Source organism: Burkholderia sp. JP2-270, from assembly GCF_003233675.1.
Taxonomy (GTDB): domain Bacteria; phylum Pseudomonadota; class Gammaproteobacteria; order Burkholderiales; family Burkholderiaceae; genus Burkholderia; species Burkholderia pyrrocinia_C.
Map to the genome: position 1 here is coordinate 403,700 of NZ_CP029826.1, position 114,397 is coordinate 518,096.

The 114,397-nt window shown below is 65.5% G+C and carries 107 protein-coding genes and 4 pseudogenes (2 of these 111 cut by a window edge); 43 read left to right on the forward strand and 68 right to left on the reverse strand.

The window, feature by feature from the left end:
* Positions 1–1,004 carry the 3' portion of an efflux transporter outer membrane subunit gene (locus DM992_RS34455; RefSeq protein ID WP_111020751.1) on the forward strand. It extends 526 nt beyond the left edge of the window, so only the last 1,004 of its 1,530 coding nucleotides appear in the window; its start codon lies off the left edge, out of view; its stop codon occupies positions 1,002–1,004.
* On the opposite strand, the gene DM992_RS34460 is transcribed toward DM992_RS34455, so the two are convergent.
* Together DM992_RS34460 and DM992_RS34465 are read right to left on the reverse strand one after the other, a co-directional pair.
* Positions 985–2,466: a heavy metal sensor histidine kinase gene (locus DM992_RS34460; RefSeq protein WP_111020752.1), complete on the reverse strand. Its 1,482-nt coding sequence runs from the start codon at positions 2,464–2,466 to the stop codon at positions 985–987. The genes DM992_RS34455 and DM992_RS34460 overlap by 20 nt on opposite strands.
* Positions 2,463–3,140, reverse strand: a complete 678-nt coding sequence (locus DM992_RS34465; protein ID WP_111021596.1) for a heavy metal response regulator transcription factor — start codon at positions 3,138–3,140, stop codon at positions 2,463–2,465. The genes DM992_RS34460 and DM992_RS34465 overlap by 4 nt, the downstream gene beginning before the upstream one ends.
* A gap of 200 nt (positions 3,141–3,340) precedes the next feature.
* Here DM992_RS34465 and DM992_RS34470 point away from each other — a divergent pair, with 200 nt between their 5' ends.
* Positions 3,341–3,598, forward strand: coding sequence for a DUF4148 domain-containing protein (locus DM992_RS34470; RefSeq protein WP_111020753.1), 258 nt, complete (start codon positions 3,341–3,343; stop codon positions 3,596–3,598).
* A 236-nt stretch (positions 3,599–3,834) separates the two neighbouring features.
* Positions 3,835–4,110 (forward strand): annotated as a pseudogene (locus tag DM992_RS34475) (MFS transporter); the annotation flags it as partial.
* Positions 4,111–4,173: 63 nt separating this feature from the next.
* Here the strand turns inward: DM992_RS34475 and DM992_RS34480 are convergent.
* Complete coding sequence (locus tag DM992_RS34480; protein WP_111020754.1) at positions 4,174–4,998, reverse strand: alpha/beta fold hydrolase; 825 nt, start codon at positions 4,996–4,998, stop codon at positions 4,174–4,176.
* 70 nt (positions 4,999–5,068) lie between these two features.
* Here DM992_RS34480 and DM992_RS34485 point away from each other — a divergent pair.
* Positions 5,069–5,254, forward strand: a pseudogene (locus DM992_RS34485) (citrate/2-methylcitrate synthase); the annotation flags it as partial.
* Between the two features lie 44 nt (positions 5,255–5,298).
* Positions 5,299–5,949, forward strand: a complete 651-nt coding sequence (locus DM992_RS34490) for a permease (protein WP_239511521.1) — start codon at positions 5,299–5,301, stop codon at positions 5,947–5,949.
* Here the strand turns inward: DM992_RS34490 and DM992_RS34495 are convergent.
* The 5 genes from DM992_RS34495 to DM992_RS34515 all read right to left on the reverse strand — a co-directional run bounded on the left by DM992_RS34495 (position 5,844) and on the right by DM992_RS34515 (position 11,487).
* Positions 5,844–6,935 carry a beta-propeller fold lactonase family protein gene (locus tag DM992_RS34495; protein ID WP_111020755.1) on the reverse strand — a complete coding sequence of 364 codons (1,092 nt, stop codon included), beginning with the start codon at positions 6,933–6,935 and terminating at the stop codon, positions 5,844–5,846. The genes DM992_RS34490 and DM992_RS34495 overlap by 106 nt on opposite strands.
* A 91-nt stretch (positions 6,936–7,026) precedes the next feature.
* On the reverse strand, positions 7,027–8,379 hold the full coding sequence (locus DM992_RS34500; protein ID WP_111020756.1) for a TRAP transporter large permease: 1,353 nt from the start codon (positions 8,377–8,379) through the stop codon (positions 7,027–7,029).
* Between the two features lie 4 nt (positions 8,380–8,383).
* Positions 8,384–8,956 (reverse strand): TRAP transporter small permease, encoded by a 573-nt coding sequence (locus DM992_RS34505; protein ID WP_111020757.1) that lies wholly within the window; start codon positions 8,954–8,956, stop codon positions 8,384–8,386.
* On the reverse strand, positions 8,953–9,939 hold the full coding sequence (locus DM992_RS34510) for a TRAP transporter substrate-binding protein (protein ID WP_111020758.1): 987 nt from the start codon (positions 9,937–9,939) through the stop codon (positions 8,953–8,955). Before DM992_RS34510 ends, DM992_RS34505 begins: the two co-directional genes overlap by 4 nt.
* A gap of 456 nt (positions 9,940–10,395) precedes the next feature.
* A complete protein-coding gene (locus DM992_RS34515; protein WP_111020759.1) occupies positions 10,396–11,487 on the reverse strand; it encodes a helix-turn-helix transcriptional regulator in 1,092 nt (363 codons plus the stop codon).
* A gap of 486 nt (positions 11,488–11,973) precedes the next feature.
* Between DM992_RS34515 and DM992_RS34520 the strand changes: the two genes are divergently transcribed.
* A complete protein-coding gene (locus DM992_RS34520; protein WP_111020760.1) occupies positions 11,974–13,131 on the forward strand; it encodes a histidinol-phosphate transaminase in 1,158 nt (385 codons plus the stop codon).
* An 84-nt stretch (positions 13,132–13,215) separates the two neighbouring features.
* On the opposite strand, the gene DM992_RS34525 is transcribed toward DM992_RS34520, so the two are convergent.
* The 3 genes from DM992_RS34525 to DM992_RS34535 form a co-directional block, all read right to left on the reverse strand.
* Entirely contained in the window at positions 13,216–13,467 is a 252-nt protein-coding gene (locus DM992_RS34525; protein WP_111020761.1) for a hypothetical protein, read from the reverse strand.
* Between the two features lie 448 nt (positions 13,468–13,915).
* Positions 13,916–15,022, reverse strand: a complete 1,107-nt coding sequence (locus tag DM992_RS34530; RefSeq protein WP_239511522.1) for a LysR family transcriptional regulator — start codon at positions 15,020–15,022, stop codon at positions 13,916–13,918.
* 84 nt (positions 15,023–15,106) lie between these two features.
* Positions 15,107–15,850, reverse strand: a complete 744-nt coding sequence (locus tag DM992_RS34535) for an SDR family oxidoreductase (RefSeq protein ID WP_111020762.1) — start codon at positions 15,848–15,850, stop codon at positions 15,107–15,109.
* 197 nt (positions 15,851–16,047) lie between these two features.
* Here DM992_RS34535 and DM992_RS34540 point away from each other — a divergent pair, with 197 nt between their 5' ends.
* Positions 16,048–17,568, forward strand: a complete 1,521-nt coding sequence (locus tag DM992_RS34540) for a PLP-dependent aminotransferase family protein (RefSeq protein ID WP_111021597.1) — start codon at positions 16,048–16,050, stop codon at positions 17,566–17,568.
* Between the two features lie 396 nt (positions 17,569–17,964).
* Positions 17,965–18,465, forward strand: a complete 501-nt coding sequence (locus DM992_RS34545) for an Ohr family peroxiredoxin (protein ID WP_111020763.1) — start codon at positions 17,965–17,967, stop codon at positions 18,463–18,465.
* Between the two features lie 103 nt (positions 18,466–18,568).
* On the opposite strand, the gene DM992_RS34550 is transcribed toward DM992_RS34545, so the two are convergent.
* Positions 18,569–19,777 carry an FAD-dependent oxidoreductase gene (locus tag DM992_RS34550; RefSeq protein WP_111020764.1) on the reverse strand — a complete coding sequence of 403 codons (1,209 nt, stop codon included), beginning with the start codon at positions 19,775–19,777 and terminating at the stop codon, positions 18,569–18,571.
* 376 nt (positions 19,778–20,153) lie between these two features.
* On the opposite strand from DM992_RS34550, the gene DM992_RS34555 reads away from it, so the two are divergent.
* From DM992_RS34555 to DM992_RS42005, 6 genes are all read left to right on the forward strand, one after another.
* Positions 20,154–21,155 (forward strand): bestrophin family ion channel, encoded by a 1,002-nt coding sequence (locus DM992_RS34555; RefSeq protein ID WP_111020765.1) that lies wholly within the window; start codon positions 20,154–20,156, stop codon positions 21,153–21,155.
* Positions 21,156–21,473: 318 nt separating this feature from the next.
* Positions 21,474–22,253, forward strand: a complete 780-nt coding sequence (locus DM992_RS34560) for an acetoacetate decarboxylase (protein ID WP_111020766.1) — start codon at positions 21,474–21,476, stop codon at positions 22,251–22,253.
* Between the two features lie 15 nt (positions 22,254–22,268).
* Positions 22,269–23,051, forward strand: coding sequence for a 3-hydroxybutyrate dehydrogenase (locus tag DM992_RS34565; protein WP_111020767.1), 783 nt, complete (start codon positions 22,269–22,271; stop codon positions 23,049–23,051).
* Positions 23,052–23,061: 10 nt separating this feature from the next.
* Entirely contained in the window at positions 23,062–24,333 is a 1,272-nt protein-coding gene (locus DM992_RS34570; protein WP_111020768.1) for a patatin-like phospholipase family protein, read from the forward strand.
* Between the two features lie 278 nt (positions 24,334–24,611).
* Positions 24,612–25,616 (forward strand): DedA family protein/thiosulfate sulfurtransferase GlpE, encoded by a 1,005-nt coding sequence (locus DM992_RS34575; RefSeq protein WP_111020769.1) that lies wholly within the window; start codon positions 24,612–24,614, stop codon positions 25,614–25,616.
* Positions 25,617–25,727: 111 nt separating this feature from the next.
* Positions 25,728–26,192, forward strand: a complete 465-nt coding sequence (locus DM992_RS42005; RefSeq protein WP_162631803.1) for a hypothetical protein — start codon at positions 25,728–25,730, stop codon at positions 26,190–26,192.
* A 226-nt stretch (positions 26,193–26,418) separates the two neighbouring features.
* Here the strand turns inward: DM992_RS42005 and DM992_RS34580 are convergent, their stop codons facing one another.
* The 3 genes from DM992_RS34580 to DM992_RS34590 form a co-directional block, all read right to left on the reverse strand.
* On the reverse strand, positions 26,419–27,972 hold the full coding sequence (locus DM992_RS34580) for a DHA2 family efflux MFS transporter permease subunit (RefSeq protein ID WP_111020770.1): 1,554 nt from the start codon (positions 27,970–27,972) through the stop codon (positions 26,419–26,421).
* Between the two features lie 105 nt (positions 27,973–28,077).
* Complete coding sequence (locus DM992_RS34585) at positions 28,078–29,394, reverse strand: HlyD family efflux transporter periplasmic adaptor subunit (protein ID WP_111020771.1); 1,317 nt, start codon at positions 29,392–29,394, stop codon at positions 28,078–28,080.
* A gap of 34 nt (positions 29,395–29,428) precedes the next feature.
* On the reverse strand, positions 29,429–31,537 hold the full coding sequence (locus DM992_RS34590) for an efflux transporter outer membrane subunit (RefSeq protein WP_111020772.1): 2,109 nt from the start codon (positions 31,535–31,537) through the stop codon (positions 29,429–29,431).
* A 623-nt stretch (positions 31,538–32,160) separates the two neighbouring features.
* Between DM992_RS34590 and DM992_RS34595 the strand changes: the two genes are divergently transcribed.
* From DM992_RS34595 to DM992_RS34605, 3 genes are all read left to right on the forward strand, one after another.
* Positions 32,161–32,661 (forward strand): Ohr family peroxiredoxin, encoded by a 501-nt coding sequence (locus tag DM992_RS34595; RefSeq protein ID WP_111020773.1) that lies wholly within the window; start codon positions 32,161–32,163, stop codon positions 32,659–32,661.
* 192 nt (positions 32,662–32,853) lie between these two features.
* On the forward strand, positions 32,854–33,333 hold the full coding sequence (locus tag DM992_RS34600) for a carboxymuconolactone decarboxylase family protein (protein WP_111020774.1): 480 nt from the start codon (positions 32,854–32,856) through the stop codon (positions 33,331–33,333).
* Positions 33,334–33,337: 4 nt separating this feature from the next.
* A complete protein-coding gene (locus DM992_RS34605; protein WP_111020775.1) occupies positions 33,338–33,742 on the forward strand; it encodes a cupin domain-containing protein in 405 nt (134 codons plus the stop codon).
* Positions 33,743–33,786: 44 nt separating this feature from the next.
* On the opposite strand, the gene DM992_RS34610 is transcribed toward DM992_RS34605, so the two are convergent.
* Complete coding sequence (locus tag DM992_RS34610; RefSeq protein ID WP_111020776.1) at positions 33,787–34,275, reverse strand: RidA family protein; 489 nt, start codon at positions 34,273–34,275, stop codon at positions 33,787–33,789.
* A gap of 284 nt (positions 34,276–34,559) precedes the next feature.
* On the opposite strand from DM992_RS34610, the gene DM992_RS34615 reads away from it, so the two are divergent.
* Positions 34,560–34,859, forward strand: coding sequence for an H-NS histone family protein (locus DM992_RS34615; RefSeq protein WP_111020777.1), 300 nt, complete (start codon positions 34,560–34,562; stop codon positions 34,857–34,859).
* Positions 34,860–35,022: 163 nt separating this feature from the next.
* Here the strand turns inward: DM992_RS34615 and DM992_RS34620 are convergent, their stop codons facing one another.
* The 6 genes from DM992_RS34620 to DM992_RS34640 all read right to left on the reverse strand — a co-directional run bounded on the left by DM992_RS34620 (position 35,023) and on the right by DM992_RS34640 (position 40,116).
* Positions 35,023–35,355, reverse strand: a complete 333-nt coding sequence (locus DM992_RS34620) for a cupin domain-containing protein (RefSeq protein WP_111020778.1) — start codon at positions 35,353–35,355, stop codon at positions 35,023–35,025.
* Positions 35,356–35,441: 86 nt separating this feature from the next.
* Positions 35,442–35,786, reverse strand: a complete 345-nt coding sequence (locus tag DM992_RS42010; protein ID WP_162631804.1) for a hypothetical protein — start codon at positions 35,784–35,786, stop codon at positions 35,442–35,444.
* Between the two features lie 154 nt (positions 35,787–35,940).
* Positions 35,941–36,687, reverse strand: coding sequence for a MipA/OmpV family protein (locus DM992_RS34625; protein WP_111021598.1), 747 nt, complete (start codon positions 36,685–36,687; stop codon positions 35,941–35,943).
* A gap of 189 nt (positions 36,688–36,876) precedes the next feature.
* Positions 36,877–37,764 (reverse strand): alpha/beta fold hydrolase, encoded by an 888-nt coding sequence (locus DM992_RS34630; protein WP_111020779.1) that lies wholly within the window; start codon positions 37,762–37,764, stop codon positions 36,877–36,879.
* A 23-nt stretch (positions 37,765–37,787) separates the two neighbouring features.
* Entirely contained in the window at positions 37,788–38,810 is a 1,023-nt protein-coding gene (locus tag DM992_RS34635; RefSeq protein ID WP_111020780.1) for a MerR family transcriptional regulator, read from the reverse strand.
* Between the two features lie 382 nt (positions 38,811–39,192).
* The gene (locus DM992_RS34640; RefSeq protein WP_111020781.1) at positions 39,193–40,116 is read right to left on the reverse strand and encodes a LysR family transcriptional regulator; all 924 of its coding nucleotides are present in this window, start codon (positions 40,114–40,116) and stop codon (positions 39,193–39,195) included.
* A 67-nt stretch (positions 40,117–40,183) separates the two neighbouring features.
* Here DM992_RS34640 and DM992_RS34645 point away from each other — a divergent pair, with 67 nt between their 5' ends.
* Entirely contained in the window at positions 40,184–40,801 is a 618-nt protein-coding gene (locus DM992_RS34645; RefSeq protein ID WP_111020782.1) for a LysE family transporter, read from the forward strand.
* Positions 40,802–40,901: 100 nt separating this feature from the next.
* Here the strand turns inward: DM992_RS34645 and DM992_RS34650 are convergent, their stop codons facing one another.
* Positions 40,902–41,534 (reverse strand): NAD(P)H-dependent oxidoreductase, encoded by a 633-nt coding sequence (locus DM992_RS34650; RefSeq protein ID WP_111020783.1) that lies wholly within the window; start codon positions 41,532–41,534, stop codon positions 40,902–40,904.
* Positions 41,535–41,666: 132 nt separating this feature from the next.
* On the opposite strand from DM992_RS34650, the gene DM992_RS34655 reads away from it, so the two are divergent.
* The gene (locus DM992_RS34655; RefSeq protein WP_111020784.1) at positions 41,667–42,545 is read left to right on the forward strand and encodes a LysR substrate-binding domain-containing protein; all 879 of its coding nucleotides are present in this window, start codon (positions 41,667–41,669) and stop codon (positions 42,543–42,545) included.
* 252 nt (positions 42,546–42,797) lie between these two features.
* Here DM992_RS34655 and DM992_RS34660 read toward each other — a convergent pair whose 3' ends face one another.
* Positions 42,798–44,042: a saccharopine dehydrogenase NADP-binding domain-containing protein gene (locus DM992_RS34660; protein WP_111021599.1), complete on the reverse strand. Its 1,245-nt coding sequence runs from the start codon at positions 44,040–44,042 to the stop codon at positions 42,798–42,800.
* Positions 44,043–44,085: 43 nt separating this feature from the next.
* A pseudogene (locus DM992_RS43110) lies at positions 44,086–44,429 on the reverse strand (acetoacetate decarboxylase); the annotation flags it as partial.
* 128 nt (positions 44,430–44,557) lie between these two features.
* Here DM992_RS43110 and DM992_RS34670 point away from each other — a divergent pair.
* Positions 44,558–44,791: a hypothetical protein gene (locus DM992_RS34670; protein ID WP_111020786.1), complete on the forward strand. Its 234-nt coding sequence runs from the start codon at positions 44,558–44,560 to the stop codon at positions 44,789–44,791.
* Positions 44,792–44,881: 90 nt separating this feature from the next.
* Here the strand turns inward: DM992_RS34670 and DM992_RS34675 are convergent, their stop codons facing one another.
* Positions 44,882–45,526 (reverse strand): HD domain-containing protein, encoded by a 645-nt coding sequence (locus DM992_RS34675; RefSeq protein WP_111020787.1) that lies wholly within the window; start codon positions 45,524–45,526, stop codon positions 44,882–44,884.
* A gap of 156 nt (positions 45,527–45,682) precedes the next feature.
* Between DM992_RS34675 and DM992_RS34680 the strand changes: the two genes are divergently transcribed.
* On the forward strand, positions 45,683–46,090 hold the full coding sequence (locus DM992_RS34680; RefSeq protein WP_111020788.1) for a DUF3224 domain-containing protein: 408 nt from the start codon (positions 45,683–45,685) through the stop codon (positions 46,088–46,090).
* A 137-nt stretch (positions 46,091–46,227) separates the two neighbouring features.
* Here DM992_RS34680 and DM992_RS34685 read toward each other — a convergent pair whose 3' ends face one another.
* Both DM992_RS34685 and DM992_RS34690 read right to left on the reverse strand, forming a co-directional pair.
* Positions 46,228–47,793 carry a methyl-accepting chemotaxis protein gene (locus DM992_RS34685; protein WP_111020789.1) on the reverse strand — a complete coding sequence of 522 codons (1,566 nt, stop codon included), beginning with the start codon at positions 47,791–47,793 and terminating at the stop codon, positions 46,228–46,230.
* A gap of 306 nt (positions 47,794–48,099) precedes the next feature.
* On the reverse strand, positions 48,100–48,510 hold the full coding sequence (locus tag DM992_RS34690) for a VOC family protein (protein WP_111020790.1): 411 nt from the start codon (positions 48,508–48,510) through the stop codon (positions 48,100–48,102).
* 486 nt (positions 48,511–48,996) lie between these two features.
* Between DM992_RS34690 and DM992_RS34695 the strand changes: the two genes are divergently transcribed.
* The 3 genes from DM992_RS34695 to DM992_RS34705 all read left to right on the forward strand — a co-directional run bounded on the left by DM992_RS34695 (position 48,997) and on the right by DM992_RS34705 (position 51,717).
* Positions 48,997–50,442, forward strand: a complete 1,446-nt coding sequence (locus DM992_RS34695) for a DEAD/DEAH box helicase (protein ID WP_111020791.1) — start codon at positions 48,997–48,999, stop codon at positions 50,440–50,442.
* A gap of 568 nt (positions 50,443–51,010) precedes the next feature.
* On the forward strand, positions 51,011–51,214 hold the full coding sequence (locus DM992_RS34700) for a cold-shock protein (RefSeq protein WP_027780910.1): 204 nt from the start codon (positions 51,011–51,013) through the stop codon (positions 51,212–51,214).
* Positions 51,215–51,492: 278 nt separating this feature from the next.
* The gene (locus DM992_RS34705; protein WP_034182480.1) at positions 51,493–51,717 is read left to right on the forward strand and encodes a hypothetical protein; all 225 of its coding nucleotides are present in this window, start codon (positions 51,493–51,495) and stop codon (positions 51,715–51,717) included.
* 99 nt (positions 51,718–51,816) lie between these two features.
* Here DM992_RS34705 and DM992_RS34710 read toward each other — a convergent pair whose 3' ends face one another.
* From DM992_RS34710 to DM992_RS34720, 3 genes are all read right to left on the reverse strand, one after another.
* A complete protein-coding gene (locus DM992_RS34710) occupies positions 51,817–52,944 on the reverse strand; it encodes an aminotransferase class V-fold PLP-dependent enzyme (protein WP_111020792.1) in 1,128 nt (375 codons plus the stop codon).
* Positions 52,945–53,175: 231 nt separating this feature from the next.
* Positions 53,176–53,715 carry an ATP-binding protein gene (locus DM992_RS34715; protein WP_111020793.1) on the reverse strand — a complete coding sequence of 180 codons (540 nt, stop codon included), beginning with the start codon at positions 53,713–53,715 and terminating at the stop codon, positions 53,176–53,178.
* A gap of 234 nt (positions 53,716–53,949) precedes the next feature.
* Positions 53,950–54,654, reverse strand: a complete 705-nt coding sequence (locus DM992_RS34720; RefSeq protein ID WP_111020794.1) for a TetR/AcrR family transcriptional regulator — start codon at positions 54,652–54,654, stop codon at positions 53,950–53,952.
* Positions 54,655–54,707: 53 nt separating this feature from the next.
* Between DM992_RS34720 and shc the strand changes: the two genes are divergently transcribed.
* Positions 54,708–56,762 (forward strand): squalene--hopene cyclase, encoded by a 2,055-nt coding sequence (gene shc, locus DM992_RS34725; RefSeq protein WP_111020795.1) that lies wholly within the window; start codon positions 54,708–54,710, stop codon positions 56,760–56,762.
* A 54-nt stretch (positions 56,763–56,816) separates the two neighbouring features.
* On the forward strand, positions 56,817–57,188 hold the full coding sequence (locus DM992_RS34730; protein WP_239511523.1) for a cupin domain-containing protein: 372 nt from the start codon (positions 56,817–56,819) through the stop codon (positions 57,186–57,188).
* A 29-nt stretch (positions 57,189–57,217) separates the two neighbouring features.
* On the opposite strand, the pseudogene ampC reads toward DM992_RS34730, so the two are convergent.
* Positions 57,218–58,387 (reverse strand): annotated as a pseudogene (gene ampC / locus DM992_RS34735) (class C beta-lactamase).
* A gap of 593 nt (positions 58,388–58,980) precedes the next feature.
* On the opposite strand from ampC, the gene DM992_RS34740 reads away from it, so the two are divergent.
* The 3 genes from DM992_RS34740 to DM992_RS34750 are packed head-to-tail and all read left to right on the forward strand — an operon-like array spanning position 58,981 to position 63,037.
* Positions 58,981–60,258 (forward strand): hypothetical protein, encoded by a 1,278-nt coding sequence (locus DM992_RS34740; protein WP_111020797.1) that lies wholly within the window; start codon positions 58,981–58,983, stop codon positions 60,256–60,258.
* Positions 60,252–61,034 carry a DUF1266 domain-containing protein gene (locus DM992_RS34745; protein ID WP_111021600.1) on the forward strand — a complete coding sequence of 261 codons (783 nt, stop codon included), beginning with the start codon at positions 60,252–60,254 and terminating at the stop codon, positions 61,032–61,034. Before DM992_RS34740 ends, DM992_RS34745 begins: the two co-directional genes overlap by 7 nt.
* A 14-nt stretch (positions 61,035–61,048) precedes the next feature.
* On the forward strand, positions 61,049–63,037 hold the full coding sequence (locus tag DM992_RS34750; protein WP_239511524.1) for a DUF4034 domain-containing protein: 1,989 nt from the start codon (positions 61,049–61,051) through the stop codon (positions 63,035–63,037).
* A 55-nt stretch (positions 63,038–63,092) separates the two neighbouring features.
* Here the strand turns inward: DM992_RS34750 and DM992_RS34755 are convergent, their stop codons facing one another.
* Positions 63,093–63,905: an alpha/beta hydrolase gene (locus tag DM992_RS34755; RefSeq protein WP_111020799.1), complete on the reverse strand. Its 813-nt coding sequence runs from the start codon at positions 63,903–63,905 to the stop codon at positions 63,093–63,095.
* Positions 63,906–63,994: 89 nt separating this feature from the next.
* Positions 63,995–64,480: a hypothetical protein gene (locus tag DM992_RS34760; RefSeq protein ID WP_111020800.1), complete on the reverse strand. Its 486-nt coding sequence runs from the start codon at positions 64,478–64,480 to the stop codon at positions 63,995–63,997.
* A gap of 401 nt (positions 64,481–64,881) precedes the next feature.
* On the opposite strand from DM992_RS34760, the gene DM992_RS43445 reads away from it, so the two are divergent.
* A complete protein-coding gene (locus tag DM992_RS43445) occupies positions 64,882–65,016 on the forward strand; it encodes a hypothetical protein (protein ID WP_006405345.1) in 135 nt (44 codons plus the stop codon).
* A gap of 212 nt (positions 65,017–65,228) precedes the next feature.
* On the opposite strand, the gene DM992_RS34775 is transcribed toward DM992_RS43445, so the two are convergent.
* From DM992_RS34775 to DM992_RS34810, 8 genes are all read right to left on the reverse strand, one after another.
* Positions 65,229–66,416: a beta-propeller fold lactonase family protein gene (locus DM992_RS34775; RefSeq protein WP_111020801.1), complete on the reverse strand. Its 1,188-nt coding sequence runs from the start codon at positions 66,414–66,416 to the stop codon at positions 65,229–65,231.
* 122 nt (positions 66,417–66,538) lie between these two features.
* On the reverse strand, positions 66,539–68,047 hold the full coding sequence (locus tag DM992_RS34780) for a M81 family metallopeptidase (RefSeq protein WP_111020802.1): 1,509 nt from the start codon (positions 68,045–68,047) through the stop codon (positions 66,539–66,541).
* Positions 68,044–69,333, reverse strand: coding sequence for a Zn-dependent hydrolase (locus DM992_RS34785; protein WP_111020803.1), 1,290 nt, complete (start codon positions 69,331–69,333; stop codon positions 68,044–68,046). The genes DM992_RS34780 and DM992_RS34785 overlap by 4 nt, the downstream gene beginning before the upstream one ends.
* Before the next feature lie 34 nt (positions 69,334–69,367).
* Positions 69,368–70,069, reverse strand: coding sequence for an ABC transporter ATP-binding protein (locus DM992_RS34790; protein ID WP_111020804.1), 702 nt, complete (start codon positions 70,067–70,069; stop codon positions 69,368–69,370).
* The gene (locus DM992_RS34795) at positions 70,066–70,833 is read right to left on the reverse strand and encodes an ABC transporter ATP-binding protein (protein ID WP_072440446.1); all 768 of its coding nucleotides are present in this window, start codon (positions 70,831–70,833) and stop codon (positions 70,066–70,068) included. The genes DM992_RS34790 and DM992_RS34795 overlap by 4 nt, the downstream gene beginning before the upstream one ends.
* A complete protein-coding gene (locus DM992_RS34800; protein ID WP_111020805.1) occupies positions 70,830–71,873 on the reverse strand; it encodes a branched-chain amino acid ABC transporter permease in 1,044 nt (347 codons plus the stop codon). Before DM992_RS34800 ends, DM992_RS34795 begins: the two co-directional genes overlap by 4 nt.
* Positions 71,870–72,730 (reverse strand): branched-chain amino acid ABC transporter permease, encoded by an 861-nt coding sequence (locus DM992_RS34805; RefSeq protein ID WP_072440443.1) that lies wholly within the window; start codon positions 72,728–72,730, stop codon positions 71,870–71,872. Before DM992_RS34805 ends, DM992_RS34800 begins: the two co-directional genes overlap by 4 nt.
* Before the next feature lie 69 nt (positions 72,731–72,799).
* Positions 72,800–74,008: an ABC transporter substrate-binding protein gene (locus tag DM992_RS34810; protein WP_111020806.1), complete on the reverse strand. Its 1,209-nt coding sequence runs from the start codon at positions 74,006–74,008 to the stop codon at positions 72,800–72,802.
* 229 nt (positions 74,009–74,237) lie between these two features.
* Between DM992_RS34810 and DM992_RS34815 the strand changes: the two genes are divergently transcribed.
* Positions 74,238–75,092 (forward strand): FCD domain-containing protein, encoded by an 855-nt coding sequence (locus tag DM992_RS34815; protein ID WP_111020807.1) that lies wholly within the window; start codon positions 74,238–74,240, stop codon positions 75,090–75,092.
* A gap of 19 nt (positions 75,093–75,111) precedes the next feature.
* Here DM992_RS34815 and DM992_RS34820 read toward each other — a convergent pair whose 3' ends face one another.
* Genes DM992_RS34820 through DM992_RS34830 form a run of 3 tightly spaced genes read right to left on the reverse strand, consistent with a single transcriptional unit; the run spans position 75,112 to position 79,420 of the window.
* Complete coding sequence (locus DM992_RS34820) at positions 75,112–76,551, reverse strand: aldehyde dehydrogenase family protein (protein ID WP_111020808.1); 1,440 nt, start codon at positions 76,549–76,551, stop codon at positions 75,112–75,114.
* A 29-nt stretch (positions 76,552–76,580) separates the two neighbouring features.
* Positions 76,581–77,978 carry an aspartate aminotransferase family protein gene (locus DM992_RS34825; protein ID WP_111020809.1) on the reverse strand — a complete coding sequence of 466 codons (1,398 nt, stop codon included), beginning with the start codon at positions 77,976–77,978 and terminating at the stop codon, positions 76,581–76,583.
* A gap of 50 nt (positions 77,979–78,028) precedes the next feature.
* Positions 78,029–79,420, reverse strand: coding sequence for an APC family permease (locus tag DM992_RS34830; protein ID WP_111020810.1), 1,392 nt, complete (start codon positions 79,418–79,420; stop codon positions 78,029–78,031).
* Positions 79,421–79,672: 252 nt separating this feature from the next.
* Between DM992_RS34830 and DM992_RS34835 the strand changes: the two genes are divergently transcribed.
* A complete protein-coding gene (locus DM992_RS34835; RefSeq protein ID WP_111020811.1) occupies positions 79,673–80,767 on the forward strand; it encodes an AraC family transcriptional regulator in 1,095 nt (364 codons plus the stop codon).
* Between the two features lie 30 nt (positions 80,768–80,797).
* On the opposite strand, the gene DM992_RS34840 is transcribed toward DM992_RS34835, so the two are convergent.
* A complete protein-coding gene (locus DM992_RS34840) occupies positions 80,798–81,187 on the reverse strand; it encodes a surface-adhesin E family protein (RefSeq protein WP_162631807.1) in 390 nt (129 codons plus the stop codon).
* Positions 81,188–81,533: 346 nt separating this feature from the next.
* Between DM992_RS34840 and DM992_RS34845 the strand changes: the two genes are divergently transcribed.
* Together DM992_RS34845 and DM992_RS34850 are read left to right on the forward strand one after the other, a co-directional pair.
* Positions 81,534–83,969, forward strand: a complete 2,436-nt coding sequence (locus DM992_RS34845) for a PEP-utilizing enzyme (protein ID WP_162631808.1) — start codon at positions 81,534–81,536, stop codon at positions 83,967–83,969.
* Positions 83,970–83,976: 7 nt separating this feature from the next.
* The gene (locus DM992_RS34850; RefSeq protein ID WP_111020813.1) at positions 83,977–84,156 is read left to right on the forward strand and encodes a hypothetical protein; all 180 of its coding nucleotides are present in this window, start codon (positions 83,977–83,979) and stop codon (positions 84,154–84,156) included.
* An 18-nt stretch (positions 84,157–84,174) separates the two neighbouring features.
* Here DM992_RS34850 and DM992_RS34855 read toward each other — a convergent pair whose 3' ends face one another.
* Positions 84,175–84,549, reverse strand: coding sequence for a sugar ABC transporter ATPase (locus DM992_RS34855; protein ID WP_111020814.1), 375 nt, complete (start codon positions 84,547–84,549; stop codon positions 84,175–84,177).
* 333 nt (positions 84,550–84,882) lie between these two features.
* On the opposite strand from DM992_RS34855, the gene DM992_RS34860 reads away from it, so the two are divergent.
* Positions 84,883–85,863, forward strand: coding sequence for a helix-turn-helix domain-containing GNAT family N-acetyltransferase (locus DM992_RS34860; protein ID WP_111020815.1), 981 nt, complete (start codon positions 84,883–84,885; stop codon positions 85,861–85,863).
* Positions 85,864–86,056: 193 nt separating this feature from the next.
* Positions 86,057–86,764 (forward strand): pentapeptide repeat-containing protein, encoded by a 708-nt coding sequence (locus DM992_RS34870; protein WP_239511525.1) that lies wholly within the window; start codon positions 86,057–86,059, stop codon positions 86,762–86,764.
* A gap of 90 nt (positions 86,765–86,854) precedes the next feature.
* Here the strand turns inward: DM992_RS34870 and DM992_RS34875 are convergent, their stop codons facing one another.
* The 9 genes from DM992_RS34875 to rbsK all read right to left on the reverse strand — a co-directional run bounded on the left by DM992_RS34875 (position 86,855) and on the right by rbsK (position 97,355).
* Entirely contained in the window at positions 86,855–87,421 is a 567-nt protein-coding gene (locus DM992_RS34875; RefSeq protein ID WP_111020817.1) for a DNA-binding protein, read from the reverse strand.
* A gap of 78 nt (positions 87,422–87,499) precedes the next feature.
* On the reverse strand, positions 87,500–88,747 hold the full coding sequence (locus DM992_RS34880) for an MFS transporter (protein ID WP_111020818.1): 1,248 nt from the start codon (positions 88,745–88,747) through the stop codon (positions 87,500–87,502).
* Positions 88,748–89,082: 335 nt separating this feature from the next.
* Complete coding sequence (locus DM992_RS34885) at positions 89,083–89,412, reverse strand: H-NS histone family protein (RefSeq protein WP_034182616.1); 330 nt, start codon at positions 89,410–89,412, stop codon at positions 89,083–89,085.
* Positions 89,413–89,775: 363 nt separating this feature from the next.
* On the reverse strand, positions 89,776–91,125 hold the full coding sequence (locus DM992_RS34890) for a reverse transcriptase family protein (RefSeq protein ID WP_111020819.1): 1,350 nt from the start codon (positions 91,123–91,125) through the stop codon (positions 89,776–89,778).
* A gap of 400 nt (positions 91,126–91,525) precedes the next feature.
* Entirely contained in the window at positions 91,526–92,491 is a 966-nt protein-coding gene (locus DM992_RS34895; protein WP_111020820.1) for an SDR family oxidoreductase, read from the reverse strand.
* Between the two features lie 148 nt (positions 92,492–92,639).
* On the reverse strand, positions 92,640–93,053 hold the full coding sequence (locus tag DM992_RS34900; protein WP_111020821.1) for a DoxX family protein: 414 nt from the start codon (positions 93,051–93,053) through the stop codon (positions 92,640–92,642).
* A 1,016-nt stretch (positions 93,054–94,069) separates the two neighbouring features.
* Positions 94,070–95,017, reverse strand: coding sequence for a dihydrodipicolinate synthase family protein (locus DM992_RS34905; RefSeq protein ID WP_111020822.1), 948 nt, complete (start codon positions 95,015–95,017; stop codon positions 94,070–94,072).
* 31 nt (positions 95,018–95,048) lie between these two features.
* Positions 95,049–96,368 (reverse strand): MFS transporter, encoded by a 1,320-nt coding sequence (locus DM992_RS34910; RefSeq protein ID WP_111020823.1) that lies wholly within the window; start codon positions 96,366–96,368, stop codon positions 95,049–95,051.
* Positions 96,369–96,428: 60 nt separating this feature from the next.
* Positions 96,429–97,355, reverse strand: a complete 927-nt coding sequence (gene rbsK / locus DM992_RS34915) for a ribokinase (protein ID WP_111020824.1) — start codon at positions 97,353–97,355, stop codon at positions 96,429–96,431.
* A gap of 241 nt (positions 97,356–97,596) precedes the next feature.
* Here rbsK and DM992_RS34920 point away from each other — a divergent pair, with 241 nt between their 5' ends.
* Positions 97,597–98,685, forward strand: coding sequence for a LacI family DNA-binding transcriptional regulator (locus DM992_RS34920; RefSeq protein ID WP_111020825.1), 1,089 nt, complete (start codon positions 97,597–97,599; stop codon positions 98,683–98,685).
* Positions 98,686–98,719: 34 nt separating this feature from the next.
* Here DM992_RS34920 and DM992_RS34925 read toward each other — a convergent pair whose 3' ends face one another.
* Positions 98,720–99,790: a lysozyme inhibitor LprI family protein gene (locus DM992_RS34925; RefSeq protein WP_111020826.1), complete on the reverse strand. Its 1,071-nt coding sequence runs from the start codon at positions 99,788–99,790 to the stop codon at positions 98,720–98,722.
* 356 nt (positions 99,791–100,146) lie between these two features.
* Positions 100,147–101,064 carry a LysR family transcriptional regulator gene (locus DM992_RS34930; protein ID WP_111020827.1) on the reverse strand — a complete coding sequence of 306 codons (918 nt, stop codon included), beginning with the start codon at positions 101,062–101,064 and terminating at the stop codon, positions 100,147–100,149.
* Between the two features lie 128 nt (positions 101,065–101,192).
* Here DM992_RS34930 and DM992_RS34935 point away from each other — a divergent pair, with 128 nt between their 5' ends.
* Both DM992_RS34935 and wrbA read left to right on the forward strand, forming a co-directional pair.
* Entirely contained in the window at positions 101,193–101,918 is a 726-nt protein-coding gene (locus tag DM992_RS34935; RefSeq protein ID WP_111020828.1) for a pirin family protein, read from the forward strand.
* Positions 101,919–101,979: 61 nt separating this feature from the next.
* Positions 101,980–102,582, forward strand: a complete 603-nt coding sequence (gene wrbA, locus DM992_RS34940; protein WP_111020829.1) for an NAD(P)H:quinone oxidoreductase — start codon at positions 101,980–101,982, stop codon at positions 102,580–102,582.
* Positions 102,583–102,701: 119 nt separating this feature from the next.
* Here the strand turns inward: wrbA and DM992_RS34945 are convergent, their stop codons facing one another.
* The 6 genes from DM992_RS34945 to DM992_RS34970 all read right to left on the reverse strand — a co-directional run bounded on the left by DM992_RS34945 (position 102,702) and on the right by DM992_RS34970 (position 106,996).
* Positions 102,702–103,007 carry a hypothetical protein gene (locus DM992_RS34945; protein WP_072440397.1) on the reverse strand — a complete coding sequence of 102 codons (306 nt, stop codon included), beginning with the start codon at positions 103,005–103,007 and terminating at the stop codon, positions 102,702–102,704.
* A gap of 226 nt (positions 103,008–103,233) precedes the next feature.
* Positions 103,234–103,968 (reverse strand): LrgB family protein, encoded by a 735-nt coding sequence (locus DM992_RS34950; protein WP_111020830.1) that lies wholly within the window; start codon positions 103,966–103,968, stop codon positions 103,234–103,236.
* Positions 103,965–104,336: a CidA/LrgA family protein gene (locus DM992_RS34955; RefSeq protein WP_111020831.1), complete on the reverse strand. Its 372-nt coding sequence runs from the start codon at positions 104,334–104,336 to the stop codon at positions 103,965–103,967. The genes DM992_RS34950 and DM992_RS34955 overlap by 4 nt, the downstream gene beginning before the upstream one ends.
* 352 nt (positions 104,337–104,688) lie before the next feature.
* Complete coding sequence (locus DM992_RS34960; protein WP_111020832.1) at positions 104,689–105,723, reverse strand: alpha/beta hydrolase; 1,035 nt, start codon at positions 105,721–105,723, stop codon at positions 104,689–104,691.
* A 57-nt stretch (positions 105,724–105,780) separates the two neighbouring features.
* Positions 105,781–106,206, reverse strand: coding sequence for an organic hydroperoxide resistance protein (locus tag DM992_RS34965; RefSeq protein WP_034182523.1), 426 nt, complete (start codon positions 106,204–106,206; stop codon positions 105,781–105,783).
* A gap of 223 nt (positions 106,207–106,429) precedes the next feature.
* Entirely contained in the window at positions 106,430–106,996 is a 567-nt protein-coding gene (locus tag DM992_RS34970) for a TetR/AcrR family transcriptional regulator (protein WP_111020833.1), read from the reverse strand.
* 282 nt (positions 106,997–107,278) lie between these two features.
* Between DM992_RS34970 and DM992_RS34975 the strand changes: the two genes are divergently transcribed.
* Both DM992_RS34975 and DM992_RS34980 read left to right on the forward strand, forming a co-directional pair.
* Positions 107,279–109,135, forward strand: coding sequence for an ABC transporter ATP-binding protein (locus tag DM992_RS34975; protein WP_111020834.1), 1,857 nt, complete (start codon positions 107,279–107,281; stop codon positions 109,133–109,135).
* 239 nt (positions 109,136–109,374) lie between these two features.
* Positions 109,375–110,547: a porin gene (locus tag DM992_RS34980; RefSeq protein WP_111020835.1), complete on the forward strand. Its 1,173-nt coding sequence runs from the start codon at positions 109,375–109,377 to the stop codon at positions 110,545–110,547.
* A 147-nt stretch (positions 110,548–110,694) separates the two neighbouring features.
* On the opposite strand, the gene DM992_RS34985 is transcribed toward DM992_RS34980, so the two are convergent.
* From DM992_RS34985 to DM992_RS35000, 4 genes are all read right to left on the reverse strand, one after another.
* Positions 110,695–111,186 carry a hypothetical protein gene (locus DM992_RS34985; protein ID WP_111021603.1) on the reverse strand — a complete coding sequence of 164 codons (492 nt, stop codon included), beginning with the start codon at positions 111,184–111,186 and terminating at the stop codon, positions 110,695–110,697.
* Between the two features lie 218 nt (positions 111,187–111,404).
* Positions 111,405–111,872: a sodium:proline symporter gene (locus DM992_RS34990; protein ID WP_111020836.1), complete on the reverse strand. Its 468-nt coding sequence runs from the start codon at positions 111,870–111,872 to the stop codon at positions 111,405–111,407.
* Positions 111,873–111,984: 112 nt separating this feature from the next.
* A complete protein-coding gene (locus tag DM992_RS34995) occupies positions 111,985–112,647 on the reverse strand; it encodes a nitroreductase (RefSeq protein ID WP_111020837.1) in 663 nt (220 codons plus the stop codon).
* A gap of 169 nt (positions 112,648–112,816) precedes the next feature.
* Positions 112,817–113,803, reverse strand: coding sequence for a LysR substrate-binding domain-containing protein (locus DM992_RS35000; RefSeq protein WP_111020838.1), 987 nt, complete (start codon positions 113,801–113,803; stop codon positions 112,817–112,819).
* Positions 113,804–113,860: 57 nt separating this feature from the next.
* Between DM992_RS35000 and DM992_RS35005 the strand changes: the two genes are divergently transcribed.
* Positions 113,861–114,397, forward strand: the 5' portion of a protein-coding gene (locus tag DM992_RS35005) for a DMT family transporter (protein WP_111020839.1). The gene runs 363 nt beyond the window's last position; only the first 537 of its 900 coding nucleotides appear in the window; its start codon is at positions 113,861–113,863; its stop codon lies beyond the right edge, outside the window.

Genomic DNA, 114,397 nt, shown 5'->3' on the forward strand with positions numbered 1-114,397 from the left:
CGGGTGCGCAAGCGAACGCCGACGCGAGCGCGGCCGACCTGCAGGCCGTGAAGCTGTCGGTCACGGCCACGCTCGCGACCGACTATTTCGCGCTGCGCTCGCTCGATACGCAGAAGCAGCTGCTCGACGATACGGTGCGTGCGTATGCGGATGCACTGAAGCTCTTGAAACAGCAGCTCGCGGCCGGCGCGATCGACGCGTCGGCGGTCGCGCAGGCCGAGACGCAACTGGAAGCGGCGCGCACGCAGGACACCGACATCGATGCGTCGCGTGCGCAGCTCCAGCACGCGATCGCGACGCTCGTCGGCGAAAGCGCGTCGACATTCGCGCTGCCGCCGCGCGTGCAAGCGTTCGACGTGCCGGCAATCCCGGCCGGCGTGCCGTCGCAACTGCTCGAACGGCGGCCCGACATCGCGGCGGCCGAACGCCGCGTCGCGGCCGCGAACGCGCAGATCGGCGAGGCCCGCGCCGCGTTCTTTCCCGATCTCGTGCTGTCGGCGAGCGCCGGGCTCGAAAGCGGGTTCTTCGCGCCGTGGCTCACCGCGCCCAGCCTGTTCTGGTCGCTCGGCTCGCAGCTCGCCGGCACGCTGTTCGACGGCGGCCGCCGCAGCGCGTCGCTGCGCGGCGCGCATGCGCAATACGACAGTACGGTCGCCGATTACCGGCAAACCGTGCTGGTTGCGTTCCAGCAGGTCGAGGATCAGTTGTCCGCGCTCGATGCGCTCGCGTCGGAAGCCGGCAGCCAGCAGCGCGCGACCGATGCGGCCGACCTGTCGCTGCGGCTGACGACCAACCGCTTCAACGCGGGTGCCGTCAGCTACCTCGATGTCGTGACCGCGCAGACGATCGCACTGACGAACCGGCGCCTGGCCGACCAGATCGCCGCGCGCCGGATGGAGGCCGCGGTCGGCTTGCTGACCGCGCTGGGCGGCGGCTGGCATACGGGTGCGGGTGCGGACGCATCCGCCGCCGCGCACACGGCCGCTACGCCGTCGGCGTCTTGATGAACGTCAGGATGAACCGCGTGCCGCCCGCGTCGCTTTCGGCGCGTGCGGTGCCGCCGTGCAGTTCCATCACCGAACGCACGATTGCAAGGCCGAGCCCGGCCGTGCCGCCCGGCACGCCGCCGCTGCGCGCGGGGTCGCCGCGCACGAAGCGGTCGAAGATGCGCGGCAGCAGCGCGGGATCGATCGGTTCGCCCGGGTTCGACACGACCACGTACACCGCGTCCGCCGTTTCGTCGACGCGCAGCACGATCACGCCGCCCGCCGGCGTATAGCGCAGCGCGTTCGCGAGCAGGTTGCTGACCGCGCGGCGAAACAGTTCGAGATCGGCGGTCAGCCGGCCGTGGCCGTCGACGCGCAGCGTCGAACCGGCTTCGTCGGCGAGCCCTTCGAAATAGCCGGCGATGCGCTCCAGTTCGTCGTGCACGTCGAATGCGCGCTGCCGCGTGACGAAGCCGGGATGCTCGGCGCGCGCGAGAAACAGCACGTTCTCGATCATCCGTGCGAGACGGTCGTATTCCTCGAGATTCGATTCGAGCAGCGCCTGGTATTCGTCGACGGAACGCGGCCGCGCCAGCGCCACCTCGGTCGCGCCGCGCATGTTGTTCAGCGGCGTGCGCAGGTCGTGCGCGAGATCCGCGCTGAATTGCGACAGGTGCCCGAACGCCTGCTGCAGGCGGCCGAGCATCGCGTTCTGCGCGTCGACCAGCGCCGTCAGCTCGCGCGGCGCGCGCGATGCATCGAGCCGCGTATCGAGCTTGTCGACGGTGATCCGGCCCGTGTTCGTGACGATCTCGCGCAGCGGCGCGAGCGTCTTGCGGATCAGCCAGTAGCTGAGCAGCATCGCGAACAGCGCGCCCAGGCCGCCGGCGATCTTCAGCTTGTCGCGGTAGCCGTCGAGCAGTTCGGCGCGATCGCTCATGTTGCGCGCGATCGCGATCCGGATCTTCGTACGGTCGCGCAGCGCGGCCTCGGCGACGACGCCGCGCACGGGCGTGCCGCCGTCGGCGGTCCACGTCGCGATCCGGTCGGCGGTAATCCGTTCGTTCGCGGGCACGGGCGTCGCGTGTGGCGGAAACAGTTCGGCATCGGGCAATGCAGGCAGCGCGGGCGACGATGCACCGGCGGCCGTTCCGGGCGGATCCTCGAGTTCGGTCCGCTCGACGTTGTGGCGCGCGAGCACGTTGCCCTGACGGTCGACGACGGCCAGCGACAGCGCCTCGTTGCCGAGCACCTGGCTCGTCAGCCGGTCCGCATGCGCGCGCACCGCGTCGAGCGAATCGAGTTCGCCCGCCAGCCGGCGCGTATGCCGCGCGGCGAGCACGATGTCGAGGTCGTCCTGCGTGCTCACCTGCCGCTCGAGGCCGGTGTACACGTACGTGCCGACGAGCGTAAAGACGGCGAGCATGGTCGCGCCGAACGCGAGCGCGAGTGTCGCGCCGAGCGAGCGGCCGAGCGTCATGCGGCGCCCTTCGGTTCGAGCACGTAACCGACGCCGCGCACCGTATGGATCAGCTTGACCGCGAAATCGTCGTCGATCTTCGCGCGCAGCCGCCGGATCGCGACTTCGACGACATTGGTATCGCTGTCGAAATTCATGTCCCACACATACGACGCGATCTGCGTGCGGCTCAGCACTTCGCCCTGCCTGCGCGCGAGCAGCTGCAGCAGCGAGAATTCGCGCGGCGTCAGGTCGACCCGCACGGTGCCGCGCTTCACGCGGCGGCGCACGACGTCGATCTCCAGGTCGCCCACCGAAATGCGCTCCGTCTCGCGCGGCGGCCCGCGGCGCGCGAGCGTGCGGATGCGCGCGAGCAGCTCGACGAACGCGAACGGCTTCACGAGGTAGTCGTCGGCGCCGAGTTCGAGGCCGTGCACGCGGTCCTGCACATCGTCGCGCGCGGTCAGGAACAGCACGGGCGTCGCGTGCGTGTCGCGCAGCCGCTTCAGCACGCTCCAGCCGTCGAGCACGGGCAGCATCACGTCGAGCACGATCACGTCGTAGCTTTCTTCCTGCGCGAGTGTCAGGCCCTCGCCGCCGTCCTTCGCGAGATCGACGCTGAAGCCGGATTCCTCGAGCCCTTTCTTCAGGTACGCGCCGGTCTTCGGTTCGTCTTCGACTATCAGGATGCGCATGATCGGCTCCGTCGCATTCGGTGGTGACATGCGCCGATGTTACCGGGAAACGGCGCGGGCGAACCGCATCGTGCGGGCGCGCCACGGCCGGATTACGAAACTGTAATCGGCGGGTCAGGGTGGTGACGGCCGCGGCGACCAGAATTCGAAGCGTGGGCCCATCCCCACTCGCCCGTTCGTTCATCTGCCCAGGAGCCATCATGAAACTCGTCGCTGCTTTCGTCGTTGCCACGTTGAGCCTGCCGTTCGGCACGCAGGCCTTCGCCCAGTCCGCGCAGGCGCCGCTCACGCGCGCCGAAGTGCGCCAGCAACTGATCGATGCCGAAGCCGACGGCCTGCTGCCGTCGAACCGGAACGACTATCCGCCGTCGCACGCGGAGATCGCGCGAAATCGCCAGATTTACGCGACCCAGCATCACGACGCGACGCCGATCGCGACGGCTTCGGCCGACAATTGATCGCGGCACGTAACCGGCATCCGGCCGACGGCCGGATGTCGTGCCGGCCCCGGATGCGCGCGCGCCCGATGCCGAGGTCGGCGCACCGGCCGGTTTCTTCATCGCCAGGCTATCCAGGGCCGAGCGGCACGCGCCGGTCGAACGATCGCGCCTGGCACGCCGCGGGTTCGTTTACGGCCCGTTCGGCCCTTCGATATCGATGCACCAACCGCTGCGACGACGCGTTTGCGCACGCCGTGTCGGTATCGCTGTTCGGCGGCACGACGCCGCTCGTCACCGCGTGGCTGGTCGATCGCACCGGCGACCTGATGATGCCCGCTTACTACCTGATGGGCGCGTCGTTCATCGGCATCGTGTCGGTGCTCGCGCTGCGCGAGACCGCGCGCCAGCCGCTGCCCGGTTCCGGGCCGTGCGTGTCGAGCCGCGCGGAAGCGCTGAGTCTCGTTCGCGGCGGTGCCGAAGAAGCCCGGGTGCAAGGGAGGAAGTTCACGCCGGTCAGCGAGCGCGCGTGACGCGGTTCGGCGTGATGCGACGCCGCGCGGCAGGTGCCGCCTGCGTCGCCCGCGTGTGCTTCTTCAGTTCGACGACAACCGCTGCCCTTCGAACCAGTCGAGCAGCGCGCGCGTGACGAACGCGGGATTTTCCAGATTCGAGATGTGGCCGGCGTCCGGCACCAGCGCATGCGCGCAGCCGATCACGCTCGCCATCTTCACGGTTTCCGACGGCGGGCGCGCCATGTCGCCCGCGCCGCACATCAGCAGCGTGCGTTCGGCGTCCAGGCCGGCGAGCGCCGACAGCGTGTCGGGCCGGCCGAAGATCAACCGGCCGAGCGGGACGATCGATTGCCGCAGCCGGTCGGCGGGCAAGTTCGCCAACGCGTCGCGAAATGCGGTCGGCACCGGGTCCGCCGGATTAGCGTCCGGCCGGAAGAACAGCGGCACGATCGCATCGAGCAGCGGCGGCGCGATGCGGCCCGCGGCGGCGATCGCATCGAGCATCCCGAAGTAGCGCATGCGCGTCGCGTCGGGCTCGGCTTCCAGCGACGCATCCATCAGCACAAGCGAGCGCACGCGCTGCGGTTCGCGCAATGCAAGCCGCGCGCCCCACATGCCGCCAACGCTGAGCCCGACGACCGCGCATTGTTCGATTTCCAGCGCGTCGAGCAGCGCGCTCGCGTGCGCGGCGAGATCGTCGAGCGTCTGCGTGCCTTCCGGCACTGCGCCCGATGCGCCATGCCCCCACAGGTCCGGCACGATCACGCGATACTTGCGCGACAGCGCGTCGATCTGCGGCGCCCACATCGCCGCGTCCCACAGATAGCTGTGCCCGAGCAGCACCGGAAATCCGGTGCCGTGGTCCTGGTAATGCAGGGTACTGCCATGAATGGTGCGTGCGGGCATGTCGTCTCCGGGTATCGATACGATCGGCAGCGTTCTGCGACGAACGCGAAGCGGCGCATCATCGCACAGGTTGCGGCCGAACATCGATTCCCTGACGGCCGCGACGCTGCTCGAACTCGGCGTCGCCGCGCCGTCGTGGAGCGTCGGCGTCGGACTCGGCGCACGCATCGCGGCGATGGCCGCGCATGCGGTCGAACGCCGGCGCCGCCCCGCGTTCGGCGTCAACAGCGCAACCGCGCGACGGCTGCTGGCATGACGCATGACGCGTCGCCCGCTGTTTCGACGAAGGAGAAAACCCGGATGAAATCGACCAATCCCATAACCGACTACCTTTTGCACGCGAGCAATTTCCTGCCGGCGATCGTGTTCCTGTTCTACGGCCGGCTCGGGCCCGAACAGCCGGACCTGCGCTGGACGCACGCGTTCCTGATCGGCGGTGTGCTCGCGATCGTGCACGGCGCCTGGCTGATCCGCCGCGCGGACCGCAACAGCATCGCGATCGGCGTGGACCCGTTCCTCGTGATCGGCGCCGTGCTCGCGATCGTGTCGCCCGCGGGTAGCCGTCTATGGGGAGAGGAACTCGGTCCGGCCGCGATGCTCGTCTGCGTGCTGGTGGTCGGCATCGTGCATATCGCGTGGTCGGACGGCGGTTTCGTCGACGGCACGTTCGTCGATCACGCGCGGGCGCGTTCGCTGTCGCTCGTCCTGCTCGCCGTCGCGGCCGTCGCGCTCGCGGTGTCGATCGCGATGCGGCACAGCCCGCCGTGGGGCGGTGTGGTGCCGCTGATCGCGCTGGTCGTCGTGCGCGGCCGCCTGCGCAAGCAATGCCGCCCGCTCTTCGCCAGTCAGTTCGTCCCGTCGTACGTGACGATCTCCACCCAGTTCGCGCCCTTGCCGACCGGGTATTTGCCGATCTCGTCGAGGCGGCCCGTGCCGCGGTCGATCCGGTAGACGGCAAGCGCCGGCGACAACTGCCCGGCCGCGAGCAGATAGTTGCCCGACGGGTCGATGCCGAAGCCGCGCGGCTGCTTCTCGGTGGCGAACGTGCCGATCCGCGCGAGCTTGCCCGACGCGGCGTCGACGCGATACGCGGCGAGCGTGCTCGACGTGCGCTCCGACGCATACAGGAATCGCCCGTCCGGCGTCAGGTGCAGATCGGCGCCCCACGGCTTGTCGCCATGAAAATCCGGCGGCAGGATCGACATGGTCTGGATCGGCCGTACATCGGCGCCGCCGTGCGACAGCGCGAGCACGTGCAGCTTGCCGTCGAGTTCGTCGATCAGGTATGCAACGCGCCCGTTCGACGAAAACACGAAATGGCGCGGGCCGGATTTCTCCGGCAGCCGGTACGCCGGCGTCGCGACGTCGGTCAGCGTCCCCGTCGACGCATCGAACGGCAACCGCAGCCACGCATCGGCGCCGAGCACCGACGCGAACGCGTGGCGGCCGTCCGGGGATTGGCGGATTGCGTGCGCCATCGGGCCGGTCTTCACCGTCTGCTGCACGTCGCCCGCGACGCCGTTCTCGCCGATCCGGTTCACTGCGAGCAGGTTGCCGCCATACGACGCCGAAAACAGATAGCGGCCCGACGCATCCGTCGACACATAAGCCATGCTGTCCGCGAGCGGTGCGCGGCCGAGCTCGATCAGCCGTCCGTCGAGCGGGTTGATCGCGAAGCTGACGACGCGGTACGGCGTCGAGCGCAGCGCAGCATAGAGGCGATGATGATCGGGCGACAGCGTCATCGGCATCACGGTGCCGCCGACCGGCACGGTTTCGATCGCGGTCAGCGCGCCGTTCGACGTGTCGACGCCGAACACCGAGATGTCGCGGCTGTCGCCGTTCGATACGTACGCATACGTCGCCGCGTGCGCGAGCGACGCGACCATCCCGAATGCGGCCACCGCAACGACGCGCCGGAGCGTTTTCGTGTTCATGAGTCTTCAGGTGAAGGAAAGGGAACGACCCATGCGATTGCGGCGCCGGACAACCTCGGTCGTCCGGCGCCGCGACGGGCGAAGCGCGCGATCAGAACACCGCGTGCCCGCTGATGACGCTCGGCAGCCAGGTCGAGAAGAACGGCATGTACGTCACGATGTTGATCGCACTGAAGATCGCGAGGTAATACGGCCACGCCATCTTCGTGGTCTCGCCGATCGACACGTTGCCGATCGCGCAGCCGACGAACTGCACCGAGCCGATCGGCGGATGCACGAGGCCGAGCGAGCAGTTCAGCAGCAGCATGATCCCGAACTGCACCGGCCCGACGCCGCACGCCATCGCGATCGGCAGGAACAGCGGCGTCGTGATCAGGATGTGCGCGGCCATGTCGACGAACGTGCCGAGGAACACCTGGATGATGTTGATGTACAGCAGCATCAGCCAAGGCGCTGCGGTCGACTGCTTCAGCAGCCCTTCGATCGCATCCGGAATCTCCAGGTACGACATCTGGAAGCGCAGCATGTTGGACACCGCGATCAGCAGCAGCACGACGCCCGTCGTACGCGCCGCATGCGACAGCGCGCGGCGCAGCTTCTCGAGCGTCAGCGTGCGGTAGACGATCGCGGTCAGCACGAGCGAGTACACGACGGCGATCGCGGCCGCTTCGGTCGCAGTCGCAATCCCCTTCGCGACGCACACGAGGATGATCGCGATCACCATCAGCCCGGGCACCGCGCCGACGAAGCTGCGCAGCACCGCATACCAGCCGGGAAACGCGGGCAGCGCGGACGAGCCGTCCGCACGGCGCGGATAGCCGTGACGCACGGCCTGCCAGTACGCGGCCGCGAGCACGAAGCCCATCACCCACAGCACGGGCAGCAGCCCCGAGAACAGCAGGTCGCCGATCGACACGCCGCTCACCGGCTGGCCGTGCAGCATCCCCGTGATCCCCTGCGCGGCGAACGCATAGATGATCATGTTGGTCGACGTCGGCATCAGCGCGCCGGCAAGCGACGCATGCGTCGTCACGTTGACCGCGTACGCGGCGCTGTAGCCTTCGCGCTTCATCAGCGGGATCACCACGCCGCCCATCGCCGACGTATCGGCGGTCGGCGAGCACGACACGCCGCCGAACAGCGTGCACGCGACGACGTTCGCCATCCCGAGGCCGCCGCGGAAATGGCCGACGGTCGCCTGCGCGAAGCGCAGGATCCGGTCCGCGATGCCGCCGTGCAGCATCAGCTCGCCGGAGAAGATGAAGAACGGCACCGCGAGGAACGAGAATGCGTTCATCCCCGAGATCATCGCCTGCATCGCGGTCGCGATCGGCAAGCCTTCGACCATATAGGTCAGCACGCAGGCTATCCCGAGCGCGAACGACACGGGTACGCCGAGCACGAGGAAAATCAGAAAACTGACGGACAGGATCGCGAGTTCCATGGCGTTATTGTCCCGACGAAGAACGACGAAGCGCGAGCAGGTGCTCGAGCGAGAAGAGGATGATCGCGATCGCTGCGGGCATCGTGATCAGGTAGCGCACGCCTTCGGGCAGCCCGATGATCGGAATGCGGTCGCCCATCGTCTCGGCGGCCATGCTGCCGCAGCCGGCCATGATCGCGATCGCGAACGCGATCAGGCTCAGGTGCTGGATCGCGACGACCAAGGTGCGGGCGTTCGGCGGCAGCCGGCGCACGAGCGAATCGAGGCCGATATGGCCGCCGTCGCGCACCTTCATCGCCGCACCGAACATCGCGATCACGATCACGAGCAGCAGCGCGATCGGCTCGACGAAATCCGGCGCGTTCTCGAACACGTAGCGCATCACCACCGCATAGAACACCAGCACCGTGAGCACCGCGAGACAGGCCGACGCGATCACGGCCAGCACGCGGAACAGCCCGTCGTTCACGCAGCGCAGGAGCGGCGCGGCGTGCGGCCGCGCCGGCGCCGCGCCGTCCGGGGCGGCGGCCGACGAACCCGCGGCTGCCGCGCTGTTCAGGGAAGTGCGACGCGTCACTTGGTCGCCTCGATCTCGTCGACGATCTGCTTCATCTGCGGCGTCTTTTCATACTTCGTCCACAGCGGCTGCATCGCCTTCACGAACGCCGCGCGGTCGATCTGCGCGGCCGGCAGGATCTTCGCGCCGCCCTTCGTCACCGCCTGCTGCGCGGACGCCTCGCGCGCGGTCCACAGCTTCTGGTAGTACGGCACCGAATCGGCCGCCGCCTTCCTGATCGCCGCCTGCTCCTGCGGCGACAGCGTGTCCCAGATCTTCTTCGAGAACACCAGCACTTCCGGCGTCATCGCATGCTGCGTCTGCGAGTAATCGGGCGCCACTTCGTAGTGCTTGGTTTCCTCGTACGACGGCAGGTTGTTTTCCGCTGCGTCGACGAGGCCCGTCTTCAGGCCCGTGTACACCTCGGCGAACGGCATCGGCGTCGGCGTGCCGCCCATCGCCCTGATCTCGTCGACCATCAGGTCGGACGGTTGCACGCGCACCTTCAGCCCCTTCATGTCGGCCGGCGTGCGCACCGGGCGCTTCGCGTAGATCGAACGCGCGCCGCTCTCGTAGAACGTCAGCGCGATCATCCCCTTCGCCGTGAACGCATCGAGGATCTTCTGGCCGGCCGGGCCGTACATCGCCTTGCGGAAATGGTCGACGTCGCGGAACAGGAACGGGAACGACGGGATCAGCGATTCCGGCACGATCTCGTTGAACGACGCGCCGTTCACGCGCGCCATGTCGATCGCGCCGATCCGGACCTGGTCGACCGTGTCCTTTTCGGAGCCGAGCGCGCTGTTGCCGAACACCTTGATCGAATCCTTGCCGCCGGTCTGCTTCGACAGCTCGTCGCCCATGAACTTCACCGCCATGTTGGTCGGGAAGTTGTCGCCGTGCACGTCCGCCGAGCGGAACACGCGCGCCTGCGCGGACATCGCGAAGCCGGCCAGCAGCGCGACGGCCAGTGCGGTACGGGAACCGGTGAATCGGTGCTTCATGGTGAGTCTCCTTGATGGTCGTTCGTTGTTGTGCGGCGATCCGTCGGCATGCGCGCACGTCGGCGATGCGCTCCGCTGAACCGCAAAGTCATACGTCGTATGATGTGTTGACGCGAATGTACGTCGGTTAATCGTTTAACTCACTTGGTGCATACCCCTATAACCACTGCTGCCGTGGGTTTTCGGCAGAAATCGCGGAGTCGCGTTCTCTGTCCCGGCAATTTTCGACGAAACGTTTTCCGGAAATGGGTCCGCATTTGAATCGGGCGCCCACGTGGCTGTTTCCCGATGCCGGGAAGCAAACTTGCGCTTCACCTGTCGATGTCATAGGATGACTGACCACGATACAAACACACCTGCACACGGTCGAGAGCACGCGCCGGCACACGCATCGCGTGCGGCGGAACGACGAAGGTTCGGGAGAAATCCGTGCAAGCGCGGGCGCTCGCCGCGCCGTCACGTCTGCATGACCAGCGACGCCAGTTGTGCCGCGCGCGCCACATCCGTCTTCGCGTAGATCGATTTGATCTGCGCGCGCACCGTGCCGATCGACACGCCGCGCAGCGCAGCGCATTCCTGCGGCGACAGCCCATCGCAGCACAACAGCACGGCGAGATCGGCTTCGGCCGACGACAGCCCGTAGAACACGCGCAGCCGCTGCGCGCGGGCCGCCGGCGAACGCAGGTCGGCGGCTGTCATCAGCGCCGCGACGCCGGGCCGTTCACGCAGGAGGCGCGACTGCTCGGGAATCGGCATCAGCGCAAGCGACAACGGTTCGCCCGTTGCACGGCGCAGCAGCAACCCGCCGCGCGCGAACGCGTGCCGCCATTGCGCATCGTCGACGCAGCCTTCCGGCGCGAAGCGCCCGCTCACGATCCGCATTGCCGGTTCCGCCGCGATCAGTTGATCGGCCGCGCGATTCGTATAACGCAGTTCGCGATGTTCACCGAGCAGGAACACCGGCACCGGAATCGCATCGAGCGCCGATTCCGCGGCGGCCACGCGCGCCTCGAGTTCCCCGATGCGCGCCTGGATCCGCAGCGCGCGGCTGATATGCGTACCCATGATTTCGATCGTGCGGCGCTGATCGTCGGAAAGCCCTTGCGATTCGGGGCCGCTCTGTACGCTGAGGAATGCGCCGGCACCCTGTTCGCGATGGAGATACAGGCCCGAGATGCTGCCGAGCCCGTAAGGACGCAGGAATTCCTGATAGAACACGCCGTGTGTGCGCTGTCGCGGGGACAGGTGCTTGACGTCCTCGAACCAGCGGCCCGCCGGCCAGTTGCTGGCGACCGGCACGACCGGGTCGTAGCGGTAGAACTCGGTGTTGTAGGTGTGGTAACACGTGGCGACCCACGACGCGTCGTCGCCGGCCGCCTGCTCGATCGCCGGCACCCTCGCCGCGTCGTCGAACGACAGCAGCGTGGCCATGCGCACGCCGACCGTCGATCGCAGCCCGTCCAGCGCCGTTTCCCAGCGTTGATCGCCCAGCGCCGCAGCGTAGATGTCATCGATCCATGCCGATGGAATCAATCCGTTCCGTTGCATCTGGCTACCCCGCGCCGTGCGTTTTTGTCGAACGTCTTGCGCGAATCTTACTCAACCAGCGGCATTGTTCAAATTACCGATGTGCATTTGATTCGAAATACCACGTTCGCTACCGTTTATCGTCAGACGTAATGGCCATTTTCAACAAGCTTTCGGTTCCTTTTCGCACCAAGGATCCGGAACCTGGCACTCGACGACGCCGATCGGGATTGCAACGTACGTCCGCGGAATTCATCGCGACGCCGGCTATTCATCAGGATCGACGTATGTCATGATGCAGCGCATGAAGATCCGAAACGCGACGACCCACCTGCATCATCACCACGGACGCCCTCTGTTGCGCCGTGGTTCGTTTCGCATCTAGCACTTGCATCGGGAGCTTTCCCGATCAAGACGACAACCAAGGCGCCTCCGGCGCCTTTTTTGTTTTTTGTCGCCTGACAAACCTGCTGCGCCGATCAATCGATAACGTACGGAGTGTTTTCAATGCAACGACCGTGGAAGGAAGTGTCCTTGTCGGATTTGCCGCTCAGGGAGGATCTCAGGTTGCAGCACGCATACGGGGCACCGCAGCTCGACGTGCCGGTCTGCCTGAACGTCAACGAGAATCCGTATCCGCCGTCGGCATCGCTCGTCGAGCGCATCGCGACTGCCGTGGCCGACGCGGCGCGACAGGCGAACCGCTATCCCGACCGCGACTTTGGCGAGTTGCGAGCGCATCTGGCCGCCTATCTGACGCACGACACCGGCGTGACGGTCGACACGTCGAGCGTCTGGGCAGCCAACGGTTCGAATGAAGTGATCCAGCAGATTCTTCAAACGTTTGGCGGCCCGGGGCGATCGGCGCTGGCCTTCACGCCCGCGTATCCGATGTACGACGAATACTGCCGCACGACCTTCACGCGCCTGCATACGTTGCCGCGTACCGAGGATTTCGCGCTGGATCCGAATCAGGCGATCGACAGCATCCGCGAGCATCGGCCGAGCGTGATTCTGCTGACGTCGCCGAACAACCCGACCGGGACCGCGCTTCCCGTCGACGATATCCGCGCCATACTCGACATCGCGCCGGGCGTGGTGGTCGTCGACGAAGCGTATGCGGAGTTCCGGCGCCACGGCGTCCGCAGCGCGGTGACGCTGCTGCCCGACCATCCGCGGCTCGTCGTTACCCGCACGCTAAGCAAGGCGTTCAAGTTCGCGGGCGGCCGCGTCGGGTATTGCGCATGCGCGCCTGCGATCGTCGAAGCGCTGAAGCTGGTTCGGCTGCCCTATCACCTGTCCGCCTTTACGCAGGCGGCCGCCTGCGCGGCGCTGGTCGCGCGTGACGAGATGCTGTCGCAGGTCGATGCGATCAAGGCCGAGCGCGACGCAATCGTTCGCTGGCTGCGCAGCCAGGGTTTCACCGTGGCCGATTCGGACGCCAACTTCGTGATGTTCGGCAAGTTTGCCGATCGCCACCGGATCTGGAGCGGACTCCTGCGCCACGGCGTCCTGATTCGCGAGTCCGGCCCGCCGGAATACCTGCGCGTGTCCATCGGCACCGCGGCGGAAATGGCCGCGTTTCGCGCTGCGTTGCTTGCGGTGATGGCGAACGAACGGGCAACGGGCCATGCGGTCGATGGCGCAATGGAGGGCGACGTTTGATGTCACGCCCGTTCGGGTGCGCCGTGCCGGCCACGTCGCCCATCGCGGCGGCCAGTGCATGCAGCGCAATGCCCAACGATGCACTTACTTCACCGCCACGTATCGCGATTCCATCTCGTCGATCTTCGCGAGCACCGTTTCGCTGAGCTTTTTGAGGTGACGCGGCACATCGGGCGTCGACAGCAGTTCCTCGATCCGCCCTCGCCAGTAACTCGGGTGCCTCACGCGTGCGGCACCCGACATCGATACGTCGTCAGCGATCGTCTCGCTGTCCAGGAGAGCCACCATTCTCTGGATGTGAGAAAGCTCTCGTTCTACATAGTCTCGTGCCAGCATATTGATTGAAATTCCCCGAAATGCGACATCAGACCTTCCGTCATCAACGCGCCATCGTGCGGCGATGCAGTGAGGCATTGATGCCCCGCACACATGCCCGTCAGCGTACGCCCAGCCTGTGTCAGTCAACTGCGTAGGCATTCCCGGCGTTCGACACGGAATGGCAACCCTGTCCGTGCGTTCCGGTTACATCCATCCCCGATGTGCTGCTGCCAATCGTAGGCGGACTGTCCGGCGCCGGCATCCCCAAAAGTGGGGATGCCGGCCGAAATCGGGGAAATGCGGTTTCAGGAAATGACGGGAAGCGGAATGGCCGGCGAGCACGTGGCTGCCCGCCGGCGCTGCGGCGCGATAGCGCCCGACTCGAACGGCCTGCCGCCGGTGCGCTGCTGCCGGGAGAGTCGGAAACGGGGATTTTCAGCGTGCGCGAGCGGATCTCGGTGCGGGATCAACGGCGGAGCGCAATCGGATGCGGCGCCGCGTGCACGGGCCCGGACGGCCCTCTTTCACCGCTTCGTCGCGCTGCCAGTTCGGCTGACGAAGCATCGGGGCTGTCCGCGTTGAACTGCGTCATGCAGTTCAGGTCGAGTGCACGTATCTGCTCGGTCATGAAGTCGACGAAAATTCGAATGCGCGTCGGAAGATGTTGCCGGCTGAGATAGCAGATGTAGTGCCCGCGATCGTCCGGCACATGCTTCGCCAGCGCGACGACGAGCTCGTTCGATGCGATATGGTCGCGGATCTGATAACCCGCCATCTGCGCAATGCCCGATCCGCTCAGAACCGCACGCAACACCAGATCCGTGTCGTTGAACGTGAGGCGGGACGTCGGCAGGTACTTTTGCACGCGGCCGTCGACATTGAATTCCCATTCGAATACGCGACCGCTGGCAAGACGGAAATTGATGCACTCGTGCCGGGCCAGATCCTCCAGATGCTGCGGAAGGCCATGCCTGGCCACATACGACGGCGCCGCGCACAGCGCCATCTGCATCGGAATCAGTTGCCGGGCAATGATGCTGGAGTCCTCGATGCGTCCGTTGCGAAACGACACGTCGATCCGTTCCGCGACCAGGTCGATCGGCCGGTCGTCGAGCAGCAGATCGATGACGATGTCCGGGTAGGCGTTCGCAAACGTTTCCAGCAGCGGCGCAACGACTTTCCTGCCGAATCCCACCGCGGAACTGATACGAATGAGGCCGCGCGGCGGCCCCTCCCGCAGTTCCAGCATGTCGTTCATGGCTTCCACGATCTGCGCAACGCCCTGATGGCAGTTCTCGAAGAATCGCTGGCCTTCGCAAGTCAGTTCGGTCGTGCGCGTGGTCCGCTGGAACAGCCGCGTACTCAACTGCGCCTCCAGCTTCTGGACGTTCCGGCTCACGGCCGGCCGGCCGACGCCGAGACGTTCGGCGGCCTTGGTAAAACTCCCCTCGCTCGCCACCGCGACGAACGCAAGGATGCCCGCATAGCTTGCACCGAAGCTCGCTGACAAAGCATCGGCGCGGCCTGGCAAGTCACGACGAATGCCGTGCTCCGATGTATCCGATTGATTCATTTCCGCAGCCCCCATACATTCCGCTCATTCTGATTGCACGTCGCAGGCGTACGCCTGCGAACCGCCCTCCTTGCGAAACGCGAATCAGCCTCTTGCGAGCCACTGGTCGAGACCGATGCGACCGAGTCGCGCATTCCCGAGCGGCACCAGCGATTTTTCCTCGACACGGCCGCCGTAATAGCGGGCGTCGCGATCGGTCACCACGGCGCGCGTGTCGCCGACCGATTTCAGATAGCGTGCGACGATCTCCGCGAACGGCGCGCGGTCCGGGCCTGCGATCTCGACCGTGCCGTTCAGCGGCCCGGCAAGCGCGATCTGTGCAAGGAGCGCCGAGACGTCTTCCGCGGCGATCGGCTGAAACAGCCCGTCACCGATGCGAACCGTACCGCCTTCCGTGCCGAAATCCGCAATGCCGCCGATGAACTCCATGAATTGCGTTGCGCGCACGATCGTGTACGGCACGCCCGCTGCTTCGATCGCCTGTTCCTGCGCGACCTTGGCCGCGAAATAGCCGTTCTCCGGCATCCGGTCGCAGCCGACGATCGACAGCGCGACGTGATGGCACACGCCTGCGGCCACTTCGGCCTTGCCGAGATTACGCGCCGATGTACGGAAGAAGTCCAGCACCGCCTGCGGTTCCCAAGATGGTGCATTCGCCACGTCCACGACGACGTCCGCATCGGTCAACGCGTCGGTCAGGCCTTCGCCCGTGATGGTATTGACGCCGGTGCGCGGCGATGCGGCAAGTGCCTGATGGCCCGCTTCGCCGAGCAGCGTGACGACACGCGAGCCGATCAGGCCCGAACCGCCGATGACAACGATCTTCATCGCAAAATCTCCTGACGAAAGGATTTCATTTGAATGCGCGGGAGCGTCACGGGCGCCGCCTTCGACGAAGAAGCTCATTCATGCCCGTCACATCGCATGGCGCAATTGTGGAAGTATCATGTCCTATCGATAAGAGCCAAGAATCGTCGATCCAACTAGTCCATGTCGTGTCCGTTCCCGCGATCCACAAGGCCATGATGTCCGCGTCAACGCCCGCCCTGACCATCGAAATCGACCGGCACCATCAGTTGCCGATCTATCTGCAGATTTGCGAGCGGTTCAGAACCGCGATCGCCGCGGGCCATCTGCGTCCCGGCGATCGCGTGCCCGCGCTGCGCGGGCTGGCGACGCAACTGAACACGGCGCGCGGCACCGTCGAACAGGCTTACATGATTCTGGTCGACGAGGGCTATCTGCAAATGCGCGGCGCGGCAGGCACGTTCGTATCGCCGTCCCTGCCGATATCGCTGACGGGTTCGCTGCCCGCGCGTGCCGTCGAACCGGCACAGCGCGCCGCAGACGCCGGTTCGCAAACGGCGTCGGATATGCCGCTCGGCAATCAGGCTCCACCGCGCCCGCAGCCGATCGCCGTCGCGATGAGCGGCGAGCCGCGCCCGTTGCAACCCGGGCTCCCGGCGCTCGACGCATTTCCGCGCAAGGTATGGCACCGGCTCGTGTCGCTGCGCGCGCGCAGCGGCGAACGCGCGCTGCTCGGCTACCCGAATCCGCTTGGTTACCGGCCGCTGCGCGAGCACATCGCCACCTATCTGACCCTGTCGCGTGGCGTCACCTGCGCGCCGGAACAGGTGTTCGTCACCGGCGGCTACCGCGCGACGCTGGAGCTCGTGCTGCGCAGCCTCGCGCGCCCGAACGACCGTGTATGGTTCGAGGATCCCGGCTATCTGCTCGCACGCGGCTTTCTGTCCGAGACCGGTGTCCAGCTGGTGCCGGTGCCGGTGGACGCCGAAGGGATCGACGTCGAGCGCGGCATGCAACTGGACGCACGGGCGCGCTTCGCGCTGGTGACGCCGTCGCATCAGAGCCCGCTCGGGCATACGCTGTCGCTTGCCCGGCGCATTGCCCTGCTGGATTGGGCCGAAACAGCGTCGGGCTGGATCGTCGAGGACGACTACGACAGCGAGTTTCGCTATCTGGGCCGCCCGCTGCCGGCGTTGAAGAGTCTCGACCGGCGGGATCACGTGATTTATTGCAGCACGTTCAGCAAGGCGATGTATCCCGGCTTGCGACTTGCGTACGCGGTCGTGCCCGAGCGCGCGGTGGAGCGCGTCGAACGGGTCGCGAGCAGCATGAACGCCGGCTCGCCGACGCTCCTGCAGGCGGCCATGGCGGATTTCATCGAACAGGGACACTTTGCCCGCCATCTGAAGCGGATGCGCACGCTGTATGGCGAGCGACGCACGCTGATCGTGCACGCGTTGCAGCAGGCGTTCGGCGAGCGCTTGATCGTCGAATTGCCAGCCGGCGGTATCCAGTTCGCGGTGCAGTTCCCCGAAGGGCCCGACGGCCCGGTCGACGACGTCGCCGTTGCCGCGCGCGCCCGCGACGCGGGACTCGCGATCTTGCCGCTGTCTATCTGGTATGCGAACAGCCGCACGCGGCAAACGCCGCGCGGCCTCATCATCGGATTCGCGAACATCGCCGATGCCGGCGAAGCGCGTCGCCTCGCGCAAACGCTGCGCGCGTGCGTGGATCGCTAAAGCTCGGCACGCAGCCGTCGCATTCGGCGTTACGAGCCCGCACCCGCGTTTTGCCGGGGCTGGCGAACGGGATCGGCGCAATGGCCATCATGAAGCGCACCGGCGACAGCCAGACGCCGTCGGGCCGGATTGGTGTCGAACGGGAAACATCATGTCACCCTCGGCGGCCATACCGCCGCCATCCGCACTCCTTTAACATGGGGGCGGCGTTGTCCCGCAGACTAACCGGGAATCGGGCTGCACCACGAGATTGCCGCATTCCTTATATGGCCGTTCGTTCCATGCCATCTCCCGAAGACGATGTCTGCCCGGGCAGTGCGGCCCGCCTTCGCAAAATGCTTCGACGAATCGATCAACCGGGATCGGAACGCGCGTCCTTGAACTCGAGAATGCATCATGCACGACAAGAAGCTGCAAGCCCCTCCGCTTTCCCTGCTCGACCGGTATCGGGGCCGGGATTTCCATCCCCTCTATACGACGACTGTCACGGTTTCCGGCGGCGAGACGGGGCACGGCCGCGCATCCGGCGTGGCACGCTCGGATGACGGGAATCTTGCCGTGGATCTGCGGCTGCCCGCCGAGTTCGGCGGCCCCGGCAACGGCACCAATCCCGAACAACTGTTCGCGGCGGGCTTTGCCGCGTGCTTCCATGGGGCGCTGAACCTGATCGAGAAGCGCGCCGCAATGGAGATCGCCGACACGGTCGTGGAGGTGCAAGTGTCGTTCGGCCGCGATCCGATGGATGGCGGCTATGCACTGGTCATCGATGTGCGGGTCCGGATGCCTGGTGTAGACCGAAGCACGGCGGAAGAGATGGTTCGAACTGCGGAACGCTTGTGCCCGTATGCGAAGATGGCCAGACAGGGGTCGGTCAATATCGTGACCGTCGTCGACTGACTCGCCGCCCGGCAGGCGGCGCGATTGTCTGTCGAAGACGCTCATCGCCGCCGCCCGCCTGAGCGGCTGCTCATATCGCAGCCGCTCAGGCGGCGCGAACGGGTCAATCGAACGACGCTTGCGGGTTACCCGCTGCCAACGCTTCGGCACGATTCGGCGCCGGCGGGTAGATCCACTGCGTGTTGATCACCTGTTTGCGCACCTTTCCTTCCGCGTGCGTCAGCTTGATCTGACGGTCCCAGCCTTCCGAGTAAACCGCGCCCCATTCGCCAAGGTCGAGGCAGGTCGCATAGAACGGCTGTCGGTATTCGAGCGTGGGCAACCCGATCAGATCCGAGGCGACGTTGTGCCCGCCGAATTGCCCCATCACGATCGCGTGTTGACAGGACATCAATGCATAGTGCCCGTCATCGTCGCTCCGGGCGCGCGCCACATCTCCCGCCACGAACACGTGGGGAGCTTCCGCGACGCGAAGATCGGGCGTGACCTCGACGCGCCCGAGCGGGTCAAGATGCGACGAGACTTGCGCCGTCAGCGAGCTCGCACGCATGCCACCGGCCCAGATCACGGTCATCGCTTCGACATGGGTGCCCGACGCGGTGCGAACGCCGTCTGCCCCGACCGACACGACGCGCGATCCGAGTACGGTCTCGATGCCCAGCGAGTCGAAGGCTTCCGATACGTACGGCCGAGGATTGGGGCCGAGGTCGGGACCAATATCGTCCTGCGCTCCGATCACGACGACACGACTCGCAACGTCGGCGCCAAGCCACTCGCGCAGGCGCTTCGGCAATTCGGTGGCGACCTCGATACCCGTAAAGCCGCATCCGACAACGGCGACCGTATTGCGTACCGGAGAATCCGGCAGCTTCGCCAGCGCCGCGAAATGCGCATCGAGCGCTACCGCGTCTTCAATACGATCGACCGAGAACGCGTGTTCCGCCAGCCCCGGAACCGGCGGTCTGCTCAACGAGCTGCCACTGGTCAGCAGCAACCTGTCATACGCCAGCAAACGCTTTTGTCCGCCGGTCAGGGCAACACCGAGCGTCTTCTCGCGAACGGAAATCTCCTCGACACTGGCCTCGATGAAATTCACGCCGACAGCATCGAGCAACGGCAGCAGCGGTGCGGCCATCCGTTGCGGCTCGCTTTCGTACAGCCGCGGCCGGATCTGCAATTCCGGTTTCGGGGAGATCAACGTGATTTCAACGTCACCGCTTCCCACACCGGCCTTGTCGAGCACGCGAGCCGCACCCAGTGCTCCCCACACTCCGGCGAAGCCGGCACCCACGATCAAGATTTTCTTCGACATGATTTTTGCCTTCGGTTGGAAAACTGCAAGATCGACGACAGGCACCGAACTCGATGCACCAGGTGCCTGCTTCGTTACTCGGCGATTCTTCACGAGCGCCGCACGAAGTCATCGTAGGTCGGCGCGGTTTGCCCCGGTAGATCCGCGATCGGGCTCATGGTGTTGCCTCTTCGGCACCAATCAATCCTGTTCCGCCGAATCAAGCGTCGGGCATCATGCGTAACGGAAGATCTTTCACCCATACGTCACGAACACCGAATGCGCAGCGTCCGGGAAGCGGTCCCGCCGTGGTCAGACGGAGCGGGTATTCGCGCGGCCGCGCACGTTGTCGGCAAACCGCTTTCATCGTCACCTTCAATATCCCGAGGCACAAAAAATGCATCTTGGAAAATCGTATAAATTCTCCGAGTTCCTGATCTGGACTCGCCGAAAAATTTACGAACTTCTCATTTGCGGCTCCGTACCGGTTGTGCTGTACAAGTGCTTCTCATTCACCTGGTTATCTGTACCACTTACGATCGTGGTGCTGCTTGGAACGGCAACGTCGTTCATCGTCGGCTTCAAGAACGTTCAAACGTACAACAGGGCAATGGACGCCCTGGACATCTGGACCGACATACTGAGCAAAAGCCGCCGCTGGGGCCAGCTCACGCGGGATCTGGTCGAAGATGAAGCGGTTGCCCGGAAACTGGTGTACCGGCACCTGGCCTGGCTGACAGCGCTGCGATACGACCTGCGTCGACCGCTTGTCTGGGAAAGCACGAGCAAACGCTACAACGCCGAATATCGCCGGTTCTATCGTGTTCCGGAGTGGGAAAAGGATCTCGGCAAGTTATTGCCGGAATATCTGTCTCCGTCAGAAACATCGCAAGCGCTTGCTTCCGCCTCGATCCCGACATGCGTGCTGAACCTGCAAGGGAACTCGCTCAGGACGCTTCACCGGGCGGGACACCTGAATTCAAGCTTCTATATGGAGCTTCAAAAGCTTGTCGGCGATTTCATCGATCTTCAGTCGAAATCGGAACGGTTCAAGAACTTTCCCTATCCACGCCAGTATGCGACGGTCAGCTCGCTGTTCGTGAGGTTCTTCTGCTTCTCCTTCCCATTCGGACTGCTTCGCGAATTCGACAGACTGAACGACGGCGTGAGCGGCTTCATGCATGGGAACATGGTGTGGCTGGTCGTGCCATGCAGCGTCGCGGTATCGTGGATGTACACATCGCTCGAACAGGTTGGGGAAAGCACGGAAAATCCGTTCGAGGGCGGCGCAAACGACGTTCCCATCTCGACGATGTGCAGCTCGATCGAGCGCGATCTGAAGCATATTCTCGGAGAACATGGCGGCGATCCGTCGAACCGGACGGTCATCGCATTATAGGGAATCCGGTGTATTCAGGCCGGCATGTTTCATCGTTGCGCATCTGCCATCCTGTCGTTGATTGTTGTCGCCGAGACAACACGGTGAGGTCCTTTTCAGGGCTACTGCCGCAAGACGACATCGCCTACGCTTGGTCCTGACGGTAGCCGCTCACGTTTCCCGATGCGATCCGGGAAACGACGCGACACCGTAAGAGAGAAATGTGCGAACGCGCGCGGCAAGTCCTCATTGCCTTGCGCGATCGCTCGTCATTCGCCGCGGCGGCAAAAGCCGCGGCGACGAGTGTTACGCAGCACCTCACCAAGCGAGGAACGATCCGTGACAGAAGAAGATATCCGCAGCAACGCCTTTGCGATGCCCGTGCACAACCCGGCGTATCCGCGTCCGCCCTTCCGTTTCATCAACCGCGAGTACTTCATCATCTCGTACGAGACGGATGTGGACGCGCTTCGGGCCGTCGTCCCGGCACCCCTGACGGTCGACAACGCAGTCGTCCATTACGAGTTCATCCGCATGCCCGATTCGTCCGGGTTCGGCGACTACACGGAAAGCGGCCAGGTGATCTCCGTGCTCGACGAGGACGGCAATCGCGCCAACTTCACTCACGCGATGTATCTGGACGACGAAGGCCCGATCGCAGCCGGACGCGAAATCTGGGGTTTTCCCAAGAAGCTGGCTTCGCCGAAGCTCTGCATCGACGGCAAGGACACCCTGCTCGGCACGCTCGACTATGGCACGCAGCGCATCGCCACCGGAACGATGGGTTACAAGTATCGCGCCCTCGACACGGCGGCCGAACGCCGCAAACTCGCCAATACACCCAACTATCTGCTCAAGGTCGTTCCGCACGTCGATGGCTCGGCTCGCATCTGCGAACTCGTGCGCTTCTTCCTGCGCGATGTCGACGTGATCGGCGCCTGGGAGGGGCCTGCAGCGCTCGAACTGCATCCCCACGCACTCGCATCGGTCGCCGATCTGCCGGTTCGAAAGGTGATCGGCGCACGTCACGTCATTGCGAATCTCACGCTCGATATCGGCGAGGTGGCTTATGACTATCTCGCCCCTGCCGAGTCGTTGAAACTCGCGGTCAACCAGTAACCTCCCGGAGGACGTATGCCAATGAACGACAAGGTTGCACTCGTGACAGGTGCGGCAAGCGGTATCGGCGAAGTGTGCGCGCGCAAGCTCGCGAAAGACGGCGCAACGGTGGCAATTGCGGATCTGAATCTCTCGAATGCCAAAAAAGTCGCCGACGATATCGTTGCCGACGGCGGGAAAGCGCTTGCGGTCGAGATGGACGTAACCAGCGAGGAAGCGGTCGATGCGGGTGTGGCCGAAACGGTGAACCGGCTGGGCGGCATCGATGTGCTCGTGTCGAATGCCGGCATCCAGATCGTCAACCGGATCGAGGACTACGCATTTTCCGACTGGAAGAAGATGCTCGCCATTCACCTCGACGGTGCGTTCCTGACGACCAGGGCCGCGATCCGGCACATGTACGCGTCGCACAAGGGCGGCTCGGTGATCTACATGGGCTCGGTGCATTCGCACGAGGCCTCGCAGCTCAAGTCGGCTTACGTGACCGCGAAACACGGGTTGCTCGGTCTCGCGCGGGTTGTCGCGAAAGAAGGCGGGCCGCGTAACGTGCGCGCCAATGTCGTGTGCCCGGGCTTCGTCCGAACCCCGCTGGTCGACAAGCAGATCCCCGAACAGGCGAAGGCGCTGGGAATTTCCGAACAGCAGGTCGTGAAAGACGTGATGCTGAAAGAGACGGTCGACGGCGAATTCACGTCGCTGGCCGATGTCGCGAACACCGTCGCGTTCCTCGCCGGCGTCGAATCGAACGCGCTCACCGGACAGTCGATCGTCGTCAGCCACGGCTGGTTCATGCAGTAAGGAGAAAACCATGTATTCGAGCCAGCGTAACAAGCTGAAGCAACCCCATCGCATCGATCTCCCGGCATACGACGAAATCGGGCTCGTGCTGCAGGGCGGCGGCGCACTTGGCTCATACCAGGCCGGCGTATACGAAGGCATGGCCGAAGTCGGCGTGGAGCCGACGAGAATATCCGGGGTATCGATCGGTGCGCTGAATACGGCGATCATCGCCGGCAATGCGCCCGCGGATCGAGCGGAAGCGTTACGCGGCTTCTGGAACACCATCAGTCAGCCGGCCGATGCGCTCTCGCACATTGGAGCGTTCATGCCGGCGTGGCCCGGACTCGAAGACATCGGTCGCAAGTGGTCGAGCGCATGGGCCGCAACGCGCACGCTGATGGAAGGTCAGAGCGGGTTCTTCTCCCCGCGCATGCATGTGCCTTTCGCCGGGATCGGCCGGAAGCGCCCCGACCAGGTCAGCCACTACGACACGTCGGCGTTGCGTGAAACGCTTTTGCGGTACGCAAACTTCGATCGCATCAACGACGGGAACATTCGCGTATCCGTTGGCGCTGTCAACATACGAACGGGCAATCTCGTCTATTTCGACAATTCGAAAATGCGTCTGGCACCGGAGCATTTCATCGCCTCCGGTGCGCTGCCGCCGGGTTTTCCGGCAGTCGAGATCGATGGCGAGTTCTACTGGGACGGCGGGCTGGTTTCCAACACGCCGCTCACCGAGATCATCCGGGAAAGCCAGCACAGGGACACGCTCGTTTTCCAGATCGACCTGTGGAGCTCGCGAGGCAAGCTGCCGGGCGATTTCCTCGATGTCAGCGAGCGCGCCAAGGACATTCAATATTCGAGCCGCACGCGAGCCATCACCGCGTTCATGTCGCAGAACCAAAAGCATGCGCAGATGATCAAGGCGCTGCTCGAACACATACCAGAAGACGTGCGGCTTGCGCACCCTCTGTTGCAGGAGGCGCAGAAAACGGCGGACGGCAGCACGGTGAATGTCGTGCACCTGATCTACAAGAACAAGTCGTTCGAGGGGCACTACAAGGACTACGAATTCAGCAAGGAGACGATGCGAGAGCATTGGGCGAGCGGTCTCGAGGATATTCGCCGTTCGTTCGGATACCCCGAATGGTTCGAGATTCCGAGCCGCGAGATCGGCTTCGTCACGCGCGACGTGCACCGCTATCGACAGGATGCCAATGAAACTGCCGGGCCCGGCAAGGACACGCTTTCGCCAGCAAGACACGAGCCGGAAAAAGAGGCGTCCGCCGCGAGGTAGCGCGTATCGGCTTCTTCCCCCGGTCATTCCTTACGGGCTCGAAGGCGGAGAACCTCGGAGCACAGCGCCGCGCCGCCGTGTTTTCCACCGTGCGAGCGAACGGTGCTTTCCCGGGCCGGACGTCTTCCGATGTACGGCCCGGCTGTTTCCGTTGCCGATCAGATGTGTCGGACCGTTTCGATGACGGCAAGTCCGGAACCGGCGTCGGACACCGCAGTTCATGGCAGCGCAATGAACGACCTTCGACACCGATACGTGCAAGCCACAAGGAGAGCATCATGATTTCGCATGAACTGATCGCACGGTATGGCACGTTGGTCGTATTCCTTAACGTGCTCGGATCTTCGCTGGGCCTGCCCTTGCCGGCCATACCGACATTGATCACGGTGGGAGCGGGCATTGCGCTCGTCACGCACGTTGCGTCGGCAACGTTACTGCATTTCGCGGCGATACTGGTCGCCGCCGTGATTGGCGGCGTGCTCGGCGACCTGGCCTGGTTCCAGGGCGGCAAGCGGTACGGCAAGCGCACGCTTCATACCGTTTGCAAATTGTCGCAATCGCGTGAAACATGCGTGCGGACGACGGAGCGCTTTTTTGGACGCTGGGGCGTCCGCGTGCTGGTCGTTGCGCGGTTCGTACCTGGCCTGTCGCTCGTTGCCGTTCCCCTGTGCGGCGCGATGGCCGTCAGGTTGCGCTCCTTCGTCCTGCACGATTGCGCCGGCGTTGCGCTTTGGGCATCGGTCGGCCTGGCCATCGGCGCCATATTCGCTTCGCAGGTCGACGTGATCTTTTCCCTTGTCGCCCGTCTCGGCTGGCATGCGCTTATCGTCGCCGGCATTGCACCGCTGCTGTATGTCGCGTATCGCTACTGCCGGCGATTTACGCTGGCAAATGCGCTCGGGAACGCGCGGATCAGCGCGGGTGAGTTGCATGCGTTGCTCGCGAACAACCCGCGGCCGGTCGTGATCGATGTCCGCTCCACCGAACGACGAATGCGCGATCCGTTCGTTATTCCAGGCGCAGTTATTGCCGATGAACGGAAGCCCGCGCAGATCATGGAACGCTATGGGGCGAACCGGACGCTCATCATCTATTGTGCGTGCCCGCACGAAGTGTCTGCGGCGTCGGTGGCCAGGCAGTTGCGGCTGTCCGGCGTCAAGCTTGCATTGCCGCTCACTGGCGGGATCGATGCATGGCGTGTCGAAGGTTTCGACGTCGAACCGATCATGGCGATAAATGAGGCGGCAATCGGCGGAGCAGAGCGAAAGCTTTTCACGCATTGATCGCAGTCGCGTCCACAACGTGCACGAGTATCCGGGTACGGCGCCATTCCGGCCCTTCTGGTTGGCGCGCCGCCACGCAGCGGACAGCGCTTCCACCGCCTCGAGCAGCACGTGTTCGTAGACGGCGGCCATCATCCGTGCCTTTCCGGTTTCAAGCATCTTCCTGACCGGCTCCGTGTGGCCATCGATTACACGACGGCGACGACAACTCTGTCGGAAGTCGAGTGGCGGCTCCTGGGACGACACCGAGCAAACAGCGCGCAGATAGCGGCCGGTCCGGCAAAGGACCGGCCTGCGCACACGATACCGAACGACAGGCTGAAGAATGTTCTGGCGGGAACGAAGGTCGTCATCGATCCCGCAAACTCGCCGGGCTTCGGCGCCGACGAATCGCGTTATCCATGGCCGGCACCGACTGCCTTGCACGCAGCAGTTGTTTCCGCGGCAGGACGGCTTGGAAAAGCCAATCCGCACAGGGCCGTCGAAGAAGCAAAGGCCCGGTACTTCGATGCCGAGCCGCGCATCCACGTCCATTTTCCCGGTGAAGGGTTACGTCGCCGCGGAACCGGTACGTGACACCGAGCGAATCGGCGCTTGCACCAGGATGGCACTGCGCTGAATGGGAAACGTAGTCGCCCTTCTGCCGCCGGGCGATGTCGAAAGAGTCGGAACGCGTCACGTCTGCGGCCCGAGGGGCACCTGAACAGAACCGGAACCGACCGCAGGTCTTGAACCATCGGTCTCGGCGGCTGCCGATCGACCGTCACCGTGCGTCGAGAGGCGCCGCCGGAAACGACCGCACTCAGTGCGCGCCCGCCGCTGCTCCACCACCGCCCTTGCCGGGCTTCGTGAGCCAGACCAGCGGGATGATCACGACGAAGATGATCGACGACAGCCAGAAGATATCGTTCAATCCGAGCATCGCGGCCTGTGCATTCAACGCGTGTTCGAAGAACGTGGTGGCCTGATCCACGCCGCCGCCGAGCGTCGCGTGAAGGTTCGCGATGGCGCTCGTATAGTCGGGGTTGTTCACGCTCGACTGCTCGACGAGCTGCGCATGGTGCAGAATCGTTCGGTTGTTCCAGCCCGTCGCAATCAACGACGTGCCGACGCCGCCGGCGAACACGCGCACGAAATTGGACAAGCCCGCGGCCGCCGGAATCCTGTCCGGCGACAATCCCGACAGGATGATCGCGGTCAGCGGCGTAAAGAAGAGTGCCATCGGAATGCCTTGCAACAGCGTCGGCAGCACCAGCGTATAGGGGTCGACGTTCGTCGTGTAATGCGAGCGCATGAAGAATACGCCTGAAAAACCCAGGAAGGCCAGCGTCGCGAGCACCCGCGCATCGGACTTCGGCATGATTTTCGCCATCACGGGCGCGAGCAGCACGGCGAAGATCCCGAGCGGCGCCGTCACGAGCCCGGCATCCACCGAACGATAGCCCAGATAGCCTTGAATCCATTGCGGAAGGATCACGAGATTCGAGAAGAACACCGCATACGCAACCGAGATCGCAATCGTGCCGCCACGGAAATTGCGCACCGCGAAGAGGCGAATATCGACGATCGGGTTCTTCTCCGTGAATTCCCAGATCAGGAAGAACAGGAAGCTGATGGCGGCGATGACGGCAAGCGCGCAGATCACGGGCGAGTTGAACCAATCGAGATCCTTGCCCTTGTCGAGCATGATCTGCAGCGACGCGACCCACACGACGAGCGACATCAGGCCGACTCTGTCGATCGGGAGCTTGCGCACCGGCGTCTCGCGGTCGCGATAGATCATCCACGTCACGCCGGCCGCGAACAGGCCGACGGGAATGTTGATGTAGAAGATCCACGACCAGCTGTAGCTGTCGGTGATCCAGCCGCCCAGCGCGGGGCCGGCTATCGGGCCGACCGTCGCGGTCATCGACCATAGCGCCAACGCGGTCGAGCTTTTCTCTTTCGAATACGAACCCAGCAGAATCGCTTGCGAAAGCGGAATCAGCGGGCCTGCGACGACTCCCTGCAAGACGCGCGCCGCGAGCAGCACGAGCAGGTTCGGCGCGACGCCGCACAGCCACGACGAAAACACGAAAAGCACGATGGCGGCCACGAACAGCCTGATCTGCCCGACGCGCTGCGTGAGCCAGCCCGTCAACGGAATCGCGACGGCATTGGCCGCCGAGAACAGCGTGATCACCCACGTGCCTTCGTCGACGGATACACCGAGGTTTCCCGAGATGGTCGGAATCGCTACATTGGCAATGGACGAATCCAGCACGTTCATGAACGTCGCGAGCGCGACGGCGAGTGTCGCAAGAACCAGCTTTCCGCCGGTCAGCGGTGCTGGTGCAAGTTGCATCGAGGAATTCATCTCGCTTCCGGTCTGAAGTATTCGACAGGCCCGGCGCATCGATCCGGCCCGTCAGACGATTGAATGACCCGGAGCGCGACTGCGACACGCGCTCCGGGAGGCGACTCAGCCTGCGCGCTGTTCGGCGCCGCTCGTGTCCCTGGCGTAGCGCTTTGCAGAACGCGTGGAAGAGACGACGGGCTCCGTCGGCGCTGCACGACCTGTCACGATGTTTTGCGCGATGATCTTCTCGATCTCGGCATCTGCCTGCGCGCCGTATCCGGCAAACACATCGGTTCGATACGACGTATTCATCGCCGCGCCGAGCTGTGGGCCAGTGTTGTCGCGCGTATCCACATCGACGTCCATCGACAGGCCGATGCGCAGCGGATGCGCTTCGAGTTCCTTCTGATCGAGCTGGATGCGGGCGGGCAAACGCTGGACGATCTTGATCCAGTTGCCCGTCGCGTTCTGCGCCGGCAAGCTCGCGAATGCGCTACCCGTGCCCGCCGAGAAGCCGACGACGCGGCCGTGGTACTTGACCTTGCCGCCATACACATCGGCCGTCAGCGTGACGGGTTGCCCGATGCGCATGTTGCGCAGCTGGCTTTCCTTGTAGTTCGCATCGATCCACACGCCGTCGAGCGGCACGATCGCCATCAACGGCGTCCCGGGCGACACACGCTGGCCGACCTGAACCGAACGCTTCGCCACATAGCCCGTGACTGGCGCGGGCAATACATTGCGCGCGTACGCGAGATACGCGTCGCGCACTTTCGACGCGGCGGCCTGCACGTTCGGGTGCTGGCTGATCGTCGTGCGATCGGTCAACGCACGGTTGGCCTCCGCCTGTCGACGCGCGGCGTCGAGCGCGGCACGCGCGGCCGTCACGGTGTCGCGCGCATGCGCGATGTCTTCCGTCGACACGGCGCCCATGCCGGCAACGGCCTGACGGCGGCGCAGATCGTCCTGGGCGCGGGCCAGATCGGACTGCTTCTGCGCGACGTTCGCGGCATAGAGATCGTTGTTCACGTAAAGACTGCTCACCTGCCGCACGATCTGGCCCAGCATGGCTTCGGCGTTGCCGAGCGCGACTTTCGCATCGGCATTGTCGAGCTTCACGACCGGATCGCCCGCCTTCACGATCTGCGTATCGTCGGCATTCACGGCGACGACGGTACCCGCCACCTGTGGCGTCAACTGCACGAGATTGCCGCTGACGTACGCGTCGTCGGTGGATTCGTGGTAGCGCGCAACCGTCAGGTAGTACACGCCATACGCGACCGACGATGCGACGACCGCCGCGCCGAGCAGCGCCAACAGCATCCCGCGCCGCCGCGGCGCGGGTTCGCTTCCGACATCGTCGCCTCCCGACGGCGACAGCTCATGATTCACGCGGGCGGCATCGACCGGCTTGCGCACCGGCGGGTTGATTTCGCTCATTTCAATTCTCCAGGCAGATTCGATGGATAGACGCTCAGCGCGCGGCGACGGCAGACGTGTCGGATGCGGACACGTCGGTGCGCGCCGTGGCCCCCGAGTCCGCGAACGACGTGTCGACGAAACCGCCGCCCAGTGCAGAGGCCAGCGCAATCTGCCGATCGCGGCGGTTCATGCGCAGATTCGCGACGCTTTGATCGGCGGAAAGCGCATTGACGTCGGCGTTCAACACGGTCAGTTGATTCGCGAGACCGGCCTTGTACTGCGCGAGCGCCAGTTCGGCGGCCTTCAGCGCGGCTTGCTGCGCAGTCTGCGCATCGACAAGCTGCGCGTCCGTCGAACGCACGTCGGCAATTTGCGTGGCGACTTCGCTCAACGCGGTCACGAGCGCAGCGTTATAGGTCGCGACGGCGTGATCGAAGTCGGCATAGCGTCCCTTCAGTTGCGCGCGGAGTTCACCCGCGTCGAAGATTGGCAGGTGGATTGCCGGGCCGACCGACGCCGTACGGCTCGCCGCCGTCAGGAAGCGGCCGAAGCCGAACGCGTCGAGTCCGATCGCGGCGCTCAGGTTGATGTCGGGATAGAACTCGGCCTTCGCTTCCTTCACGTCGTGCGCGATCGCATCGACGTTCCACCGGGCCGCCACGATGTCGGGTCGCCTGCTTACGAGATCCGCGGGCAAGTTGTCGGGCAGGCGAACGTCGTCGCCCATGCCGAGCGCCGGGCGCGCGATCTGCAAACCCCGATCGGGGCCGGCGCCAAGCAGCGCGGCGATCTTATAGCGCGTCGCCAGAATCCGACCGTCGAGCGATTTCATCGAGGCGCGGCTCGTCGCGAGATTCGCACGTGCGGTCTCGCGCTCGACCTGCGTGTCGAGCCCTGTCGCGATACGGCTTGCGGTGATGCGATCGATTTGCTCGCGCCGAGCTATTTCCTGTTCCGCGATGTCATGCAATACGTACAGGCGCGCGAGCTCGTTATAGGTGCGCGCGATCGACGTCGTGAGCGTCAGCCTGACCGTTTCCTCGTCGGCACGACTCGCCTGAAGCCGGGACACCGACGCCTTCAGCGCCTCGCGCTTCTTGCCCCAGAGATCGAGCTCATACGAAGCGCTGAGGATGCCCCGGTTCTCCGTCTGCCATGACCCGCCATACGGCGGCGGAACGAGCGCCGTTCCTGAAAATTGCTGGCGTGTGAGCGCGTAGCTGGCGTCGACGCGCGGCATCGTTCCCGCATGCGCGGATTCGCTATAGGCCTGCGCAGCCGCCACGCGCGCACGCGCCTGGTCGAGCGTCGGGCTGCTTCTCAGTGCCTCGTCGATCAGTGCTTTCAGTTGGCCGTCGCCGAACTGATCGGCCCAATCTGCCGCGGGCCAATGGCCTCGCTCGAACGGAAGGCTCTGCTGCGTCGCGTACTGCTGCGGATCAGTCACCGCTGCATTGCCATGAATGCCTGCGTAATTCACGCACGCCGACAACCCGGTGGCCACGATCACCGGCACACCCGCCCTGAACACGCGTGACATGTGTCGTCCGGCGATTGAAAGAATGTTCATTGGCCGTCTCGTCACGTAGTAGGCAAGGAAGACCGTTTGCAGAAATACCGCCTTGCAGGGTCGTTCCGGTATCGGCGGAAACGCAGCGTGATTCGAGCGCACTTCATCAGGACAGCACGACGTCATGCGTGAGCGCGAAGCAAGCATCTCGTTCGCAAGCGCGAACAATGTTCTGATGCCCATCCACGGATACCTCAAGCCACGACGTACCTGCTCACTGCGCCCGACACCCCGTACGCACCAGGTACAGAAGTGTTCGCAGTTGTTCGTCAGAAGCTTGTATCGGTCTTCGCCAAGGCGCGACCTGGCCCGCTCGACAACGGTCATCCCGGTATAAACGGCATCCGGTTCCGGTTGAACACGGACACCTTTGTTCGCCGCGAAGCGACGCAACGAGATGCATTCCACCGGACACCGTCTGGTGGAGTGATGAAACCCGCCATAGTGAATAACCAGTCCGTTTCCCGCGTAGATTCCGTGGTGTGCATACCCTTCGCGCTCACTGACGAGATGAGCCCCTGCTTCGACACCGGATTCCGTTCGAATCGGCGCCAGCGAAGTCGCCAGCCAATCGATATTCAACGTTTCCATCGCAAGCCTCCGATTCCTTATGCGCATCGCATGTCGCGTCGCCGATGGGCCGCTCGCACGCGCAATTCGAAGAGTGGGGCACGGCCTTCCCGATCGAAGACAAAACCGCTCCCGCCCGAAATACGTGTTTCGGGAACAACCGCCGTTGCATTCGTGCCACTCCATTGGCGACGGCAAATCACGATCAAGAACGCGTGCGTCGGGCGCTATCGAAATCCATGGCTCGTCGGCGCTCCTGATCGGCCGCATTGCCGTGCCGTAATACTAGGAGCCGAACCCATGCGCAGGTAGACCCGTACCGGAACACTGTCCCGTTCCTCATTGACACCAATCCGCCCTGTCTCTGCATTCGGCGAGAGATCGATGCAACCGACTGCTCCGCGTCCTCACCCGATTGGTGCAGAGCGGGCAACACCATGCATCCCTAGTCGATCTGGTACGACGACTCTTCTTTGCCTAGCATGCAGGTGCGCTTGGTCCGTCTTTCGGATACCGGTCATGGGGATCGACTCGCAGGCAAGACCTGCGCCATTGCGCTGATTCGCTTCGAAAAACAACGCACCGCCTCGACACGCTAGGTTCGAGAGCCGCTCGCGTTGGCCATACAAGCAACCGGGAGGCATATGGAGAACGAGAGGTTGCAACCTCCGCCGCTGACACTGCTCGACAAATATCGGGGGCGGGAATTCGCCCCGCTCTACACGACGAAAGTTACGGTCTCCGGAGGCGAATCCGGGCATGGCCGTGCATCGGGCGTCGCGAAATCCGACGACGGTTGTCTCGTCCTCGATCTGCGCTTGCCCGTCGAACTCGGCGGCCCCGGCGGCGGCACCAATCCCGAACAGCTTTTTGCCGCCGGCTACGCCGCATGCTTTCACGGCGCACTGAGCCTGCTGGCCCAACGCGCGCAAATCGACATCCGGGAATCGACCGTGGGTGTCGAAGTATCGTTTGGTCGTGATCCGGTAGATGGCGGATATGCGCTGATTGCCAACGTCACCATCCGCATGCCGGGTGTCGGCCAGCATGTCGCGGAAGGTCTTGTCCGAGATACGGAACGCCTGTGCCCCTATACGAAGATGACACGACAGGGAATCTGCAGTGTCATCACGGTGTCGGCGTGACTGCACGCCAACGATGTGCAGTCGACAGCTACCCCGACGAACCATTGGTGCCGAAGCGACAACATAGTGCACACGTTCCCGGCACTACTGCCCCCAGAGGCACGCGACTACGATGGTTGCCAGGCAGGTCCTGCGGTCAATCGCCAAATGCAGGTTCGGCAGTAGTACTTCCACAGATCAGGAGAACAGATCATGACGCAACGTATCAACTACTTTCAGCAATCGCCGGAACTGACCAAGAAGCTCGTCGAGCTGGACGGATTGTTTCAAAAAACGACGATCGAGGCGCCGGTCCGCGAGCTCGTCGAGATTCGTGCATCGCAGCTCAATGGCTGCGCATTCTGCGTCGACATGCACATCAAGATGGCAAAAATCCACGGCGAGCGCGAATTGCGTCTGCATCACGTCGCGATCTGGCGCGAGTCGACGCTGTTTTCGCCGCGCGAGCGTGCCGCGCTGGAATGGACCGACGTACTGACCCACCTCCCCGCGCATGGCGTTCCGGACGACCTTTACGAGCGTGTCCGTGCGCACTATTCCGAGAAGGAGTTGTCGGATCTCACTTTCCTCGTGGGCGCAATCAACAACTGGAACCGGCTGAATGTCGCGTTCCGCATCGTGCCCGGCTCGTTCGACAAGATGTTCGGGCTCGACAAGGCCGACCTGGAGTGACGACATGAAACGCATCATGCTTGTTCTTGCGCCGCTGGTATCGTCGCTGTTGACGGTCGTTCAGCCGGTCGCCGCCGCGCCGCAAGCGAAGGTCACGCCGCTGACCACACAGTCGTTGCCCGAGTATCCGGGCAAGGAAGTCCAGATGATCGTCGTGGATTATCCGCCCGGCAGCGTCGATCCCGTTCATCGTCACGATGCGCACGCTTTTGTCTACGTGCTCGACGGCAGTATCGTGATGGGCCTGAACGGCGGCAAGGAGGTCACGCTCCGCGCTGGCGACACGTTCCACGAAGGCCCGGAAGACGTGCACACGGTCGGACGAAATGCCAGCAACACAAAGCCGGCAAGGTTCGTCGTGTTCCTGATCAAGAACAAGGGTGCACCGGTCCTTACGCCCGTGCAGTAGAGCAGTCGCTCGCCATGGCCCGGCCATGCCGGGCCATGGATATATCAGTTTCCTGTATTGCTACGCTGCAGCGCGAAAATGAAATCCGCTTCCACCGACGCGCCCTTGGGCAATTGCAGCACGCCGACGGACGAGCGCGTATGGACTCCCGCGTCGCCGAGCACCGCGTACAAAACGTCGGACGCGCCGTCGGCCACCTCGCTTTGCATCGCGAAGCCGGGCGCGCTTCGCACGTACACGGTCATGCGCGGAACAGCCGATATCGCATCGAGCGTGCCGCAATACTTTCCGACCAGCGACAGCGCTCGCAGCGCCGATATTCCGGCCGCGCGGCGACCGTCGTCCAGCGAAACGGTTTCACCCACCACGCCGACGAAGTGCACCACTTCTCCCACCCGGGGAATCTGGCCGGCAATATAGGCCATGCTCCCGTCGACCAGAACGGGCGTGTACTTTCCGCCGATCCTGATCTCCTCGTCCGGATCGAATCCAAATTCGGCCGCCACCTGCCGCAGCTTGTCGTCTCTGTTCATCAGTGAATTCCCCGATTCTTCCGAAAAAAGATAAAGAATAATCGAGTCTCCGGGGCGTGTCCCGAAGGATAGGCTCCGCCTCGAACGACCAAAGAGACGTGGCCAGGCCGCTTTATGCTTCTCTGCAATCATGTACGCGTTCGCCAAATGCGACGCACTTCTCAGGTGTTCGAAGCAGTCTTGCACGCCATATCGCCGGTGAAATTCGTAGTCGGAGAGAATTTCCTCATCATTTCCGATTGAAACCGCTATCATGTGTGAACACACAACCCCAAGAGCGATATATGGCAACTTACAAGGAACTGAAAGCCCAAATGGAAGCTTTGGCCGAGAAAGCCGAAGCAGCGCGCGCCGCGGAATTCCAGTCGATCGTCGACGACATCCGCGCCAAGGTCGCGGAATTCGGCATTACCGAGAGGGACATTTTCGGCGTACGTCGAGGCCGGTCGGCCAAGCAAGCGGCCGCCCCCGTGCAGGCAAAGTATCGCGACCCGAAGACCGGGGCAACCTGGTCCGGCCGCGGCCGTGCGCCCGCATGGATCAAGGATGCGAAGAATCGCAATCGATTCCTGATCCAGGAATAAGGTTCTCGACGCGCACCGGCGCGCGGTTCAGCGCGCTGTCCGGCGATATTGGGCATCGATACCGGCGGTATTCAAAGACCGCTCCGGGTTGATGCCGATTTGTCTCATTCAGCGCGTGGCGCGCCGGCTAATCGTCGGATCGCTTCGCGCGCCAAGACTTTCCTCAGCGTTCGTAATAGATCGCAAGCCAGACGGATTGCTCGTCTTCATGCGTCCACACGACGCGATGGCGGCAATGCGGCTCGATCAGCACGTAATCGCCAGGGCGCATGTCGTGCCGCGTCGAACCCTCTTCGAACTCGAGCACGGCCGCCCCCGACAGCAGCACGACCCATTCGGCGCGCGAGTCGTCATACCAGAACCCGTCGGGACTCGCGTGCCCCATCGACACGATCCGCTCGACATCCAGGCGCTGCCCCGTGACGAGGATGTCGATCCGCTCGTCGCCGCCGCGCTGCCCTTCGACACTGAACAGGTTGCCGGTTTGAAGTTGCATGGTTTGACCTCGTCGTTGACCTTCGTTTGAAGAGAGCAGGTTCAAGGATGCCGGAAATGTTCACTGTAGCCGAACGGTCGCATTGTTTACAAACGCGTCGATGAATGCACGCAAAAAGATGATGAATGACCGTTAAAACACCCGCGGCCATTCGTTGCCAGGGGGGGAGAGTGTCGAGACAGCCTTTTTAGCCAGACGCGTTCGCCAACCGGCAGTTTCGGTAATGCCCGGTCGAAATCCTGTTGGTCTTCTGGGTACCTGTCCCTGGCCTTGAACAGCAGCACCACGAACGGATTCAGACGCGGGATATCATCGGCAGTTGGCATCACCATTTCGGCACGCGATCGCTTGATCGACGAATCCCGCTTGCAGGCCCGCCATTCGCGCGTTCCAGGTTCGATCATCTTCGACCCGCCGACATTCAACTGCACGATCGAATCCGCAACATCAAGTGCAGACGCGAAAGTTCACGGTACCCATTCGGGATCACAAAGCTGAAGTCCCGTTCTGAAACACTTCAGATGAACGCCGCCACTTTGAGACATTCGACAGCAGTGTAAAAGCCGGGAAATTTCCTGGCCTCTTTCAGAATCGGAAATTGATGCCTGCGCCCCCGTAGTAATTGCTCCGCGTCTGCACGATGGGACTGTCGCCGTAGCGGCCAAGGATTCGCGATATCCCGGCCGTTGCAACAACGGACCAATGTTGCGACACTGCGTGCGTCCACGTGAACGACATCGACGCGCTATGAAATCCGCCGGTCAATGAATACGGCCGGAATCCGCTTGACGCCGCCTGCACATCCGTCACGCCATAAAATGTCTGCATATAACGGCCTGTCGCTGCGTGTGCGGTTCCCGTCAAGACGATTTGATTCTTGCCCGCACGCAGCAGCGGCACCGCCAGATCGACGTGTCCGGCGAACCCGCGCGATGTGTGCGTGATCGGCGCATCGACCGTCACCGACAGTTCAACGCCCTCTTTGCCGCGCACGCCTGCCCGCCACTGCGCGATCACCGAACCGGGCACGTTGCCCATGCCCTTCAGGTAATCCGAACCATCCCCGCTAAAACTGTTCGAATCCTTGCGCCCGCCCGCGTAGCCGATCGATGCGGATACGAACATGCCGCGCGGCGATGTATAGCGGTAGCCTGCCCCGCCTGTGGAACTGATGAAAAAGCCATTGGAAAATGCGGCGGAAAACGACGGCCCGATGACGCCTCGATACTGATTGCTGCCTTGATAGCGCGGCGCGACGCCACCGCCAAGCGAAAGCGTATATTCGTTTTCGGCATGTGCGGTGACAGCAAAAGTCAGGGTGGCGAGCGGAATGCAATAGCGGCTGAAAATTTGGGACATTATTTTGATTCTTTGACGAAATAGATGGTCTATAAAGCCATTTCAGAAATCCCATGAGGGGACGGCGGCAATCCGGGGACGCACGAATCCCCACGACAGTGGCCTGGCCTCGTGGATATCACCGAGACAATTGAACTCAGACGTGTACCGTGAACGCGAAGATCAGGATCGCGGATCGAGCCAGTCCCGGACGAGCCGGGCAACCTGCCTCCGGCGCTCGATCATCACCATATGCCCTTCGCCCGGCAGCGCATGATGGGTGACCGACGGCACCCACGCGGACGTTTCGCGCGCCGCGTCGGCAAAGATCGGGTCGGCGGTGCCACCGACGATCAACGTATCTGCGCGGATCTGGCGGGGCCACGGCGAACCGTCGTGTGCGTCGTCACGCAACGCGCGCAGGGTGCGGACTATGGCGTGTCTTGCGTTGACCGACGACGCGACGCTGCGGCGTCGACCAAGCAACGCTGCGCGCAGGAGCATGTTGCGCCAGCCTGCGCGGAAGCATCCGGACATCGTATCGAGCAGGCGTACGAACTCGGAGCGGGTCGCGTGAATGATTTGCTGCTCGACCAGTCGGCAGCCGTCCGGAGCCAGGCGATGCGCACTCGAGACCAGCACGAGTCGCGAGACGAGTTCCGGATGGGCGGCCGCGAGGCGCGCCGCGACGACGCCTCCGAACGAGATGCCGATGAGCGTCGTGCACTGCCAATGCGTGGCGATCCCGCGCGCGATATGCGCGACGATGTCGCTGATCCGGTATTGCGCGCCGGGCTTGTCGGGATATCCGAGCAGTACGAACGGTGTGCCGGGCGGCAGGATGCCGGCAACGCGGCGCAGGTCGCGCCGCAGCCGACGCGGGGTCGCCTTCGAGACGAAGGCTTGTCCGCCATTCAGTACGACGACCGCTGGCGGTCCGTTACCCACCTGCGCGGCCAGGACACCGCCGTCCAGCAGCTTCGCTCGAACGGGGCGAGCACCGATCCTGAACTCGTTCAGTTCGTCCGGTATGGAGTTCATGCGCTTCCTCCGATGAAAAGGCGCCAGCATGAACCCTGACGTCCGCGTGAGGGTCAAGCACCAGACTCATCGTTGCCGTCGTCGGCAATGACGGCTCCCTGACGTTGCAGCCATGCGAGTACGTCGGAATCGATCGGATGGCCGGCTTGCAGAATGGGCTCGTCACGCAGCGCCTGTTGCAGCTTGCGGCGTAGCGCGACGTCGCCGCGCGTCGTTCGTTCGAGCAGCGAGTGCCAGCGGCTCGCGAGCGAGGCGGAATCTCCATTGTCGGCGCCACAGGAGATCGCCCGTCTGATGTCTGCACCGAGCGCGATCCATTCGGCCGACAGCGTCTTGTCGAGGCGCTGGATTTCGTCGTCCGTCAGGTGGCGCCGCCAGGCCGCCAGATGCAGACGGGTCGCCTGTTCGATATAGGCGATCAGCGTGTGATCGAGCCCTGCATGGTCGGGAGCCGGCGCGGCGCCGACATGCAACTGCCGCCAGCGCCGCGTGATACCGATGTCGCCGTCCATCCATTTCATCGCGGCGGCAAGCCAGCGATACGCGAGCTTCTGCGCTTCGCGGGAGTCAGGCGGGACATGCCGATCCATTGCGTCGCGCACGTCCGCAAACAATGTCGACAAGGCCGCTTCCATATCCTTCCAACGCGCAAGGATCGTCGCAATTTCTGACGTGTTGAAGTGTTCCCGATACCGATCGAGCAACGCGAGCGTGTCCGGCCAGTCCGCATCACGCCAGGTCATGCCCGAATCGGAGGCCGCTTGCAGCACCCCGAGCCGCTCGCTTAGCGTATTCAACCTTGTCAGTTCAGCATCGATTGCGCGCCGGCTCTCGGCAATCACTTCCGCCAGGGCGAGCTGCCGGTTGCGCAGCATCTGCGCGATCGCATCCAGTGTCAGGCCCAGGCCACGCAGCGCCTGGATCGTCCTGATCGTCGACACACTGGCTTCGTCGTACAACCGGTAGCCTGACGTAGAGCGGCCGATCGGCTTCAGTAGGCCTGTCTGATCGTAGTAGTGCAACGCGCGGACGGTAATGCCGCAACGTCGGGCAAGCATGCCAACCGTTAATGGCATAGAAGTTCCGTCAACAATATGGAGTCTGGCGGATAGGGAAGGAGGATTTGCTCAATATCCGTGACTGGGGCGTTCCGGGCGAATTTCTGCTCCTGAACAAACAGCAACGGCTGTCAAAGCTGGCGTAGGTTCCAGCGTAGCTTTCTGATTCCAGACTTGTCACACGAGTCGCAAAGGCCTGCGCATCATTGAAGTAACGTTGGCAGGTGCGTCGGTGCGTTGAGTGCTCATGTGACCGGGAAAAGTTGTTTTGGCCGCCCGAGTTTACCAGCGGCCAGGACGTGCGAGCGCGACGTTCGCCTTTCGGCCTGGTGCCCAAGGTCACGACCGGTTGTTTCCGGCCGGAAGCAGCCTGCCATCTCCGAGCATCCTTCCGCCCCCGTCAAGCCATTGCCTTCAGCCACGCAAGCAGATCCGACTGCGCGCATCCGGCTGTCACAGGTTCCGGCGTCAACAAGCAGTAGTGCGAGCCATCTTCCACGAAGCCCATCGGCGCGACCAGCACACCGCTTTCCAGATCGTCGCGAACGAGATGCCAGGGGCCGATGGCAACCCCCAGCCCCGCGACGGCCGCCTGCAGACTGAAATAGAAATGGTCGAACATCTGCCGCCGCCCGCTCCCCGCGGGCCGATTCGCGGCCACCGCCCATTCCTTCCACGCGTCCGGCCTGGTCCGCGTATGCAATTGCGGCGCATCCGGCTTCAACAAGCAACCATCGCGGCCACTGGAAAACCACGCATCGACTTTGTCCGGCCGACAAACCGGCCCCACCCGCTCGGTGAACAGACGCTCCGCGTGAAAACCCGCTGGCCACGCAAAGTCGTTGCGGCGAATGGCCATGTCGATGCCGCTGTCGAACGAAAACGGACCGCCCGCAGCGGCCAGGTGGATATCGACGCCCGCGTATCGGGCCTGGAAGTCCGGCCAGCGGGGGATCAGCCAGCGCATCAACAGCGTAGGCTCGCACGACAGAACCCAACGCCGCGCGCGGGCGGCCTCGGTACGCAATTCGTGCGCGGCATGACGCATCAGGCCCAGGCCGTCATGCACCGCCTGGGCGAGCTTGCGGCCCGCGTCGGTCAGGAATACGCGACGGCTGCGCCGCTGGAACAGCGCCACGCCCAGGTCATCTTCGAGCAGACGCACCGCACGGCTGACCGCGCCGTGGGTCACGCACAGTTCGTCGGCGGCCCGGCTGAAATTCTCGTGACGCGCCGCCGCCTCGAAACAGCGCAACGCCATCAGCGACGGCAGGCTTGCGCGGACTTGCTGTGAGTCAATCTCACCATTCTGGTCAGAAATCATCGCTTTTCCCGATGGAATGCGGTCCCTAAGATTGTGCCATGACGACATCAATCGAAAAGGAAACACGATGACGGAACTGATAGTTGTATTCACCATTACGCTGCTGGCCGTCATCAGCCCCGGGCCGGACTTCGCGATGGTCACGCGCAACAGCCTGATGCTGTCGCGCCGATCGGGCCTGCTCACTGCGCTGGGCATCGGGCTCGGCGTGACGGTCCACGTGAGCTACACGCTGCTGGGCGTGGGCCTGCTGATCCGCCAATCGCTGTGGCTCTTCAATGCCGTCAAGCTCGTCGGCGCGATCTACCTGATCTACCTGGGCGCGAAGATGCTCATGACGAAGGCCAATACCGGGCAACCCCACGCAAATATGGCGCCGCTGTCCGATCCGGCGGCGCTGCGCACCGGTTTCTTGACCAATGTGCTGAATCCTAAAACCACGGTGTTCATCGTCAGCCTGTTCATGCAGGCAGTGCGGCCCGACACGCCGTCGATCGTGCAGATCGGTTACGGCGCCTTCATCGCGCTCGCGCATGCCGGCTGGTTTAGCCTGGTGGCCGTCTGCTTCTCCGCCACGGCCGTCCGCGACCGCTTGCTGTCGCTGCGTCACTGGATCGACCGCACCTTCGGAGGCTTGCTCGTGGGCTTCGGCGTCGCGCTCGCCATCGCGCGTGGCGGTCGCTGATTCGTGTGTCCGGTCCGCGCTTCCAGGCGGCCGTCAGGCATGTTCCGCCGACGCGCCGAATGCGAAGCGCGGCTGCCTTATTCAGAACGCGCGCACAATCTCAGAACGCGCGCGCAATCGCACGGGCTTCGTCGATCGCACGGCTGCGATCGGCCTTTCCGTCCGGACCGAGCAACGTGCGCTCGACCACAATGCCGGTGACGTCTTTCACGCCCACGAACTTCAGCCAGGTTTCCATGTACGGGCGCTGAAGGTCGAACTCGGCGGCCGGCGTAAACGAACCCGGCGACTCGTAGCTGAGCCCGCGCGCGTAGACGACCGCCGCCTTTTTGCCGGCCAGCTTGCCGGCAAAACCCGAACCGTCGAACGTGAACAGCACGTCCTTCTGCGAGATCGCGTCGATCAGGTGCTTGAGTTTGTACGGGATACTGAAATTCCACAGCGGCACACCGAACAGGAACTTGTCCGCTTCGTGAAACGGCGCCGCAAGCTGCTCGATCTGCTGCCACGCCGCGGCCTGTTCCGCCGTCAACGCGGTTCCGCTCAATCCTGCATATTTCGCGGCCAGCGCGGCTGCGTCGAACTCAGGCATCGCCAGATCCCAGATGTCGAGCTTCCGGATCTCGTGATCGGGATGTGCGTGCCGGTACGCATCGAGAAATGCATTGCACACTTCGATGGACGCCGAATATGCCTTGTTGGGTGAACCTTCGATATAGAGCACGCGTGTCATGGAGCCTGTCCTCGCCAAGAGTGACGGCGACGTGCGGGATGCGCGGTCGCCCACTACGATTCGCAGGCTATCGAATCGGCCTATAATTTTGAAACGCTATTAATTGATTAAATTAACCCGATTCAGTGATCAATGAGCCAACCCCTCGACACGGCGCTGCTTCATACGTTTGTGGCGGTCGCCGACCTGCGGAGCTTTACCGGTGCCGGTCGCAGGCTGAATCTCAGCCAATCCGCGGTCAGCGCCCAGGTCGTTCGTCTTGAAGAACAGGTCGGCCGTGCGCTGCTCGTGCGCAATACGCGCAGCGTCACGCTCACCGCGCACGGCGAGACGCTGCTCGGATACGCTCGCGCGATGCTCAATCTGAGCGAGGAAGCCCGGTCCAGTCTGGGGCCCGGCGACGCAGTCGATATCAAGCTGCGCATCGGCGCATCGGAGGATTTCGCGGGAGGCTGGCTACCCGACGCGATGCGCCGCTACAGCGCCGCGCGACGCGGCTTGCGGCTCGATCTGACGGTCGACATCGGCGACAGTTTGTTTCGACGGCACGCCAGCGGCGAATTCGATCTTGTGATCGGCAGCCGATGTTCGCACTCGGGCCAGGGCGCGACGTTGTGGCAGGAACCGCTCATCTGGGCATTTGCGCGCCACGAGCCGCTTCCGGAAGGCGATGTCCCCCTCGCATGCTTTCCCGATCCGTGCCCGTACCGAGGCGCCGCCATCAAGGCGCTCGCGCTGGCCGGCATGCGCTACCGGATCGCATGCGAAAGCCCGAGCGTCACCGGTATCCTGACGTTCGCGCGCGCCGGCATCGCGATCGCACCGGTGCCACGCAGTGCGATCGACGACACGCTTCGCGAACTGGCCGGGCCTGAAGGCTTGCCGGAACTGCCGGACACGGAATTCGTGATGATGCATGACGCCCGGATGCCGGCCGCCGTCGAATTCGCCGCGACGATTTTCGATGAAACCGCGGTTCGTATGGGGGCAGGCAAGCGCAACCGGCCGTAGCAAGCATCCTTCGCACCTGATGCGCAGGTCGGCACCGCGAACAAGGTGCCCTAAACGGCGAGCGGCAAATGGAACAGCGTGGCGCGCTACAGGCCGGTGCGTTCCGCCAGTTCCCCGCTCTTCATGATTCCGGGACTCCCCGGCCGGACCGCAGCCGCCCCCTTGACCCGCTGTGACAGCAAGCTGCCTCCGCACATTGATTCGCAATCCGATTTTTATATTTGCCTTTCGAATAGCCGACGGGAATCACGCTCAAATCACCTCGAAACGCAACCCCGCGTGGCGAACCAGACGCTCGACGAAGCGCTCGTCGAACATCGTCGCGGGCGTCCAGAAACCGCCGCCGCGCCCGGTCCTGACACCGTCCCCGCCGCAATCCAGCGCAAGACTGATCGCGGCCTGGCCCAGCATCTTGCCTGTGGAGCCGTAGCCCGGATCGCGATCGCCGGTGACTTTCACGCGCAAGGTTCGCCCGTCGTCGGCGCGGCCGAAGAAACGCAAGTCGTAGCGGCCGGCCAGTTGTGCCGAGGCGCTCGGACCCTCACCGGGTTTCGGCAACAGGAAGCGCTGCATCAGACTGCGCACCGGCTTGATGACGACGCCCACCATGAACGCGCCAAGGCCCGCCACCATCGTCAGTGCGGCCAGGCGGCCCTTGAGGCCCGTGCCAGTCATGACGGCTTCGTCATAGGTGAACCGGCTGCCGTACGCATTGCCCGCAAGCGCATTGGAGCGATGCACGACGCGCTCGTTGACCGCCGCCATCACGAAAGGCGCAATCCACGCGTCGCAGTCGCGATCGAATTCGGCCGATCGAACCGCATGCTGCCGCACCGTGAAGCCATGCCCTTTCGGGCACAGCGAATACGGATCGAGCAGTTCCCTGCGCAACGCGGGATCGGCCGCGGCTTCCCGAACGACGTTGATCACGCTCGCCACGGTACCGCCCGACGCGCCGCCCTTCAGCGTTCGGACGCGCATCTTCACCTGCCTGGCCGGCACGCCCCATTGCTTCCGTGCCTGTTGCTGCAGGAAGAAAACGCCCATGTCCGACGGAACCGAATCGAACCCGCAGCAATGAACGATGCGCGCGCCCGATTGCCGGGCCGCGGGCTCGTATTTTTCGATCATCCGCTTGATCCACTGCGTCTCGCCGGTAAGGTCGCAGTAGTCGGTGCCGGTTTGCGCGCAGACCCTGACCAGCGGCTCCCCGTAAAGCGCGTAGGGCCCGACGGTCGATACGACCACCCGTGTTTGCGCACAAAGCGCCCGCAATTGCGCTTCGTCGGCCGCGTCGGCGACGATGATCGGCACGGACTGCCCCGCCGCGCCGAGCGCATCCCTGACCTGCCTGAGCTTCGTTTCGGAACGGCCGGCTATGGCCCAGCGCAGCGTCTCGCCGGCGCCCGACAGGTATTCGGACAGGTAGCGGGTCAGGATCTGCCCGACGAAACTGGTTGCGCCAAATACGACGAGATCGTGCGTCGGCTGGGTCATGGACGGCTCCTTCGGCGCGGACGTGTCGCGAGCATCCGTGCCGTTAGCGTTGCTTTCCGGGTTCATCGAAGGCCTTCAAAGGCGTCGGCAGGTTCAGGACCAGTTGCGCGTCTTTTACCACATCGAGATGCATGACGGTCGATACGCCGAGCCCGTCGAGCAGCTGGCTCAGCGGCCGCCGTGCCGCACCAGCTCGACATCGCGCGGCAACAGGCACCGGGCGAACGATAGCGTATTGGATTGCACCGACGTCGGGTGTCATCCGCCGTCGATGCGATTGATCATCGTCGTCGTGCTCATCCGCGACTGGGATGCGACGTAGGTCAGCGCAGGCAGCGGCACGCTCAGGCTCAGATCCGGCCGGCCTCCCGGGCCGGCGAGAGAACTGGGCCTCGACGGCATGGCCATTTCCGCACGGCTGAAGATAATGGCCAGCCTGCCGCCCGGCTCGCGCGAGCAGGCCGATCGCGTCGCCAGCCGGCTGCACATCGATACCGTCGACAGGGACCGGGCGCATGAAACGCCGGAGTTTCTGCGCGAAGTCGCCGATGCGGTGTGGGGGTTCGTACCGTATCGAAGTGAAGTATCGAAGCTGGCGAGGTGCGTCCCGTCGCGAACTCGAACCGCTCGGCCTGGTGCTCAAGGGCGGTGCCGTTTCGAGCGCCCTGCGCGATTCGATCTGGCCGGGCACTGGCGTGACGCAACGAGCCGGTACGTTGAAGGCGCTCTATCGATCGGGCGGCGATTGAAGCGTCGCCTTTGGCGTCGATGCACCGTGTATGCCGTATCGAACCGTGTTCGCCGTCCAATAACGGTATCTGAGGCCACCGTCGGCACAATCAAATCTCGTCGGCAAACTCATCAAGAAAGCGGCGCAAGCGATCGTGGCGGATTTTCGCCAAACGGGCGCCGGTCGCAGTCTGAAAACCCGACGCCAGCTTCAGAAGTTTCGTGCGAAAGTGATCGATCGCGAATCGCGTGTCGTCGAGCTCGCGTGCCGATGCGTGCGGATCGGCGGGGTCATACAGCGCACTGCCCATCCGGCCGGCGACATAGAAACAACGTGCGACACCCAGCATGCCGATCGCATCGAGCCGGTCGGCATCCTGCAGCGTCTTTGCTTCGAGCGTCAACGGCGCAACACCGGCCGAAAAACTATGCGCTTCGACCGCATGCGCGACCGCGTCGATCTTCGCGTCCGGCCAATCCAGCGATTTCAGCACCTGCGTGGCCTTTGCCGCCGACAGCCGCGATGCCTGCGGCCGAAGCGGAGCGTTTTTCTCTACCCCGACGCAATCGTGCAGCAGCGTTGCCGCAAACAGCACTTCGGCGTCTCCGCCCTCCTCGGCATGGATCGCCGCCGCGTTCTTCCACACGCGCTGCAGATGCGAAGTGTCATGGGAGCCGTCGCCGTTGGCGTCGTTCCAGTGAGTCAGCAGGGTCTCGGCCAAATCCTGAAAGGGGGCAAACGCAGATGTCGTCACGGGTGCGGATGATGAAAGACTGAATGCCGATTATCGCCGCAAGCGCGACGCGGCACACGATCCGCGGTCCATGCGAGTGCAGAAAGCAAACCGTTCCCTCCGGCGGAGCCCGATTGGCTTATAGTGCAGGGTGCCCATTCGACGAGGAGATTTACAATGAAACTGCAGGCCAACGGTCCGTTTGAAGTGAAGCTGAATCCGGAATCGCTGAGTAGCGTCGCGGAAAACACCGGACTCGGCCGCATGGCGCTCGACAAGCAATTTCACGGCGACCTGGAAGCCGTCAGCCACGGCGAGATGCTCGCGTTTCGAAGCAGCGTTCAAGGCTCCGCGGGCTACGTTGCAATGGAAACCGTGCAAGGCACGCTGGGTGGCCGCCAAGGCAGCTTCGTCCTGCAGCACAGCTCCACCATGGCACGTGGGCAGCCGAAGCAATCGATCACCGTCGTGCCCGATTCCGGGGCGGGAGAATTGCTGGGGCTCTCAGGCTCGATGATCATCAACATCGATAACGGCCAGCATTCGTACACCTTCGACTACGAGTTGCCTGAATCGCCGCAGTAAATCGACATGCAAAGGTACCGCTAGACGACGCGCTCCAGCCTCTCGCGCGCCGTACGGAAAGCGGCGGCTTCATTCGTCGGCATGTCACGAAAGCATTCGGCATCGACGATCCGGCTGCGGTCGCGGACATCAGTACGTCACGCGACCGCCTCGTCGCGCAGACGGAACTGCGCGACCGCCGCGCTCAGCCGTGAACCCTGCTCGTCGAGCGACAGCGCCGCGGCCGCCGCTTCCTCGACCAGCGCGGCATTACGCTGCATCGTCTGCTCCATCTGGATGACCGCGACGTTCACCTGCTCGATTCCGGACGACTGTTCCTCGAATGCATTGCTCGTTTCGCTCATGATCGCGTTCACGCGTTCGACCGCGGCGACGAGTTCGGCCATCGCCGAGCCGGCCAGCGTGACGAGGCCGCTGCCGTCTTCGACGCGTCGCGCGGAATTGCCGATCAGATCCTTGATTTCCTTCGCCGCCGACGCGCAACGCTGCGCGAGCCCGCGAACTTCCGTCGCGACAACCGCGAAACCACGCCCCTGCTCGCCGGCACGCGCGGCTTCGACGGCAGCGTTCAACGCGAGGATGTTCGTCTGGAACGCAATGCTCTCGATCACGCCGACGATGCCGGAAATCCGCGAGGAACTGTGCGAAATCTCGGACATCGTCTCGACGACGCGCCGCATCGCATCGCCGCCGCGCGACGCGATGCCGGCCGCGCCCTCGACGTAAGTGCGTGCATCGCGTGCATTGTCCGCATTCTGGCGCACGGCCGCGGTCAGTTGCTCGACGCTCGCCGCCGCCTGCTGCAGCGATACGGCCTGTTGCTCGGTACGCGCGGACAGGTCGACGTTGCCGCTTGCGATCGTGCGAACGTCGCCGACGATCGTCTCCGTGCTCGCACGCACCTGGTTCACGGTGTCGACGAGGCCGTCCTGCATCCGCTTCAACGCATTCAGCAGATAGGCCATTTCGTTTGCGCCGGGAATGACGACCGTTCCGGTCAAGTCGCCTTTCGAGATTTTTTCGAATTGGTCGACCGCGAGATTGATCGGCTCGATGATCGCCTTCGCGAGCACGCGCTGCGCAAAGAAGCCGACGACGAGCGCAAGCACTGCGACCGCCGCCATCCCCCACACGATCTGGTGAAAATGGACGCCGGCCGCGTCGTAGCGGGCCTTTTCGCGTGCGACCTGGAACGATTCGAGCGCGTCGATCGCATCCTGGTACGCAGTGAACAGTGCCGGTGGCGCCGTACGCTGCGTATCGAGGAAGTTGAACGCATCGTCGCCGTCGAGCTGCGACAGTGCCTTCAGAAACACGCGCTCGAGCAGCGCGCGGCGGCGGTTCTGCAGCGTGTCGAACAGCGCCTGCTCGTCGGCGTCGCGCACGTGCAGGCGCGTGTACGCGTCCAGTTCGTCATTGCTCTGCTTGAGGAGCGTGTGCAGTTGCGCGATTTCCGCTTTGCCCGACTGGCCCGCGCTGATGATCTGCGCGACGTCGCTCATGCGTTCGCGCAGCACGAGCATTCGCTCGGAGCTGGTCTTCAGGTGCAGCAGCGACGCGGTGTCGTCGCGATACATCGCTTCTAGCGAGCCGTTACTCACGTAGAGGCCGGCGATGCATGCGCCGACCACCAGCACGAGCAGCACGGTATAGCCGGCGATGGTCGCGACGAGTCCGCCACGGATGGTGAATTGTTTTCGCATGACGTTCCCTTGCGCCGACCACGCGCGGCCAGCGGCGGATGTGGATTCCGGATCACGAAAGACGAGCGCTGCGTCGCAATACGCGGCGCGTGGGCTACGAACGGGTTAACGGCGGGGTCGGCGGGAAGGTTTTATCTGCACGCGACGCGAATCTTGATGATTACGACAAATGGGGCGCGGAAAATGCGTGCACCCGGTGCGTTCGCTGTCGAGCGAAGCGGGGCTGGCCAGGCGCAGCGGGCGGAATTCGGGCAACTGCAGACGGAAAGCGGAACCCTCGGGCGCGCGCTGCACCGCAACCATCGGCTATCCGTCGCTGGCCAGCCTTGAACGGATCTCGGCAACCGTGAGGTCTTGCTGGTGCGTCGCAATCTGCCATGTGTTTCCCCACGGATCCTTCACCATCGCGCGCCTGTCGCCGTAGGGCATGTCGGCTGGAACTTCGAGCGAGATCGCATTCGCTGCAATCGCTCGCCGATAGGTCGAATCGGCATCCTCGACATAGACGTACAGAAACGCCACCATCGGATCGCGCAGACCGTCTCCGCCGCTAACCATCACGACGGAATCGCCGATCCGGATTTCGGCAGGCAGCCCGGCGCGGAATTCGCCCTGTGCGCGAAACACCGTCCGGACGAATTCGATCAGGTTTTCCGGATCCCGGACGACGATTCGAGGCGTGATGGTATGCCATCCATCGGGCTGAAATTTGGTCATGTCGCGCCGCCTCCGACGAGATTTGCTGGGGTATTGTCCTCCGGACGCCGAAGGTCTGCAAAGGGGGAGGCAACGGCCGATTGCGTTTGTCGGCAACCGGCGTAGTTCAGTCGCCTGTCAGTTCTACTGATCTTGCGAAATAAAGATTCCTGTTCGTTCCGTCTCGACTTTTCCTGATTCCCGTTACCGAGACAGATTCGATCACGGATGGCCCGGCAAGCCTCTGGCCTCGTTTCGGGCAGTTGGTGGCGATGCGTGTGCACGCGCGGCTGGTTGTGCGGCCACTGGCGCTTTTTCCGTTGATGCAATTGGTCCCGGCGGCGGCAGTGCCGCTCATCGGTGTCTCGTAGTGCGGCTTGTCGGCGCGGCGTGCGGCACTGCTACGTTTTTCGGTGGCGATCGACGTCGATCATCTCGACCGTTGATGTGAGAGGTGCAATCAGCTCGGTAACCGCTAGAATTGCGGTTTTAGCCCGGAATACGCCCATGTCTTTTGCCTCGCTTGGCCTGATCGATCCCTTGCTGCGTAATGTGCAGGAACTCAATTACCAGACACCTACGCCGGTGCAGGCCAAGGCGATTCCTGCTGTGCTCGGTGGCAAGGACGTGATGGCTGCGGCACAGACCGGCACCGGCAAAACGGCGGGTTTTGCGCTTCCGCTGTTGCAACGGCTGGTGCAACACGGGCCCGTGGTGTCCAGCAACCGCGCGCGTGTTCTGGTGCTGGTGCCCACGCGCGAACTGGCCGAACAAGTGCTGCAAAGCTTTATCGATTACGGCAAAGGCCTCGATTTACGATTTCTGGCCGCCTACGGCGGTGTGAGTATCAACCCGCAGATGATGAAGTTGCGCAAAGGCGTGGATGTGCTCGTTGCCACGCCGGGCCGTTTGCTGGATCTCAATCGCCAGAACGCAGTGCAGTTCGATCAAGTACAGACGCTGGTGCTGGATGAAGCCGACCGCATGCTGGATCTGGGCTTTGCGCGCGAACTCGACGCCGTCTTTGCCGCGTTGCCCGCTCGGCGCCAGACCCTGCTGTTCTCTGCCACGTTTACCGACGATATCCGTGCGATGGCGGCGGGCATTCTGCGCAGCCCGGTCAATATCAGCGTCAGCCCGCCCAATGCCACGGCCAGCAAGATCAAGCAGTGGGTGGTGCCGGTGGATAAAAGGAACAAACCCGACCTCTTCATGCATCTTGTGGCCGAGAACAACTGGGAGCACGCGCTGGTGTTCGTCAAAACCCGCAAAGGCGTGGATTACCTGGCGGCCATGCTCGATGAAGCGGGCTATGCGATCGACACCATCCACGGCGACAAACCGCAACCCGCGCGCCTGCGTGCGCTTGAGCGCTTCAAGACGGGCGAAGTCGATATGCTGGTCGCCACCGATGTGGCTGCGCGCGGGCTGGATATCGACGACCTGCCGCTGGTGATCAACGTTGATCTGCCGATCGTGGCGCAAGACTATGTGCACCGTATCGGCCGTACCGGCCGCGCGGGCGCCAGCGGCGTGGCGGTGTCCCTGGTGTGTGCCGATGAAGCGCCGCAACTGGCCGCGATCGAAGCGCTGATCCGGCAAACGCTGCCCCGTGAAGAAGAGCCGGGTTTCGAAGCCGAACACCGCGTGCCGGAAACCAGCGCAACGGGCCAGATCATCAAGAAACCCAAAAAGCCCAAGAAGCCCAAGGTGCCGCAAGCTGCGTCGGGCGCCGTGCCGGTGCCCGGCAAAAAACCGCGCCCGCAACATGGCGAAAACAAACGCAAGCCTGCGGCGCAGCGCGCCGTAGCGGTGGGTAAAGGCACAAGTTCGTCCAGCGGCAACCCATTCAGCGCGCAGAAGCCACGCAGCAAACCCGCCAGCAAACCAGCTGCGGGTTCACGCAAGCCGGCAGGCAAACCCGTTGGCGGCCGCGGCAAACGTCAACCCTGATCCGTGGGAATGAGTTACGCCAGCCCGGAGCGGGCTGGCGGTTTGCGGCTCCCCTGGCAGGCAGCGGCGCGGCTTCGGCACGCATGGGTCGACGATTAACGGCGAACTGAATCCAGGATTCGCAACAACTTCGCGGCCGAACGGACGTTGAAATCGGTCGTAGCGAGCGCCCGATCGGGGTCGTCTCTGGCGAATGTGTCCGCTTCTCACACGAAAGCCGTCATTTGATCGGCATCGCGAACTACCGCTTCGGATCGTCCGGAACCGCCGACCGGCTTGGGCTCTGCCTAACCTGCGCGCCATGCCTGGCATGGCGCGCAGCCACGCAGGGCCACATCGCTTCACCCGCAATTCACCCGCAAAAACGGACCGCCCGGCAAAACAGTTACAAGATAATTATTGACGCTGGCACTACCCGGCGGTTAGTGTGTGCATCGAAGTTCAAGAAGTTCGATTGCTGTTCATCAATTGCTCGCTCCTCGGCGGTATTCGTTGTCCTCTCCCTCCTTGACGCTTCACGCGCTCTTCAACAGAGCAAATCTCCGTATTTTTTTCTCAAGGATTCTTCATGGATACCGGTATCGTCAAGTGGTTCAACGACAGCAAAGGCTTTGGCTTCATCACTCCGGACAAGGGCGGCGACGACCTGTTCGCTCACTTCTCCGAAATTCGGACCGACGGCTTCAAGACGCTGGCTGAAAATCAGAAGGTGAGCTTCGAAACGAAGCAAGGCCCGAAGGGTCTGCAAGCGGCTAACATCCAGCCGCTGTAAGGTTTGAAGAACCCGGCCTCCCGAAACGGACGCCGGGTTGCAGCGACACCCTCGCGGAGCTTCGTCTCCCAAAGTTGGCGCGATCGCTCTTAGCTGCATCTGTCATTCAGCAGCTTGCCAAGCGCCACACGCCTCGTTGCACTTCATTCTCCCCTCTGGCTGCAAGGCCCTTTTTTCGCTTTCCGACTGCTTCAGATTCAGCTCGCAATGGCTTTGAATCGGCGCACCCGCGCACGTTTCGCACGGCACGCGCGCATTCGCACATCATTAAAATTAAAATGCAGAACAAACGAATTCAACAATACAACGGCTATGCCGTCCAACCCTCGGCGCATCGTTTGCCCGACGGTAGTTTTTCATCCAACCTGCTGCTCGAACGCACCGATAGCTCGCGCGCCGAAGGCCGCTACCAGTTCTATTCGCTCGATTACTTCACGAGCGAAGCGCAGGCGCTGCAGCACTCGACACGCTGGGCACGCAACTGGGTCGACACGCGCGGTTAAAAAGCAGCCGCCCAGCGCAGGAAACCCAACGCATCCGAGGCACCAGGGCGCGCTCGACAAAGCGCGCCCAAACATCACTCGAGCGGACCGGAAGTCGACCTAAATAACGCGATCCAGCGCGTCGGCGAACCTTGCAACCGCACCTTCGACGTCATGCAGTTTTTCCAGGCCGAACAATCCGATGCGGAAGGTCTTGAAATCTTCAGGCTCGTCGCATTGCAGCGGAACGCCGGCCGCGATCTGCAAGCCGACATCGGCAAATTTCTGGCCGGATCGAATGCCGTCATCGTCCGTGTAGCAGACCACGACGCCCGGCGCCTGAAAACCTTCAGCCGCCACGCTCCTGAAACCCTTGTCGGCCAGCAGCGCACGAATGCGCTTGCCGAGCTCGAGCTGTTCCGCTCTCACCTCGTCGAAACCGTATGCGTCGGTTTCCTTGATCACGTCGCGCAGCGTCGCGAGACTGTCCGTGGGCATCGTCGCGTGGTACGCGAACCCGCCGTTCTCGTACGCTTCCATGATCTGCAGCCATTTGCGAAGATCGCACGCGAAGCTGGTGCTGGTCGTCGCATCGATTCTTTCGCGGGCGAGCGGGCTGAGCATGACCAGTGCGCAGCAGGGTGGCGCGCTCCAGCCCTTTTGCGGCGCGCTGATCAGGACATCGACACCGCTGGCCTGCATGTCGACCCAGACCGTACCGGACGCGATGCAATCGAGTACGAACATGCCGCCGACGGCATGCACGGCGTCGGATACCGCGCGCAAATACGCATCGGGCAACATCATCCCGGATGCGGTTTCGACATGCGGCGCAAAGACCAGATCCGGCTTGTGTTCCCTGATCGCGGCGACCACTTCGTCGATCGGGGCAGGTGCATACGCGGCCTGCCTTCCCTGTTCGACCGGGCGTGCCTTCAGCACCGTCGTTTCGGACGGAATGCTGCCCATGTCGAAGATCTGCGACCAGCGGAAACTGAACCAGCCGTTGCGGATGACCATACACTTCTTGTTCGTCGCGAACTGCCGGGCGACGGCTTCCATGCCGAACGTCCCGCTGCCCGGGACGACGACGACCGACTTCGCGTTGTAGACCCTTTTCAGCGAAGCGGAAATGTCGTGCATGACGCCCTGGAAAAGCTGCGACATATGATTGATCGATCGGTCGGTGTAGACCACGGAATATTCGAGGAGCCCGTCGCGGTCGACATCGGGAAGTAAGCCTGGCATGGTCGTCTCCGGTACAAGATGAACAATGGCGTCGGGGCGAGCCGTATCCGCGACGGGGTACCGCTGCACCGATGCAGATTCGTTTTTTTCTCGATGAAAGCCGATTCTAACGAAGGCCGCCCGCAACTTGGCGCATATTTTGTCTGCTCTCTCGCGCACGCCTGAAGTTGCTCGGCCGCCGGCCGGAGCGAAGCACCGGCGGCAAACCGGTCGCGCGGTAACGACGCGAGACTACGTGCTGACGGCCCCTGTTTCGTCGTAAGCCACGATACTCAACCCTTCCGTCGCATCCGGTGCGACGAAGTACCGCGTGATCTGCTCGAACTCGGCTTCCGACGCCTGGAACGGATGCTCCCCTCGCGCATTGCGCACGCGCAGACGCGCGCTGCAAACCGCATCGCCGACATCGAGGTAATGAAGCCGATGGCCGCAGCCGGCGGCCTGCGAAACGGCGTGACCCCACGCGCGCGCAGCGACGGTATTGAGCGGAAGATCGAGAACCACCGAGACGCCGGCCTGCAACACGGCGCGGACGTGATCGGCGATCACGTCCTTGATGCGCGTTGCACATCGGACATAGTCGTCGATCGACAGAATCTCGCCCGGATAGAGGCGAGCAAGCCAATCGTCTTCGCTGATCAGGATGGTCCGCTCGGCGCTTGCGAGCGTCGCGGTCAGCGTCGATTTTCCGGACGCGATCTTGCCGCATACCATGTGCAGCATGACCGCATCGTTCGATGCTGCCGCGCGATGCGTCGTTTCAGTCTGCATTTCCAGGCTCTCCGTCGATTGCCCGGAAAGCAAAAACCCGCCTTCCGGACGGGTTGTGACGACATGCATTCAGTCGATGGCTACCCCGCCGGCAAAAGTGCGGCGCGAATAATCGAAAGGGTATGCGATCGGTTCATGCGAGCAAGCATAACCAACTGCCCGATCGTGAGCAAGCGGGTTCGAGGCCAGGGCCGCACGACAACGTGACCACACCATTCTTCCAGCGCGCCCACGTCACGCCGCTTCGTCGCTCTCCTTCGGAAACACCCCTTTGCTCATCGCATCCAGTTGCCGGACGATCTCCGAACGCAACTCCGCCGATACCTCGACGCTGTCGAGCAATTCCGAAATCCACAGCCCGTCGGCCGCGAGCCGGCAGATCATCAGCGTCGCCGCCCGCTCCAGCGGCACGGGATCGGGCCGCGTCCATTCCCGCATCGGCACCGACCATCGCGCACGCGTGTCCTGCTCGGTAATCATCGACGCGACCAGCACGCGCAGCACATCGGTACTCGCCGCCGGATTGGCCGCGTCGAGCACCGCATGCAGATAAGCCCGCGCCGCCGCGCCGTCTCCGCCGGAATCCGCGGCCGTCCGCGCGGCCATTTGCGCGGCGAACCGCTCGGCCGCCTGCCCGAACAGCGCATCCAGCAGCCCCTGCTTGTTCGCGAAGTGATATTGCAGCGCGCCTTTCGTCACGCCGGCACGCTCGGCCACCGCATCGAGCGTCAACGCGGCCACGCCGTGATGCATCGCAATCTCGGATGCCGCCGCGAGCAATTGCGCGCGCACCTGATCCGGCGCTTTTTTCCGCCGCACGCCGACAGCGGCGGCAGCCGCCGGCGCCGATGATCCTTCGGATGCCCGTGCAGCGGGCGTTCCAGCCGGTTCGACAGGCGCGGACACGTCGTGCGGCGCGGGTTCAAGACGTTTTTTCATGGTGCGGATGTTAGCACCCGAGAGTCTCGATATAAACATTCCACCTGGATGGTATGATCCGCCGCATGAACAAACCCGCCCCATCCCCCTGGTCCGCGCTCGACATCGCCATCGCCCGTGGACGCGACGCGCTCGTGCGTCTTCAGCAGCCCGACGGCAGCTGGTGTTTCGAACTCGAATCCGACGCGACGATCACCGCGGAATACATCCTGATGATGCATTTCATGGACAGGATCGACGACGTCCGCCAGGAGAAGATGGCGCGCTACCTGCGCGCGAACCAGCGGCTCGACACGCATGGCGGATGGGATCTGTACGTCGACGGCGCACCGGACGTGTCGTGCAGCGTGAAGGCGTACTTCGCGCTGAAAGCGGCCGGCGACAGCGAACACGCGCCGCACATGGTCCGCGCGCGCGACGCGATCCTGAAGCTCGGCGGCGCGGCGCGCTCGAACGTGTTCACGCGCATCCTGCTCGCGACGTTCGGCCAGGTGCCGTGGCGCGCGGCGCCGTTCATGCCGATCGAATTCGTGCTGTTCCCGAAGTGGGTGCCGATCTCGATGTACAAGGTCGCGTACTGGGCGCGCACGACGATGGTGCCGCTGCTCGTGCTGTGCTCGCTGAAGGCGCGCGCCCGCAATCCGCGCAACGTCTCGATCCGCGAGCTGTTCGTCACGCCGCCGGACCAGGAACGTCACTACTTCCCGCCCGCGCGCGGCATGCGCAAGCTGTTCCTCGCGCTCGACCGCACGGTCCGCCATCTCGAGCCGCTGATGCCGATGCGCCTGCGCCGGCGCGCGATCCGCCATGCGGAGGCGTGGTGCGCGGAACGCATGAACGGCGAGGACGGGCTCGGTGGCATCTTCCCGCCGATCGTGTACAGCTACCAGATGATGGAAGTACTCGGCTACCCGGACGATCATCCGCTGCGGCGCGATTGCGAAAACGCGCTGGAAAAGCTGCTGGTCACGCGGCCCGACGGCAGCGTGTATTGCCAGCCGTGCCTGTCGCCGGTATGGGACACCGCATGGAGCACGATGGCGCTCGAGCAGGCGCGCGGCGTGGCAGTGCCGCAAGCCGGCGAGCCGGCCGGCGCGCTGCGCGAACTCGACGAACGTATCGCGCGCGCGTACGACTGGCTGGCCGGGCGCCAGGCGAACGACCTGCGCGGCGACTGGATCGAGAACGCGCCGGCCGATACGGAGCCGGGCGGATGGGCATTCCAGTACGCGAACCCGTACTACCCGGACATCGACGACAGCGCACTCGTCACCGCGATGCTCGATCGCCGCGGCCGCACGCATCGCAATGCGGACGGCACGAACCCGTATGCGCCGCGCGTCGCGCGCGCGCTCGACTGGATGCGCGGGCTGCAATCTCGCAACGGCGGCTTCGCGGCCTTCGACGCCGACTGCGACCGCATGTACCTGAACGCGATCCCGTTCGCCGATCACGGCGCGCTGCTCGATCCGCCGACCGAAGACGTGTCGGGCCGCGTGCTGCTGTGCTTCGGCGTGACGCAGCGCATGGACGACCGCGCATCGCTCGCGCGCTGCATCGACTACGTGAAGCGCACGCAGCAACGCGACGGCAGCTGGTGGGGCCGCTGGGGCACGAACTACCTGTACGGCACGTGGAGCGTGCTGGCCGGCCTCGCGCTTGCCGGCGAGGACAAGTCGCAGCCGTACATTGCCCGCGCGCTCGACTGGCTGCGCGCGCGGCAGCATGCGGACGGCGGCTGGGGCGAGACGAACGACAGCTATATCGACCCGAAGCTCGCCGGCACCAATGCCGGCGAAAGCACGTCGAACTGCACCGCGTGGGCGCTGCTCGCGCAGATGGCGTTCGGCGACTGCGAATCCGATTCGGTGAAGCGCGGCATCGCGTATCTGCAGTCGGTGCAGCAGGACGACGGTTTCTGGTGGCACCGCTCGCACAATGCGCCGGGCTTTCCGCGCATCTTCTACCTGAAGTATCACGGCTATACCGCATACTTCCCGCTGTGGGCGCTTGCGCGTTATCGGCGGCTTGCGGGCGCTGCGTCATCGCCGGGCTCGGCCGTGCGCGGTTCGGCAGCAGTGGAAACAACCGACACGGCGATCGCCTGAGCGACGCCGCGCGGGGGCGCCCCACTCCACCCAACTCGACGAAGCATGCCAATCATGATCGACGTTTCATTCATTACCGACGAGCTCGCCCCGAGCGGCGAGCCGACGCAGTACCGCGTGTCGCCCGAGAAGCTGATTTCGGGCGATCCGCTACAAACGCTCACGCCCGGCTTCGCGAGCCCGTGCGGCCGTTTCTCGACCGGCATCTGGGAAAGCACGCCGGGTTGCTGGCACGTCGCGTACACCGAAGCGGAATACTGCGAGATCCTGGAAGGCACGTCGGTGATCACCGACCTGGAGGGAAACAGGAAGACCCTTCGTGCCGGCCATCGTTTCGTGATTCCGCCGGGTTTTCGCGGCACGTGGGAAGTCGTCGAACGCACGCGCAAGATCTTCGTCGCGTACGACGAGCAACCGCCCGAGTAAGCGGCGGCGCTCGTCTGCCGCCGGAAACGTTACCGCCCGCCGTCGAGCGACCCGAGAATCCGGTACGCGACCTTCACGCGGTCCTCGATCGGCACGCTGCGGTTCGCGAGCATCACGATCGCGAACCGCTTCGCGGGGACGAACGCGACATATGTGCTGAAGCCGTTGGTCGAGCCCGTCTTGTTGATCCATGTGTCCGGGCTCGGCGCCAGCGGCGGCTTGATCGCGCTGGCCGGCGTCGCATCGAACAGCATCTTCGGCGCGTTGCCTTCGAGCAGCGTCGGCAGCGCGACCGGATACGAATACTGCTCCCAGATCAGGTCCTGCGTCATCGGCCCTGCGCGGAAATAGCCGGTGTGCGTGCGCTCGATCGCGCGCTGCAGCCGCGGCGCCGTTTCGACCAGCCCCATGTTCGCCTGCACGAAGCGCAGCAGGTCGGCCGCCGTGGTCCGCACGCCGTATGCTTCCTGCCACAGCATGTCGCCCGTCATCCGGATCGGCTTGCCGTCCTTCGTATAGCCCTGCGCATAGTCGGCCTTGCGCGCGTCGGGCACGTTGATATACGTGTGCGTCATCCCGAGCGCAGGAAACAGCCGCTGCTCCATCAGCGTCGCGAAATCGCGGCTCATCGCCTTCGCGGTGAGCTACCCGAGCATTCCGATCGCGACGTTCGAATACGTGCGGCGCGTGCCCGGCGCATACGCAGGCTGCCAAGCGCCGAGATAGCGGATCAGGTCCGCATCGTCGCGGATGCTGTCGGGCACCTGCAGCGGCATGCCGCCGGGCGTATGCGTGCCGAGCTGGAGCAGCGTCACGCTGCCGAACGGCTTGCCCTGCATTGCGGGCAGGTACTTGGCCGCAGGGTCCGACAGCGACAGTTCGCCGCCCTCCTGCGCGTCGGACGCGAGCGTCGCGGTCAGCGTCTTGCTGACGGAGCCGATCTCGAACAGCGTGTCGCCGGTGACGGGCTTGCCGGTTTGCGTCGACATCACGCCGTAGTCGAACACGTAGGGCTTGCCGTCGGCGACGATGCCGATCGCCATGCCGGGAATGGCGTACTGCTTCATCAGCGGCGCGACGTGGCGGGTCACGGTGTCGTGGATGTCGTTCCGCGTGAATGCGGCCGCGCGGCCGGCCGTGGCGGTGGCGCACGCGGCGACGAACAGGGTCGCGGCGAAGCGTGTCGCGTTGAAGCGCATGGTTGCGGTTCCTTCGATATCGGATGGTTGCATGGACAACAGATTCGGCCGCGCCGCGCGAAAATCACGGCGGCCGGCCTGTCGAAGCAGGACTATCCATTACCGGCCAGCCGCGAACAATCGACGATATGTTGCGCGAGCCTAAAGAAAAACTTATGAGATACGCGAAGCGCCGGATTACAACGCGGCAGTCGCGAGCCGTTCGCCGGCTTGCCGTAAAAACCTGTCGGTTTTAACAGCATTCAATCCGGCGGCCGAATGGCGCTGCATCGAAAATCGATGAAAAAGAGATAAGTCTTGTCAGATCGGCAAACGCCGGCACGCCGCGCGATTGATTAGCCTGCGCGGATCGCAGTAAACTCGCGGCAGCAAAAAATAAAATCCATCCTGAGAGAAACCATGAATCGCCCTTCCTCGATCGCCCGCTCCCGCGTCGTTGGCCGCTGCGCGGTCGCGTGATTTTCACGCGTCGACCGACCTGCATCGGGCACCCGCGATACCGCCGCGTATCGCGCCCGCATGCCCCCAGCACGCAAGCCAAAAACCTCCAGGGTCCCGCCCGCGGACGCCCTGCCTGACCGGAGAGTGACCCTGTGACCGAAACCGTGGCCGCGACCGCCTATCGGCCGCGCGATGTCGTCAACGCGCCCGACATCAAGGCGGCCATCGCCCGCCGCAGCGCCGAGCGTGGCGATCCGGCCGACATCCGCGCGTGGCTCGGCAACCATTTCTTCCGCTGGGTCGTCGGCGCGTTCGGGCAGGCGCAGCCGCTCGATTCGCTCGCCGATTACCGCGCGCTCGCCGGCGCCGGCCGGCCGGCGCCCGACTGGCTCGTGCGCCGGTTCCGCACGCAACCGGCATCCGGCGGCGCCATCGGCGCGGCGGCCGAGCCGAAGCCGCTCTACTTCATCGATCCCGAGCACATGCTGCTGATCGACCGCGAGCGCGTGCTGGTCGAATTCCTGCGCTCGCGCGCCGGCACGCGGCTCGCGCAGAAACTGCAGCGCATCACGTGCGCGATGGCGCTCGACATGTGGGAGCGCGAACACCAGCGGATGCAGGCGCGCCGCGACAAGGGCTGGGTGCCGAGCAGCGGCCTCGCGCTGCGCGAGGTACTGCGCACGCCGAACGGGATCGTCTTCGAATTCGCCGGCGATCATGCGGCGCTGCGCGAGGAACTGGCTTACGAGTCGTTCTATATGCAGCACTGTCTCGGCCAGTTCGCGGATCGCCGCCGGCTGCGCGGCGGGTACGGCGAGCAGTACGCACAAGCCGCGCAGGACGGCCGGCTGCGCCTGTTCACGCTGCGCGGTGCGGGCAACCAGCCGCACGTGACGTTCAGCCTGTCGGTGACCGGCGACGGCCTGCGCATCGACCAGATCAAGGGCAAGCAGAACCGCCATCCGGTGCGCCGCTATGCGGACGACGTACGCCAGTTCCTGCGCACGCTCGCGCCGCGCGGCGAGCGTCATCCCGATTGCGAGGGCATGGGCCTCGTGTTCGAGCCGGACACGCCGGGCGCGGCCGTCGGCGAATGGACGTTTGTCACCGACGTGCGCTCGCCCGACCATCTGCTGAGCGTGATGAGCGAGAACTTCCACCTGATCGAGCATTTCGCGCAGCCGCCGGCGGTGCTGCAATGGCTGCTGCTGCGCAACGCGCCCTCCGCACTCGGCCAGCTCCGGCAGATCGATCCGGCCGTCGCGGCGGCCGCGCGCCACGCGTTGCCGGGCGATGCGCTGCCGGCCGTGCGCGAACCTGATGCTCCTCGGGCAGCGGCCGCCTTCTCGATCGAAGGCATTCCGATCGATCCCGCGCTGTGCGCGGCGTTCGCGCTGCCCGCGACGGCTGCCGGGAGCCCGTCATGCTGAAACTGCTGATCGGCGCGGCCGTGCTGTGGCTCGTGTGGTACGTGTGGCGTTCGTTGCGGATCGCTGCGCGGATGGTGCGCGAAGTCGACGCCGACCAGGCCGCGGGCACCGACCGCGCGGCGCCGGTCCGACAGACCGCCGCGGTTTCGCTCGCCCGCACGCTCGCCGACCAGGCGCCGCCGAATCGCCGCCGCTGGGCGCTCGCGCTCGCCGACATCCTGCTGATCCGCAACGGGCTGCGCTGCGATTGCGACGACCTCGTGTACGCGCTGCCCGACACGCAGCGCGACCAGCTCGCCCGCCAGTTGCGGCGCGAACTCGACCTGCCGGCCGACCTGCCCGAGTGGCAGGTCGTGCAGCGCGTTCCGCCGATCCTCGCGGGCTGGATACGCGGCGTCGGCCGCTCGCACGAAGGCTTCTACGAACAGCTTGCGGCCGTCGGGCGCGTGCGCGACGCGCTGGCATTCGATTGCGCGCGCACCGCGTTTCTCGTGCGCTGCATCGCGCTGCTCGGCTGGGCGTCCGAACAGCACGCGTGGGTCGTTCTGCTGCTCAATGCGCAGCGCGCGCAGGACAGCTTCGACAGTTGGGAAGACTTCGGGCTCGCGTATGCGCGGGCGCGCCAGCACTGGTTGCGCGGCAGCGGCCAGGACGGCCCTGCGTCGTCGCGCGCCACGCAGGAAGTGCGCGAGCACCTGCGCAATCCGTCCGGAAACTGGCTTTCGCTGCCGTGGAAGCGCTACCGCATCTTCGATCCCCAACCCGTTTCGTCATGACCGCCGACACCGACATGTCCTCCGCTCCCGCCGACCTGATTCCGCCCGCGAAGTCCCGATGGTTCATCTGCGACGTCGACACGCTGCTGCGCGCGGGCGATTTTGCCGCGCTCGACACGCGGCTCGACGCCGCGCTCGGCGCCAGCTTCGCCGACCGCACGGCCGAGGCGCTGTACGTCGACGCGCTGCCGGCCGACGTGCAGCCGTGCATCGAAGCCGGCGCCGAAGGCCTCGCGCGCCTGCGTGCCTGGCAGGCCGCGAACCCGCAATCCGCGCACGCGTGGCTGTGCGAAGCGCATTACTGGCACCACTGGGCGTACGAGTACCGCGGCTCCGGCTGGGCCGAGACGGTGACCGAAACCGGCTGGATCTGCGCGCATGCGTGCGCAACGCTGACGATCGTCGCCGCGCTGCGCGCGCTCGTGCTCGCGCCGACGATGTGGAGCGCACCGAAAGTGATCTTCACGAGCGTGTCGTCGTTCGACGAACCCGAGTGGCTCATGCAGCTCGTGCGGCAACGCCGCTGGCCCGTGACCGAGCTGCACCTGAACGTCGGCGCCCACGACGAGGCCACGCGTGCCGAACTGCAGGGCATGCTCGCGCGTTCGGGGCTGAACCCCGACGTACCCGTCGCCTGCCCGGCGGCATTTCCGGAAGCGCTGCCCGGCCCCGTCCAGGGCAAGAAGCTGCGCAAGGGCAAGTGGTACTGGATGGAAGCGACGCTGCACATCCACCCGCGCCAGTTTTTCTCGATGCGCACGTTCATCTGGTACATGCAGCCGCGCTGGGGCGGCTCGCACGACCACGTCCGTGCGTTCATCGATTCCGACGCATGCGCGCACCTCGACGCGGTCGAGAAGGACCGGCTGCGCCACGAGATCTGGCGCGACGACTATATCGGCAATACGCTCGATTCGAATGACGACGACGACGATGCGCGCCGCGCGATGGCCGCGACGCTCGCGCGGGCCAAGGCCGCGCTGCATCCGTATCACCGCTGGGAAACGCTGCACTGGCTTGCGCACAGTCATTTCATGCGCAGCGAATACGAGCAGGCTTACGCACGCCTGCAGGAAGCCGAGCGCGATCAGCCGATCAACGACAACCATGCGATGGCAATGGGCGTACGGCTGGCGCTCGACCTCGATCCGCAGGGCACCTGGCTGACCGGCGCGATCGAGCGTGCATCGGATGCGCGCGCATGCACGTCGGCGATGATCCTGCGCGGCTACGCCCATCGCACCGGCACGTTCGGTTTCGCGCAGGACGATGCACGCGGCGATGCATGGCTCGAAGCCGCGCGCGTGAACGAGCCGGGCTCGCTTGCATGGAACCAGCTCGCGTCGGCGATGCGCGACGAAGGCCGTCGGCCCGCCGACGCCGTCGCGCTGTGCGAGCTCGGCTATGAAGCGGGCGGCGATTCGTGCGGCTACCTGCTCGGCTGCTTCTACGAAGACGGCATGCACGTCACGCAGGATCTGTATCGCGCCGCCCATTACTTCCGCGAGTCGGTCGACGACGGCGGCAACATGGCCGCGTACAAGCTCGGGTTTGCGTACTATCACATCGCGGGCGCCAGCAAGGACGAAGCCGAACGATCGCGCATGCAGGTCGAAGCCGTCGAAGCCGCGCGCATGGCGCACGAGATGGGGCATACCGAGGGCCTCGAAACGATGCTGATGTTCATCGCCGACGTCGACGATCTCCCGTCGCGCCATCGTTACGTCGACGAACTGCGCCGCCATGCGGAAGGCGGCCATCCGGCGGCGATGGCCGCGTTGTCGTCGATCCTGGCCGACAGCCGCGACAAGTCGCTCTACAACTATCGCGAAAGCGTGCGCTGGATCATGGGCGCCCAGGCGATCGCGCCGGACGACGAATATGTGCGCAACATCACGCGCCTGCGTCACGAGGACGGCATGCTCGGCAAGCTTCTGTACAAGCTGCACCGCAAGCAGATCAAGGCGCACGAGATCCCCGGCAACGACAACGCGATGGTCTGAGCACGGGCGACGAACGCGCGCGCCCATCGACGGCGCGCGCGGGCCGTGCGAACGGTCAGCCCGGCAGCCGGTCGAGGAAGGCCAGCATCGCCGCGTTGAATCGCGCGGGCCGCTGCAGCGGTGCAAAGTGGCTCACGCCGGGCAGGATCGTCAGCGTCGCGCCCGGAATCGTATGCGCCAGATACGCCGCGTGCTCGGGCCGGATGAATTCGTCGTGCTCGCCCTGCACGATCGTCACCGGCACCGCGATCGCCGCGAGATCCTGTGCGCCGTAATTCGGTTGCGTGCGCATCATTTCGCTGACGGCCGCGACGAATGCGTCGAACTGGTCCGGCGTTGCGGACAGTTGCGCGTAGTCCTTCCGGTGCCGCGCGAAGCAGCGGTCGATCAGCGGGCTCGGCACCATTTCCTTCGTGCCGCCCGGGTCCATGTTGCACGCGAAGAAGAACACGCCGGCCGCGCGCTCCGGCGCGCGGGCCGCCAGCACGAGCGCGGTGCATGCGCCGTCGCTCCAGCCGACGAAGCGCGCGCGGTCGACGTGCAGCGCGTCCAGGACGGCAAGCACGTCCGACGCCATGCGTTCATAGGAATATGGTTGGTCGTCGCGCGTACTGCGGCCGTGGCCGCGGCTGTCGATCAGGATCGCGCGGTAGCCGGCCGCGAGCAGCGCCGGCACCTGGTTGCCCCAGTTGCCGCCGTGGCCGAGGCCGCCGTGCAGCAGCACGACCGGCGGCCCGTGTCCGAACGACGCGTGCCAGATGCGCGCGCCGTCGTGTTCCAGCCATCCTTCCGCATCGGCCGCCGGCAGCGGCGTGCCGCCGTGCGCATCGAAGCGGACGAGTTCGTCGTCGTCGAGTTCCGCATGCATCGTTCTGCCGTCCTTTCGAGGGAGACGAGATTGCGATTGTAATGCGTGCGGCCGACGCGGCATTGACGGCCGCGCGCAGCCGGAAACCGTCAGGCCTGCGTCGACACCAGCCCGCCCGTCGACGAGCCGCCCGACTTCTCGATCGCCGCCGCGAGTTGCGAGATCGCCGTCGCCAATGCCGCCGAGATCGCGCTGGCTTCCGCGCTCAGCGACTGCTGTTCGACCGCCGCGGCCGGGTCGTCCTTCGCGCGCTGGGCCGCGCTCGCCATCTGCCGCTCGAGCGTTGCGAGCTGCTTCTGCAGCCGCTCGATCAGCGCCTTCAGTTGGCTGACCGCGGGGTTCTCCGACGATGCGGCCGATGCGCCGGGCGTTTCGCCGGTGCCGCCGGTCGAACCCTTCGTGCCACCCGCGCCGGTGGTGCTCGTCGTTCCGGTGGTGCCCGCGGTATCCGTTGCACCGTCGGCGGATGACGTCGCAGCAGGTGCGGTCGTCGTGGCCGATGCGCCCGGGCTGTTTGCGGTAACGCTGCCGTCCGCCAGCGGGGCTCGCGCGGTCGTGGAGAAATCGATCTGCATCGTGTCGGTCCGTGTGTCGGTAAACAAATCGTGAGGGGGCGGCGTGATATGCCTTCCAACTCGTTTACGACATTCGTCACACGAAACTTGAGTATCGGGGTCGGACGGATTCTGCGGCAGATCGCGGCACTCAGGTCGCGAAAGGGCCAGATTGATAGCGAAACGGCGCTGGTAAAATTGCCGCTTCGCCGGGCGGATCCGCGCGTCGACGGCCTGCGGGCACGGTCGTGCAACGCCGCCGGGTTCGGCTCCCGCCCTTCCGGGCGCGGCACACGACGCGTGCCGGGCCGCCGTCGCGGCTTCGCGGGTCGCCCTCTTCGTCCGCCTTCGTGCACCGCTCGCCGGGTCGAGCGGCAAACGCCGTGCGGCGCTCACTACATTACGCATTCGAGGAACACACGATGGCCCGCATCGGCGCCTTCTGCATCACGACGTGGCTTGCCGCCGCGATTCTCTACTTCGGCCAGCATTCCGTTGCGATGATTGCGCTCAGCGGTGTCGTCGTATTCGGCGGGTTCGATCTGCTGCGGCCGTAACGCGCATCGCGGCGACGGCGCTCACGCTGCTCGCGCCACATCACGGGCTTGAATTCGGCTCGTTCAGCCCGGAGCTGCACGTCGCCTTCGATCGTGCGACCCGCCGCTGGCTGCGTTGCAGCGGCGTCGAAGCGGGACGCGCATCGACAGGCGCCCGGAAAATCCGGGCGCCACGTGAACGCAGGGAGATGAACGAACCGGCGCCTCGCGCGTCAGCGCGGCAACGTCCTCAGCGAAGACGGCCCGCCGGTCAATGCGATACGCTTGCCCGTATCGCGCAGCTTGCCGCCTTCCACCGCATAGAGCGCCAGTTGCCGTTCGACGTTGAACTGCACGATCACGTGCCGGCTGTCGGCGGTAAACACGATGCCCTGCGCGGCTTCGCCGCCGGGCAATTCGCTGGTCTTCACGGCCTGCCCGTCGCGGATCTCGAACAGCAGTACCTTGCCGAGCTTGTGGCGGCCCGGATTGTCGGGCGTCAGGTTCGAGCCGTCCATCGCCTGCACGGCGATCCATTTCCCGTTCGGCGAAATCGCGACGCCTTCCGGCAGCGACGGCACCGTCAGGTACTGAACCGTGCGGAACGGCACGCGCGACACATCGATCAGCGCGACCGTATCGGCGTCGCCCGCGAGCGTGCCCGCATAGCCCGGCAGCCCCGCGAGCCCGACGTTGCTGACGACCGCCCAGCGGTTGTCGCTCGACACGTCGATCGTGTAAGGCGCGACGCCCGTGCTCAGGCGCGTGCCGCTGTCGGTCACCTTGCCGTCGTCGACGTTCAGCACCGCGACGCCCTGCTCGTCGCGCAGCGACACGAGCGCATGCTTGCCGTCGTGCGTGAAGCTGATCCCCGCGAGCCGCTTCTTGCCGATCTTCAGGTTGCCGTCGAGCGTCACGTGCGTGCCGTCGATGCGCAGGATCGATACGCTGCCGTCGACGTTCGCGACGAGCGCGAGCCGGCCCGACCGGTCGATCGCAATGCCTTGCGGATGCGTGCCGAGCTCGATGCGCGTGATCGCGGGCGGTGCGGCGTCGAGATTCACGACCTGCAGGAACGTGTCGAACACGAGCTGCTTCGCGGCCGCGTCGTAGCGCGTCGGCGCGCCGACGAGCGCGAGCTTCGCGTCGGGCGTGATCGCGACGGCCTGCGGCGGCCCCTGGATGCCGTTCTCGACGTCGACCTGCAATGCGACTTTCGGCGGGAACGTGCTGGCGTCGAGCAGCGTCAGCGTGTCGGCGGGCGGCGAAGCAAGGAAGGTGTCGCGGCCCTCGACGCGCTGGTACTTGCCGTCGTTGCCGGACACGATCCAGTCGGCGGCGTGCGCGGCGACGGCCGTCGTGGCAAGGGTCAGCGCGGCGAGCAGGCGCGCGCTGCGCAGGCGGAAGGGATTCGAATGCATGGCGGTCGGTTCTCCGGATCGGTTGCGGACGCAATGGATTGCACGACCCTGCTGCTCGACGGGCCGCTGCCATCGCATGATGCCCGAAAGCGTGCAAATCCGGCGTCTCGCGCCCCGCTCCGTCAGGCAGCCGGTGACGCGCCCGGCCCCCACCGATCGACGTCATCGAGCGGATACACGGGCCGCGCAAGCCGCTCGTAGCGAAACAGCCCGTAGTCCGAGCCCGTCACGCCGCGGCTGTCGCATTCGACCAGCGCGGCCGCGATCGGCACGAACACCGGCCGGCAATACATCCGCGATTTCAGCAGCAGGAAGCGCGCACGGCGCGGATCGACGCCGACGCTCTCGAACACGCCGAGATCCCACGGCTCCTGCGTGCGCTCGGTGACGACGAGCGTCGCCGCGCCGATGTCGAGCACGGCCGTGCGGCCCATGTACGCGCGCTGGCCCGTGTATGTCGGCCCCGTGATCACGTATTCGCCGTCGGTAATCGCGCGCACGACGCCGGTCGCGCGAAACGGCTCGCGCCGCACGCCGCCGTGCGACGGCAGCCGGTTGCCGACCGGCACCGTGACGGTCGCGCCGACACCCGCATCGATCAGTGCCGCGACGGCCTCCGGGTCGCACAACGGCCCGCTGACGATGCCGTCGAGCCCCTGCGCGAGCGCTTCCTCGAGCAGGTCCATCGTGTCGCACGGGCCGCCCGACATGCAGTTGTCGCCGTGATCGAGCATCAGCACCGGGCGGTCAGCGCCGCGAGCGAGCGCCGCAGCCTGCGCGACCGACTCCGCGAGCGGCGCGCTGCGATAGACGAATTCGTCGCGTGCGTCCCAGATCTGCCGCGCGATACGTTCGGCAACGGCATCGGCCGCCGCGCGGTCGCCGTCGCCGACCACGACGACGCTGATGCAAGGCGCGGGAATATCCGCGAGCGAGAAACCCGAAAGCACCGACACGGCGAGCACGCCGCCGACCTCTGCCTCGGCCGCGCGCGCGGCCTCCACCGCGCGCCGCATCGCGCCTTCGGCGCTCGCGCTGCGCAGCGTCGACGTCATCAGCGGCGGTTGCCGCCACGCAAGCACCGGCCGTGCGCGACCGTGAAGCCGGTCGAGCAGCACGCGCGCCGCATGCTCGCCCGTCTCGTACATGTCGACATGCGGATAGGTCTTGAAACTGACCATCACGTCCGCGTGGTCGATCATCTTCTGCGTGACGTTCGCGTGCAGGTCGAGCGCGACCGCGATCGGCGCGTCGGGCAGCGCCGCGCGCACGCGCGCGAGCAGGTCGCCCTCGCCGTCCGCGCTCTGCTCGGCGACCATCGCGCCGTGCAGGTCGAGCATCACCGCATCGCAGCCGGGCGCGGCCGCGACGACCGCGTCGCAGATCGCCGCATACGCATCGGCCGCAACAGGCCCGCTCGGGTTCGCGGCCGCCGACACGGGCGTCACGATTTCAGCGCCTTCACGCGCGGCCGCATCGATGAACGCGGCCATCGCGGTGCGCATCCCGTGGTTCGCGCGATACGCGTCGTCGCCCCAGTCGGGGCCGTTGCGGCCGAACGCGGCAAGCGGCGTCGGCACCGGCGAGAACGTGTTGGTCTCGTGGTTCATCCGGGCGATCAGGATCTTCATCGCGTGCCACCTTCCGCGATCCCGGCAGCGCCCAGCATCGCCTGCAGCAGCACGTTGCAGCCGGCTTCCAGATGCACCGGATCGGCGTCCTCGATCTCGTTGTGGCTGATCCCGTCCTTGCACGGCACGAAGATCATCGCGGTCGGCGCGACGCGCGCGAGATACACGGCGTCGTGGCCCGCGCCGCTGATCACGTTCATCGACGACAGCCCGAGCGCGCTCGCGCCGGCCCGAACCTGCTCGACCAGCGTCGCGTCGAACGGCTGCGGCGGAAAGTACACGACCTGCTCGACGTCGATCCGCATGCCGGCCGATGCGCCCAGGTCGGCGCACGTCGCGCGCAGCTCCGCATCCATCGCCGCCAGCGTCGCGTCGTCGGCCGCGCGCAGGTCGACGGTCAGCGTCACGCGGCCCGGAATCACGTTGCGCGAATTCGGGTGCACGTCGACCCAGCCGACCGTGCCGCGTCCGTGAGGCGGATGCGTGCGCGCGATGCCGTTCACCGCACGCACGAGATCGGCCGCAACCAGCAGCGCGTCGCGCCGCAGCTCCATCGGCGTCGGGCCCGCGTGCGCCTCCATCCCGTGCACGGTCACGTCATACCAGCGCTGCCCGAGCGCGCCCTCGACCACGCCGATCGTCGTATCGTGCGCCTCCAGCACCGGCCCCTGCTCGATATGCGCTTCGAAATACGCGCCGACCGGATGCGCGTCGCGCCCATCGTCCGCATCGCCCGCATAACCGATCGCGACCAGCGCGTCGCGCACCGACACGCCGTCGCGGTCGCACTGCGCGAGCGCATGGTCGAGCGTGAACGCGCCCGCGAATACGCCGGAGCCCATCATCACGGGCACGAAGCGCGAGCCTTCCTCGTTGGTCCAGACGGCGACCTCGAGCGGCGCACGCGTGCGCACGCCCGCATCGTCGAGTGTGCGCAGCACTTCGAGGCCCGCGAGCACGCCGTAGTTGCCGTCGAACTTGCCGCCGGTCGGCTGCGTGTCGATATGGCTGCCCGTCGTCACGGGCGGCAGGTCGTCGCGTTCGCCCGCGCGCCGCGCGAAGATGTTGCCGATCGCGTCGACACGCACCGTGCAGCCGGTTTCCTTCGCCCATGCGACGAACAGGTTGCGCGCGTCGCGATCGAGTTCGGTGAGCGCGAGTCGGCACACGCCCCCTTTGTCGGTCGCGCCGATCCGCGCGAGACGCATCAGGCTGTCCCACAGCCGCGCGCCGTCGACGCGCAAGCCGGACGCCGCGACGCCCGATGTCGAATCCTGAACTTGCATCGATGGAATTCCTCGCAATGAAAGGGCACGGCGCTTACGCGACGCCGACGCCCAGGTAACGGTCCTTCACCTCGTGATCGGCGGCGAATGCCGCGTTGCTGCCTTCGTAGACGATCACGCCCTGTTCGATCACGAAGTGGCGGTCCGCGAGCTGCGTGCACACTTCGAGGTTCTGTTCGACGAGCAGGATCGCGACGCCGGCCGCCTTGATCCGCTTCAACTGCTCGACGATCTCCTCGACGATCACCGGTGCGAGCCCCTCGACCGGCTCGTCGAGCATCAGCAGCCGCGGGTGGTTCATCAGCGCGCGGCCGATCGCGAGCATCTGCTGCTCGCCGCCCGACAGCTGCGCGCCGCCGTTGCGGCGGCGCTCCTTCAGGCGCGGAAAGATCCGGTAGATGTCGTCGAGCTGCCACGGCGAATCGCGACGCGCGCCGAGCCGCAGGTTTTCCTCGACCGACAGCAGCCGGAAAATCCCGCGATGCTCGGGCACGAAACACAGGCCGCTCGCGGCGATCCGGTGCGCGGGCTGCCCGGCGATCGGCCGGCCCGAGAACGTCACCGCGCCGCCGGTCGGCGCGACGACGCCCGCGATCGTCTTGAGCGTCGTCGACTTGCCCGCGCCGTTGCGGCCGAGCAGCGTCACCGTCTCGCCTTCGTTCACGTTCAGCGAAATACCTTGCAGGACGTGGCTCTTGCCGTAGCTGGCATGGACCTCCTTCACGTCGAGCATCATGCGCGGCCTCCCGTGATCATGTTGCCGAGATACGCACTGCGCACGCGCTCGTCGCCGCGAATCGCGTCGGGTTTGCCCTCGACCAGCACGCGGCCCTGCTGCATCACCGTGATCGTGTCCGAGATGTCCATCACGATTCCCATGTTGTGTTCGATCAGCACGACCGTATAGTCGTCGCGCAGGCCGCGGATCAGCGCCTTCATGTCGTCGAGATCGTCGATCCCCATGCCCGACGTCGGCTCGTCGAGAAAGATCGCGCGCGGCCGCGCCGCCAGCGCCATCCCGACCTCGAGCCGGCGCTGCTGGCCGTGCGACAGCACGCCGGCCGCCGTGTCGGCGAAGCGCTGCAGGCCGAGCCGCTCGAGCACGTCGTCGACGATGCCGTCGTGCGCGAGCGCACCGCGCGGCGGCGTCCACGGATTCAGCGCGCGCCGCGATTCGACGCCCTGTGCGGCAACCCGCAGGTTCTCGCGCACGCTCAGGTTCGGAAACAGGCTCGTCACCTGGAACGAGCGTGCGATGCCGCGCCGCACGCGCTTGTGATCGGGTTCGCGCGACACGTCGTGACCGTCGAACAGGATCGAGCCCGACGTGATCGGCAGCGTGCCCGTCAGCGTATGGAACAGCGTCGTCTTGCCCGCACCGTTCGGGCCGATCACCGAATGCACGGTGCGCGGCATGATCCGCAGGTCGACGCCGCCCAGCGCCGTGAACTTGCCGTAGCGCTTGACGACGCCGCGCGCCTCGAGAATCGCTTCGCTCATTGCTGCTCCCTGGCATCAGCCGCCGTGCCTTCGGTGCGCCGCAGCGTCGCCGCGACGCGTTCGCCCAGCCCCCACAACCCGCGCTGCATGAACAGGCTGACCGCGATCAGCACGAGGCCGAGCAGCAGCAGCCAGCGCGGCCACAGCGTCGACAGCCAGTCCGCGAACAGCACGTAGAACGCCGCGCCGAGCACCGACGCGAACAGGTTTCCGGTGCCTCCGATCACCGTCATCACGAGGATCATCTCGCTCGTGTGATAGTCGATGTTCGACAGCGGCGCGATGCCCGTCATCAACGCGTGCAGCGCACCCGCGAGGCCCGTGACCGCACCCGAGACCACGAACGCCGCGAGCTTGAAGCGCTTCACGTCGTAGCCGGCCGCCGCCGCACGCGCCTCGTTGTCGCGGATCGCGAGCAGCGTACGGCCGAACACCGAGCGCGACACGCGCAGCAGTAGCCAGAACACCGCGACGAACAGCACCGCGACGAAGCCGTAGTAGCGCCACGGCGAGTCGAGCGGGACGAGCGGATGCCCGAACGCGGCGAGCGCGGGGCGCGGGATGTCGAGCAGCCCGTTGTCGCCGCCCGTGACGTCCGGCGTCGTATAGGCGAGAAAGTAGAACAGCTGCCCGAACGCGAGCGTCAGCATCACGAAGTAGGTGCCGCGCTGCCGGATCGAGAACCAGCCGACGAGCGCCGCCGCGACGGCGCCGAGCGCGGCGGCCGACAACAGCGCGACGCTCACCGACGCGACGCCGCGCGTCAGCACGAGCCCCGCCGCATAGCTGCCGAGCCCGAAGAAGATGCCCTGCCCGAACGACAGCAGCCCCGTGTAGCCGAGCAGCAGGTTGCAGCCGAGCGCGGCGAGCGCGAACACCAGCACTTCGGTGGCGAGCGAGCCCGAACTCAGCACGACCGGCAGCACGCACACGACGACCACCGCAAGCCAGCCTTCCGGCCGCTGCAGCACGCCGCGCCACGGCTGCGGGCGTTGCGAGGCCGCCGCCCCCGGCGGCAGCGGTTTCGACGATTCGATCATGCGGCCCTCCCCAGCAATCCGTTCGGACGCAGCAGCAGCACGGCCGCCATCGCGACGTAGATCATCAATCGCGCGCCTTCCGGCCACAGCGTGCTCATCAGGCTCTGCACGATGCCGACCAGCAGCCCGCCGACGAGCGCGCCGAGAAAATTCCCCATCCCGCCGACGACGACCACGACGAACGCGACGCCGAGCGCCTCGATGCCCATGAACGGATCGACGCCGCGGATCGGCGCGGCGAGCACGCCCGCAAGCGCCGCCGTCGCCGCGCCGAGCGCGAACACGAGGCTGAACACGCGCGTCACGTTGATGCCGAGCAGCGACACCATCTCCGTCGATTCGCTGCCCGCGCGCACCGTGCTGCCGAGCCGCGTGCCCTCGAGCACCCACCACAGCAATGCGGCGAGCACGGCCGTGAATGCGATCACGAACAGCCGGTATTTCGGGTAGACGAAGCCGCCCCAGATCACGACGCCGTTCAGCGCGTCGGGCGGCGGCACGTTGTCGCCGAGCGGACCCCATGCGAGGATCGCGCACTCCTGCAGCACGAGCGCGAGCCCGACCGTCGCCAGGATGTGGAATTCATGCTGCTGCGCGTACACATGACGCAGCACGAGCTTTTCGACGCCCCATGCGAACGCGCCGACGACGAGCGGCACGACCGCGAGCGCGACCCAGAAATTCGCCGACCATTGCAGCGCCTGGTAGCAGAGATACGCACCGAGCAGGTAGAACGCGCCGTGAGCGAAATTCACGAAGCGCAGCAGGCCGAATACGATCGACAGGCCGACGGCGAGCAGGAAATACAGCATGCCCACGCCGATGCCGTTGACGATCTGCAGCAGATAGACGTTCATGGCTTCCGTGTCGGAAAGGAAGGTAACGGACGTCCGCGGCGCACGATGGCCGCGGGCGCATGCACGGCGTCACGCGAGCTTGCAGCCCGTCTTGTCGACCGGCAGGAACGACTGGCCCGAGCTGACGATGTCCGCATAGTCGTCCGCACTCTTCATCCGGCCCTTCGGCTTGCCCTTCAGCAGGTAGTAGTTCTTCAGCACCTGGTGGTCGGCCTTGCGGATTTCCTCCGGGCCCGTGAGGCCGTCGTACTTCATGCCCTCCATCGCCGCGACGACCTTCTTCGGATCGGCGCTGCCGGCCTTCACCATCGCGTCGATCAGGATCTTCGAGCAGATGTACGAACCCGCGAGGCTGTAGTTCGGATTCGCCTTGAACACGGCGTTCGTGCGCTTCACCAGGTCGCGGTTCAGCGGCGAATCGATGCCGTGCCAGTACTGCGCGCCGAAATACACGCCGTCGCAGATGTCGGGCCCGAGCGCCTCGAACTGCTCGAGGCCCGATGCCCACGCGAGCAGGATCGTGCAGTTGCGCTTCATCCCGAAGCTGACGGCCTGACGCAGCGTGTCCGACGACTGCGAGCCGAAGTTCAGGATCAGCAGCACATCCGGCTGCGCGGCCGCCGCGTTCGTCAGGTAGCCGCTGAACTCCTTCTCGGCGAGCGAGTGGTAGCTGTTGCCGACATGCTCGATGCCCTTCTCCTTGAAGATCGCTTTCGCGGCCGACAGCAGGCCGTCGCCGAACACGTATTGCGGCGTGATCGTGTACCAGCGCTTCGCCTTCGGCAGCATCTGGATCAACGGGCGCACCGTCTGCTCGATCGCGCCGAAGGTCGGCACCGACCAGCGGAACGTCGCGGCGTTGCAATCCTTGCCGGTGATTTCGTCCGCGCCGGCCGTCGTGATGAACACGCCGTCCGCCTTCTGGACTTCCTTGCCCATCGCCAGAGATTCGGACGACAGGATGCCGCCCGCGAAGAAGCGCACGCCCTTCTGCTGCGCGATCTCCTGCACGCGCCGCACGGCGGTCGCGGGCTTGCCCTCGGTGTCGAGCGCCGTATAGGCAAGCGGTGCGCCGAGCACCTTGCCGTATTGCTTGACGACGAGCTGCATGCCGAGATCGGCGTACTTGCCGTTGGCGGCGAACGGCCCCGACATCGGCACCGGGCACGCAAGCTGGATGGGCGAACCCTGCGCGAACGCGGCACGGGACGACATGCTGCCGAGCGCGCCCGGCACGGCCGACAGTGCGGCCAGTTTCAACAGTTCTCGGCGATTCAAGTTGACGCTCCTGATAAAGGGGGACACACGCGATGCGACCGACTGCCAAACCGTGCCCACGCCCTGCAGGATGCGCGCCGCCGGTTGATCCTATTTATCATGATAAATAGAATGAACCTGATGCTAGAGTTGATCAAAATTGGTGTCAATCAGGCAAAATTCCGTACCCCGCGCCGGAACGGATCGTCGACGATGACGCGGCGCGCAGTCAGACAAAGGAGTCTTGAAGATGGTCATGGACCGAGCCAGGGCGGGCCTCGCGGTCGAAATCAAGCAGCCGAAGCGGGCCGACCTCGTCGCCGAGGAGATCAAGCGGCTGATCACCGAGAAGGACCTGAAGCCGGGCGACCGCCTGCCGCGCGAAGCCGAGCTGCAGCAGCTCTATGCAGTCAGCAAGAGCACGATCCGCGAGGCGTTGAAGTCGCTCGAGGTGCAGGGGCTCATCAAGGTCACGACGGGGCCGTCGGGCGGCGGGATGGTCGTCGAGGTGCCGCTCGACCGCACGCTGCAGCTCCTGCAGAACTACCTGTTCTTCAAGGACGTGACGATCGACGACATCTATACGGTGCGCCAGCTGCTCGAACCCGAGCTGGCGGCGGGCGCCGTGCCGCACCTGAGCGAGCGCGACTTCGCGGCGCTGGAGTCGAACATCGCGTGTTGCGACGGCGCGTCGGGCGTGCACGACCGCGGCCACATGCTGCGCCAGCGCCAGGAGGACACGACGTTCCACGACATCCTCGCGGCCGCGAACCCGAACCCCTTCCTGCGATTCAGCTGCGAGCTGATCAACGAGATGATCCGGCAGTTGATCGAGTTCCGGAACGATACGCCGCTCGTCGAGCACAAGCGCTTCGGCGAAGCGAACGTATCGATCCACAAGGCGATCCTGCAGGCCGCACGCGAGCGCGATGCCGAGCGTGTCCGTGCGCTGATGGTCGAGCACATGACCGAGGCGCCCAAGCATGTGAAGCGGATGAAAGGCAAGCTGCGCGGGCGCCTGATCCTCGATTCCGAGATTCGCAGGCGGGCCGCCGCTCCCGTTGCGGGATCCGATGCGGCCGCGACGGATCCCGAAGAGGGCTGATCGTCGGCAAACGCAGCCTTCATCGCGCGCAGCCTTCCGTGTACCCCGTCGTGCCCTTCGTCTCCAGATATTCGGCGAGACCGAACTCCGCATACTCGCGCCCGTTGCCCGAGCGCTTGTAGCCGCCGAACGGCGCGGCCGGGTTCCACGCCGGATAGTTGATGTGGACGTTGCCGACACGCAGCCGCGCCGCAATCCGGCGCGCGCGTTCGAGATCCTTCGACTGCACGTAGGCCGCGAGCCCGTACACCGAATCGTTTGCGAGTGCGACGGCCTCGTCCTCGGTCCGGTAGGTCATGATCGACAGCACCGGCCCGAAGATTTCCTCGGTCGCAATCGTCATGCGCGGCGTGACGTTCGAGAACACCGTCGGCCGCACGTAGAAGCCGTCGCCGAGCCCGTCCGGCCGCCCCGGGCCGCCGGCAACGAGCGTCGCGCCCTCCTCGATCCCGAGCCGGATGAAACGCTGGATGCGGTCGAACTGCGTGCGGCTGACCACCGGCCCGATGCCCGTTTCCGGCGCACGCGGATCGCCGACGACGGTGCGTTCCGCCTCGCGGCGCGCGACCTGCTCGGCCAGCGCCAGATGATCGACATGTACGAGCATGCGCGTCGGCGCATTGCACGATTGGCCGCTGTTGCTGAAACAGCTGCGCACGCCGCGCGTGACCGCATCGTCGATATCGGCGTCGGGCAGGATCAGGTTCGGGCTCTTGCTGCCGAGCTCCTGGTGCACGCGCTTCACGGTATCGGCGGCCGCCTTCGCGACCTCGACGCCCGCGCGCGTCGAACCCGTGAACGACACCATGTCGACGTCCGGGTGACGCGACAGCGCATCGCCCGCTTCATGCCCGTAGCCGTGCACGAGGTTGAACACGCCGGGCGGCACACCGGCTTCGTGCAAAATTTCGGCAAACAGGATCGCGCTGAACGGCGCGATCTCGCTCGGCTTGAGCACCATCGTGCAGCCGGCCGCGAGCGCCGGCGCGACCTTGCACACGATCTGGTTGATCGGCCAGTTCCACGGCGTGATCAGCGCGCACACACCGATCGGCTCGTGCGACACCAGCAGCGAATCGGTCTGCGTGCTGAAGCGGAACGACTGCAGCGCGCGGATCGTCTGTTCGAGATGCGCGGTGCCGACCGCGGCCTGCATCGCGCGCGCGAATGCGATCGGCGCGCCCATCTCCTGGCTGATCGTTTGCGCGACCTCTTCGTAGCGGCGCCGATAGATGTCGAGCACGCGCTGCAGCAGCGCGACGCGCTCGTCCACGGACCAGCGCGAGTACGTGTCGAAAGCCTGCTTCGCCGCACCGACCGCGCGGTCGACGTCGGCCGCGCCGCCGATCCTGAGTTGCGCATACGGCCGCGCGGTGGCCGGGTCGATCACGTCGATCGACTGCGCATCGGCCGGATCGAGCCACTGGCCGCCGATGTAGGACTGTTGTGACGTTCGCATCGAATGCTCCTGTTGTGACGGATGCCGGCTCAACGCATCGCACGCGCATAGGCGTCGACGACGATGTCGCGGATCTGCGCGACGAACCACACGATCTCGTCGCGCGACATCACGAGCGGCGGCGAGAACTGCACGATCGGCGTGCCTTCGTGATCGACGCCCGCGCGGCACAGCAGCCCCGCGTCGAAGATCGCCGGCGCGAGCAGCGTCGACACGAACGCCTGCGCGCTGATGCCGGCCGCCCAGCGGCGCGCGGCCTTGTCGGTCACGAGTTCGAGCGAGTAGTGGTAGCCGTCGCCGCGCACGTCGCCGACGCACGGCAATTCGAGCAGGCCGTCGAGCGTCCGGCGGAACACCGCTTCGTTGTCGCGGACGTTCGCAAGCACACCTTCGCGCTCCATGATCGCGAGGTTCGCGAGCGCGGCCGTACATGCGACCGGATGGCCGCCGTACGTCGCGCCATGCAGGAACATCTGCTGCGGGCCGTCGAGCACCGTGTCGACGACCGCGTCGCTCGCGATCACACCGCCGAGCGGCACGTATCCCGACGCAATGCCTTTCGCGAACGTGATGATGTCCGGCTTCAGACCGTAGCGCGCCGACCCGAAATATTCGCCGAGCCGGCCGAACCCGCAGATCACTTCATCCGCGACGAGCAGCACGCCGTGCCGGTCGCAGATGTCGCGCAGCCCGGCCGCATAGCCGGCAGGCGGCGTCAGGCTGCCGCCCGCGTTCTGCAGCGGCTCGACGACGATCGCGGCGACCGTGTCCGGCCCTTCCTGCACGATCAGCGATTCGATCTCGTCGAGCAGGTGGCGCGTGAACTGCGCTTCCGTCTCGCCCGCCGGGCGGCCGTAGCGCTTCGTGTTGCCCACATGCCGCACGCCCGACATCAGCGGCTCGAAATGCTTGCGGAAGTTCGTCATCCCGTTCAGCGCGAGCGCACCGAAAGACGTGCCGTGATACGCGACGCGCCGCGCGATGAACTTGCGCCGCTGCGGCTCGCCGCGCGACTGGTGATACTGGCGCACCAGCTTGATCGCCGATTCGTTCGACTCCGACCCGCTCGACGTGAAGAACACGCGGTTCAAGCCGTCCGGCGCGAGCGCCGCGAGCTTGTGCGCAAGCCGGATCGCCGGTTCGTGGCCATAACCCCAGTTGGTTGCGAACGGCAGCCGCACCAACTGCTCGCGGATCGCGTCGCCGATCTCCGCGCCGTGGCTATAGCCGACCTGCACGCAGTACAGCCCGGCCAACGCATCGAAGTAGCGCTTGCCGTTGCGGTCGACGAGCCAGCAGCCTTCGCCGCGGTCGAACACGGTCAGCGCGTTGTCGCGATACGCATCGGCATGCGTGAAGTGCATCAGCAGGTGGCGCTTGCCGAGCGCCTGCAAGTCCGCATCGAGATTGACGTCAACGGCGTTCATGGGTCACTCCTCCTTCAGGGTTTCAAAACCGGGTTCCGGCGGCCGGTCATTCAATTCATCGACAGCGTCGGCGCCGGGCGCGTGAAGCCGCGCGTCAGCCACACGAGCTGGCAGAGCCCTAGCGCGAGCCAGCCGATGCCGACATAGAACGTCTGGCGCGACAGCCCCGACCAGAGCCACACGTTCATCGCGAAGCCGATCGCCGGCATCGCGCCGAACGTGATCCAGCCCGCGGCATGGCGGTGCTCGGGCCGGCACAGATAGCTGCGCATCACGCACAGGTTCACGATCGCGAACGCGACGAGCGCGCCGAAGCTGATCATCGTCGACGCGAGATCGAGCGTGACGAACAGCGCGGACAGCGACACGACGCCGACCGCGAGCGTCGCGCGCACCGGCGTGCGCAGCCGCACATGCAGGTGGCCGAACACGCGCTGGGGCAGCACCCGGTCGCGGCCCATCGCGAACAGCACGCGCGTCACACTCGCCTGCCCGGCCATCGCGCTTGCGAAACAGCCGGCCACGTAGACCGCGACGAACAGCGCCGACAGTGTGCCGCCCCCGATGCGCCGCATCAGTTCGAGGCTGGCCGAATCGAGATCCTTGAACGCGTGCCAGTCGGGAAATACGACTTGCCCGATGTACGCGATCAGCATGAACAGCAGGCCGCTCGCCAGCGTGCAGAGCAGGATCGCGCGCGGGACCGTGCGCCGCGGCTCGCGCGTTTCCTCGGACAGCGTCGTGACCGCATCGAAGCCGAGGAACGACAGGCACAGGATCGCGGACCCGGCGAAGATCGCGCGCGCATCGCCCGACGACGGCAACGCGACGGCCATCGACAATCCTTCGCCGCTTGCAACCCGCGCCGATGCGACGACGAAAATCGCGATGAATACGAGCTGGCTCGCGATCAGGATCAGGTTCACGCGATTGACGAGCCGGATGCCGACGATGTTCAGCCCGGTGACCAGCGCGATGCTCGCGACAATCCACACGCTGGCCGGCACGACCGGGAATAGCTGCTTCATGTAGATGCCGATCGCGAGGTAGCTGATCATCGGGATGAACAGGTAGTCCATCAGCAGCGCCCAGCCGACCATAAAGCCGGCCGACGTGCCGAAGTTGCGGCTCGCGAACGTATAGGCCGACCCGGCGCTCGGCATCAGCCGCGCCATATGGCCGTAGCTGCGCGCGGTGAACAGCATCGCGACCAGCGTGACCGCATACGCGGCCGTCAGATGCCCGTTCGTCTCGCTCGTGACGAGCCCGTAGGTCGTGAACACCGTCATCGGCAGCATGTACGCGAGGCCGAAGATCACCAGCGTGAACAGTCCGAGCGGATGCGCGTTGCGTCGTTCGTTTGCGTCGCATCGATGCGCGTGCGGCTCCGGGTCATGCGTCGAAGCGACCGATGCGGATCGACCTGGCCTGTCGTTGTTCATGCTGTCCTCACGTGGATTTCGTTCATGACGTCAACACTCGTTTCGTCGGCAACGCGTGCATTGCACGATTCGGAAACGAGTGTGGTGCGCCAAAAAATCGACGACGAATGAGAAAAGCGGACGTAATCGAGGGATATTTGCGGACAGATCGCCGCGCGTCGCATCGGCCGGTCATGCATGGTGCTGTGCCGCACTGGCGTTTTGCGGACATTCCGGCTATGTTCTACGCGATCCCGTCGCCGCATCCGCACCATGGACAGCCGCTCCCATCGAAACCAGAGCAGGGCCGAGCGCAGCCTGCGTTCGTCGCTCGGCCTCGCGCGTCCGGCCGGACGCCAGGAAGACATTCCCGCCACCGTCCACGCGATCGCGGTCGCGCTGGACGAGTGCCGCGTGCGGCACATCGACGGCGCCGCGCTGCTCGAAGGCACCGGGCTCGGCGCGGACGAAGTCGCGTCGCCGAACCTGCACGTGAATCGCGGCCAGGAGCAGCGCTGTTTCCGCAACCTGCTGCGCTGCAGCGGCGTGCCGTCGATCGGGCTGTCGATCGGTGCGCGGCTGCACGTGTCGACACTCGGCCTCGCCGGCTACGCGATGCTGATCAGCGGCTCCGTGATGCAGGCGTTCCGGTGCATGAGCCAGTTTCCGCTGTTCATGGGGCTGTATTTCGATGTGCGTATCGATGCGCACGCGGAAGGCATGAGCGTGACGATCGGCCGCTACAACGGCGAGCCCGATCTCGAGGTGTTTCAGGTCGACATGTGCCTGTCCAGCCTGCGCCTGATCGTGTCCGATCTCGTCGGCAAGCCGGTCTGGCCCGAGCAGCTGCAGCTCGCGCGCCGCACGCCGCGCAATGCGGCCGACTATGCGCGCCACTTCGGCTGCAAGGTCGCGTTCAATGCGGGCGACAACCGTCTCGTGTTCACGTCCGTGAACGGCACGGAAACGCCGCGTCTTGCGAACGAAGTCAGCTTCAACGCGCTGCACTACCAGTGCGAAGCGCTCGAACGTCAGTGGGCCGCGTCGGTCGGCACGCGCTTCGCCGATCGCGCGAAGGAGCTGATGGCGCGCGACCTGTCGCGCTTCAAGTCGATGACGTCGCTGGCGGATGCGCTGCACCTGACGGAGCGCACGCTGCGCAGGCGGCTCGACAAGGACGGCATCACGTTTCAGTCGCTGCTCGACGAAGTGCGTCACGACGAAGCGGTGCGGATGCTCGACGACCACACGCTGACGGTCGCGGCGATCGCGGAACGCCTCGGCTACAGCGAGCCGCGCAGCTTCCGTCATGCGTACCGGCGCTGGACCGGCAAGACGCCGCGCGCCGAGTCGGACGTCGACGCGTGAACCGGACCGGTTACGGCTTCATTGCCGGCATCAGGATTCTTTGCACACGTAATTCATGACCAGCGTCTGAATGGAATCGGGCTGGACATAATCGTAGTCATCCGAATCCTCACGAGAAACGTAGACCTCGCCCGGCAGTGTTCCAACCATGCTTGTTTTGCCCATCGCCCACGTCTTGTTCTGACAGTCGAACGTCCAATTGGAAACCATGCGCTTCACCAAAAACGGCGCCGAGTACCGGTGAGGATGGGCATAGACGATTTTGACCGTAATCCATGAATTTTTTTCGTGCCGCTCGACGGAAGCGGGGTCCACATAGAGCTCGATAGCCGGACCCGGGCCCAGCGTGACCCAGCTCTCGGCGCATGCGGCGTTAGCGATGAATACAAGCAATGCACCCGCGATCCAGCCTTTTATCATTTCCATTCCTTGAATCTTGCGACGGCAATTCCGGAGACCTGATTCTACGTTTTCCGATTACGTGACATTCGTACGGTTCGATCCGGCGTTTCAACCGATCTCGAAACCTTTCGATCAATCTGCATCCCGGAAACGCGTATCGATCGCTTGTCGAAAAATCCGAACCCAGGAATGAAAATCGCAATGAATCGACTCGCGTAGAATGCCCGCAACAATCAATCCGAACGCGGCCACGCTCCGATTCCGCTCGCATCGACGCAATGCGAAAGAGACCCGTGACATCCGCTGACGTCGCCGCGTAATCGGGCGAGCGCAACCGCGACGATCGTCGACCGACGAAGCCACCATGAGCAAACCGATCCTGTACCTTCTCGCCGGCAACGGCAGCGCGGCCGACTGGTGGGACGATGCGCTGCCCCACTTCCGGCACTACCGCCCCGTGCCGCTGGAACTGCCGGGCTTCGGCGACAATCCCGCGCCGCCGTGCGAAGACCTCGCCGCCTACGCGCAAGCGCTGCTGGACGCGACCGAACCGGGCCACGCGATCATGGCGGTCGGCGTGAATGCGCTGCTGGTGCTGCACGCGCTGCAGCGGCGCCCCGGCCACTTCAGCCGCAGCGTGCTGCTCGCGCCCGTCGGCGCGTTCCTGTGGGAACGGCGTTTGCCGAAACTGATGGCGCCGAAGCCGCTGCGCAACGCGACCCACTGGCTGCTCTCGCACTACCCGACGCTGTTCGCGCGCAAGTTCTCGAACCAGACCTGGACACGTGCGCAGTACCGCCGCATGGGCGCCGGTTATGCGCGCTGCCGCGCGTTCCTGCCGCATTGGGATCTCGTGCGCGCCGATACCGCTCTGCCGCTGCTCGAATGGATCACCGATCGCATCGAACTCGTGTGGGGCGACCAGGACAACGTGCTCGGCGTGCGCCAGGCCGCCGCGTGGTCTGCCATCCTCGCGCGCGCCGACCTCACCGTCACGCTCCAAGCCGGCTGGGGACACTATCCGTGGATCGATGCGCCGGCAACCTTCGCGCAGTGGCTCGAAGCAGGCGACGCGGGCTTCGTCGCGCACACGAAAGGCGGACGCCTGGCGCTGGCCACGATGGCCGGGCTGCCCGTGCCGCCCGCGCTGTCGCTCACCCGCGCCGACGACCCGCGCCTGCACGGCTTTCTCGCGAGCCAGCCCGATGCCGAGTGGGCGATCCGCTCGTCGAGTCACGGCGAAGACCAGGCCGATGCGGCCAACGCCGGCCTGCACACGACGTTCCTGCGCGTGCCGGCGTCGCTGGCGGCCGCACGCGTGGCCGAGCTGCTCGACGGCGGGCTCGAGGAAGCGGTCGTGCAGCGCTTCGTCACGCCCGTGCTGTCCGGCATCGCGTTCGTGCGTCATCTCGCGGTCGAAGTCGAATGGGTGCTGGGCCACCTCGAAACGCTCGCCGACGGGCAGGCGAGCCCGCAGCGCGCGATCCTGTCCCGGCTCGGCGAGCCCTGGCAGAGCGGCACGTTCCCGACCGCGCACGGCCTGACCGCGACGCAACTGTGGACCTTCCTGCAACGCGTGCTGCGCGCGTTCCAATACGTGCCGGGCGATGTCGAATGGGCATGGGACGGCACGCGGCTGTGGCTGCTGCAGTATCGCCCGATCAGCAGCTACGGCTGGCACCGGCACCTGACCTCGGCCAACATCGCCGAGATCCTGCCGCCGCAGCCGAGCCGGCTGGTCGAGTATGCGCAACGTCGCGCGGCCGGCAGCATCCCGGCCATCATGGCGCGCTGGGATGCACGCGTGCTGCGGGACAACGAACCGTTCACCGCGCTCTATGGCGGCGCGTCGTACATCAACAACGACCTGTTCCTGGCACGGCTGGCCGACTGGGGCGTATCAGCCGGCAACTACAGCGGCGAGATCGGCGGCGCGACGCCGCCGCTGCGCTGGCGACCGCTGCGCCTGCTGCGATCGCTGCCGGTGTTCTGGCGCATGCTGCGCGTCGCGCGCACGCACCTGCCGACGCTCGAGCACGGCTTGCGGCGCTTCGACCGGGAACTCGCGACGCTCGTCGAGCAGCGCGCCGACGGCCGGCAACTGGCCGACTGGTTCACGCGCTTCTACGTGTTCGTCGTGCAGGGCAACCTGTGCATCGCGGCATCGCTCGCCAGCAGCGGCGGCGCACTATGGGGGCGCCCGCCGACCGTATACGGCCAGCTCGACGACAGCCCGCACCGGCTGCCGTGGGAAACCGATCCGGGCACCGCGCGGCCGGCGCCCACCGACCTGCCGCTGCAGACGTTTCCCGACTGGCCGCTGCCGGTTCGCGTGCTCCATACGCTCGGCGCACCGGGCATGCGCGGCTGGTATCTGCAGGTGCGCGAGTGGTATCGCGACAACCTGATGCGCGTGTTCTTCCGCCTGCATCATGCGATGCCGGCCGCCGATCGCGACGCGTGGTTCGCGCCCCATCCCGAGCGCCGCGAACGCAACGGCAGCTTCTGGCAGGACGGCAGCGAAGGCACCGACGAGGCGACCGGCTTCATGATCTATCCGGGCCACACGCAGGGCGTGCTCGGCCGCGACATCCTGCTGGAAGACACGCTCGACCCGGGCCGGCACGCGCAGTACCAGGCCGCGCGCGCCGTGATCGCGCGCATGGGCGGCCGGCTGTCGCACGGCGCGACGCTGCTGCGCGAGCTGCGCAAGCCGTCGGCCGTGCTGCCGCGCGTCGACGCGGCATGGGTCGGGCGCGAAGTGCGGCTCAGCGACGGCCGGCTGACGCTGGTCGAATAAGCGCGGTGTGCGGCCCGCCGACGTGTTGAAGGGGCTGGCGCCGGATGCGCTGGAACAGGCGATTGCAGGGATGGACGCGCCGTCGCGGAACGGGCTGCGCAATCCGTTCGCGCAGGACGGCATCCCGCAGGACGTGCGCGCGGGAATGGATCAGCTATCCGAAGACGACGTGACGCGTCGCGGCTAACGGGACCTGAATCGGCACTCAGCGCTGCGGCGTGCGGATTTTCCCGTCGACCTTCAATATGCGCCTGTCGTGCGCGGCCTCGTATTCAACCGTCTGCGCGGGTGTGACGGCGCCGTACGACCGGCCGTTCACATAGACGGTGCCGTCCCGCAGTTCTACACGGTCGCCGTCGACCGTCGCAGTGGCCCGTTCGCCCTGCAGCACCGCGCCCGAGCAACCGGCGGTCGAAAAACTGCGGACCGACGTGCCCGACATCGGAGCGTTCCCGCCCTGATCCGCCGCATGTGCCGCGCTGCAGGGTGGCGCATCCATGCTGCCGGCAGCGTGGAGCGATCCGGCGCCGATGCCGGATCCGGCAAGCAACGCAATCGTCATCGGCAACAGCTTGTTCATGGTGGTCTCCGCGGTCCGTGGACCTCGATCGACAACGACGCATCCCGTCCGGTCGATGGCCCGCGGTTGCGCAACCGGATCGACGGTCGGTCGACACTCCTGCCCGCCGGTCGACTTGATACGCCAAGTATGCGTCCACGTCACCGCACTCCGCCACCCGCGCCGCAACCATTCACCGCCAAAAACTGCCGGCTCGTTCGGGCCCCTTGATCGGCTTCGACGCCGGCCCTCCGAAAGCGACTGCGGGGCCACAGGTTCGCGGAAAATCGACCTTGATCGAGTTGCGACTCGCAACTATTATCGATTGCGACACGCAACCTTTTCGGGCAGACCATGGATCTCATCGACGCTCCCGCCAAGCCTCGCGAAGCGACCATCCTCGAGCTTCGCGACTTCTCCCGCAAACTGGTTCGCGAGCTCGGCTTCATGCGCGCCACGCTGGCTGACAGCGACTGGGCGCCTTCGGCCGTTCACGCGATCCTCGAGATCGGGATGGCGCCCGGCATCAACGCCCGGGATCTCGGCAACATCCTGCGCCTGGACAAATCGAACACGAGCCGGCAACTCGCGCGGCTCGAAGCCGCCGGTATCGTGGAGCGCCGCGTGTCGAGCGAGGATGCGCGCGCGACCGAGCTGACCCTCACCGCCGAAGGGAAAAAACTCCGGAAAAGAATCGACCAGTTCGCGACGGACCAGGTGTCGAATGCGCTGCGCCGCATGATTCCGGCCGACCAGCAGGCGCTGCTGCGTTCGCTCGCGCTGTACGCCGATGCGCTCGCGCAGGACAACGCCGCCAAGTCGCCCGCCGCGGCACCCGACGCACCGCAGATCCGCGAAGGCTACCAGCCGGGCTGCATCGGCGACATCGCGAGCCTGCACGCGCGCTTCTATTCGGAGCACTGGGGATTCGGCGCCTTTTTCGAAAAGCGCGTGGCGACCGAGCTTGCCGAGTTCGCGGGCGCGCTGCCGGCCGACGGCAAGGCGCTTTGGCTCTGCCAGGAGGACGGGCGGACGCTCGCGTCGCTCGCGATCGACGGCAACCCGGCGACCGGCGTCGCGCATCTGCGATGGTTCATCGTGAACGACACGTTGCGCGGATCGGGCATCGGGCGCCGGCTGATGACGCAAGCCATGCGCTTCGTCGATGAGCAGCGGTTTCGCGAAACCTATCTGTGGACGTTCAAGGGCCTCGATTCCGCGCGCCATCTGTACGAGTCGTTCGGCTTTACGCTGACCGGCGAGTCCGCGGGCACGCAATGGGGAACCGAGGTGGTCGAGCAGCGTTTCAGTCGGCCAGGGCCGTCCGGCTGCTGAGGTTCAACCGGGATCGACAGCCTGTCGATCGACGGCGTCGCCCGGCATACCAGCATTTCGCGGCGCGCGCTGTCCCGGTATTTCGGTACGAAGCAGGAGCCGATCCAGGACGTGCCCCAAAAAACGACGCGGTGAACGATGCCGAACGCGCGATACCGCAAAATCCGGATACTGCTTGCACCGAACACTTCACATGACCATGGATCACCAGACAACCCGCGGAGTCTCCGTTACCGGCCGCACGCTGGATCGCGCCGAATTGCTGCTGCTCGTCGAAGGCTCGCCGGCGCCTCTTCATCTGGAGGACTGCGACCTCGAAGGCGCGGACCTGTCGCGCGTGGATTTGCGAGGCGCGCGATTCGAGCGATGCGCGCTCGCGGAAGCGTCGTTCGTCGGCGCAACTCTGGCACAGACAGCGTGGATCCGGTGCCGGGCCCGCCAGGCCAGCTTTGCATCGTCGGATCTCGAGGACGCCGTGTTCCAGTCATGCGATCTCAACAATACGAGCTGGCGTCGCAGCAAGCTCGGATCGGCCCGCTTCAAGGAGTGCCGGCTGACCGGCGCCGATTTCGAGGAATGCAAGTCGCTCGGCCTCGAATTCGAGAACACGTTGCTGGTCGGCGCGAGCCTGCGGCGCTTTTCATTCCGGAAGACCCGCCTCGTGGCACTCGACTTCTCGGACGCCGATCTCGCCGGTGTGGACTTTCGCGACGCCGTTTTCGAAGGCGGCAGCCTGCGCAATGCGCATCTGAACGATGTCCGGTTCGACGGTGCCGACCTGCGCGACGTGGATCTCAGCGGTACGCCCAAACTGCTCGCGTCCGGCGTCCTTCGCGGCGCGACCGTCTCCTATGACCAGGCGGCGATGCTGATCGAGAATCTCGGGATTCGGGTCGCGTAAGGGTCACGCGGGGTCCCACAGACACGTTCGCGCCCGGTTCATCGCCGCGCGGCGGCGCAGGTCGCAAGCCGTCGAAGCCGATCGGGCGAACTATCGCAGCGCCTGCGCCACCTGCGCCCGCTCCGGCGCAAACGCGTCTTCCACGAAGCGGATCACGTCGTCGAGCGACGACGTGCATGCGGCGCCGGCCGCAAGCTCCCGAAACGCGCCATCCGGACCGAAGCAGACGAGCGGCTTGCCCCAGCGCCGCGCGAGCGAAATCTCCTCGGCCGTGCCGTGCCCGCCCGGCAGCGCGACGATCAGGTCGCTGCTCAGCACGTTCACGTAGTTGCGGTTGATCGTCCGCGGATCGGCGCCCGGCTCGCGGCGCGGCAGCGGCGTGAGGATCGGGATGTCGACGAACGGATGCGGATAGCCGTCGAGCGGCACGAAGCCCGCGAGCGGATCGGCCTGCGTCGGCAGGATGCCGATCGATCGCCCGGCCCGCCCCGGCACGCCGGCGAACGCGCGCGCGACCGCCAGCATCACGCCCTGCCCGCCGCCCGTCAGCAGGTTGAAGCCGGCCTGCGCGATCCACGCGCCGAGCGGTTCCGAGAACGCGAGCCACGGTTCCTTGCCCGAGCCCATCACGCCGATCGTTCTGTTCTTTGCTTGCATCGTGGTTTCCGGTGATGTCGTTGCGACGGGTGCGATCGCATCGGGTTCCGACCGCAAGCGGGCCCACGCCCGCCGCGCTCATTCGAGCTCGACGCCCTTGAGCTCGGGAATCAGGAACAGCGTCGCGACCATGTCCAGCACATAAAGGCCGGCGAGCAACGCGATGGCCGTCTGAAACGAGTAGTGCGCGGCCAGTGCGCCGACCGCGACCGGCCCGAAGCCGCCGACCGCGCGGCCGATATTCCACAGCACGTTCTGCGCGGTCGCGCGTGCGGCCGTCGGATAGCCTTCGGACATCAGCGTCCCGTAGCCGCCGACCATCCCGTTGACGAACATCCCCATCAGCGCGCCGGCCCACAGCATCGCCGTCGGGTCCGACAGCCGCGCATACGCGATGACAGTCGCGACCGAGCCGAGCTGGTACAGCAGGAACGTCGGCTTGCGCCCGATCCGGTCGGCCAGTTGCCCGAACACCCAGACGCCGATCATCATCCCGACGACGGTCGCCGCGGTCCATAGCCCCGATTTCGTCAGCGAGAAGCCCATCTGTTTCGACAGGAAGGTCGGCAGCCAGATCATGATCCCGTAGTAGCCGAAGTTCTGGACCGAACACAGGATCACGATGCCGAGGCTCGTGCGCGCGGTGCGGCCGTTGGCGACGAGCATGCGGAACGCGTTGGACTTCGGCTGCGCCGCGCGCTGCACGAACGCTTCCGGCTCGTGCAGCTTGTTGCGCATGACCCATGCGAGCAGCGCGGGCAGCACGCCGACCACGAACATGCCGCGCCAGCCGATGTGGAGCAGCAGGAACGGCGTCAGCAGCGCGGCCAGCAGCACGCCGGCCTGCCAGCCGAGCGCGACGTAGCACGACACGCGTGCACGCTTGCTCGCCGGCCAAGCTTCGGCCGCGAGCGCCATGCCGATCCCGAACTCGCCGCCCAGCCCGATGCCCGCGATGGTGCGGTAGACCAGCAGATCCCGGAAGTCGCGCGCGAACGCGCACAGGCCGGTAAAGATCGCGAACAGCAGGATCGTCCAGGTCAGCACGCGCACGCGCCCGTAGCGGTCGCTCAGCGCGCCGAACACGATGCCGCCCGCGACGGCGCCGATCAGCGTCCACGTGACCAGCGCGCCGCCCTGCCCGGGCGTCAGTTGCAGCGCCGCCGTGATCGCGGGCAGCATGAAGCCGAGGATCAGCAGGTCGAAGCCGTCCATCGCATAGCCGATCGCCGACCCGGCCAGCGCTTTCCACGCGTACGGGCCGACCTGCTCCGCGCGCGGGGCCGACGAGCCGTCGAGCGCCGGGGATTTGATGTTTGCTGCCATGGTGTCCTGCCACGAAAGTCCGGCGACATTCTAAGGCCTGTGCCCGCGCATGACGGGCCGGCGAACGTGCCGATGCGCGGCGGCGCGGGTGTGCGTCACCCCCGCTCCCGTCCGTCATGGGCGCATGGTCGACGACTATTCAGGATGCGCCGCGCGCCCGCTTTCCGGGACGGAGAGCGGGAATCGGCGGGCGATGGACGGGAAAGCGGCGATCCGGTGTAAGCGGCAAGACCGGCGATGTCGCGATCAGGCCGGACACTGAACAAAAGACATTGTGCTGGCCGGGTGGTGCCGGCCGGCCCGCGCGTGCGAACCGGACGGCGCCGCGGCGGGCTTCAGCCCTGATCGTCCCCGGGCCACCAGGTCTTGGCCTCGCGGTCGACGACGAGCGTGTCGAGATCCTTGCCTTCGAGCCATTTCGGCCGCGGGCCGCGGCCCGACCACGAGCGGCCGGTCGTCGGATCGTAGTACTTGGCAGGCGCCTTGCGTTTTCGCTGGACGATATAGCCGAGCGCGCTCAGCACTTCCTGCTGCGTAATTCCCAAAAGCTCGACCTGTTCCTTGAAGGCCGCGAGCGCGGCCTGCTTCTCCTTCTGCTTTGCGTCCGACAGCTTGATGTTCAGGTCCCGAAGTTGTGCTTCGAGTTCCTGCAGGGCCTGGGTCATGTATTCATCCTCTTTGGGCATGTTTTTGCAAAAAAATCCAATGGCCGAACCTACCACGAAGTTCCGCCGATCGGTGCTGTCATATATGCGAATCGATTGCCCGAGCCGGCTTGGTTTGCGCGACGTGCACGAAACGACGTCGCGCGTCAAAAACAGATCGGGTCGGGGCGGCAACGCGCGGCACGCTGCGTACCAATGCACGGCGAACGGCTGCGGCAGGTCATGCGCCGCACCTGGCACCGGCGCGGCATGGCGCGAATGATAGCAGTGCGCGTCGTCGTGTTGCACGAGTTGCGGGCCGGAGCCTGAACGACGTGCCCGACGTGCCGTTTGCCGGCCGAAGCCGATCCCTGCCAGGACGCCTTACCGGCCGACGCCGTCGGCGTCCCACGCGATCCGGTCGAACAGCGCGCGCAGCTTCGCGCCGCGCGCCGCGTTCAGCGCCGCCGCATGCGCGACGCGTCCGGCGAGATGCGCGCGGAAATCCGGGTGTGCGTCGCGATTCTGCGACGCCGGTCCGCGCCGGATGCAGTTGGTCAGGATGGCCTTCAGGAGATCGAACTCATCGCGCGCCAGATTCGGATGACGATTGACGACCACGCCGGCCAGTTGCTGCCGCGTGCCGCGCCGCATGACGCGGGTCTTGCGCAGTTGCAGCGCGAAGCCCTCCTCGAGGGCGATCGCGGCGACTCTGACCTGCAGCCGCTCGATTTCGCGCGCGAGCGCGCCGCCGCCCGAAAACGCGAGATCGTCGGCATAGCGCGTGTAGGTCGCATCGAGCGAACGCGCGAGCGCGGCGAGCCGCATGTCGAACCGGAAAGCCCCCAGGTTCGCCAGCGCCGGCGACGTCGGCGCGCCCTGCGGCAGATGCCGGTTGCGGTAGCGCTGACGGCCGATCCAGTCGAGCCGGTCGCGCAGGTCCGGCGCGAGCAGCCGCGCCGACGGCACACGGTTGGTGCACAGCCCGGTGAGCGTGCGCGCGACTTCGACCGGATACCCGAGCGTGACGAACAGCGCATGGACCCGCGCGGCGCGCACCGACACGAAGAAATCCGCGAGATCGAAGCGGACGACGACGTCGCGATCCGCGTGCGGCGCCGCAAACGACACGATCCCGTGCCCCTTGCGAAAGCCGTGTACCGCGCCGTGCGGCGCAATGCGATCGAGCAGCCCGTGCAGGATGCGGCGCTGCGCTTCGCGCAGCCGTCCCTTCGGGATCTCGACCACGCGGCACCCGCCGCTGCGCTTGTCGATCGCAACGTACTTGTAGTGATGCAGCGGCGTCGAGCCGCCGCGTGCGTCGACGCGCCAGTGGTCGGACAGCCAGTCGAGTTCCGGCACGCTCACGCCGAGCCAGCCGGCGAGATCGCCGGGCGTCGCCCATTGCGGCACGTCGCAGCCGGCAAGCGGCGCCGGCAACGGTTGCTGGACCGGCGGCCGGCGCACGACGCGGATCACCGCCGGCCGGTCGTCGCCGTACCATGCGCGCACGAATCCGGGCGCGTCGGCTACGACCGCCGCGAGCGCGTCGATGTCGGCGTCGGCCCAGTTCGAGCCGAAGCGCGCGAGCACGACATCCGCGGTTTCGTGCGCCCACGGCGGCGCGGCGCCGAGTACGTCCGCCATCCGGGCAACGACGCCGCCGCGTTCGGGCGAACCGGCCAGCATCGCTTCGGCAATCACGCGGACGGTATCGAACAGGGACGCGTACATGGCAATCGATGGGCGGGACGATGAGTCAACGTGGCCGGTACTGCGAGAGCAGTCGTTGCGCGGCGCGCAACCCGCGCTCTTGCGACGCATCGGGGTGTCGATCTCATCCACGGGGTAGCCCCGTAGTCCTGGAACATCGGCTGCCTGTTCCGGGCGTGTGCTTGACCCACCGCCCCGCGTCGGGACTTTAAAGGCCGGGAAGGCGGGATGTCAAACTCGGCGGGCAGACCCACGCCGCCGCTGCGCGCGCGAGTTCGACGAAGTCTTCGAGCCATTTCAGTTGCATGGCTTGGCTCCCGGGTGCGCGGTGACGTGCTGCGCGGTGTTTGCGATTCGCACTTGCGGCGAATCGGCAGGCCGGCGTCGGGCATGTGCCGCAGGCCGCCGGCGGCGCCCGTTCCTACGGCACCTGCGGCGCATTGCGCAGCACCGTGCGCAACGCGATATCGAACGGCGTCGCGTAATCGATCCCGAGTTCGCGCACGCGCGATGCATCCAGATGGCAGTCGTACGGGCGCGGCGTCGCATCGGTCGGCTTGTCGATCGGCGCGAGCGATGCGTCGATGCCGAGCGCGGCCGCGATCCGCTGAGCGATGTCGTACTTCGTCATCGGCTCCTCGCCCGACCAATGACGGATACCCGTGATGGACGCGTCCGCGAGATGACGCAGCGTCAGGTCGCGGATGACCTGCGCGACGTCCGGCGTGTAGGTCGGATAGCGGATCGCCCATGCATCCATGCCGACCGCGTCGGCACCCGGGCGCGCGGAAGCGACGATCGCGGGGACGAGGCTCGTGACGGCCGATTCGCTCCAGTCGGCGATCGGGCCGTAAAGCAACGGCACGCGCAGCACGCACGACAGCGGCGATGCGGCGAGGAGCGCAGCTTCGCCTTCCAGCTTCGTGCGACCGTAGATGTTCAGCGGATTCGGGGCGGCGTCTTCACGGTACGGCGCCGCGTTGCCGTCGAATACGTAGTCGGTGGAGATACCCAGCGTCCATGCGCCGTATCGCGCGGCGAGCACGCCGATGCGGGCCGGCGCATTGACGTTGATGGCGCGCGCGGCGGCCGGGTCGCGTTCGCAGACGTCGGGGCGGCGTTCGGCCGCGCAGAGGATGACGGCGGCCGGTTTGCGGGTTTCGAAGAGGTGTTCGAGGGCCGGCTGGTCGAGCGCGTCGAGTCGGGCGATGTTTTCCGGGGGCAGCGTGAGAAGTTTTGCGCCTGCGCTTTGCGGGTTCCGGATCGTCGCGAGCAGCGTCAGCGACGATTCGCGGGCCAGCGACGCGGCAACCGCGCGGCCGAGCAGGCCGGAGGCGCCGATGACGAGGACGGTCGGGAGTTCGGTCGACGAAGTTGGGCTTGGCATGGGCGGCGATTCGGGTGACGTGGGGAGGCGCGAGACCTGTTCGTCCGGAGGATAGCGGAAAAGGGGCGCATCCACCGCCAACGAAAACAAAGCCCGGCACGCTTGCGCGCACCGGGCCCGTCACACCGCACCGAACCTTCGCGCTGCCTTACTTCCGGTCGAGCGAATACCGCCCCGGCCCGGTCAGCGCGAGCAACAGCAATCCGCCGATGATGCTGACGTTCTTGTAGAAGTTGATCATCGCAATGTACTGGTCCATTCCCTGCAACGCCCAGTAGCGATGGCCGATCAGCGCGGTCGCGAGCGTATAGGCGGCGAACACCAGCGCAAGCGGACGCGTATAGAAGCCGATCGCGATCAGCAGGCCGCCGGCCAGTTCGACCGCCACCGCGATCACGGCCGCCAGTTCCGGCGCCGGGGTTCCCGTCGACGCCATGTACGCGACCGTGCCCGAGAAGCCATTCAGCTTCTGCCAGCCGAACAGCACGAACAGGATCATCAACAGCACGCGAGCCGCCAGCAGCAGCTCGTCCTTCTTCGACTCCAGCGAAACGTAACGCATAGCAATCACCCTTGAATTGACGGTTTGATGCATCCGGCGCCGATGCGCGCCGAATCGGCACGCCAGGTCGGCAACGGACCACTCCTCGCGCAATCGGACAGCGGACCGGACGGCCCACCGCCGAAGAATCCGTCCGGTTGCGCCGTTTCTGGCGCGCTCCGGATCGGTTCTGGCGAAGCACGGGTGCAGTCTACTGTCTCACCACAAATCATCAATCACCCGAAAAGCGATTCGCCGTCTCTTTTTAGTGGACAATCAGACGCAACAAGGCCATGACAAAGCGGCTGACCGGGCAGCGCAGCCGATTTCCGGCCTCGTGCAAATCGCTCCGTCCTCGTGTTTCAGGGTCAGAAAAACTGTTCCACTTCTTCCGGGCCGCCTCATTTAATTGATATTGTTTTCGCCCATTGACACATGCCGGCCATAACGATTCGTCTCGATAGTTATTTGTCGAAACGTTCTATGCGCGGTTCATCCGCAATGGCTTCAGCATAAGAATGCGATCGTCTTTACAGTCAGCCAGTGATCTTTTTTCGATCAAAGATGCGTGGATCTGGAATGAAAATTGGTAACCTAGAAAGGTTCACGCACGTGCGGCCCGAGATCTCATGCAGCGGGAAATCGCTTACCTTACAGTGTTTACGGCTCGATACCGACCAGGCATGACGCCGGCTCCCCGCAGCCGCTCCGCCTGATGTTTAGCGGCGTGAACGAAAAATTCCTCCTCAAGCATTCACGCTTTCAGCAAGTTTTAAACCCCCAGCAAACACTGCAACAAATACAATTAAAATCATGTGCTTACTATGAAAAATATAAAATCGCCATCGCGCACCTTCCCGTTCACCTGTCACCTACAATTATTACAAAAAAATTACTGATTGATGCCGGCTTAAATATACGATGGCGCACCGATTCGTTCTTGCGTTTCCCCGACGCCTCCCGTGAACCCAGGAATGCGTCGCGCGGGAGGCAGCGGCCGACTGCGCGGCACGCCATCCCGTCGCGCGCCGCATCCGTTATTGCGCTGCGATCCGCCGGCGGAAATGCTCGGTACCGGCCACGATCTTGTCGAGCACCGCATCGAGCGCCCAGAATCGTTCGCGCACGTCGTAGTCGATCGCGCGGCATTTGATCGATCCGAAGGTGCCGATCCGCTGATGGTAGAGCTTCGCCAGCGCCGGGTAGCCCAGCGCTTCCGACACCGCCGACACGACCAGGAACGTCGACAGCTCCTCGGCCAGCGCCGGGTTCGCGTCTCCTTGCGTGCGCAACCATCGGTAGAGATCCGGATGGAAGTTGGTGAACACGCCGTTGAAGCCCGCGGACCCCGCCTTCATCGCGTCCCACGCAATCGCGGCGTTCGCGTTCAGGATCTTCAGCGGCGATCCCGCGGCGAGCGCGACCCGCCGCTTCACCGTCTCGAGGTCGCAACTCACGTCCTTGAGCATCACGAACCGGCCCGTGTCGATGCACGCACGCAGTTCGTCGTCCGAAAGAAGCCGCCGGTAAGGCGCCGGACATTCATACAGGCCGAGCGGCAGATCCGACGGCAGGCGTGCGAGCAGCCGGTGCAGATGGTCGAGCAGCGCGGCGCTGCCCTTGCGCTGCGGATCGAGCCGGTTGGTCACGAGCACGACGCCCTGCGCACCCGATTCGGCCGCCGCGCACAGCTCGGCGACCTGCGCGTCGAGATCGTCGCTGATGTGCCCCGATGCGACGACGGGCACGCGCCCGGCCACCCGCTCGACCACGAAGCGCGCCAGTTCCGCGCGTTCGGCAAGACTCAGGAACTGCATCTCGCTCGATTGCGCGACCGCGAACAATGCATCCGCGCCGTGCGCCAGATACCATTCGATGAGCCGCTCGAGCCCCGCGAAGTCGATCGCGCCGGCGTCGTCGAACGGCGTCAGCATCACCGGTACGATCCCCTCGATGGTCACGTTCGCTTGCTGCTGGTGTTGCATCTGTTTCTCCTTCCTTCAGTGAATGCGTGGTTCAGGCCGGCAACGGTCCGTGCGCGGCATTCGCCGCCTGCTCGGGAATCGGCTTGCGCACCAGCAGCAGGTAAGCCATCGCACCGGCGAACGCGATCGCCGCGGCGGTCAGCAGCGCGGGCACGAACGACCACTTCTGCGCAATGATGCCCGTCAGGATCGGCGCAAGCGCGCCGCCGATGAAACCGCCGAAATTCTGGATCGCGCCGAGCGATGCGACACGGCTCGGCGGCGCGGCCGCCGTCGCGAGCGCCCACGAAGAGGCCGACGCCGCGTTGGCAAGGAAGATCACGACCGAAATGCACGCGAGCGCGACCGTGTTGCTCTGCACGAGCGCGGCCGGGATCGTGAACGCGACCATCCCTAGCATCGCGACCACCACCGCATTGCGCCGGCTCACGACCGGCGAACGGCTGCGACGCGTGACCACGTCCGACAGCCAGCCGGCGACCAGCGAGCCGACGAACCCGCACAGGAACGGCACCGACGCGGCGAATCCGGTGCGGATCAGGCTCATGTGCCGCTCCATCGTCAGATAGCCGGGCAGCCAGGTCAGGTACACCCAGTTCAGGTACACGGACCCGAAAAACCCGATCAGCATCCCCCAGGTCGTACCGTGCGAGAACAGGCTGCGCCATTCGCCGAAGGTCAGTTTCGGCGCCGCGACGCTGCTTTGCGCATCGGCATCGAGATAGCTGCGCTCGTCCACCGTCAGTTGCGTACGCACCGGGTCGCGATACAGCGCAAACCAGACGATGGCGACGACGAGACCCGCTGCGCCCGTCGCAATGAACGCCCAGCGCCAGTCGAACGACGCGACGAGGATCGACAGCAGCAACGGCGCGAGCGCGGTACCGAGCGGCGACGCGGCGTTGAAGATCCCGGTGGGCGTGCCGCGCGCGCGCAGCGGAAACCAGTTGCTCACCACCCGCGCGGCCGACGGGAACTGCGGCGCCTCGCCGATGCCGAGCACGATGCGCGCAACGATGAACCAGCCGAAGGTAGACACGATGCCGCCGGCCGCCTGCGCGATCGACCAGACGATCAGCCCGATGCCGAGCAGCCGGCGCGGACCGATGCGGTCGACGAGCCCGCCGACCGGAAACTGGCACAGCGCATAGCTCCACGAGAACGCCGACAGCAGCAGCCCCATCTGCGAGAGCGACAAGCCGAGATCGCCCCGGATCGCCGAGCTAGCGACAGCCAGCGTGCCGCGATCGAGATAATTGACGATCCCGCTCGCCATCAACAGCGCGAGCGCGATGCGTTGCCCCCGCCGGATACGCGGCGGCGCGTGCGGAACAGTCTGGTTTTCGCTCATTACGTTTGTCTCCATGTCTCCGGTATCGGCCGGTTCCGGCCATTCCGTCGCTTGCGGAATTCAGGCATCCATACGTGTCACTTCTTCGCGCGTCGGGATCGAGGTCTGCGCGCCGCAGCGCGTGACGCTGATCGCGGCCGCACGCTGACCGAAGCCGATCGCGTCGTCCATCGACGCGCCGTCTGCGCGGGCGGCCGCGAACCCGCCGACGAACGTGTCGCCGGCCGCGGTCGTATCGACGGCCGTCACCGACATCGCACGATGGCGGCCATTCCCAGCGCTGCCGCGCCAGCACACGCCGCGCGCGCCGAGCGTGACCAGCACGTTGCCGACGCCCTTCGCACACAGCACATCGGCGGCGCGCACGGCCGACGCATCGTCGCCGACGGCGATGCCGGTCAGCGACTCGGCTTCGGTTTCGTTGACGACGAGGTAGTCGACTCGCGCCAGCAACGCGTCGAACAGCGGCTGCGCAGGCGCGGGATTGAGCAGCACCGGCGTGTGGTGCGTACTCGCACAGGCAATCGCGCGCGCCACGGTCGCGACCGGCACTTCTAGCTGGCACACGAGCAGCGCCGCCCCGGCGATCGTTTCGCGCGCCGCGTCGATCCGGTCGGCGTCGAGGCACGCATTCGCGCCGGGCACGACGACGATGCTGTTCGCGCCGCCGTCGTCGACCGTGATCGCGGCAACACCGGTCGCCGTGCCGCCGATGCGACGCAGGTGCGTCACGTCGATCCGTTCCGCCGCCAGCGCACCGTGCAGGCGCGCGCCGAACGCGTCGTCGCCGACGCAGCCGATCATCGCGACCGACGCCCCCAGACGCGCGGCCGCGACCGCCTGGTTCGCCCCCTTGCCGCCGTGAACGGTCTGGAATTCAGTGCCGAGCAGCGTCTCGCCCGACACCGGCAGGCGCGGCGCGCGCGTGACGAGGTCGATGTTCACGCTGCCGACGACAGCGATATGCGGTGAACGGGCGCTGTTCATTTTTGAATGTAATCGCTTACATTTGAGATGGCCAAAACGGCCGGGAAGGCCGTCGTCGATGAAAATTTCGCGATGCGGATGAAGTATGCGTCTGACATAATATGGAGCAGCATCAAGATAGCGCTTACATTCTCACAGGATCGAATCGGGATGCAAGCGGGACCGCCATGAATCGAGGGTAAACAATGACGCTTTTGACAGCACGCGGCGTAGACAACACCGCCGCGTCGGGAGACGGCCGATGAGCAGCACGCCCCCGTCCCGCGGCGGCGCGTCCCGTGCGCGCCGCGGCAGCGGCCGCTCGGTGCTCAGCGATGTCGCGAAGCTGGCCGGCGTGTCGACCGCGACCGTCTCGCGCGTCTACAACGATCCCGGCAAGGTGTCGGCCGACGTCCAGCAGCGCGTGCGCGACGCGGCGCGCGCACTGAACTGGATTCCGAATGCGGCCGGCCGCGCGCTCGCGTCCACGCGCACCCACATCACCGGCGCGATCATTCCGACGCTCGACGACCAGGTGTTCGCGTCGCAGGTCGCGGGCATGCAGACCGTCATGGCGGAGCACGGCATCACGCTGTTTCTCGGCTGCTCGAACTACGATCCCGCGCAGGCGCTGGCGCAGGTGCGCGCGATGCTGTCGCGCGGCGTCGAAGCCGTGTCGCTGGTCGGCGAAGCGTATCCGCCCGAATTGTTCGAACTGCTTGCGATGCACGGCGTGCCGTACGTCGTCACGTACGCATATCGCGACGACAGCCCGCACTGCTGCATCGGCTTCGACAACCGAGCGGCGTTCGCGCGGCTCACCACGCACCTGCTCGACCTCGGCCACCGCGATTTCGCGATCATCATGCAGCCGTCGGCCGACAACGACCGCGTGCAGGCTCGCCTGCGCGGCATTCACGACACGCTTGCCGCGCACGGGCTCGCGGTGCGCCCCGTGCATCAGCACGAAGGCGCGGCCACGATCGCGTTCGGGCGGGCGAGCCTGCGCGCGATCGCCGACAGCGATGCGGCGACGCGGCCGACGGCCGTGATTTGCGGCAACGACGCGCTCGCGCTCGGCGCGTTGCTCGAGGCGCAGGCGCTCGGCATCGACGTGCCCGCGCAATTGTCGATCACCGGGTTCGACGACATCGCGATCGCGCGCGAAATCCGGCCGCCGCTGACGACGATGTGGGTCGACACCGATGCGATCGGGCGGCAGGCCGCGCATGCGTTGCTCGATGCGCTCGAGAACGGCGCAACGGGGCCCGGTCGAGCGGTCATGCCCGAGTTGCGCATACGGGAATCGGCCGCGCCGCCGGCGCCGGCTCGCGCATCGCGCAAGAAATGAACACGCGTCGGACGGCACCGGCCGCCCCGCGCACTCACTGCATCACGTCGATCGGCAGCGTCTTGTCGAGATTGTCGTGCCACGCCTGGATGGTCTTCGGCACGGTTTTCTTCCACGCCTGCGCGTTCGAGTAATAACGCATCCGGACCTTGTTCTGCGCGTCGAACACCAGCAGCCCGATCCACAGATCGGTGCCGCGGCTCATCACGATCGCCGCGTTTGTCGTCGCGATGCCGCGCACCCAGTAGGACTTCACGCGCGCGTTCAGCCCGTCGAGATCCTTTTCGTCGACGCTGTAATTGATCATGTCGACGAGCGTCGGGTAGTCGGCGCCAAGCAGCTTGTGCGCGGTCGCGTTCTGCGTCGCGTCGGTCACGACCTTGAGGCTCAGCAGGTCGGCCTGCGGCTTGGCCTGGAACTGCGACGCGGTCACGTAGTCGCCCGCGTAGACAACGCCCGCGCCGGCGCCGCAATCGAAATCACCACCCTGCTGCGTGACGTGGATGCGCCCGCTCTTCCGGTCGAAATCGAGCCGGCACTTGTCCTTGCGATAGGTGCCGCTGTCGCCGTGCAGCACGATGTCGCCGTCGAGCCCGCCGGTATTCGCGCCGTTGTTGGCACTCAATTCGAAATGCAGCCGAGGTGCGGTGCCGGTAAATTTCAGCACGCCGCCAAACGACGGGTTGCCGCTCGTCAGGTACCAGGTCTGCTGCCAGCGGTCCGCGGCGAACGGCGTGCCGTTCAGGCTCGCGAGCCGTTCGCGATAGCGGTCGCCGACGCACGGCGCGTCGGTGCCGCACTGGTCGCGCTGCTTGAGCCACTTCAGCTGCGCGGCCTTCAGCGCGGCCGTATCGCCGCCTTTCGCGAGCGCCTTCTTCCACGCCGCCGCCAGGTCGCCGTCGAGCTTCGATAGCGCGGTGTCGGCGCAGATCGTCTTCTCGGTCGGCGAAGCGGCCTTCGCACAGTCGAAGCCGGCCGCATGCGCGGCGATCGGCAACAGCGTCAGCAGCGCGGCCGCCGCGATCGATCGCAGGTGCGTGTACCGCGCATCAGATGCGGGAATCGCGGCTTGCCCGCGCGCGTTCGATCGGTTCTGGATAGTCATCGGCTTGGATCGTCGCTGGGTCGCGCACCCGTAGAAGCTACCTGCGCGCGACATTCGAGGTAAAAACACCCGGCCCGGCAGGCGGCGCATACCGTCGCCCGCCGCAGCGTAACCCGAATGCGCGATGCCGATCAATCGACGATCGATGCCGACGCAACCGTCCCGGCGGCCACGCTGCATTGCACGATGCCGTCGTGCAATGCGGCTTCCACGGATGCAGGCCAGTCGGCCGCCTCCCAGATGAAGGTGCAATCTCCGCTCATGACGCGGAGATGACCCCATCGATTCGCCGCGCGGCTTAATATTCTCCGCAATTCCTGCGGTGAATAACGCCTCTATTCACCGCACGCCGCCCGCTACCGCCGCCTGCCCGCCCCGCCCTTCGCCACCGGCGCAGTCTCGCCAAGCCGTTCCGCGAGAAATCCGATGAACGTGCGCAGCGTGACGAACCCTTCGCGATGCTGCGGAAACACCGCATTGAGCGTGATCGGCGACGGCGCATACGCGTCGAGCACCGGCACGAGCGCGCCGCTGTCGAGCGCCGTGCCGACGATGAAGTGCGGCAGCAGCACGATGCCGAGCCCCGCGATCGCCGCGTCGCGCACCACTTCGCCGTTGTTCGCGACGAGCGGCCCCTGCACGTCGAACGTGCGCGCCGCGCCATCGACGCGGAATTCCCAGCCGACGCGCCGCTCGCGCCCGTACAGCAGGCACGTGTGGCCGGCGAGATCGGCCGGCGTCTCGGGCGTGCCCTGGCGCTTCAGATAGGCGGGGCTCGCGCACGCGATCATCCGCCACGCGCCGAGCGGGCGCGCGATCAGCGTCGAATCCTCGAGCGAGCCGATCCGCAGCACGAGATCGAAGCCCTCGCCGATCAGGTCGACGCGCCGGTCGGTCAGGTCGAGGTTCAGCCGCACGGCCGGATGCGCGGACAGGAATTCGGCGATCAGCGGCGACACGTGCGTGATCCCGAACGACAGCGGCGCGCTGATCTTCAGCGACCCGTGCAGCTCGGTGCTGCGCACCGACATCGCCTGCTCGGCGTCGGCGATCTCGGCAAGGATCCGCTGCGCCCGCACATAAAACTCCTGCCCCGATTCGGTCACCGCGAGATTGCGCGTGTTGCGGTGCAGAAGCCGCACGCCGAGCGACGCCTCCAGCGCCATCGTGCGCCGGCTGACGAACTGCTTGGACAGCATCAACTGATCGGCCGCCGCCGTGAAGCTGCCCGCGTCGACCGTCGCGACGAAGATCCGCAAGTCGTTGAGTTCCATATTGTCCACTCCATAGCGACAGACATTATCCCTGCAGCCATTTATTTGTCAAATCGATTGACCTAAGATTCATCTCAACGAACGGCCGGACCCACTTCCGAGGCCCGGCGACTTCAAGGACAGAAATCATGATCGAAATCCGTGCAGCAAACCAACGTGGCCGTGCGGAGCATGGCTGGCTCAGCTCCCGTCATACGTTTTCGTTCGCGAATTACTACGATCCGAAGCAAGTCGGCTTCTCCGACCTGCTCGTGATCAACGACGACCGCGTCGCACCGGGCCGCGGCTTCGGCACGCACCCGCACCGCGACATGGAGATCCTGTCGTACGTGCTCGATGGCGCGCTGGAACACAAGGACTCGATGGGCACCGGGTCGGTGATCGTGCCGGGCGACGTGCAACTGATGAGCGCGGGCACGGGCGTTCGCCACAGCGAGTTCAACCACTCGCCTGACGCGGGGGTCCACTTCCTGCAGATCTGGGTCGGGCCGGCCGAAAAGGGTGCCGAGCCGCGTTATCAGCAGACGAATGTCGCGGCCGAGGACAAGCGCGGCAAGCTCACGCTGGTCGTGTCGCCGAACGGCGACGGCGGTTCGCTGAAGATCCGGCAGGACACGCGGATCTACGCGGGCCTGTTCGACGGCGATGAACGCGCTACGCTGGAACTGGCGCCGGACCGCTTTGCCTACGTGCACGTTGCACGCGGCAGCGTGACGGTCAACGGCGTGACGCTCGGCGAAGGCGACGGCGCGCGCATCCGCGGCGAACAGGCGCTGACGCTCGCCGACGGCAACGATGCCGAAGTGCTGGTGTTCGACCTGCGCCCGGTCGAAGTGACGGCCGAGTGGGCATAACGCCCGTTCGGGAAACCGGGCCCCGCCGAACGCGGGGCCCTTTTAATCGGAGATTCGCATCATGGCCAAGGTACTCGTTCTTTACTACTCGTCCTACGGGCACGTCGAAACGATGGCGCAACACGTCGCGGAAGGCGCAAAATCGGTGCCCGGCGTCGAGGTCGCGCTCAAGCGCGTGCCCGAAACGATTCCCGTCGACCAGGCCAGGGCGATCGGCGTGAAGGTCGACCAGGCCGCACCGGTCGCCACGGTGGACGAGCTCGCCGATTACGATGCGATCATCTTCGGCACGCCGACCCGTTTCGGCAACATGGCCGGCCAGATGCGCACGTTCCTCGACCAGACCGGCGGCCTGTGGATGAAGGGCGCGCTCGTCGGCAAGATCGGCAGCGTGTTCGCGTCGACCGGCACGCAGCACGGCGGCCAGGAAACGACGATCACGTCGTTCCACACGACGCTGCTGCACCAGGGGATGGTGATCGTAGGCGTGCCGTATGCGTGCAGCGGGCTCGTCAACATGAACGAAATCACCGGCGGCACGCCGTACGGCGCGACGACGCTCGCAGGCGCGGACGGCAGCCGCCAGCCGAGCGCGAACGAACTCGATATCGCCCGCTACCAGGGCAAGCACGTCGCGGAACTCGCGAGCAAGCTCGCGTCGTAACGCGTCGCACCCTCCGGGGATCCGCCGGCCGCGCACGGTCCGGCATCCCGGAAAACCGCACACGAACGGACGGCGCCGGGGCAACCCGGCGCCGTCCGTTCATGCGTGTTTGCCGCCCGTTACTGCCCCGAAGCCGGCGCGGCGGGCGCCGCCTTCGTCGCGGGCGCCTTCTGCACGGCGTTCTGCGGATAATTGCTCTGGTCGTTGGTCAGCCGGTAACCGCTGCCGGTGCCGATCGCCTTCAGGTCCGACGCGTGGCGTGCCCGGGCCGCCTTGCGCGCCGCTTTCTTCTGCGCCTTGTCGAGCTGCTTCTGCGTCGGCGCGGACGCCGGATCCTGCGCGTATGCCGCCGGCGCGGCGGTCAACAGCAGACCGAACGACGCCGTTACTGCTGCTGCCACTGAAACCACGCGAGACTTCTTCATGGCCGGATCTCCTTGTCGATTGTTGGTTGTGGGTCGAATATCAGCGCGCACGCGACGGCTTGCGACAACGGCGCCGATGCAACGTTAGCCGATCGCTGCGCAAATGTCCGTGTGCGTTCCTGAATTCTCCTGATAACGACGGCGATACGTGCGCGCCGCGCACGCCGTCGTGTCGCCATGTCGTCCGCGCCCATCAGGGAAACCGATAGCCCGGGGCACCCTGCGCTCAGACCCAGCGCGACAGCACCGGCAGCAGGATCGGCACGACGAACGCCGTCAGCACGCCGTTCAGCCCCATCCCGAGCCCGGCGAACGCGCCGGCCTCCTCGCTGACCTGGAACGCGCGTGCGGTACCGATCCCGTGCGACGCGACGCCGAGCGCGAAGCCGCGCACGGCCGGCTCGTCGATCCGCAGTGCGTTGAGGATCCCGCGCGCGCACACGGCGCCGAAGATCCCGGTCGAGATCACAAGCACGGCGGTCAGCGACGGAATGCCGCCGATCTCCGCGGCGACGGCCATCGCGATCGGCGTCGTCGCCGATTTCGGCGCGAGCGACGCGATCGTCTGGTGCGATGCGCCGAACAGCGCGGCGATGCCGACCGCCGACACGATCGCGGTCAGCGAGCCCGCGAGCAGGCCGACGAGCAGCGGCAGCGCGCTGCGCCGCAGCTTCGACCACTGCCGGTACAGCGGCAGCGCGAGTGCGACGGTCGCGGGGCCGAGCAGGAAATGGACGAACTGCGCGCCTTCGAAATAGGTCGGATACGGCGTATGCGTGATCGTCAGCAGCAAGACGATCAGCGCGACCGCGATCAGCACGGGGTTCGCGAGCGGGTTGAAGCGCGCCCGTGCATAAACGGCCTGCGCGAACAGATATGCGATCAACGTGATGGTCAGGCCCAGCAGCGGGCTCGCGGCGAGATAGACCCAGATCGCGCCGAGTTTCGGGAAGGCCGTCATTGCGTGCGCTCCGCGGTGCCGTCCGCGCGGCGCTGGCGCCGCAGCAGCGCACGCGTGACGAGCGCCGTCACGGCGATCGCGAGCGTGGTGCTCACCGCCAGCGCGACGACGACCGCCACTGCATCGCCGCGCACGCGGTCGGCCGACACCATGATGCCGACGCCGGCCGGCACGAACAGCAGCGACAGGTGGCGCAGCAGCTCGAGCGCGGTCGGCTCGATCGCGTCGGCCACCTGCGGACGCAGCATCACGAAGCCGAACAGCAGCAGCATGCCGATCACCGGGCCCGGCACCGGCAGGCCGAACAGATAGGACACGCCTTCCCCTAGACACTGGAAGACCAGCAAGACCGCGAACGCCTGCAGCATGAACCGCTTCTCCCGAAGGTGGCCGCGAGTCCGCGCGGCCGCCGGGCCGGCGGCTTGCGGCGCCGGCGTGAACGATATGCGCGATCGTACCAACAATGCCTGCGAGCGGTCGCGACGGCGCAATCGCATGATCGCGCGAGCCCGGTTCGGCCGTTTCAATCCGGTCGGATCAGCCAAGAGATCGGGCGGAACCGGGCGAGACGAAGGAGAGCGATAGCGCAACGGTCCGGACGCGACTGGTGTCGTCTTTCACCGCGCCTGTCGTCCGTATGCAAAAACGGCGGGCATAAGCCCGCCACTTCGTCTTTCGCATTCGAATGCGTTCTTTCGAATTCGAATGCCACCCGCCACGTTACTTCAGCCGTGTCGCGATTTCATTCGCCAGCGCCTTCGTCGCGGCCTTCGTCGGTGCATCCGCAGCCAGCGCGTTCAGCAGACCGAAATCGTGAATCGTGCCGTCGTAGCGCGTGGTCGTCGCGTCGACACCGGCCGCGTCGAGCTTGCGGCCGTACGCTTCGCCTTCGTCGCGCAGCACGTCGAACTGCGCAACCTGGATCAGCGCGGGCGGCAGGCCCTTCAACTGCGCGGTGCTCGCGCGCAGCGGCGACGCGTAGATGTCGTTGCGTTGCGCTTCGTTCTTCGTATAGGCGTCCCAGAACCACTTCATCATCGGCCGCGTCAGGAAGTGCCCCTGCTGATACGCGTTGTACGAGCCCGTATTGAAGTTGTGGTCTGTGACGGGCCACATCAGGCCCTGGAAGCGGATCGCGGGGCCGCCCTTGTCCTTCGCCATCAGCGACACCACGGCCGCCATGTTCCCGCCGACGCTGTTGCCGACCACCGCGAGGCGGCCGCCGTCGACGCCGATCTCCGCGCCGTGCGCGGCTACCCACTTCGTCGCCGCATACGCCTGGTTGATCGCGACCGGGTAGCGCGCTTCCGGCGACGGCGTGTAATTCACGAACACCGCGACCGCACCCGATTGCACGACGAGATCGCGCACGAGGCGTTCATGCGTCGGGAAGTCGCCGAGAATCCAGCCGCCGCCGTGGAAGAACATGAACACCGGCAGCGTACCCGTCGCGCCCTGCGGGCGAACGATCGTGATCGGCACCGACAAGCCGTCCTGCTCGATCGTGCGGTTCGACACGTCGATACCCGACAGGTCGACCTTCGCGCCGTTCTGCGCGTCCACCAGCACCTGGCGCGCCTTCGCCGGGCTCAACGTCTCGAGGCCGGGGCCCTTCTGGCCGTTCAGCGCAGCGAGGAACCCGCTCGTCGCCGCGTCGGGACGGACGGCTTCGGCGCCCGCTGCAAATGCGGTGGACGCGGTGGACAACGCGGCTGCAACAGCGGCGGCGATCAGCAGCGGCTTGACGATCTTCATGACGAAACTCCTTGGCTTAACCGGTGAATGGCGATCAATGGTTCGTAGTACGTTCGATCAGACAAGCGTCAACGTGACGTCGATGTTGCCGCGCGTCGCGTTCGAGTACGGGCAGACGACGTGCGCGCGATCGATCAGCGTTTGAGCGGTGTCGCGATCGAGGCCCGGCAGCGAGATCTTCAGTTCGACTTCGATGCCGAAGCCGTTCGGGATCGCGCCGATGCCGACGCTGCCTTCGATGGCGGCATCCGCGGGGATCGCGATCTTGTCGCGGGCCGCGACGAACTTCATCGCGCCGATGAAGCACGCGCTGTAGCCGGCCGCGAACAGTTGCTCGGGATTCGCGCCTGCGCCGCCCGCGCCGCCGAGCTCACGCGGCGTGGTCAGCTTCAGGTCCAGGCCGCTTTCGGGCACCGTGGCACGGCCGTCGCGGCCGCCGGTGGCTTTTGCATGGGCGCGGTACAGCACTTTTTCGATCGACATGACAGACTCCTTTTCAATCAGTGAGTGAAACAGCCTTCCAACCCGGGACCGCGTGCCGAAAGCCTTGCCGCCGGCGTCACGCTTGTTTATCTACCCATAGATAGATAAACATCCCCCAAAAATGCAGGCGGGCGATCCACCTGCTCCGATAATCTATCTACTAAAAGATAGATAACAAATCCCAACAAAAGGCGGCGAACCGCCTGACTGCTTGCCCCGTCCGTCAGGACCGGGTTTTCCAGACGGCCTCGACATCCTCGAGACGCGCCCGTGTGTGAAACAGCCGGCTGGCCAGCACGCTGCCCTGGAACGCCGCATACAACGTGCGCGCCGCCGTTTCGGGCTTGCCGCTGAACTGCAGCGTGCGCTCCTTCGCGCCCTGCGCCAGCAATTCCGCCAGCCAGTTCTCGTTGGCCTTGAAGAATGCCTGCACGGCCTGCCGCACGTTCTCCGGCAACGATTCGATGTCGGCCGCGAGCATCCCGCACAGGCAGATCTGGTTGCCGTCGCCGAGCGTCCGGCCGAACAGCTTCGTGTACAGGCTCAGCTTCACGTCGGCCGGCAACGCCGGATCGATCGCCCGCATGGCCGCGAGGACTTCGTCGCTATACGCCGCTACGGCTTCCAGCACGAGGTCGTCCTTCGACGGGAAGTAGTAGTGGATGCTCGACGTCTTCACGCCCACCAGGTCGGACAGGTCTCGATAGCTGAAGCCGTTGTAACCGCGCAGCATCATCAGCGTGATCGCGTGGTCGAGAATCTGTTCGCGGACGGTCGGTTTCGTTTCCATGGATCGAACTTTATCTACTCATAGATAGACGGTCAAGCACTTTTTTTGGGGCGGAATGAAAAACCTCGAAAAACCGGAAGCGCGGGCACACGCCGCCCCGGCCGCTGCTGCTTACAACCGGCCTGCAGCCCGATCGAATCGATGCGACACTCGCAGCCAGGCGAAGCGACCACGACGCAATCGTCGGTCGGATGTGCGCGCCAGCGCCCCGACATCGCGTCGCGCCCGGCACCTGCATCACCGGCCCGCCCGCTTCGTCGGACCGTATAAGGAGAACAGTCGATGTACTCGTGGTTTGAACGGCGCCTGCCGACTTTCCCGCTCGAAGATCCCGTCACGCCGCCGAAGGGATTCTTCTCGTTCGTCTGGGCGTGCACGAAAGGCGCACGCAGCTGGATTCTGCTGATCGCGCTGACATCGGCCGCGCTGGCCGCGTACGAAGCCGCGCTGTTCGCGATGATGGGGCGCGTGGTCGACTGGCTGTCGTCGGCGGCGACGCCGGCGGAATTCGGCGGCCGTCACTTCGGCACGCTTGCCGGTTTCGCGGCGATCCTCGTCGGCAGCGCGCTGCTGATCGCGCTGCATACGATGGTCAAGCACCAGGTGCTCGCGATCAACTTCCCGATGCGGCTGCGCTGGCTGTTTCATCGGCTGATGCTCGACCAGAGCCTGTCGTTCTATGCGAACGAGTTCGCGGGCCGCGTGACGACCAAGATCATGCAGACCGCGCTCGCCGTGCGCGATGCGCTGTTCATGTCGGTCGATGTCGTGATCGGCGTCGCCGCGTACCTGATCGGCATCCTCGCGCTCGCGGCGAGCTTCGACTGGCGGCTGATGATTCCGCTCGCACTGTGGGCGCTCGGCTACGGCGCGGCGTGCGCGTTTTTCGTGCCGCGCCTCGGCGCCGTCGGCAGCCGGCAGGCCGACGCGCGCGCGCTGATGACGGGCCGCATCACCGACGCGTATTCGAACATCACGACCGTGAAGCTGTTCTCGCATACGCGGCGCGAAGCCGACCACGCACGCCGTGCGATGGAAGCGTTCAAGGCGACCGGCGACGCGCAGATGCGGCTCGTCAGCGCGTTCGAGATCGTCAACCACCTGCTGTCGACGCTGCTGCTGGTCGGCTCGACCGGCCTCGCGCTGTATCTGTGGATGCATGGCGAAGCGAGCGCGGGCGTCGTCGCGGCCGTGATCGCGATGGCGCTGCGCCTGTCGAGCTATTCGCACTGGATCATGTGGGAGATGACCGAGCTGTTCGAGAACGTCGGCACGATCCAGGACGGCATCAACACGCTGACGAAGGTGCGCAGCGTGGTCGACGCCCCCGATGCGAAGCCGCTCGTGGTGCAGCGCGGCGGGATCGTGTTCGACAACGTGCAGTTCGCGCACGAGGACAACGACCGCGCAGTGTTCGACGGGCTGAACCTGACGATCCGGCCGGGCGAGCGGATCGGCCTGATCGGCCGCTCGGGCGCCGGCAAGTCGACGCTCGTGAACCTGCTGCTGCGCTTCTACGACGTTGGCGGCGGCACGATCCGGATCGACGGGCAGGACATCGCGCACGTGACGCAGGACAGCCTGCGCAGCGCGATCGGGATGGTCACGCAGGATACGTCGCTGCTGCACCGGACGATGCGCGAGAACCTGCTGTACGGTCGCCCCGATGCAACCGAGCGCGAAATGCAGGACGCGGCCGTGCGCGCGGAGGCGTCCGAGTTCATCGACCGGCTGCGCGATCGCCACGGGCGCAGCGGCTACGACGTCGAGGTCGGCGAGCGCGGCGTGAAGCTGTCGGGCGGCCAGCGGCAGCGTGTCGCGATCGCGCGCGTGATGCTCAAGGACGCGCCGATCCTGGTGCTCGACGAAGCGACCAGCGCACTCGATTCCGAAGTCGAAGTCGCGATCCAGCGCAGCCTCGACAGCCTGATGAGCGGCAAGACGGTGATCGCGATCGCGCACCGGCTGTCGACGATCGCGGCGATGGACCGGCTGATCGTGCTCGACGAAGGGCGCATCGTCGAGGAAGGCACGCACCAGCAACTGCTGCAGGCGGGCGGCATCTATGCGGCGCTGTGGGCGCACCAGAGCGGCGGGTTCCTCGGCGAAACGGCGGAGACGGAGGGAGCGGAGCAATAGGCCGCCGTGTCGAAACTCCAGGCGTCGTGCCCAACAGCGCGGACGCCTGAAACGGCGTGTCCCTGCCGCATCGGTTGCCAACACAACGATACGGCGATACACCGAGCGGCGCGCCGACCAATCGCGAAGCCTTCGCGCCGCCTCATAACGATTCGAAAATTTGTTGGTTCCCTTGACGATGCGCTGTCCGTATCGTTCACCGACTCGTCAGACAAATCGACCAACAGGGGAATCCGACCATGAAACGAATCCGCTCATTCGCACTGCTCGCGCTGCCGGCCGCGCTCTGCGCCGCCGGCGCGCATGCGCAAAGCAGCGTCACGCTGTACGGCATCGCCGACGCAGGCATCGCCTACGTGCACAACGCGCGGAACGCGAGCGGCGGCAACGCGTCGAGCCTCGTCAAGTTCAGCAGCGGCAACCTGTCCGGCAGCCGCTGGGGGCTGCGCGGCATCGAGGATCTCGGCAGCGGGCTGTCCGCGCTGTTCCAGCTCGAGAACGGCTTCAACATCGGCACCGGCGCGCTCGGCCAGGGACAGCGCGAATTCGGCCGCAAGGCCGTCGTCGGCCTCGCGAGCAGCACGTACGGCACCGTGACGCTCGGCCGCCAGTACGATCCGGTCGTCGATCTCGTGCAGGGCCTCACGCAGGACAACTACTTCGGCGGCGTATTCGCGACGCCGGGCGACCTGGACAACTACGACAACAGCCTGCGCGTCAGCAACTCGGTGAAATACACCAGCCCGCTGATCTCGGGCTTCCAGTTCGCAGCGCTGTACGGCTTCGGCGGCGTCGCGGGCGCCACCGGCAATGGCCGCACGTACAGCTTCGGCGCGAGCTACGCGAACGGCCCGCTGTCGCTCGGCGCCGGCTTCTTCTACGCGAACGGCGGCTCGACCGTCGCCAACGGCGTGCGCACGTGGTCGAGCAGCTCGGACACGCTGTTCAACACCGTGATCAACCAGGGCTTCTCGAGCGCGAAGTCGATCCAGATCGTGCGCGTCGCCGGCCAGTACGTAGCCGGGCCGGCGACCTTCGGCCTCGCGTATTCGAATACGCAGTACGGTGCGGACACGCTGTCGGCATTCAGCCAGAACGCGAAGTTCAACAACGGTTCGGCGTTCTTCAACTGGCAGTTCTCGCCGGCGCTGCGCGCGGGCGTCGGCTACAACTACACGTCGCTGACGGGCCCGGCTTCCGCGCACTACAACCAGGTCAACCTCGGCGCGGATTACGCGCTGTCGAAACGCACCGACCTGTATGCGCTGTTCGGCTATCAGAAGGCAAGCGGCAACACGCTCGACGCGAGCGGCGCGACCGTGAAGGCCGCCGCGTCGGTCGGCTCGTACGGCGTGAACTCCGGCACCGATACGCAGGAACTCGCAATCGTCGGGATTCGCCACAAGTTCTGATCGCGGCGTCGCATCGCGACAGCCACGCAGGCGCGCACCATGATGCGCGCCTGTGTCGTTTACACGGTCTGCGTTTCCGTTCAAAACGCTCAGCTTAGCCTAGCGTTCGAACCGGGCAATGCGGTTGCCTTACGTCTAAACGCCGGCCTAATGCCGTCGCATTCCGCCAGCCCCGCTCATGCCACCGAACCGATGCATGCCGCCGAATCCATGGCCGCCGCCGCCAAGAAACGGGCCACGGTGAAAGCCTGCCCCCATCGGTACGCCGAAGCGACGATGATCCATCCGATTGAAGTGATCGAAGTGGTGGAAATGACGGAAACGATCGACAAAGACGAAGCTCACGCCCGCGCCGATGAAAAGCGGCGGCCCCCAATACCACGGGTCGGGATACGGATAGGCCGCCGCCGGGTACCACAGCACGCTGCCGTCGGCACTTTGCACGATCTGCCATGTGCCATCGCTTTGCAGACACGCACGCCCCACGATTTGCTGCTCCGTACCGTCGATGTCCGCTTGCGCGGCGACGGCGCGACAGTTTGTGCCGTAGTCCGGTAATTCATCATCCATTTGCGCAAGGACAGGCACGGAAAGCCCAAGACAGACGATGCCTATCCCGAATCGAAACATGTTGCCCATGATCGGCTCCTGCATTGTTGCCCCCGACCATTTGACCGCCGGCGTCACGGGCGGCGCCCGGCACGCTGGATTGCTTGCGCAGGATTCATCGCGCGGCGGTAACGGGCCACCGCTTCGTATCGGGTCTCCTGACGGCTAAACGAAGCAGCACGCCCGGTTATTCCAGGGGTCGGGATGCGAATGACGGAAGCGGGAGGCGCCGGCAATCGTTGCGGCGGTCAGCGTCCGACCGAGCGTTTGACGACGTGGTAGACAGCCGCTGCCGTGACCCCGAATACCAGATGGGCCACCAGCGTGATCGCGCCGCGAACCGGGATGAACCACGGGAAGATCGCCGTGAAGGCGTGCAGATTGACGCCGTACAGGATGAGCCCGAACGCGCCGCCTGCGAGAAGCGCGGCCCCGAGCGACATGTTCCGGACCACCTTCGCCAGCACGGCCGCATAGGCAAGCGACAGAGCGGCATGCACGAGTGTCGCGACACCCATGACCATCGGATCGAAGCCGGCGGACGAACCGAGCACGCTGCGCCCCATCACGATGGCTGCCGTCAGGCGCGCGTCGCGGAACAGGTTGCGCATGGCGTCATCGCCTGCGATCGACCAGATCAGCAGCTCGATGACGGTCGACCCGACAGCCGCGCCAAACGCTGCGCAGAGAATCGGGACCGGACTGGCTTGTTTCAATTGGCGTCCCCATCGCGACCGGCCGATGCATCGAAGCGGCGTGCGATCCGTCCGCTCCGGTTCCGATCGGGCAGCGTGTGCCCGCGATACCGAACCGGGCGGCCACGCAAAGTCAGGACGCCCCTTCGCAGTCCGTCCAGTACGCAAACGGATCGCGATGTTTGGGATAGTGTTCGTCGAGCCATTTCAGCAATGTCGCGCGGGCATTGTCCATATCGGCTTTCAACGACGAGGTGGTCAATTCGTGCACTTCGATGGACTTTTCCCGATCGATCACGAAGCAGTTCCAGTCAGGGCCGTCGAGATCCGGATCGTCGGACGCCTTCGACGACTTGCCCCAGCCGAACCCCTTGCGTGCGTCGATGTAGTACCGCGGGTTCACTTTCAGATACGACATCTCGCCGCCCTGCAGGCTGCTCTCCGCGCGCAGCACATCGTGTCCGTCGACGATCTGCGTGACATCCGGAAGCCGGCGCGAGCGCCATCCGGCAGGCAGCTTCGCGATGGCCTGAACGCTGTCGTACGTCCCCCACTCGAGGCCCCACGCTTCGGCCATGCGCTTCATGAACGCGTCCGCGCCCGGATAGCCGCGCAACTGGATTCTGGTCGACAGCGTCACTTCAACCCGGCCGTCGGCGTCGATGGACACATCGTCTCCCGCCGCTTCGAACGGATTGCCCGGTCGTGATGCACTCTTCGCGTCCGCAGGCGCAATGCCCGAGAACAACTGATCGAGCGCCGCACGCGCTTTCGACGACTTGTCTGGTCTGTTCATCGTGTACCTCCCGTGCATCCGAACGGCTGCAAAACTTCTCGATTTACGTTCATCTCTCCAACCTCATCGTTTTCCGCGGTCGCATTGTCGACGATCCCGCGGCCCATCTTCATGTATACAGGCACAGGCCCCGAGCGCGCCGCCGAAGCAGGCCCCACGACCCCACCACCTAACCCTGCTCCGCCAACGCCGCCCGCATCCGCTCCATCAACGCGAGCACCTCCGGCCGATTCTCCCCCTTCGCATGCACGAAGTGGTACGTGAGCAGCGAATCGACCTCGTGGCGGCTCACCCGAACGAGCTCGCTGCGCTTCAGATACGCGTCCGCGAGCGGCGTCCGCGCCAGCGCCACGCCGAGCCCTGCTTCGGCTGCCGCCAGCACCAGGTTGTAATCCTCGAAGCGGCGATCCTGCGCACGCGGCTTGAACGGAATGCCGAGCGCGTCGAACCAGGTGCGCCATCCGGTCACGTCGGAATCGTGCAGCAGCGGCATCTCGAGCAGCGCGGCGTCGCCGCGCCGGCGGCGCGCCTTTGCCAGTTGCGCGGCGAGCCGCGGATGCGCGACCGGATAAAGCCGCTCCGGCATGAACGCGCGGGTTTCGAGCTGACGCCAGTTGCCGCGACCATACCGGATCGACAGATCCGCTTCGCCGCCGGCGATATCCACGTTGCGAAGCTCGATACCGAGCTCGATGCGCAACGCGGGTGCCTCGCTCTCGAGCGCATGCTGCCGCTCGAACAGCCAGAGCTGCGCGAATGCCGGCACCACGCTCATCCTGACCAGTCGCGGCGTACGCGGCGAGCGCCACTGGTCGGCCGCGCCGTCGATGATCGCGAACGCCTGTTCGATCCGGCCGACGAAGCGCTGCCCGTCCGGCGTCAGGCGCACGCCGCGTGCATGACGTTCGAACAGCGCCAAGCCCAGCCAGTTTTCCACGGCGGCCACCCGCCGGCTGATCGCGCCGTGCGTCACGCCGGAGACGTCGGCGGCCGCCAGGAACGAACCCTGGCGCGCCACCGTGCACACGGTCTCCAGGCTGGCAAGCGGCGGCCGCGAGCCAGGCGCCGACGCGGCAACCGGCAGCGCATCCGCAACCTGACGCGCACGCGCCGGACCGTCGGCTCGCCGCCGCACCGAGCTGTGAGCCATAGTCATATCCGGATGTTGATCTGTGCGCTAGCTTAACATCTCGCAACATCGCACCATTGCCGCATGAATACCCTTTCCTCACCGTCGTCGCGCGGCGCGCGACAACCGCTGGTCGCGGCAGGCGCGGTCGCTTTCACGATCGTGTCGTGGGCCTGCGCATTCCCGTTCATCCGGATCGGCCTGCACGGCCTGGCGCCCCTGCAACTCGCGGCGGCGCGCTTTGCCACCGCCGCGTTGCTCGTGATCGCGTGGCTTGCGTGGCGACGGCCTCCGAGACCCGCGAAACGCGACGCGCTGCGCTTCCTGGCCTGCGGTTTCATCGGCATCGCGCTCTATAACGCACTGCTCAATACCGGCGAGCAAACCGTGTCGGCCGGCGCGGCGAGTTTCATCGTGAACACGCTGCCGATCTTCACGGCGCTGCTTGCCGCCGTGTTTCTCGGCGAACGATTCAACCTCTGCGGATGGCTCGGTTCGCTGGTCAGTCTGGCCGGCATTGCGGTGATCGCGCATGGGCAGCCGGGCGGGCTTGTCCTCGGCTCGGGGAGCACGCTGATTCTCGGCGCGGCCCTGTGTTCGGCCAGCTATTTCGTATTGCAG

Coding starts and splice junctions, on each gene's coding strand:
- DM992_RS34460 (WP_111020752.1), bottom strand. CDS start 2,466: ATGACGCTCGGCCGCTCGCTCGGCGCGACACTCGCGCTCGCGTTCGGC.
- DM992_RS34465 (WP_111021596.1), bottom strand. CDS start 3,140: ATGCGCATCCTGATAGTCGAAGACGAACCGAAGACCGGCGCGTACCTG.
- DM992_RS34470 (WP_111020753.1), top strand. CDS start 3,341: ATGAAACTCGTCGCTGCTTTCGTCGTTGCCACGTTGAGCCTGCCGTTC.
- DM992_RS34480 (WP_111020754.1), bottom strand. CDS start 4,998: ATGCCCGCACGCACCATTCATGGCAGTACCCTGCATTACCAGGACCAC.
- DM992_RS34490 (WP_239511521.1), top strand. CDS start 5,299: ATGAAATCGACCAATCCCATAACCGACTACCTTTTGCACGCGAGCAAT.
- DM992_RS34495 (WP_111020755.1), bottom strand. CDS start 6,935: ATGAACACGAAAACGCTCCGGCGCGTCGTTGCGGTGGCCGCATTCGGG.
- DM992_RS34500 (WP_111020756.1), bottom strand. CDS start 8,379: ATGGAACTCGCGATCCTGTCCGTCAGTTTTCTGATTTTCCTCGTGCTC.
- DM992_RS34510 (WP_111020758.1), bottom strand. CDS start 9,939: ATGAAGCACCGATTCACCGGTTCCCGTACCGCACTGGCCGTCGCGCTG.
- DM992_RS34515 (WP_111020759.1), bottom strand. CDS start 11,487: ATGCAACGGAACGGATTGATTCCATCGGCATGGATCGATGACATCTAC.
- DM992_RS34520 (WP_111020760.1), top strand. CDS start 11,974: ATGCAACGACCGTGGAAGGAAGTGTCCTTGTCGGATTTGCCGCTCAGG.
- DM992_RS34525 (WP_111020761.1), bottom strand. CDS start 13,467: ATGCTGGCACGAGACTATGTAGAACGAGAGCTTTCTCACATCCAGAGA.
- DM992_RS34530 (WP_239511522.1), bottom strand. CDS start 15,022: ATGAATCAATCGGATACATCGGAGCACGGCATTCGTCGTGACTTGCCA.
- DM992_RS34535 (WP_111020762.1), bottom strand. CDS start 15,850: ATGAAGATCGTTGTCATCGGCGGTTCGGGCCTGATCGGCTCGCGTGTC.
- DM992_RS34540 (WP_111021597.1), top strand. CDS start 16,048: ATGTCCGCGTCAACGCCCGCCCTGACCATCGAAATCGACCGGCACCAT.
- DM992_RS34545 (WP_111020763.1), top strand. CDS start 17,965: ATGCACGACAAGAAGCTGCAAGCCCCTCCGCTTTCCCTGCTCGACCGG.
- DM992_RS34550 (WP_111020764.1), bottom strand. CDS start 19,777: ATGTCGAAGAAAATCTTGATCGTGGGTGCCGGCTTCGCCGGAGTGTGG.
- DM992_RS34555 (WP_111020765.1), top strand. CDS start 20,154: ATGCATCTTGGAAAATCGTATAAATTCTCCGAGTTCCTGATCTGGACT.
- DM992_RS34565 (WP_111020767.1), top strand. CDS start 22,269: ATGCCAATGAACGACAAGGTTGCACTCGTGACAGGTGCGGCAAGCGGT.
- DM992_RS34570 (WP_111020768.1), top strand. CDS start 23,062: ATGTATTCGAGCCAGCGTAACAAGCTGAAGCAACCCCATCGCATCGAT.
- DM992_RS34575 (WP_111020769.1), top strand. CDS start 24,612: ATGATTTCGCATGAACTGATCGCACGGTATGGCACGTTGGTCGTATTC.
- DM992_RS34580 (WP_111020770.1), bottom strand. CDS start 27,972: ATGAATTCCTCGATGCAACTTGCACCAGCACCGCTGACCGGCGGAAAG.
- DM992_RS34585 (WP_111020771.1), bottom strand. CDS start 29,394: ATGAGCGAAATCAACCCGCCGGTGCGCAAGCCGGTCGATGCCGCCCGC.
- DM992_RS34590 (WP_111020772.1), bottom strand. CDS start 31,537: ATGGAAACGTTGAATATCGATTGGCTGGCGACTTCGCTGGCGCCGATT.
- DM992_RS34595 (WP_111020773.1), top strand. CDS start 32,161: ATGGAGAACGAGAGGTTGCAACCTCCGCCGCTGACACTGCTCGACAAA.
- DM992_RS34600 (WP_111020774.1), top strand. CDS start 32,854: ATGACGCAACGTATCAACTACTTTCAGCAATCGCCGGAACTGACCAAG.
- DM992_RS34605 (WP_111020775.1), top strand. CDS start 33,338: ATGAAACGCATCATGCTTGTTCTTGCGCCGCTGGTATCGTCGCTGTTG.
- DM992_RS34610 (WP_111020776.1), bottom strand. CDS start 34,275: ATGAACAGAGACGACAAGCTGCGGCAGGTGGCGGCCGAATTTGGATTC.
- DM992_RS34615 (WP_111020777.1), top strand. CDS start 34,560: ATGGCAACTTACAAGGAACTGAAAGCCCAAATGGAAGCTTTGGCCGAG.
- DM992_RS34620 (WP_111020778.1), bottom strand. CDS start 35,355: ATGCAACTTCAAACCGGCAACCTGTTCAGTGTCGAAGGGCAGCGCGGC.
- DM992_RS34630 (WP_111020779.1), bottom strand. CDS start 37,764: ATGCTGGCGCCTTTTCATCGGAGGAAGCGCATGAACTCCATACCGGAC.
- DM992_RS34635 (WP_111020780.1), bottom strand. CDS start 38,810: ATGCCATTAACGGTTGGCATGCTTGCCCGACGTTGCGGCATTACCGTC.
- DM992_RS34640 (WP_111020781.1), bottom strand. CDS start 40,116: ATGATTTCTGACCAGAATGGTGAGATTGACTCACAGCAAGTCCGCGCA.
- DM992_RS34645 (WP_111020782.1), top strand. CDS start 40,184: ATGACGGAACTGATAGTTGTATTCACCATTACGCTGCTGGCCGTCATC.
- DM992_RS34650 (WP_111020783.1), bottom strand. CDS start 41,534: ATGACACGCGTGCTCTATATCGAAGGTTCACCCAACAAGGCATATTCG.
- DM992_RS34655 (WP_111020784.1), top strand. CDS start 41,667: ATGAGCCAACCCCTCGACACGGCGCTGCTTCATACGTTTGTGGCGGTC.
- DM992_RS34660 (WP_111021599.1), bottom strand. CDS start 44,042: ATGACCCAGCCGACGCACGATCTCGTCGTATTTGGCGCAACCAGTTTC.
- DM992_RS34670 (WP_111020786.1), top strand. CDS start 44,558: ATGAAACGCCGGAGTTTCTGCGCGAAGTCGCCGATGCGGTGTGGGGGT.
- DM992_RS34680 (WP_111020788.1), top strand. CDS start 45,683: ATGAAACTGCAGGCCAACGGTCCGTTTGAAGTGAAGCTGAATCCGGAA.
- DM992_RS34685 (WP_111020789.1), bottom strand. CDS start 47,793: ATGCGAAAACAATTCACCATCCGTGGCGGACTCGTCGCGACCATCGCC.
- DM992_RS34690 (WP_111020790.1), bottom strand. CDS start 48,510: ATGACCAAATTTCAGCCCGATGGATGGCATACCATCACGCCTCGAATC.
- DM992_RS34695 (WP_111020791.1), top strand. CDS start 48,997: ATGTCTTTTGCCTCGCTTGGCCTGATCGATCCCTTGCTGCGTAATGTG.
- DM992_RS34700 (WP_027780910.1), top strand. CDS start 51,011: ATGGATACCGGTATCGTCAAGTGGTTCAACGACAGCAAAGGCTTTGGC.
- DM992_RS34705 (WP_034182480.1), top strand. CDS start 51,493: ATGCAGAACAAACGAATTCAACAATACAACGGCTATGCCGTCCAACCC.
- DM992_RS34710 (WP_111020792.1), bottom strand. CDS start 52,944: ATGCCAGGCTTACTTCCCGATGTCGACCGCGACGGGCTCCTCGAATAT.
- DM992_RS34715 (WP_111020793.1), bottom strand. CDS start 53,715: ATGCAGACTGAAACGACGCATCGCGCGGCAGCATCGAACGATGCGGTC.
- DM992_RS34720 (WP_111020794.1), bottom strand. CDS start 54,654: ATGAAAAAACGTCTTGAACCCGCGCCGCACGACGTGTCCGCGCCTGTC.
- shc (WP_111020795.1), top strand. CDS start 54,708: ATGATCCGCCGCATGAACAAACCCGCCCCATCCCCCTGGTCCGCGCTC.
- DM992_RS34730 (WP_239511523.1), top strand. CDS start 56,817: ATGATCGACGTTTCATTCATTACCGACGAGCTCGCCCCGAGCGGCGAG.
- DM992_RS34745 (WP_111021600.1), top strand. CDS start 60,252: ATGCTGAAACTGCTGATCGGCGCGGCCGTGCTGTGGCTCGTGTGGTAC.
- DM992_RS34750 (WP_239511524.1), top strand. CDS start 61,049: ATGTCCTCCGCTCCCGCCGACCTGATTCCGCCCGCGAAGTCCCGATGG.
- DM992_RS34755 (WP_111020799.1), bottom strand. CDS start 63,905: ATGCATGCGGAACTCGACGACGACGAACTCGTCCGCTTCGATGCGCAC.
- DM992_RS34760 (WP_111020800.1), bottom strand. CDS start 64,480: ATGCAGATCGATTTCTCCACGACCGCGCGAGCCCCGCTGGCGGACGGC.
- DM992_RS43445 (WP_006405345.1), top strand. CDS start 64,882: ATGGCCCGCATCGGCGCCTTCTGCATCACGACGTGGCTTGCCGCCGCG.
- DM992_RS34775 (WP_111020801.1), bottom strand. CDS start 66,416: ATGCATTCGAATCCCTTCCGCCTGCGCAGCGCGCGCCTGCTCGCCGCG.
- DM992_RS34780 (WP_111020802.1), bottom strand. CDS start 68,047: ATGAAGATCCTGATCGCCCGGATGAACCACGAGACCAACACGTTCTCG.
- DM992_RS34785 (WP_111020803.1), bottom strand. CDS start 69,333: ATGCAAGTTCAGGATTCGACATCGGGCGTCGCGGCGTCCGGCTTGCGC.
- DM992_RS34790 (WP_111020804.1), bottom strand. CDS start 70,069: ATGATGCTCGACGTGAAGGAGGTCCATGCCAGCTACGGCAAGAGCCAC.
- DM992_RS34795 (WP_072440446.1), bottom strand. CDS start 70,833: ATGAGCGAAGCGATTCTCGAGGCGCGCGGCGTCGTCAAGCGCTACGGC.
- DM992_RS34800 (WP_111020805.1), bottom strand. CDS start 71,873: ATGATCGAATCGTCGAAACCGCTGCCGCCGGGGGCGGCGGCCTCGCAA.
- DM992_RS34805 (WP_072440443.1), bottom strand. CDS start 72,730: ATGAACGTCTATCTGCTGCAGATCGTCAACGGCATCGGCGTGGGCATG.
- DM992_RS34815 (WP_111020807.1), top strand. CDS start 74,238: ATGGTCATGGACCGAGCCAGGGCGGGCCTCGCGGTCGAAATCAAGCAG.
- DM992_RS34820 (WP_111020808.1), bottom strand. CDS start 76,551: ATGCGAACGTCACAACAGTCCTACATCGGCGGCCAGTGGCTCGATCCG.
- DM992_RS34825 (WP_111020809.1), bottom strand. CDS start 77,978: ATGAACGCCGTTGACGTCAATCTCGATGCGGACTTGCAGGCGCTCGGC.
- DM992_RS34830 (WP_111020810.1), bottom strand. CDS start 79,420: ATGAACAACGACAGGCCAGGTCGATCCGCATCGGTCGCTTCGACGCAT.
- DM992_RS34835 (WP_111020811.1), top strand. CDS start 79,673: ATGGACAGCCGCTCCCATCGAAACCAGAGCAGGGCCGAGCGCAGCCTG.
- DM992_RS34840 (WP_162631807.1), bottom strand. CDS start 81,187: ATGATAAAAGGCTGGATCGCGGGTGCATTGCTTGTATTCATCGCTAAC.
- DM992_RS34845 (WP_162631808.1), top strand. CDS start 81,534: ATGAGCAAACCGATCCTGTACCTTCTCGCCGGCAACGGCAGCGCGGCC.
- DM992_RS34855 (WP_111020814.1), bottom strand. CDS start 84,549: ATGAACAAGCTGTTGCCGATGACGATTGCGTTGCTTGCCGGATCCGGC.
- DM992_RS34860 (WP_111020815.1), top strand. CDS start 84,883: ATGGATCTCATCGACGCTCCCGCCAAGCCTCGCGAAGCGACCATCCTC.
- DM992_RS34870 (WP_239511525.1), top strand. CDS start 86,057: ATGACCATGGATCACCAGACAACCCGCGGAGTCTCCGTTACCGGCCGC.
- DM992_RS34875 (WP_111020817.1), bottom strand. CDS start 87,421: ATGCAAGCAAAGAACAGAACGATCGGCGTGATGGGCTCGGGCAAGGAA.
- DM992_RS34880 (WP_111020818.1), bottom strand. CDS start 88,747: ATGGCAGCAAACATCAAATCCCCGGCGCTCGACGGCTCGTCGGCCCCG.
- DM992_RS34885 (WP_034182616.1), bottom strand. CDS start 89,412: ATGACCCAGGCCCTGCAGGAACTCGAAGCACAACTTCGGGACCTGAAC.
- DM992_RS34890 (WP_111020819.1), bottom strand. CDS start 91,125: ATGTACGCGTCCCTGTTCGATACCGTCCGCGTGATTGCCGAAGCGATG.
- DM992_RS34895 (WP_111020820.1), bottom strand. CDS start 92,491: ATGCCAAGCCCAACTTCGTCGACCGAACTCCCGACCGTCCTCGTCATC.
- DM992_RS34900 (WP_111020821.1), bottom strand. CDS start 93,053: ATGCGTTACGTTTCGCTGGAGTCGAAGAAGGACGAGCTGCTGCTGGCG.
- DM992_RS34905 (WP_111020822.1), bottom strand. CDS start 95,017: ATGCAACACCAGCAGCAAGCGAACGTGACCATCGAGGGGATCGTACCG.
- DM992_RS34910 (WP_111020823.1), bottom strand. CDS start 96,368: ATGAGCGAAAACCAGACTGTTCCGCACGCGCCGCCGCGTATCCGGCGG.
- rbsK (WP_111020824.1), bottom strand. CDS start 97,355: ATGAACAGCGCCCGTTCACCGCATATCGCTGTCGTCGGCAGCGTGAAC.
- DM992_RS34920 (WP_111020825.1), top strand. CDS start 97,597: ATGAGCAGCACGCCCCCGTCCCGCGGCGGCGCGTCCCGTGCGCGCCGC.
- DM992_RS34925 (WP_111020826.1), bottom strand. CDS start 99,790: ATGACTATCCAGAACCGATCGAACGCGCGCGGGCAAGCCGCGATTCCC.
- DM992_RS34930 (WP_111020827.1), bottom strand. CDS start 101,064: ATGGAACTCAACGACTTGCGGATCTTCGTCGCGACGGTCGACGCGGGC.
- DM992_RS34935 (WP_111020828.1), top strand. CDS start 101,193: ATGATCGAAATCCGTGCAGCAAACCAACGTGGCCGTGCGGAGCATGGC.
- wrbA (WP_111020829.1), top strand. CDS start 101,980: ATGGCCAAGGTACTCGTTCTTTACTACTCGTCCTACGGGCACGTCGAA.
- DM992_RS34945 (WP_072440397.1), bottom strand. CDS start 103,007: ATGAAGAAGTCTCGCGTGGTTTCAGTGGCAGCAGCAGTAACGGCGTCG.
- DM992_RS34950 (WP_111020830.1), bottom strand. CDS start 103,968: ATGACGGCCTTCCCGAAACTCGGCGCGATCTGGGTCTATCTCGCCGCG.
- DM992_RS34955 (WP_111020831.1), bottom strand. CDS start 104,336: ATGCTGCAGGCGTTCGCGGTCTTGCTGGTCTTCCAGTGTCTAGGGGAA.
- DM992_RS34960 (WP_111020832.1), bottom strand. CDS start 105,723: ATGAAGATCGTCAAGCCGCTGCTGATCGCCGCCGCTGTTGCAGCCGCG.
- DM992_RS34965 (WP_034182523.1), bottom strand. CDS start 106,206: ATGTCGATCGAAAAAGTGCTGTACCGCGCCCATGCAAAAGCCACCGGC.
- DM992_RS34970 (WP_111020833.1), bottom strand. CDS start 106,996: ATGGAAACGAAACCGACCGTCCGCGAACAGATTCTCGACCACGCGATC.
- DM992_RS34975 (WP_111020834.1), top strand. CDS start 107,279: ATGTACTCGTGGTTTGAACGGCGCCTGCCGACTTTCCCGCTCGAAGAT.
- DM992_RS34980 (WP_111020835.1), top strand. CDS start 109,375: ATGAAACGAATCCGCTCATTCGCACTGCTCGCGCTGCCGGCCGCGCTC.
- DM992_RS34985 (WP_111021603.1), bottom strand. CDS start 111,186: ATGGGCAACATGTTTCGATTCGGGATAGGCATCGTCTGTCTTGGGCTT.
- DM992_RS34995 (WP_111020837.1), bottom strand. CDS start 112,647: ATGAACAGACCAGACAAGTCGTCGAAAGCGCGTGCGGCGCTCGATCAG.
- DM992_RS35000 (WP_111020838.1), bottom strand. CDS start 113,803: ATGACTATGGCTCACAGCTCGGTGCGGCGGCGAGCCGACGGTCCGGCG.